Here is a 115,343-nt window from a genome sequence, read left to right on the forward strand (position 1 = left end):
TGGTACAATCCGCTCCGGCGCCACTCCGCGCTCGACTACGAGTCACCCGCTGGTTACGAGAAGAAGCACCGCGCTGCCGCTTGAGGGCGAAAGCGCGGAACGCTCTGCGGAACCGGAGCAACTTCAGTTGTTGTTCTCGCTGTAGGTGAGGAGCCGCGGGGTGAAGTCCGCAAGCGTGATGGGGCTTTCCTCGCCGCACTGCTCCTTTCCGAATGTCCCGTTGAGCAAGGCGCTGCGCAGCTCGCGTTCGTATTGCTCAGCACCCCGACGGGTCTGGACGGGCGAGAACTTCACGACTCGCTGTTTCCGTCCGTCCGCATGCTGAAACACGAAGTCCACTTGCCACGCCTCCTCAGACTTTCCTTCCTTCGTCGTCCACTTCCGCAACCTGGCGCTCATCGTCGACTCCAAAGCGCAGAATCGCGGCCCTTCCCGGCGGGGGACTCTACCAGCGCGGCATGCCGGATTCGCAGCGCTTTCCCGATGCGGACGACTCCCGGCACAATTGATGGCGTTGCTCCCGGGCGAGTGGCGCGCGTCGAGCCAAGGGACTTCGGCGACGTGATGAAGGTCACCGTTCGCTTCGCGATGACCTATGTTGTGCGCGGGTTGCTGGCTCATAACCTCAAGCCACGTAACTGAAAATGCATAGCAAGGAGAGGGATGATGTCTGGGAACGATTGTAGGGACTTCTTTTGCCTGATGAAGCCCAACAGCCGTGAGGCTGCTGGGCTTCATTTGCCTAAGTGGCTCCATATCCTCTTTGCATGCTCCCTTTACTGGAGCCACGGACCCTCGGCGTCATATCAACCGCTCACCACGACCCGTTGTTGTACAAAGAATGCCGTAGTGTCCCGTCAGTGGCGGTGTAGACGACATCCACAAGGCCACCGGGCCTGCTCGCCGCATCTGGTGCATGGGCCAACTCACCGCCGAGCCACTGCCAGCCGGTCCAGCTAGCACCAGTCCAACTGTTGAGCCACAAGCTGTTGTCCGCGGTCCGGGCGAACACATCCAGCCGGTTCGCGCCTCGCGAAGCCACCGCAGGAGACGAGATGAATTGACCTCCCAGAGAAGCCCAGTTGGTCCACGCGGTTCCCGTCCAAGCCTTCTGAATGATAGAGTTGTCGTCCGCCGATCGGGCGAACACGTCGATGCGGCCAGAACCCCAGCTCACTGCTGCCGGGTCGCCTGCCAGGTTGCCGCCAAGCGAGCCCCACGCGCTCCACGCGCTTCCTGTCCAATATGCTTGGTACAACTGGTTGTCCGTACCCCGGATGAAAACGTCCATCCGGCTCGCGCCCCACGAGGCAGCAGCGGGTCCAGAGGCTGCGTTGCCTCCCATAGAAGCCCAGTTGGTCCAAGCAGTTCCAGTCCAGGTTTTCTGATAAATGGTGTTGTCCCCTCCCCGGACAAACACGTCCATGGTGCTAGAGGTTCGCCTCACTGCCGCCGGGTCCGAAGTCAGGGTTCCGCCGAGCGTGTCCCATGGGCCCCATGCGTTTCCGGTCCAATACTTTTGCCACAGCTGGTTGTCCGTGCCACGGGCGAATATGTCGATCCGGCCTGTGCCTTGAGTGATTATCGCCGGCCCGGAGGTGAAATTACCGCCTAGCGACTCCCAGTATACTCCGTACGTCTGCTGCGCTCCCAGTTGGTCCGTGGCGCTGAGGTTGCCGTTCCCGTTGTACTGCGGATTGCAGTAGTTCATCACCGAGGCCAGATCCCACGCCCCAATGGTCAAGTCACCATTGGCCCCCTGCCGGGGCTCAGTACAAGTGCCTGGAGTGTCCGGACGGTTTTGCTCATGGGCATAACCCATTGCGTGGCCGAACTCATGCACGGCGATGGTTTCGATGCAGTACTGGAGCGTGTTGCGGCAGCTCGGGCCCCAGTTGTTGAACGTGAAGTTCAGCACCATTCCCTGGGCTCTTCCATTGAGCGCGTTGCCCAGCGCCTTCACATGCGGGCCTTCGTCGCTGATGTTGATGCGGATGCCCGAGGCCCCCGCTGTGCAGGTTCCCCAGCCGGAGAAGCGGATACCGGAACGGGTCTCCCACGTACGAGCCACAGCGTCGCGTACCCACTGCCGCTGCGTGCCATCATTTGGCCCTGGATTCTCCCAGCATACAGGCACTGTCATTGGTCGCCACAGTCGTGCGGAGGCTACATAGAGTTCGGCCTCGCTGTTTCGCATTTCCTCTGCGGGCAACATTCCGGGGTCAGCAATTTCTGAGCCGTTGCCACAGCCGATCAGCGTTCCTAATCCCAATGCAGCGAGCAGCACCGCCTTCTGGCGGCATGCAATTTCAATCAACATGTTGTCTGTCTCCATGCTTCATTGCCAGGCCGGGCCGACTTGGTCCGTTTATTCTGACAAGGAAGTGGAGTGGCTCTTTTGCACAGTTAATTGTCAGACTGCTAGTGAATTGTGCGTGGCATGGCTGTTCTGGCTGGAGTGAAGGTTTCTTTGCTTGATGTGGCACGCACGGGAGTCACGGACCTTTGGAGGACAGAGGATGTAGTTAAGCAATGAACCACCAGAAGTCTTGCCCGCACGGGCCATTCCCAGAAGTCGCACGCATTTGCCGGGAGCACCCTTTGACCCGGTGGCGCTGTGACCGCAGAAGAGACTCAATCCGTGCAGCTTGTAGTCGGCTCCCTGCTTGGAACGGCCGGCGTCGGCGTCCTCGCCTGGGCCGCGAAGTCCCTCGTCGGGGAGATTCGCGCACTCGTTGAGAAGGTCGCGCGGCAGGACGAGCGCATCAATGCCGTGGCGGTGGAGCTGGGCGCGCTGCGTCGGTGGCGCGACGAGTTCGCCGTCGGCCTTCCCGCCCAGGTCCGGCAGACCGTGGAGCTGGAGCTTCTCCGCATGTCCCAGTCGGGCGGGCGGGGCTCGTGATGACCCATGCGAACTTCGAGCGGGTCGACCTTGACCTCGTCTATCCGTCGTTCGTCGTGGTGGCCCTGGAGGTCATCGCGCGCTGTGCGGCCCGGGGCGTTCGCTACGTCGCGACGCATGGCTTCCGTGACCTGACGGAACAGGCCGAGCTGCGTCGGTTGTACTTGGCGGGGAAGGGCGGCAAGGCGGCGCCCGCTGGCTTGTCCGCGCACAACTACGGCCTCGCCTTCGACTTTGTCTGTGACGCGAGCCCGCAACCTGGCGTTCAGCCGGATTGGTGCGAGTCGGCTTACCTCGTGCTGGGGGAGGAATCGGCGAAGGCGGGGCTCGTCTGGGGCGGCAGGTTCGGCGACTCCCCCCATGTGCAGTGGCCGGGCTACGTGAGCGCGCTTCAGCTCACGCCGCTTCGCACCCTGGTCCAACAGAGTTCCCTCGCCGGCGTGTGGGCTCGCCTCAATGCCGAGCGCCTGTCGCCGAAGTGGCGTGCAGCAAACCCGAAGCTCGCGGCCGAACTGGAGCGGCTGGGCTTCTAACCCGGAGGCAACATGGTTGACGTTGGTGTAGTCGGGCCGAACCCCGAGCAGTTCGAGGAGTTCGCGCGCCTTCTTCTCGATGCCGTGACGAGCCGGAACTACGCGCTGCTCGCCGCCCTGGTGGTGGTGGTGCTCGTCTACCTGCTGCGGAAGTTCGGTGGCGGGTTCATTCCGTTCTTCAATACCGACAGGGGCGGCGCGGTCCTCGTGCTGGGAGTCTCCCTCGCTGGAGCGGTAGCGAACGCGCTTGCTGCTGGGGCGCCGTTCTCGTTGGCGCTGATGCTGACGGCGCTGCAAGTCGCCCTGACGGCCGCTGGTGGCTTCACCATCATCAAGCGGATTCTATTCGGGAGCGCCGCCATTGCCCGCGCCGAACTGGCGGGCGCGATTGCCGCTGGGCAGGTCGCGGAGAAAGCCGCAGCGATTGCTGTGCTGGAGCAGCTCGACTCCCGGGGAGACAAGTGATGCTCGGCGCGCTCGTGCTGGTTGTGCTGCTCGCGCTTCCCGCGTCGGGCTCGGAGGTTGTCAGCGTCGAGCGCGCTCAGCTCTTCCCCGATGGAGGCGCGGTAGCCGTAGAGGTTGAGGGCGGCTGCTGGCTGTCGGAGCGCCGCTGCATTCGAACCGCGTCGGAGATTGAGCGGCTGCGCGCCGAGAACGAATCGTTACGCCAGCAGGTGGGGGACGTGTCCTTTTCGGTCGCCGTCGTGGCCCTGCTTGCCGGGCTTGGGGCCGGGTTCGCCGTTGCGAGGCTCGCGAACTGATAGCGGGCGGCTGTGGAATCGGCGCGGTCGGTCTGGGACCTTGCGACGCCGTGAACTACGTACTCACCGCAGCCGCTTGGCCGCCTTCATACAGAAGCGACAGTGAATGGTAAAGTGGGTCCGCCGAAGTGCCCGGGGCCCGTAGGGAGGGGACGGCCTGGCAGTCGCCGGTTGCGCTCTTCGGCGGTGCTCATCGGCGCGCTGCTCGCCGGGCTATCATGCTGCCCAGTCCTGGACGGCGTAGATGCCGGTGATGCAGTAGACCTTCAAGGTTTCCATGGTCTCGTAGGACCATAGAGATTGTCAGACTTGGCTGGTATGTGGCCTCTCGCTTGCCGATGTGCTGGCGGCTGACCCGGGGGCTACATGAGAGCTTTAGGAATTGCTGCACTATTGCTGCTTGCGAGCGGGTGCGCGTCGACTCGTGTCGTGCATCTGAACACTGGGCTCGGAGAGCCAATCGCCTTCACTCCAGTTGAGTCCGACCCTGTCGAGATAGGCAAAGACGAGTTCAAGCGTGCTGTCGCGCAGCTCGTGCTCGACTTGAGGCTCGACGTCGCCTTCAGGGAGGTTGAAGAGGACGGTCGCCGCTCGTTGCTCGCATCATCTGAGGGGCTCGTTGACGGCGCGCAAGGCAGGTCGGTCCCTTCGGCATACGAGCGCATTTGCCAGCGGCAGGACGAGCCCCATAGCTGTCTGAGCATGCTTTCCGGTGGGTTTTCGCTGGGGCCCTCAGAGCGGCGGATGCTCGCGCTCTACTTCGCGCTCGATACGGTGTGGTCCGGCGTCGAGGACGCGATTCGCGACATGGTGAACCCCGCCGCCCTGCGAGCGATGGTGACAAGCATGATTGGGGTGGCGCTCGTGATGTTGGTCGCGCCTGAGCCGATTACGAAGGTCATCGCGATTGCCCTGACGGCATCGCTGATTGCCTACCTTGGGACGGGGCCGGTGTGGAATCTCGGGCAGGGGTTTCTGCGCTTGCTCGACGAGTCCCGGGACGCAGCGGGTTTTGCGGACTTGGAGAGGGCCGGGCATCGCTTTGGGAAGGTGCTGGGGGACAACGGGGCCCGCGTCCTGGTGATCGTCGCGCTGTCCGCGCTGGGGGGGAAGAGTGCGATGGCGTCACAGGGACCGAAGATGCCGGGCTTCGCTCAGGCGGCTTCCCGAGCCCAACTGGAGGGCGGATTCCAGCTATCGGGCGCACTGGCCGGAGAGGTTCAGGCAATCTCTCTTTCATCGGCTGGGGTGCTGAACGTGACGCTCGCACCGACAGCAGTCGCCGCAGTCGCGATGGGCGCAGGTGAGGGCACTGGGGTTGCGGTGGGCGCTGTTAGGGGGATTCAGGGTGATCCCGAGGGCGAGATTCACCATATCTGCACTAACAAAAATGACAAATCTGACAGGACAGGTGGTCCGTGGACGCCACGCTTCAGGGAGATTTTCGACAAGGCGGGCATGAGTCTGAACGATCCAGCGAACCTAATTCGTATCAAGGGACATCAAGGCTCCCACCCTCGTGAGTACCATGAGATCGTGCATGGACGTCTCCTGGAGGTCGTGCAGGGGTGCCGAGGAGTGGCGATGTGCCGGAGGGCCTTGGAAAGAGAGCTTGCGGCTATCGCACGAGAGCTTGTAAGAGACGGGTCGAAGTTGCGCGGTCTCTTGAGGAAAGGTTCAGGAGAATAGAGAATGAAACGGCGCTTTTTTAATCTCAAGATGGATGTCTATGTAAAGGGACGTTGGTATCTGGCGGACCCAACCGAGCCGGACGGTCGTGAGATAGAGGATTTCTGGCGGTTCAGGCAGGGGAAGCCTGTCGAGGTAGGCAGGAGACTTCGGGTTCCGATCTCTCGGCCTGGAGAGTCGCTTGATATCGAGTTCGCAGGGGCGGGTGCGACCCCCATTCTAAGTGAACGTGCGGCATCTGTGTTTAGGCGCTTGGCGCCTGGAGATATTCAGCTCTTCCCCGTGGATGTGGAGGGCGATTCGAGGCCCTATTTTCTGCTTAATGTCGCACGTCAGATTTGCTGCATTGACGAGGCGGCGTCCGAAGAGGTTCAGGTCCGTACTGCGGAGGAGTTTGAGGACCGCGTTGGCGAATACCGGTCTGTGATCGGTTTGAGGATTGATAAGTCAAAAGTTGGGGATGCGCGAGTGTTTCGCACCTGGGGGTGGAGCCTGCCCATCATCGTCGACGAGGAGATCAAAGATGCCCTCGAAGCGAACGGTATCTTTGGCGGCAAGTTCGACGAGGTCTGAATCACCTCAACGCAGTCCCTGAATTCGCCCCCGGCTATGAAAGACCTGGGAGTATGACTCATGGAACGACGATTCTTCGGCCTCGACTTCGATGTGTGTGTGCCGGGGCGTTGGTATCTCTCCGAACCCACCAGTCCAGCGGGGCAGACGGTTCCAAATATCTGGGCGTTCGTCGAAGGAAGGCCAGTGGCCCCCCCTGAGTTGCTGCGAGTCCCATTGTCCCGACCGGGAAGGCCGCTCGACTTCGACAAGACGACCGTTGGAGGAACGCCGATTGTTGGCGCGCGTGTGGCCTACGTGTTCCGTGAGATGGCGCCCGATGACGTTCAGCTATTCCCCGTCGTGGTTGAGGGGCAACGCGAGCCGTAATACCTGCTGAACGTAGCTCGCACCGTTCGCTGTATCGACGACGCGGCATGTGAAGAGGTTCAGCTCTTCACGGAAGAGGACGGAGAGCCGGAACGACTTGGCGAATACCGTTCCGTTTCGGGGCTGCGGATCGATAAGGCGAAGGTCCGCGACGCCCGCGTCTTCCGGCTCTGGGGCTATCACATCCCCATCATCGTCGACGAAGAGATCAAGGCTGCTCTCGAAGCGAACGGCATTGTCGGGGGCAAGTTCGAAGAGGTCTGAACGACCCCATCGCAGCCTTTGGACTCGCCCCGGCGCTACCTTGAACGACGCTGGGGCGAGCTGCTCTTAAGGGGGGCCATTGGAAGAGGACTGCTGCCCGTGGCAGGTAGAGGCTTCGCTAGATGGTCCCACTGCGCGCGGCTTCCTGGTGGTAGCTTCTGGCACTGGGAGGTCATGCGCCTTTGAGCCAACCGGTCAGATTGGCCCTTGCGCTCGTTCTCGCGTGGGGAGCTGCGACGCCAGCCATGGCGGCACAAGCGGAACGCGCGAAGCGGGACCGAGCGGTGTCCGTTGCAAACGGCCCTGCCGATTCACTTCCTGTCGTCCGGGTTGCGCACGGCACGCCGACGCTCTTCCTGTTCCCGGCTCCCATCAACCGTAAGACCCTTACCTTCGACGAGTCGCGGATTCGCGTTCTAGACGCCGGGGAGCGGTCGGTCATCGTTCAGCCGGTGGTCGACTTTTCCGAAGGCGAGCGCTACGAAGTTGGAGTCTTCTTCGCGGATGGTCGGGCGCCCGCGCGTGCTGCTTTCTCGCTGGTCACAGACCCGGCCGAAGTGGACATTCAAATCAACGTTCAGCGCCCGCAGTTGGCGGGTGCCGCATGCCCCGTTGATGAACCGCGAGCACCCCAGCCCGAAGACTTCGTGTTGCTGGGACTTGTCGATAAGGAAGGTGTCTCGGCTACGCCCGTCAAGGATTATAACGACGCAGGGCGAGGCTTTTTCGTGCAGTCAGCGATAGCCTATCGGGGGAAGGGATGGGCGCTGATAGATGCGAGAGTGATTAACTTTGCTGGGCAGTTGCCATGGCTTCCAAGGGTGGCGATGTTGACGGGCCGAGTTGGGTTGCCGCTCCGCGCCCGGATTGTGATGGTAGATACGACAGCGATCCAGCCAGGAGAGGAACGACAGGTGTTGGTGGTGGCTGACCTGCCGCAATTGCCTGCTAGCCCGGTTTTTACTTTGGAGTTGGTTGGGGATGGGCGCACGCTCAAGATTCCCAATGTGCGCTTTCTGAAGACGGCCTCTGGGGCAACCCCATGAAGGTGATTTCGCTATTTCCGCGTGCCGGGATGTTCGTTGATGGCTGGCGCGTCATTAAAGAGATTGGGAATGGTGGTTTTGCCGTCGTTTTCCTCGTTGAGAAGAACGGCCGCAGGAGCGCGCTCAAGCTGGCTCGTCACCGGGATTCAAGCGGGGACGACAAGCAAACTCATGCAAGGACGCTCCGGGAGCTTTCGGCACTTTTACTCCTGGGCCATCCGAACATCGTCAAGCATCGCGGGTATGGGTACTCCGAGCATGGGAATGTCTATCTCGCGCTTGAGTACATTGATGGTTGGACGCTAGCGGAGTGGGCGGAGCGGAAACACCCAACGGTGCGGGAGGTCTTGCAGGTTTTCGACAAGCTCTGCTCTGCACTGTCATACATGCACAGTCGCGGCGTCCTGCATCGGGATTTGAAGCTATCCAACGTTCTGATTCGAAAGAGCGATGGAGAGCCAATCATCATCGACTTTAGCTGTGCGAACTACTCATTGGCCGAAGAGCTTACGGATGCTGGCTTGCCCCCGGGCACGGACCGTTTTCGCGCGCCTGAGCAATTCAAATGGCTCCGGGAGCACAAGGCAGAGCACCGCGCGAAGTACGCATTTCGTGTCGCGGACGAGATCTTCGCGGTCGGAGCGATGCTCTATGAGCTGCTGACAGACCCCCGCCCGACCGAGATTCAAGCGCGCTTTTCGCTCAACAGTACGGTCATATTGCCCCCACCCGCGCGTGCGTTGAACGGACGCGTGCCGGAAGCGTTAAATGACCTCGTGGCGAGCATCCTGTCGCGGGAGCCTGCAAAGCGCCCCGTCGATACCGAGGCGCTACGTCGCGAACTGGGCGAACTCCTGGCCTATTCGAGCGCGGAGTACCTGTCCCCGGTGCATCCACCATCTGAGCAGAGGCAGGGGGGAACATCGGAACAGCAGACGCCCGCAGTTGCGAACTCAAGCCTTCCTGGGGGGCCTACGCATACCGTCCGGGGATGGCGCGGGCTCGTGGGGGGCCTCGCTGCCCTCATCGCGCTTGTCATGGCCGGGAGCTTCTGGCTCAGCCGGGGGGAACCGCCGCAGCCACGAGAGCCGCAGGTTGCCAGTGCGCCACCTCCTCCCAGTTCCCCACATTCCGCGCCGCTCGTATCGGCCGCCCCTGCTATGTCACCACCTAGCCCTCCGCCTGTGCTGCTGACGGGCCCTGAGACTGCCGCTCCGAAGGAAGGTTCAACCGTGAAGACGACTCCGTCACCCAAGGCCCCGACCCAAGGACGCCCGTCGGGCGGGAGGACGAAGGCCACCGCTGTTGCCGACTGCGCGACGATGACGCTCGTCGCGGCGCTCGCGGCAGGCTGCCCCGGGGCTCAGATTCGGCCCGAGTCGTTCACCTGCCCGTCTGGTGCGGAAGAGACGATGCGGGAAGACCTTCGCTGGGAGATTAACGAGCCATTCCGCCTCACTCTCGATAGTCGCCAGGGCCCATTCGAACAAGTTTGGTTCACCGCAGGGGCTGACGTGGTGGGGGTTGTTCCCAAGGGAGTTGAACGACGGCAACGAGCAGTCGCGCCGCCCGGGACAATCTTCTACGGGAAGGCGTATTTCCTCTCTGACCGCATGGGGCGCTCGGAGGGGCCTGCGCTAGTCATCCGCTACGACCGTGTGAAGCTGCCGGGACAGGACGAACGCCCCGTCTGCTTCGTGGTCGAGAAGCCTGCCGATGGCTACGAAGACGGCCGAGTGAAGGCGTTCAACACCGGAGGCGGTTACGTCGTGGACCGCTGGCCATGAGAGCCCCGAAAGGACGTAGCAGGTAGGAGGCCGAAATTGGGCCGACCAAGCCGTTTTGTCCTCATGACCTGTGAAGGCGTTCCCTCGGCTGGATGCGGCAGGTAGCTTCTTTCGCCGCGTTGGTCGCGAGTCTGCGCACGAGGGGAAACGGCATGTCGAAAGCAATCGAGTTCAAGATCCCGCCAGGGGCGATTCTCTTCTCGGCGGATGGCGTCGGCTACGAGTTCCGCGAGGACTTGGGGCCGACGAACCATGGGATGTCCCTCTTCGTGGCTCGGCTGCGAACCGCGTCGGGGGAGCCTCGTGGAAAGGTGCTGCTCAAGGCGGTTCCTGCGCCATCGGAGAAGGAAGGGGGGCGGGTTCGGCGGGCGCGAGCAAAGCTGGATGAGCAGGTTCGTCTTGCCGCCTCTCTTTCTCATCCCGCGATCCTCAAGGTCCATGGGCTCCATAAGGTTGAGGGCTACTGGTACGTCAGCGCCGAGCATCCATCCGGGAATTCGCTGAACGAACTGCTGACGCTTGTTGTCGAGTGCCGTCGATGGTTCTCGCCCCTCTTCGTGATGTTCGTAGGCTCGCAGGTGGCGGCAGCTCTAGAGCACGCGCACACGGCGAAGGATGCCAGCGGGCGCCCCTTGAACATCGTTCACCGAGCTATCGATGTCGCGCACATCTTTATCGACTGGGACGGGACGGTTCGGCTCGGCGACTTCGGTCTCGCGCTGTCCAACTTGCCGGGGCGCGTGGCTTCCTCGGTTCGCAGCCCGCGAGGGGACTACTTCTATTCGTCGCCTGAGATGCTGCTTGGCGGGCCCGTTGACGCGCGCTCGGACCTCTTCATGTTGGGGGTGGTGCTGCTCGAAATGGCGACGGGGAAGAATCTGCTCTTCTGCCCGGATGCCATCACGCCCGAGGTCATGGGCTCGTTGTCCGTGAAGCGGCGTCGGCGAGTCGTTCAGGCAATCAAGCGGGCCACGCTGGCCGGGGCGTCATCCATGGTAGAGGACGCGATTTGGCGTGCCGCGACGCTGGCGGATGCTGACGTGGACGCGATGACGGAGGGGCTTCCCCAGGGGCTTCGCGTAACGCTGAACCGGCTTCTTCGGGTCTCCCCCCGCGAGCGCTACCAGTCTGCCGGTGAGCTGGCCGCAGACCTGGCTGCCTGGATTGGGGGCACCTTCACGAAGACTGATGCCGCTGCGGAACTCAGGGCACGTGCAGCTCAGGCAGAAGAGGCGCTGGATGCGATGGGGCTCACGCCGCCTCGCGGTCGCGGCAAGCGCAAGTCGGATGATGTGACGACGGCGTGACCGACTGGGGGCGGCATTTGGGCCGTTTCCATGTTGCACGTATGTCGCATGAGGCTGCGGAATCGGCCGGTACAGGGTGGGACAGCAGGGCACGAGACGGGAAGTCGAAGCTGAGTCATTCCGGGTGGTTGCGAAGTAAGGGCGCGATTCTGCTGGGAGTTTCGCAACGCCCGGCGCGAGTTCGATCCCCGGCTCGTGCATGGACTCCGGGCGGCTCCCGGAGGAGGCTCGGGGGACGCACACCCGGTTTCCGGCAAGGTCTTCATGAACGCCACCTCGCGCCGCCGTTTCCTCCTTCAGTCGGGTCTTCTCGTGGCCGCCTCGGCCATCGGGTGTCGGCGCTCGGATGCTCCCGCGGTCATCCTGAAGTCGCAGCGCAACGTAATGCAGACGCTTGAGGGCATCCCCGCGACGGACGGAGCCGGCGTTCGCTTGACGCGGGTCATCGGGCAGCCCTCGCTGCGGAACCTCGACCCGTTCCTCATGCTCGACCGGTTCCACTCCGATGACCCCGGCGCCTACATCAACGGCTTCCCGAATCACCCCCACCGGGGCTTCGAGACCGTCACGGTCATGCTCGATGGGCGAATGCGCCACCGGGACAGCCGTGGCAACAGCGGGCTCATCGCCGGAGGTGGCTCGCAGTGGATGACCGCGGGCCGTGGCCTCATCCACTCGGAGATGCCGGAGCAGGTGCAGGGGTTGATGTCCGGCTTCCAGCTCTGGCTCAACCTCCCCGCGAAGGAGAAGATGTGCCCGCCGGCCTACCAGGACCACACGCCAGCGCAACTCGCGGAGGAGCGCCTGTCTCCCTCGGGGAGCCGCGCGCGTGTCATCGCGGGCCACATGAACGGGCTCCAGGGCCCCGTGCGTGAGCGCCCCACGCAGCCGCTCTTGCTGACCCTGGCGCTCGAGGACGACCGTCCTTTCGAACTCGACACACCGTCGGACCACACTGCCTTCGCCTTCGTGTCCACGGGCGAGGTCGACCTGGGTCCTGAAGACACGTCGAAGCCGGTGCGCGAGGGCTCGCTGGCATTGCTCGGCCCGGGGAGTCGGCTTCGCGTGCGCGCGAGGAATCGCCGGAGCGAGTTGCTCATCGCCGCGGCGATGCCCCTGCGTGAGCCCATCGTCCAGTACGGCCCGTTCGTCATGAACACCCGCGAGGAGATCCAGCAGGCCTTTGACGACTATCGCGCGGGCGTGCTCGACCAGGGGTGATGGTCGTCAATCCACGGCCGACCGGCCACAGAAGTCCAGCACCTCCTCGAAGGGCCAGCCCTCCAGTGCGCCAAACAACTTGTGGCCGCCGAGCTTCGCCCGCGTGAGGGCGGGGCTGCTCAATCCGCAGAGGAACCTCGCGGCCTGCCTCGGGTGCCCGAGCGACTCGGGATGTTTCGCGGCCAGGGCTCGGAAGCCCGCCGCGTCGAGGCCCGCGGGCAGTGCCGGCCTCTGGCGCACCGCGGGAAGCACCTGGGCCGCCCCGGTCCGGCAGAAGGTGCAGTGCCCACACGGCTGCTCCCGCCGCTGACCGAAGTGGGCGACCAGCGCATTGCTCTGGCACCCCGCATGGGTGACGAGCTTCAGTACGTCCCGGACACGCGTGACCTCCTGGGCCTCGCGCTGCTGAAACCGCTGATGGAGGAGTGCGGTGAGCGCTGCTGCGTCCTCCTGGGGGCGCAGCCGTGTGAAGCGCTGACGCGGCTCGGAGACCTGGAGCAACACGAGCCCTTGCTCCTCGAGATATTCGATGGCCCGGACCACGCGCTCGCGGGGCTGCCGAAGCGAACTCGCCACCTCGGCCGGGTCGAGCGAGTACCAGGTGCGTCCCTTCTTCGCCTGGGAAAACACGTCGCGCAGGAACTGCACCCGTTCTCCTTGGAAGCGCCCCACGAGCGCGTCAATGGGCATGAGCGGCTGCACCTTGTAGCCCGCGTAGTACGGCGTGCCTTGCCTCAACACGCCTTCGAGCTCCAGGTACGTCAGCGCCGTGCGCAGCACGAGCGGCCGCACATCATGCCGGGTGGACAGAGCGAACATGTCGACGCTCAGTTCGGGACCCAGGCCGAGCAACTCGGTCACCAGACTTTGAATTGCTTCCCGCGTGGGTGTGTCCCCGAGCGCGAAGTTCTCCAGGCTGGGGACGTCGTCCGGACACGCGAAGAGCTCCACCACCGATGGCGCTCCATCGCGCCCGGCTCGGCCGATTTCCTGGCTGTAGCTCTCCAGTCCCTTGGGCAGGTTGTAGTGATACACGGCCCGTACATCCGCCTTGTCGATGCCCATCCCGAACGCGATGGTCGCCACGACGATGCCATTCGCGGAGGCCATCCAGGATTCCTGCACCCGCTCACGGACCTCGGGCTCCAGGCCCGCGTGGTAGGCGCTGGCGGGGAGACCTTCCGTGGCGAGGAACGCGGCCACTCGCTCGGCGGTCTTCTGCTGCGTGACGTAGACGATGGTGGGGCCAGGCGCTCGGGAACCGAGCCGCCCCAGGAGGAAGGCGTCGCGGGCCTCGGCGTGAACCGGGGTCGTCTCCAGCGTGAGGTTCTGCCGGTAGAAACCCGTGACGACCGCGTTCTCCTCGGGGATGCCGAAGCCCTGGCAGATGTCTCGCACGACGGAGGGTGTCGCCGTGGCGGTGAGTGCGAGGATTCGCTCTGCCGACAGATCCCGCGCGGCCTTCGCCAGCTTCAGATAGTCCGGTCGGAAGTTGTGGCCCCATTCCGAGACACAGTGCGCCTCATCCACCGCGAACAAGGAAATGCGCAGCTCGCGGAGCAGGGCGGTGAAGCGCTCGTTGTTGAAGCGCTCGGGCGCCACGTACAAGAGCTTGAGCGAACCATCGCGCAGCGCCTGCGTGACTTCGCGTGAGTCGTCCACCGACAGCGAGGCGTCCAGCCGCGCGGCACGAATGCCCTGTCGGGCCAGGGCGTCAATCTGGTCCTTCATCAGCGCGATCAGCGGGGAGACCACTACCGTGATGCCCTCCAGCAGCAGCGCCGGAAGCTGATAGCAGAGCGACTTTCCGCCACCTGTGGGGAACACCGCGAGCGCCGCGGCGTTCGGACCGAGCAGCGCATCGAGGACCTCACGCTGGCCAGGGCGGAAGTCCGTCAGTCCGAACCGCTCGCGCAGAACGGTATCGAGTGAGCTGTGTCGTGCGCCATCTGCCCTATCCATGAAGCTCCTCCAACTCGCGAACTCCGGCAACCCACGCCCTCCATGGGCCCTGACCAGCGACTCCGTCCCTGCTCACCGAGGGAAGAGCGTAGCCACGAAGTCCACGAAGACGCGAACGATGCGTGCTGCTGAATTGGCCACCATCGCCCATGCGGTATCGCCGGCTCGGGGATAGGCTGCGGCGCCATGACCTACCAACGCAATCCCGTGAAGGCGCCCCGTGTGTCGGGCCTGGCGCTCAAGGCTTTCGTGAACGCGCTCGAGAGCGGCGTCGGGTCGGTGATGCTGGACAAGCTGACGCGGGACAGCGGCATCGAGCGATGGCGTGAGCTCCCGGCGGGGGACGCGCCGCCGCTCCAGTTTCCGTTGGCCCAGGGAACTGCCGCCACGGAGTCGCAGACACCCACGGAGCAGGCCGCGCGCGCCATCGCCGCGTCCGCCAGTCCACCGGAGCGTGAGAGCGTTGCGGCCTATGTCCGCGCCTACCGCGAGGGCGCCACGGACCCGGTGGCCGTGGTGAATCGAATTCATGAATCCATTGCCCGGATGGACAGTGGGAAGCAGCGCCTGGGCTTGTTCATCGCCCGCAAGCCGGACGACGTGCACCGGGCCGCGGAGGCTTCCTCCGAGCGGCTGCGCGAGGGCCGTCCGCTGAGCGTGCTCGACGGGATTCCCGTCGTGCTGAAGGACGAGGTCGACCTGGCCGGGTTCCCCACCACGCTGGGCACGCGGTTTCGCACGCAGGTGGCCGCCGCGGACTCGACGGTGGCGGCCCGGCTCAAGGCCGCGGGCGCCATCATCCTCGGCAAGGCCAACATGAATGAGATTGGCATCAACCCCATCGGGTTGAATCCCCATCACGGCGCCGCTCGCAACCCCTGGGACACGGGCCGCATCACCGGTGGCAGTTCCAGTGCCTCCGCCGCCGCCGTGGCCGCCGGCCTGTGCCCCTTGAGCATCGGTGCCGACGGCGGCGGTTCCATCCGCATCCCCGCGGCCCTTTGCGGCATCGTGGGCCTCAAGGCGACGTGGGGCCGCATCCCGGAGACGGGCGTACCGCCGCTGTGCTGGAACGTGGGCCACGTGGGGCCCATGGGCCTCACCGTGGACGATGTCGCCGCGGCGTATGCGGTGCTCGCGGGGCCGGATGGGCATGACCTCGTCTCGCAGGGGCAGTCACCGCATCACCTGTCTGGCTACGAGGATGAAGGCCTGAGCGGCGTGCGGCTGGGCATCTGCTGGGACTACTTCGAGGACGCCGACGCGGACGTCGTCGCCCGCTGCAAGGAGGCCGTGGCCGCGCTGTCGGCCGCGGGCGCGCGCGTGGTGGAGATTCCGCCTCCCGACCTCAACACCGTGCTGTGGACGCACAGTTGCATCATCCTGAGCGAGATGTCGGAGGTGATGCTCCCCCACGTGAAGGCGCATCCGTCGGAGTTCGGGCTCGACACGCGCACCAACCTGGCCATTGGCCGGCACTTCCGGGCCACGGACCTGGTGCATGCCCTGCGGCACCGGCACCGCCTGACGCGTGAGCTGCTGGCGCAGATGGCGGGCGTGGACGTCCTCGTCACGCCCACGACGGCCACCACGGCGCCCCTCATTCCGGAGGCAGCGCTTCCGGATGGCGAGTCGAACCTGCCTGTCGTCGATGCCCTGATGCGCTTCGTGCGCCTGGCCAACCTGACGGGCTTCCCCTCGCTGTCGGTGCCAGCCGGCTTCGATGAAGAGGGGCTCCCGGTGGGTGTCCAGCTCACAGGTCGCCCCTATGAGGAGCACCTGCTGCTGCGCCTGGGCCGCGTGGTGGAGCAGGCCTCCGAGTACCGCGTCCCGCCTGTTCATCTGCGCGCACTTCGGTGAGCCGCGGTGGATTGAAGGGCTGAAAAACGAGTAAACCGTGTAAGTGTGGCCCCGCGTGCTCGCGGGGCCACCCACGGGCCACGCACTCGACACAGCCCGCGTCACTCCGGGCGCCGCTCCCTGGCGTCCTCGCGCGGGCGGGAGGAATGGCTTCGTGCAACCCAGTAACTCCGCCGGTTCGCCGTTTCGTCGCTTCACCGCTCCGGCCGCGCTGATGCTCGCGGCGGCCCTCACGACTGCCTGTGGTCCCTCGGAGCCACCCGCCCCGGCGGAGGCCGAGGCGCTCGGCAGTCGCACCGACGCGCTGACCGAGCTCGTCTCCAATGGCACCTTCAACGGCGGCACCGTGTCGCCCTGGTGGAGCGGCCCCAATACGCAGTCCCGCGTGGAGAACGCCCGCCTGCGCGTGGATGTGGGGGGCGGGACGGCCAACCCCTGGGACGCGCTGATTGGCCAGGATGACATTCCGCTGGTGAATGGCCGGGCGTACACGCTGTCCTTCACCGCTTCTGCTTCAGTGTCGACGACGGTCCGTGTGACGGTGCAGTTGGAGAGCGCGCCGTACACCGCGCCGCTGGACCGGCAGATTACGTTGGACGGCACGTCACGGCGCTTCACGTTCCCCTTCACGTCGACGCTGGCCACGCAGGCAGGACAGGTCACCTTCCAGATGGGAGGCCGCGCGACGGGGTTCAGCGCGTTCATCGATGACATCTCGCTCACCACGGAGGACGGCGGCGGAGGCGGCGGGCCGCTGTCGATGACGAACGGCTTCTACATCGACCCGAACTCCAACCCCGCCAACTGGGTCCGGGCCAACAGCGGGGACTCGCGCGCTGCGCGCATCCAGTCCTCCGTCGCGAACAACCTGGCCGCACGTTGGTTCGCCGCTTGGAGCGGAGACATCACCACGGCGGTGTCCAGCTTCGTCTCGGCCGCGGACGCGGCGGACAAGCTGCCGGTGCTGGTGGCGTACAACATCCCTGGCCGGGACTGCGGAAGCCACTCGGGCGGAGGCGCGGGGTCGCCAGAGGCGTACCGGACGTGGATTTCGTCCTTCGCCGCCGCCATTGGCAACCGTCCCGCCGTCGTCATCATCGAGCCGGACGCCGTCGCCCAGCTCGACTGCCTGGCGAACGACGCCGAGCGTCAGACGCGCATCAGCCTCATTCGCTACGCCACCGAGCAGTTCCGGGATCGCGCGCCGAACACGTGGGCCTACCTGGACGCGGGCAACGCCTTGTGGATCAACGCGGACACCATGGCCCAGCGGCTGGAGAACATGGGCGTGCGCAACGTGCGTGGCTTCGCGCTCAACGTGTCGAACTTCTACACCACCGCGCAGTCGGCCTCGTACGCGGGCTCCGTCAACAGCTCGCTGAGCAGCCGGTACGGCTACACCAAGCCCTTCGTGGTGGACACCAGCCGTAACGGCAATGGCTCCAACGGTGAGTGGTGCAACCCCGCCGGCCGGAAGATTGGCACGACGAACCAGGTGGGCGTGGGCGGCGCGGAGATGACCCTGTGGATCAAGGTCCCCGGGGACTCCGATGGCCAGTGCGGCGTCGCGCCCAACACACCCGCAGGCACGTTCGTGCCGGACGTGGCCCTGCGGATGATTGACGGCCTCTGAGCGACGCACGGGGCGCCGCACGGACGTCAGTGCGGCGCCACCACCTCGGTGGAGGACACCGTCGTGGTGCGCGACACCTTGGGGAAGAACAGCCCTGCGGCGAAGGCGGCCACGGTGAAGGCGCAGATCAGCCAGAAGTTGATGCTCAGCCCGGTGCCCAGCGCGCCGCTCAGCGTCGCCAGCAGATCCGCGGGCAAGTCCTGGCCGTGGTCGGGGCTCATCAAGGCGTTGGCCGCCGAAATCGGCACCGTCGGGTCCTTGAGGAGCTGCGACACCATGACGCCGCCCATCAGCCCCACGCCAATGGCGCCGCCGATGGTGCGGAAGAACATGTTGCTGGCGGTGGCCACTCCGCGCAGCTCCCAGCCCACGCTGGTCTGCACGGCGATGAGCAGCGCGGTGGACGCGAAGCCCATGCCGATGCCGAACAGGCCCATGGCCACCTCCGGCAGCAGCCTGGGCGCCTGGGGCCCCAGGAGCAGCGCCATCAGCGACGTGCCCACCACCGTCAATCCCAGCCCGCCCACGATGAGGGGGCGGAAGCCCGTCTTGAGCAGCAGCTTCCCGGCCACGAGGGCCGCCAGCGGCCAGCCGACAATCATCGGCGTAATCATCCCGCCGGCCTCGGTGGGCGTTCCGCCCAGGACGCCCTGGACGAAGAGCGGAACGTAGGTGGTGGCCCCGAACATCGCCGCGGAGAAGAGCGCTCCCGCGATGGAGGAGATGACGATGGCCGGCACCTTGAAGATGGACATGGGGATGATGGGCTCGGCCACCTTGCGCTCCACCGCGACGAAGGCCGCGAGCAGCACGGCCGCCACGGGCAAGCCCCACAGATTCACGCCCACACCTTGCACGCCGACGAGCAGCGCCACCACCCAGCCGGTGAGCAGCGCGGCGCCCGCGTAGTCCAGCTTCTGGGGCTTCCGCTCCACGCGCTCATGGAAGTAGCTCAGGAGCAGGACGAGGCAGCCCACGCCCACCGGGACGTTGATGAAGAAGACCCAGTGCCACGTGAGGTACTTCACGAGGAAGCCACCGGTGATGGGCCCGATCAGTCCCGCGATGCCCCACACCGCGCTGAACGCGCCCTGGACCTTCGCGCGCTCCTCCAGCGTGTAGATGTCCCCGATGACGGTGAGCGCCACCGGCTGCATGGCGCCCGCGCCCAGGCCCTGGAGCGTCCGGAAGCCGATCAACATGGCCATGGACGTGGACAGGCCACTGGCGATGGAGCCCACGAGGAACAGCACGATGCCGAACACGAGCACGGGCTTGCGGCCGTAGAGGTCCGCCAGCTTCCCGTAGATGGGCACGGTGATGGTGGAGGACAACATGTACGCGGTGAAGACCCACGCGTAGTGCTGGATGCCGCCCAACTCGCCCACCACCGTGGGCATGGCCGTGGAAACGACAGTGGCTTCCAAGGCGGCCATGAAGAGGCTCAAGGCCAGGGCCAAGGTGGTGAGGGGACGATGAGTGGTTCGCATGAAGACGCCGACGCGGGAGAGGCCCTCCTTAACGGCTGCGGGCGGGGGTCGCCAGCAACAAGCGGCCTCGCGCCCCGGGTGGTCACTCAGCGTGCGGGCGCACACGGACTCGGAAACGAACGAAGGGCCAACCCCCACGTGCGTGGGAGCTGGCCCTGGGGGCTTCACCCGTCGATTCGGGATTACAGGCCGCGCATCAGCTGGGCCTGGGCGAAGGCCGCCATCTGCTGGGCGTTGAAGCGGCCCTCGGCGATGTCGCCCACCGTCTTCGCGCCCGTGCGGACCGTCTCCACCATGTCCGCCAGCTTGCCCACGGTGCCGGCCTTGCCGAACATCGAGGCAACGCCACCCAGCGGACCGCCGGCGACCATGGCCAGCCCGTTGTCGATGAACTTGTCGACGAACGGCTTGGCGAGCTGGCCGATGCCGAAGGGCATCTTGTCCAGCAGGCCGCCAATCATGCTCTTGAGGGGGCCGGTGATGGCGCTCATCGCCTTGTCGACGAGGCCGGATACCTGGCTCAGCGCGCTGCCAATCTTGCCGGCGATGCCGCCGATGCTGTTCGCCAGGCCGCCTACCGCCTTGCCGATGCCGCCCAGCGCCTTGCCGATACCGCCCAGCGCGCCCGCGATACCGCCCGCCGCCTTGCCCGCCGCGTTGGCCGCACCTGCAGCGGCGCTCCGGCCAGCATTGCTCGCGCCATTCGAGCCACGGCTACCGTTCGAACCACCTGCGCCGCCAACGGACATGGGGGAAACCTCTATGAAAGGGGGTGAATGTACGGATTGTCGGGGAGCGTGGGAGAAAGTTGCGTCAAATCCGCCTAAACGCGATCAGGCCCGCCCTTGGGGACGTGCTGGCGGAGCTTCTGGCTGGTCTCCTCGTCCACCTTCACGGGCTCCTGGCCCTCATCCCCCCGGAGTGACGGCTTGTTCGCGTCGTCCTGCTTCCCTTCGAAGCCGCTGTAATAGGACTTGGGCGGGCCAATGCCCAGCTCGCCATTGGCGGCGGCGATGAAGAAGTTGGCGACGTCCTGGGTGGTCGGCGGGTTGTAGCCGGCGGCGCGCAGCTCCTCGTCCGGCGCAACGATGAGCGTTGGCTCCTTGTCCGGGTTCTGGGCGTAGTCGAGGACCAGCTCGACGTAGGCCTCCAGCTCCATATCCAGGGACTTCGCGATGCGCTGGGTGTCTGGGTCCGCGAGCAGTTCGGCGCGGACGTTCTCCACGGGGCGCTTCAGGCGGGGCTTCTGCTCGGACATGTCGGGGACTCCCGGAGGGCATAGAAAAACGGCTCTTCCGGCAGGTTAGCGTCCCCTGCAACGGTGGGCCACCTTGGACGCCCGGCCCTGCCCTGGGGCCGAGGTGAGGCGCACCGGCCGTCCCTAGCGTTGGCATTGAACCGTCGTTCGGGGGACCCGAAACCATGGCCAATGTCTGCGACCTCTGCCACCAGCGCCCGGCGACCACCCGAGTCACCCGCGTCATGGGGAACCGGCGGACCACCGAGTCCCTGTGTGACGTCTGTAGCAGCCAGCGCTCGCGCTTCGGCCGCATGGGCCTGGGCACGTCGCTCTTCGACCAGTTCTTCAGTGACTTCGGAGACGAGGACTTCGGGGGGCTGTCGCGTTCACTCCAGCAGCCGGTGGAGCGCTACGACATCACCGAGGCCTTCTCCGATGAGACGCGGCGCGTATTGGAAGCGGCCTTCGAGGCGGCGCGAAGCGCGGGGGCGGCTTCCATCGACACGGAGCACCTGCTGGTGGCGCTCGCGAAGGACCCGCTGGGCCGGACCGCGCTCAGCCGCATGAAGCTGGACCCGGCCCGCGTCGCCGAGCGCGCCGAGTCCGAGATGCGCCGTGGGAAGCGCCCCATGGAGCGTCCCGAGCTGTCGCCGCATGCGAAGCGCGCCCTGGAACTCGCGTACCAGGAGGCCTACGAGCTGGGACATTCCTATGTGGGGCCCGAACACGTGCTGCTGGGGTTGCTGCACGAAGGGGAAGGCCTGGCGTCGGAGATTCTGCGCGAGCAAGGGGCCCAGCACGGCAAGGCGCGCGCGGCCGTCGCGGAAGCGCTGGCACCTTCATCCGAGGCACGCCGGTCGCCCACGCCCACGCTGGACGAGTACTGCCGCGACCTGACGAGCCTGGCCTCGGAAGGGAAGCTGGACCCGGTGGTGGGGCGGGCCAACGAAATCGAGACCACGCTCGAAATCCTCTCGCGTCGTACGAAGAACAACCCCGTGCTCATTGGTGAGCCGGGCGTGGGCAAGACGGCCATCGTGGAGGGCATTGCCCAGCGCATCATCTCCGCCGCGGTCCCGGACACGCTGCGCGACAAACGCGTGCTGCAACTGGACCTGTCCGGCCTGCTCGCGGGCAGCAAGTACCGCGGTGAGTTCGAGGAGCGGCTGAAGAAGGTCATGGACGAGGTGAAGTCGCACAGCGAGGACATCGTCCTCTTCATCGACGAGATTCACACCATCGTCGGGGCGGGCGCGGCGGAGGGGGCCATGGATGCGGGCAACATGCTCAAGCCATCCCTGGCGCGCGGCGAGCTGCACGTCATCGGCGCGACGACGTTGGATGAATACCGCAAGCGCATCGAGAAGGATGCTGCGCTCGAACGCCGCTTCCAGCCCGTGGTCGTCCCGGAGCCGACGGCCGAGCAGGCCATTGAGATTCTGCGAGGCCTCAAGGACCGCTACGAGTCCCACCACCGCGTGCGCATCGCGGACGAGGCGCTGGTGGCGGCGGTGGAGCTGTCGGACCGTTACGTCACAGGGCGCTTCCTGCCGGACAAGGCCATCGACCTGGTGGACCAGGCGGCGGCCCGCGTGCGCTTGCGGCTCACGCTGCCACCGGAGCGACTGGTGAATGCCGAGCATGAGGTGGTGAAGGTGAAGCGCTCGCTCGACGAGGCTCGCGGCCGGAAGGCGGGGCCGCGCATCCAGGAGCTGGAGTCGAAGCTGAACGCCGCCGAGCGCGAGGTCCAGAGCGCGCAGAAGGAGCGCCGCACGCAGAAGTCCGGTGAGACGCCGGAGGTCCGCGCCGAGGACGTGGCGGAGGTGCTGTCGCGCATGACGGGCATCCCCGTGACGCAGATGACGGAGGACGAGCGCAAGAAGCTGCTGGAGCTGGAGTCGCGGCTGCACGAGCGCGTCATCGGTCAGGACGAGGCCATCCGCGTGTTGTCCCAGGCCATCCGGCGGGCGAGGGCGGGGCTCAAGGACGAGTCGCGCCCCATCGGCTCCTTCCTCTTCCTGGGCCCCACGGGCGTGGGCAAGACGGAGTTGGCGAAGACGCTGGCGGAGCTGCTCTTCGGTGACGAGAAGGCGCTCATCCGCTTCGACATGAGTGAGTACATGGAGAAGCACACCGTGAGCCGGCTGGTGGGCGCGCCGCCGGGCTATGTCGGCTACGAGGAGGGCGGGCAGCTCACCGAGGCCGTGCGGCGGCGGCCCTACTCCGTGCTCCTCTTCGACGAGGTGGAGAAGGCCCACCCCGACGTGTTCCACATGCTGCTCCAGGTGCTGGATGACGGGCGGCTCACGGACGCGCAGGGCACGGTGGTGAACTTCAAGAACACCGTCATCATCGGCACCAGCAACCTGGGCTCGCACCTCATCCAGGAGTCCACCGCGCGCAAGGAACCGCAGGAGCGCATGCGGGAGCGCGTCATGGGCGTGCTCAAGGGGCACTTCCCGCCCGAGTTCCTCAACCGCATCGACGAGACGGTGGTCTTCGAGCCGCTCAACCGCGCGCAGCTGCGCGCCATCGTGGACCTGATGCTGGAGAAGACGCGCCGCCTGCTGCACGGCCAGGGCATTGACCTGGAGGTGACGCCCGCGGCGCTGGAAGCGCTGGTGGACAAGGGATGGGACCCAACCTTCGGCGCGCGTCCGCTGCGGCGTGAAATCCAGCGCGCCATCGAGGCGCCACTCGCGGAGAAGCTCATCTCGGGCGACATCCATGAGAACAGCCGCGTGAGAGCGGACTTCAAGGACGGAAAATTCCGGTTCGACGAAGTGGAGGCCGCTGAGGCGGAAGTCGCGCAGGCTGAAGCGAGTGCCGTTCACTGAACCGTCACGTGTGGGGTCATCCTGGCCCCCGAACATTCGCCTTGTAGTTGGTACGGACATGCCGGAGCCTTGGCGTGATGCAGCCATCTCTTCCGGTCATGGCCTCGCTCTCCGCCCTCCTGCTGGCGGGAGGGTGCAAGCGGGAGCCCGATGCCGCGGCGGCGCAGATTCCCGCGCTGCCCGAGGTTGCCCCCAACGCGTTGCGACCCGTGGAAGCCTTCGCGGCCATCCTGGACCGGAAGGAGCGCTCCCGCGCGCTCTTCCTGGAGGCCAGTCGCGTCTTCTTCCACCCGCGGTGCGCGAACTGTCACCCGGCGGGTGACAGCCCGCTGCAAGGTGACGACGGCCAGCTTCATGACCCGCCCGTGGTGCGCGGCCCCGAGGACCAGGGCGTGGTGGGCATGGAGTGCATCAGCTGCCATCAGGACAAGAATCAGGACCTGGCACGCGTGCCCGGCGCGCCGAAGTGGCATGTCGCCCCCATCGAAATGGCGTGGGTGGGGAAGAGCCCTCGTGAGGTGTGCGAGCAGCTCAAGGACACGAAGCGCAACGGCGGCAAGACGCCCGAGCAGATGATTGAACACAACGCCCACGACGCATTGGTGGCCTGGGGATGGAACCCGGGCTCGGGGCGTAAGCCCGCTCCGGGGACGCAGGCGCAGTTCGGCGCCATCGTCGCGGCCTGGGTGGAGACGGGCTCGGAGTGCCCGAGCGAGGAGGCACGGCCGTGACGGTTCGCGTTCGCATCAACGGTGAGGAGAAGGAGCTGGACGTCGACCCGGAGATGCCGCTGCTGTGGGCGGTACGGGACGTGCTCGGGCTCACTGGCACGAAGTACGGCTGCGGCCAGGCGCTGTGTGGCTCGTGCACCGTCCACCTCGACGGGCAGCCGGTCCGCGCATGCGTGACACCCATCCGCCGCGCGGAGGGGCACTCGGTGACGACCATCGAAGGGCTGTCGCCCGACGGCAACCACCCGCTGCAGAAGGCCTGGGTGGAGCTGGGGGTGCCGCAGTGTGGCTTCTGCCAGACGGGGCAGATCATGTGCGCGGCGGCGCTGCTGGCGAAGAAGCCGCAGCCGTCCGACAAGGAGATCGACCAGTCGCTCGCAGGCAACCTCTGCCGGTGTGGGACGTACACGCGAATCCGCTCGGCCGTGAAGAAGGCCGCGGGCATGTCCGAGGAGTGACGAGGCCGCCATGACGAAGCTGCTCACGTTGATTAGCCGGCGCTCGTTCCTGGAAGGGCTGAATCTGTCCGTGGGAGGGCTCGCCCTGGGGGTCTTCTCCGGAGGCCTGGCCGCGGCGGCCAGTGACGCCTCCACGGCGAAGGGCGCTCCGGGGTTGAACCCGAACGTGTTCGTCCACGTGGCTCCGGACGGAGCGGTCACCATCGTCTGTGCCCGCTCGGAGATGGGGCAGGGCGTGCGCAGCTCGCTGCCGGTGCTCGTCGCCGATGAGCTGGGCGCGGACATGGCGCGGGTGACGGTGGCCCAGGCCGACGGTGACAAGGTCTACGGCGACCAGAACACGGACGGCTCCAGCAGCGTGCGGGGCGTGTACGACGACATCCGCCGCATGGGGGCCACCGCTCGGGTGATGCTGGTGGCCGCCGCCGCCCGCCGCTGGAAGGTGAAGCCGGAGGCGTGCGAGGCCCGCGACCACGCGGTGTTCCTCCGCGATGGCAAGCGCTCGCTGGGCTTTGGCGAACTGGTGGCCGATGCGTCGAGGCTGCCCATCCCGAAGGCGAAGGACGTCAAGCTGCGGCCGAAGAGTGAGCTGCGGATGGCCGGCCGGCCCATGCCGCTGCTGGATGGCCCGGCCTATGTGACGGGAACCGCGGTGTTCGGCGCCGACATCCGTCTGCCGGGCATGCTCATCGCGGTGGTGGCGCGCCCGCCTGTCGTGGGCGGCAAGGTCGTTCGCTTTGACGCCACCCGCGCGCTCGCGGTGCCCGGGGTGAAGAAGGTTCTCGAACTGCCCGCGCCGAAGCCGCCCTACACGTTCCAGTTCTGGGGCGGCGTCGCGGTGCTCGCGGAGAACACCTGGGCGGCGATGCGCGGGCGCGATGCCCTGGACATCACCTGGGAGGACGGGCCGAACGCCTCCTATGACTCGACGACGTACCGGGAGCAGTTGACGGCGTCGATTCGCGAGCCGGGAACGGTGGCGCGCAACGTCGGTGACATCGACGCGGCGCTCGCTTCCGCCGCCCGCATCATCCAGGCCGAGTACCACATCCCCCACCAGTCCCACGTGCCCATGGAGCCTCCCGTGGCCCTGGCGCGGGTGGAGAACGGGACGTGTGAGGTCTGGGCGCCCACGCAGCATCCGCAGGCTGCGCGCGGCGTGGCGGCGGCGACGGCGGAGCTGCCAGAGGAGAAGGTCCAGGTCCACGTCACGTTCCTGGGCGGAGGTTTCGGCCGCAAGTCCAAGGCGGACTTCATCGCCGAGGTGGTGTGGCTGGCGAAGGAAGCGGGCGTTCCGGTGCGCGTGCAATGGACGCGCGAGGACGACGTCCGGCACGACTACTACCACCCCGTCAGCGCGCAGCAGCTCACCGCTGGGCTGGATGCATCCGGCAAGGTCATCGCGTGGCGGCACCGCACCGCGTTCCCGCCCATCGCGTCCACCTTCGGGCAGGCCACGCGGCCCAGCCCGTCGGACCTCCAGCAGGGTGTGCTCGACCTGGCGCTCTCCGTGCCCAACGTCCGGGCGGAGACCTGCGAGGCGCCTCCGCACGTGCGCATCGGCTGGCTCCGGTCCGTCTACAACATCTTCCACGCCTTCTCCGTGAACGCGTTCGTGGACGAGCTGGCGCACCTTCGCGGCACGGATTCGCGCGACATGCTCCTGGAGGTGCTGGGGCCGCCGCGCAAGGCGTCGCTCCAGGAACTGGGCATCACCGCGCTGCGGAACTATGGCGCGTCGGTGGAGGACCACCCCGTGGACGCGGGGCGCTTGCGCGGCGTCATCGAGCGCGTGACGGCGATGTCCGGCTGGGACGCGCGCAAGGCGAATGGCCGGGCGCTGGGGCTCGCCGCGCACCGCAGCTTCCTCAGCTACGTGGCCGTGGTGGCTTCTGTGGTCAAGGATGACCAGGGGCGTATCCGCGTCGACGAGGCGTGGGTGTCGGTGGATGCCGGAACGATTCTCAATCCGGAGCGCGTGCGCTCACAGATGGAGGGCTCGATCATCTTCGGCATGAGCATCGCGTTGCATGGCGCCGTCACCATGAAGCGCGGCGTGACGGAGCAGTCGAACTTCCGCGACCTCAAGCTGGTGCGCATCGGCGAGGCGCCGCGGAAGATTCATGTCGACATCGTTCCCAGTGAGCTGCCGTCCGGGGGCATTGGCGAGCCCGGCGTGCCTCCGGTGGCGCCCGCCATCATCAACGCCATCTTCGCGCTCACGGGCACGCGCATCCGCGAGTTGCCGGTGTCCCGCACGCTGGCAGTCTGAGTGTCACGTCCGGTGCCTGGGGTGTGTCGCCAGGCACCGGGACGTCGCGCCTCGGATTTCGGGCGCGCGCTGCGTCAGGTGCTTCACCGCAGGCACTCAGCACGCCCAGCGGAATGATCCACGGCAGTGCTCCCTTCCAGCTCCGACGCAGCGTTCCGACCTCATTGAGAAGGCGGAGGCGCGGGGGGCTTGGGCGGCTTCACTTCAGGTGTGGGTCATTCGCGGGCCACGGAGCTCCGTTGCCTTCGTGTAGGGCAGGTTTTCTTGTGGGTACACCAGACCCCTGCCATTGGAACAACAACCCGCCAATCTATTGGCAGGTGTGATGACAGGTGGGCGGAGCGCCTGTATCCAGGGGGCATGACGCAGAGCACGCCAGAAGGTGTGGACGCGCGCGGCTTCCGGGATGCCATGTCCCGGTGGGCCAGCGGCGTGGCCGTGGTGGCGATACAGGACACCGAAGGACTGCGGGCGACGACGGTGAGCTCCTTCAGTTCCCTGTCGCTGGACCCGCCGCTGGTGGTGGTGGCGTTGTCGGAGGCGTCCCGCACCTTGAAGCGGGTGGAAGCCTCCGGCGTCTTCACGCTCAGCATCCTGTCCGCCGCACAACGTTCCATCTCCGTGCAGTGCGCGAAGGGTGAGCTGGATGCGCAGCTCTTCGACGCGGACGCCTTCGTGCGGGACAGCCTGGTGGGGTTGTCATGCCAGGTCCATGGCCTGCACCGTCACGGTGACCACACGCTGATTGTCGGCCGCGTCACACGTCTTCATGAGGGACGTCCGCAGGAGCCCCTTCTTTATTGGGCGCGGGGCTATCGAACCGTGACCTCTCTGCCGCCGTCTGATAGCGATGGCGCCTGACCTCTCACACCGAAAGGAAACGACCATGTCGTTCACGTTGCCTGATCTGCCTTACAAGAAGGACGCCCTCGCGCCGCACATGAGCGCGGAGACGCTCGAGTTCCACCACGACAAGCACCACGCCGCCTACGTCAACAACCTGAACAAGCTCCTGGACGGCAAGCCGGAGGCGAACAAGTCGCTGGAGGAGGTCATCCTCAGCAGCGACGGTGGCGTGTTCAACAACGCCGCGCAGGTGTGGAACCACACCTTCTTCTGGCAGTGCATGAAGCCCGCTGGCGGCGGCAAGCCGACGGGTGAGCTCGCGGCGGCCATCGACCGTGACTTCGGCTCCTTCGAGAAGTTCAAGGAGGAGTTCTCCACGGCCGCGGCCACGCAGTTCGGCTCGGGCTGGGCCTGGCTGGTGCTGGAGGGCGGCAAGCTCAAGGTCACCAAGACGGGCAACGCGGACCTGCCGATGAAGCACGGCCAGAAGGCCCTGCTGACCATCGACGTGTGGGAGCACGCGTATTACATCGACTTCCGGAACGCGCGTCCGAAGTTCATCGAGACGTTCCTGACGCACCTGGTGAACTGGGACTTCGTGGCCCAGAACTTCAAGGGCTAGTTCGCGCCGCACGGCGTCCATCGCTGGCCTGGGCGGCCTCGGAGGTCATTCGAGGCCGCTCAACGCAATCCGCCCCTCAGCTTCCACGCGGAGCACCACCTGGGGCGGAGCGCTGGTGGCCTGAGCCGCCAACCACCGCGCCAGGGGCGCGACCACCTGTTGCTCCACGGCGCGCTTGAGAGGCCTGGCCCCATAGCGTGCGTCGAAGCCGGTGCGCGCCAGGTGCTTCACCACGTCCTCGTCGAAGGTCACCTTCACGCCCCGGCGACTGAGCCCCTCGCGAGAGAGGGCCGCCTCCAACGTGCGCCGGGCGAGTGATTGAATGACGTCCTCCGTGAGCGCGCGGTAGGGCACCACCCGGTCCAACCGGTTCAGCAACTCCGGCCGGAAGAAGGCCGCCGCGGCCCCCAGGTAGTGCGCCGCCCGCTCCAGGGGGCCGCGCTCCCCGAAACCCAGCGAGCGCCCCGCGCTGTCCGCGCCCAGGTTGCTGGTGAGCAGCACCACGGTGTTGCGGAAGCTGACGGTGCGGCCGGTGGCATCCGTGAGCCGGCCTTCGCCGAGCACCTGCAACAGCAGGTCATGGACGCCCGCGTCCGCTTTCTCGATTTCGTCCAGCAGCACCACGCCGAAGGGCTGCTCGCGGACGCGCCGCGCCAGGCTGCCTTGTTGGCCTCCCGCTTCTCCCACCAGCCGGGTGGCGCTGCCTGGCGCGGCGTACTCCGCCATGTCGAAGCGCGCCAGCCGGGCCACGTCGCCAAACAGGTACTCCGCCAGCGCGAGCGCCGACTCCGTCTTGCCCACGCCGGTGGGACCCAGCAGCAGGAAGGCGCCCAGCGGACGCGAGGGGTCCGCCAGGCCTGTTTTCAGCGTGACGACCAGATTGCGCAGGAGGAGGGTGGCCTCGTCCTGGCCCACCACGCGCTCGCGGAAGCGGCGGAGCAGGGCATCCGGGTCCAACCGGATGGCGGAGTCCACCAGTTCGAGCGGGTACCCCGTCCGAGTGCAGAAGGCGCGCGTCACCGAAGCGGCGTTCACTTCTCCGGCCGCGCCGGGCTCCGTGCTGGCGGCGCGCAGCAGGGACACCGCGCCTCCGGGCGAAGGGCCCGAGCCGAAGCGCTCCGTGAGTTCGCCAGCGCGGTCCAGCGCGTCGGGCGTGAAGCGCACCTTGCGAGCGCGGCCCACCCGATGCGAGGCCTGCTGAAGCGCGTTGCGTGCGGCCTGGGCCGAAAGGGGCGCCACGGCGATGTGCCGGAGCGATTGCAGGAACGCTGCGTGGGTCCGCTCCGCGCGGGCCACGTCCTCCGGTGTTGCCTCCAGGACGAGTGAGACCTCGCCACTTTCCAATGCGGGGAGCAACTGACGCGCCACATCCAGCCCCGTGTCGCCGCTACCCAGGGACAGCAGCTCCGACAGGCTGTCGAGGTGCAGCACGGCCTGGCGAACACGCAGGGCCTCCACCATGTGCTTCACGCGCTCCTGCCACTGCCCCAGGTAGCGCATGCCCGCCATGATGCGGCCTCCGGAGGAGCTGAAGACCTCCAACCCGTGAAGCGGCGAACCCGTGGTGGCCGCCTCCGCGCGTTGCACGAGTTCATGAACCAGGGCCGTCTTGCCCACGGACGACGGGCCTACCAGGAGCACGCTGGCACGGGTGCGCGAGGTGACGGCCTCCGCGAGCCGGGACACCTCCAGGTCCCGTTCCCAGGCGCGCTCCAGCAAACCCGCGCGTGCTTCCTCATTGAGACACCGGCTGGCTTCCGCGAGCCCCGGTGGTGGCGCCTGGCGCCGCTGCGGCTTCGCGGCATCGAGCGCACGGGCACGCGGCGTGTCCCGGAAGCGGACCGGCACCGACAGCGTCTCTACCTGCTCCTCGCCCACGTAGGCCAGAGAGTGCAGCCGGTCGAGCGACGCGAGATAGAGCTCGTGGCGGACCATCTCCTCGACGAAGGGCTCCAGGTCCGCCGCATCGTGCAGCGTGCCCTTGACGTCCACGCGGGGCACCCACACGCGTAGGGACTGGCGCGCTGGTGCTCCCTTGCGTGCGGTGCGGGCCTTCACCCCGTGCGTGAGCACGGTGAGGCGCAGGGGGACGGACAGCATCTTCCCGTGTTCGAGCGCGCGCACCGTCAGCGTCGTCTTCCGCTGGCGCAAATCGCTCCAGTGGGTCTCCTCGTCCCAGAGCTCTCCTCGCTTGAGGAGCCGCCCCACCACCGCAGCGATGTCGAGCCTCGCGGCGTGCAGCGTCGGCGCGAAGGCCGCCAGGTGCGGGTGGGTGAGGACGTGCGCCGCCACGCCCAGCCCGGGATAGGTGCGCACGAAGAGGTGGACGTTCTTTTCCATGTCAGTCGTGTCCCTGGCTGGGTTCCCGGAGCACCCTCGCGGCCCATGCGAGCGCCTCCCGGGGGCGGCGTCCGCTCGCGACGTGCGTGAGTTCGGTCGAGTCGTGGGGCCGCCCAGTCGTGACACCTTCGCGGCCACGCAGGATGACGTGGCTGGCCGCGCCCACTGACGCGGCGCCGCTCCTCCGGGCATCGCGTTCGCGGACGACTGCCTCATCCCATGCGGCCATCACGCGCGGCACGTCTTCCAGACTCCCGACGTCTTCGGACAGGTGCTCCAGCCGGACCAGGACCTGGCGTGGCCCATCGCCATAGACGAGGTCCACCAGCGCATAGCCTCGAAGGGGCGCCAGCACCTCGCGCAGGCCGATGGCCGACATCCGCACGGCGACACGCCGAAGCACCAGGTCCTCGGACCGCTCGTCTCCGGACCGGAGCCACTCGGTGCGCCCGTCGGCATGGACGGCTTCCAGGTACATCGCCGACTCCCCGAGCGCGCTGGGGAGGGAGTGGGCCACGGTCCACACCGCGGATGGCGTCGCGTCGCCGAGCCCCTCCACCAACACCGTCACGACGTCCGTCCCCCTCGCCAGGTGCGTGAGCTGATGTTCGACCCAGGCGGTCTCGTCGCGAAGGGCCAACACCCGGGGCTGTGCGCGGCGGAGCTGTTCTTCGTTCGAGACGTGCAGTGGGCGCTCCTCATACACAGGGCGCTGCCGCAGGCCCAGGTGGCCCACGTGACTCGAGTGCGACGTCAGCATCTGCTTCACGGTGGACGCAGGCGACTCCGCGTCCAGGAAGTCGCGCGGGACCAACTCGTAGTCGCGAATGTCCGTGGCCTCGAGTGCCAGCCGGTGCAGTCGCTCCGCCAGTTCTCCCGCCTCGGGCACCCCCTCCGTCATCAACGCCTCCAGCCGCGAGCGGGTCTCCTCGAGCAGGCGGGAAACCTCGGTCAGGCTCCACGCAGAGGCCGGCCGCTCGGGCGCCCACGCGGGCGCGTTGACCAGCACCTCCACCGACACGCGCATGTCGTTGCCGTCCCGTAGCAGCTCCACGCGCGCCAGGTCGTCCGCGCTCCGCCGCACCAGGTGGTGGGCCAGGGGCAACGTGAGGCGCTTCTCCAGTGCGCGCTTGAGGGGGCGGGCTCCGTAGCGCGGGTCGTAGGCCTCCTCCACCAGCAGGTCCAGCAGGCGCGGCTCGACCTCCACCAGCACGTTGCCCTGCCGGATGCCATGGCGCGACAGCAGGGCTTCGAGCGCGAGGTCCACCACCACGCGCAGCGCGGCGGGCGTGAGCGGACGGAAGGGCACCACCCGGTCCAGGCGGTTGAAGAACTCCGGGCGGAACCAGGCACGCACGGCGGAGAGGTAGTGCGCATCCGCGCTGTCCGCGGCGCGGTGGAAACCGGTGTGGGTGGCGGCCTCGCGCACGCCGAGGTTGCTCGTGAGCACGACGACGGACTGCCGGGCATCCACCGTGCGTCCCGCTCCGTCCGTCAGCCGTCCCTCACCAAGGAACTGGAGGAGGGCGTCGAACACGCGGGGATGGGCCTTCTCCACCTCGTCAAACAGCACCACGCAGAAGGGCTGGGTGCGCAGCGCGGTGGTCAGCTCACCGTCGGGCGCGCCGGGCCGCCCGAGCAGCCGGGTGATGCTGGAGGACGTGACGAACTCCGACATGTCGAAACGGATGAGCCGCTGCTCTCCGCCGAAGAGCGTCCGCGCGAGCGCCTTCGCCGTCTCCGTCTTGCCCACGCCCGTGGGGCCCACGAAGAGGTAGGTGGCCAGGGGCTTGTCGGACGGCTGGAGCGCGGACTGCAACGTGAGGATGGCGTCCACCACGGCTTCCACGGCTTCGGGCTGGCCCGCTACCTGCCGCTGCATCTCCCACGTCAGCGCTTCGCGCTTCTTCGGCTGGGCGCTTCCCAGGATGAAATCCGGTAGGCCCGTCTGCTCCCGCATCGCGTCGATGACGTCCCCCGACGAAAAGCGCCGGGTGCCCGAGGTGCTGACGCCCTGTCGGGCCATGACGCGGCGGAGCAGACGGACGGCCTTGCCCGGGAACGCCTCGTGCGACACGAAGCGCTCCTGCAATGAGAGCAGGGTCTCCAGCGCCAGCGGCGAGAGCTGGACCGCGCTGTCCGTGCCTTCCGCCTCCAGGTCGCGCACGGTGCCGAGGAGCGCGGGCAGCGTGGCACGCGCATCCAGCGCGGGGACATGGATGACCCGGAAGAGCGAGGCGAGGGTGGGGGCTTCTTCCCGCACGCGCTCGAAGCGCTCGGGCGTGGACTCGGCGAGCACGGTGAGCTCGCCCCGGGCCATGTGGGGCTCCAGGAACTGCGCGACGTTGGTGCGCTCATTGCGCGTGCGGCCCGCGTAGACGAGCGAGGCCAGGTCGTCCACGTAGAGCAGGTCGCCGACCTCCATCAGCTCCTTCACCACGCCCCGCGCGCGGGCCTCCCACTGGCCCACGTACATCATCCCGGCGATGAACTGGTTGCCGTCCACGCGCCACACGTCGCGACGCACGCCCGCGGCGTCCTGCCGGGCGGTGAGCCGGCTCACCGCTTCATGAATCAGGGCCGTCTTGCCCGCGCCAGGTGGACCCACCAGCACCAGCGCGGAGCCTTCGCGGCCTTCGAGCGCCTCTACGAGCTCGCGAACCAGCGCCTCCCGGCCGAAGCAACGTTCCAGCGTGCCGTCTCGCGCACCGTGGCTCAGGTTGCGCGCCACGGCCCGGAGCTCCACCAGGGTGAGGCGCCGCCGGTTGCGGCGTTGCTCCCGCTGCTCTGGCGTTTCGGGCGCGGTGTCTTCCTTCTCCGGATTCTTGGTCCGGCGGCGTCGCGCGGGCTGGGCCGGTCGCGGCGGCGTGCGCGGGAGGACGGAGGGGGCATAGGCATCCACCTCCAGGAGCTCCAGTTGCTCCCGGCCCTGGGCCCAGTGCGTGTCCAGGGAGTCCAGGTTGTGTTCCAGACACCAGGCCATCAGCCGTCGCGCGAGCGCCTGGGGCAGGTCCGCGGGCTGGTTCAGCGCGAAGCGCGCGGCGGGGAGCCGGGTGGGGGTGACGACCCAGAAGGTGTCACGGGGCCACTTCTCCAGCAGCACGGACATGGTGCCCTGGAGGACGACGCGCCGGTTCTTCTCCCGGTCCCTTCCTTCCGCATCGACGGTGACGCGCTTGAGGGCGAAGTGGGGTGGAAGTTGGTACTGCGCCACCTGGGAGGGCGATTCGCGCTCGAAGCGCTCCATGACGGCGAGCGCGAGTTCGTCTCGCAGCATGGAGAGGCTGGGCCCCACCTTGTGCAGCGCCGGGAAGAAGGCGGGCACCCAGGCCTCGACGAGCCGGCCGCTGTGCGGGGCCACCACGAAGGGAAGCTTCAGGTCCATGTCGTCAGTCCTCGTCCCGGCTGTTGAAGACGCGCCACTGCATCCAGGGCTCCAGCAGGGGCTCCAGGTCAGGCCCCTCCAGACCGAAGCGCTGCTGCACCCCGGTGCGAAGGTCCGTCAGCGTCCCCTGGCCGGAACCGCTGCCCGACAGGCGCACCTGACGGACCTCGTTTTTCGGCAACTGCTTCTGCAACGCCTCCCGGGAGGAGAGGTCGAACAGCGAGAGGGGCCGCGGCTCGAAGTACGCATGCACCATCGAAATCTGACTGCCTTCGATGAAGCGATGCAGGCCGTGCTCGCCAGCGAGCAGCAGGGCGTGGGGGCCGCCCTTGACCTGAATCGCATAGGCGACCGGCTGCACGACGAGCTTGTCGAAGGTCTCATCGTCGGCCCACCGCCATTGCGGCGGCGGAGGGGTGCGATGGGCCTTCTCGCCGGACTTGCGCTCGGGGACGGCGAGCAGGCCTCGCCGCTTCTCCATGGACGCCTTCTGGGCCCACCCCTCATAGGCCGCGGCGAGCATGCGTGCCTGCCTCCACGCGCCGCGACCTGGCACCAGGTAGAGGGTCGCGCCATGTGACGGGGGAAAGAGGGAGGAGTAGATGCGTTGCCGGATGCGCGCGAAGGCCGCCTTCACCTGGCTCACCTCGCGGCTCAGGGACTCCACCTGATCCACGGTCCTGGACAGGTGGGCCTCGAAGAGCAGGTCCTCGATGGCCTCCGCCTGCTGGGCGCACTCCCGAAGCGACTGTTCCAGCGCTCGCGCCTCCGATGACTTGCGCGAGTTTTCTTCGGCCAGCGCCCGCTCCTCCCAGTACGCGGTGTGCCGGGAGACCTTGTCGAAGACGGCCAGGACGCGGCGCAGGGAGTGCATGGGCGCGCAGCGGCTCCAACGCTGGACTTCCGCGCGCACGGTGGCTGCTTCCTCGAGGATCCGCTCGATGGCTTCCCGGCCCCCGCCCTCGGCGGCGCCGCCCAGGGACTCGGCGCGCAGTTCGAGTCCCGTGGTTCCCGCGTCCACCGTGAGGTTCGCCGGCCCCATGCGGGGATGCGCCGCGAGCCAGTCCGCCACGGGGACCACCAGCTCGCGCTCCAGCGCGCGCTTCAAGGGGCGGGCACCATACCGCGCGTCGAAGCCTCTCAGGGCCAGCCAGTCCTGGGCGGCGGGGGTGACCTCCAGCAGGGCATCGTGGAGCGAGAGGCCTGGACGGCGGCATACGGCTTCAAGCTCGCGGACCACCAACCGGCGCAGCAGCGGGGCGGACAGCGGCGAGAAGACGACCACGTCGTCCATGCGGTTGAACATCTCCGGCCGGAAGAAGCGCTGCACCTCGGAGAGGTAGTGCGCGCGCAGGGAGGCCATGTCCGGGGCACCGCCCGACGCATCGAAGCCCACGCGGGCGCGCAGGGTGTCCGCGCCCAGGTTGCTGGTGAGGATGATGAGGGCGTTGCGGAAGTCCGTGAAGCGCCCGGAGGCATCGGTGAGGCGGCCTTCGCCCAAGACGCCCAGCAGCGCATCGTGAACGGCGGGGTGGGCCTTCTCCACCTCGTCCAGCAGCACCACGCAGAAGGGCTGCCGGCGCACCGCCGAGGTGAGGTAGCCCGGCGTCTCCCCGTCTCCCATCAACCGCAGCAGGGCGTCCGGACCGGCGTACTCACCCATGTCCAGGCGGACCATGCGCTCCTTCGCACCGAAGAGTAGCTCCGCCAGCGCCTTGGACAGCTCCGTCTTGCCCACGCCGGTGGGGCCCACGAAGAGCAGCACCCCCAGCGGGCGCCGCACGTCCGACATGCCGGCCTTGAGGACGGATACCACCGAGGCTGCGCGCTCCACGGCGGCGTCCTGCCCCATCACTCGCGAGGCCAGGAAGTCGCGCACGTGTGCGGACGCCAGCGGCTGGTCGTCCCGGAGCAGGTGCTCGGGGATGCCGGACTCCGAGGCGAATTGGCGGGTGGCCTCCAGTCGGGTGACGGAGGTGCGCGAGGCTTGGGCACAGGACGCCAGCAGCCGGCGCACGAAGGCCACGGTGTTGCCCACCTGGGCACCGTAGGGCAGGAAGCGGCGGCACAGGAAGCGCGCCTCGTCGAGCGCGTCGGGCTGGACCTGCATCGCGGCGGCCAAGGCGTCGTCCTCCGCCACCTTGGCGACGATGCGGCCGAGCGCATCGGGCGTGGGCTCCGCGACGCGCACCACCGAGAAGAGCCGGGCGAAGCTGGTGTTGCGCTGCTCCACCTGGGCCCAGGTCTCCTCCGTGGCCTCGGCCATGACGGCCACGTCACGCGCCGCGAGGAGCGGGAGCAGCAGTTGGGCCACGTTCTGGTCACTGTGGGCGCTCTTGCCCGCGTCGAGGAGCTCCACGGCATGGCCCAGGGACAGCAGGGCCCGGGCCTCGGTGGCCTCACGGAAGGCGCGCAGCACCTGCTGCTGCCAGTCTCCGAAGAAGCCCTCGCCCGCGATGAGCCGGCTTCCGTCGAGGAAGTAGAACGGGCGGGCGCGCTCGGCCTCGGTGGCGGTGGGGGCGCGCAGCGACTGGGCGAGCGCGTGGAGCACCGACGTCTTGCCCACGCCCGAAGGCCCCACCAGGACCACCGGTTCGGCGTCCTTGGCCGCGAGCCGGGTCCGGAGCAGGGCGACGAGCGCATCCTGCTCGTAGGCCGCGTCGAGCTGTCCTTCCTGCGCGAGCCGGTGCCAGGCCACGCCGACGCTGTCCAGGGTGGGCGTAGGCGGCGGCTTCGCGGGCGGCTCACCCGGGCCTCGATGCGCGGTGCGGCGGCGTGGCTCCCAGCTGTCCAGGTCCAGCGCCTCCGTGTCTTCGTCCTCGCCGTCCTCGCGCGTGTCGTCATCCAGGTCGGCGGGTGCGTCTGGAGGGCGCGGCGGTGGACGAATGTTCCGGTGCAGCTCGCGAGGCGTGAGCTCCGACAGGGCCACGGGGGTGGCCCGCACTTCGATTTCCAGCAGGGACTCAGGTCCATCCGGACGCAGGGCAAGGCGCTCCGCGTCGGACATTCCCTCCAGGCGATCTCCCAGCAGCTCCGAGGCCTCGGCGGGGAGTGTCTTGCTCTGGAACCAGTGATGGCTGTTGAGGCGTGGCGCGTGGAGGCCCAGGAAGGCATTGAGCGTGGGGGCCACCACGGCGGACAACGTCAGCGGCGCGAAGTGATTCTCCTCGGCGCCCCAGACGGGAATCGCGGGTAGCTCCACCGTTTCGAGCGCCCCTCCGGTGGGGGCGATGAACTCCGGCACGCGCCGCGGGTGGACGCGGGAGAGTTGGTCGTCCAGCGCGAGCGTCAGCTCCTCGGTGGCGGCCTCCAGCGAGTCCGCGTGCACCGCGAGACGGCGCAGCGCCAGCGGCGTGAGCGTCACCCGGCCGCTGACGTGCCGCTGCAACCAGCATTGAAAACGGAAGTTCATGGGTGAGGACTCGGGTGAAAACGGTGCCGTGCGTGACGGCATGAGCCCTCGGGAGCTGACCGGACCCGCTCACGACGCGGGCCCGGCCTGACAGTCCGCCGGATTCGTCAGGGGTGAAGCACCAGCGCACCGTCGCGGCGGGGTGGAAAGGTAGAGGGGTGTTCCTGGAGGGCTCGGGCGGTCGCGTTGACAGCGCCGCGGGAGCCGGGGCATCGTGTGGGGACTGATGACGCGCTCGACCCACCAGACGTGTTGCTGCTGTCCGGCATCCGCGGTGGGCGTCCGTCCGCCAGTGGCCTGAGTGCCCTGGCTGAGCTGTTTCCGGAAAGCCCACTGCCCGCGAGGGAGTGGGCTTTTGACTTTCTCGCGTGGCCCCCTGCTTCACCCCGAGGTCCCGCATGGAACGTCTCGCGCTGTTGCGCGCCAGGAACTGGATGCCGTTGGCCCTGCTGCTGTCCGTGGCGGGCTGTTCGCGCTCGTCCAGTGATGCGTCACCCGACGGGACGGTGACGTTGCTCAACGTCTCCTATGACCCCACGCGGGAGCTCTACGAGGACTTCAACGCGGCCTTCGCGAAGCACTGGGCGGCCACGCGTGGCCAGCAGGTGTCCATCCAGCAGTCCCACGGCGGCTCCGGCAAGCAGGCCCGGTCCGTCATCGAAGGACTGCGGGCGGACGTGGTGACGCTGGCGCTCGCGTACGACGTGGACATGCTGCACGAGAAGGCGCAGCTCCTTCCGGCGGACTGGCAGGAACGGCTGCCCCACAACAGCGCGCCGTATACGTCCACCATCGTCTTCGTGGTGCGCCAGGGCAATCCCAAGGGCATCCGTGACTGGGACGACCTGGTGCGCGAGGACGTCACCGTCATCACCCCGAACCCGAAGACGTCGGGCGGCGCGCGGTGGAACTACCTGGCCGCGTGGGGGCAGGCGCTGAGGGGCGAGGGCGGTAGCGAGGCCCGGGCCCAGGCATACGTGGAGAAGCTGTTCCGCAACGTGCCGGTGCTCGACTCGGGCGCGAGGGGCGCCACCACCACCTTCGCCGAGCGGGGCCTGGGGGACGTGCTCCTCGCATGGGAGAACGAGGCCTCCCTCCTCATCCGCGAGGTGGGGCAGGCGCGCTTCGAGGTCGTCATTCCCTCGGTGAGCATCCTCGCCGAGCCACCCGTCGCCGTGGTGGACCCCAACGTGGACCGCAAGGGCACCCGGGCCGTGGCGGAGGCGTACCTGGCGTACCTCTATTCGGACGAGGGCCAGGAGATCGCGGCGCGGCACCACTTCCGGCCGCGCTCGGAGGTCGTGGCCGCGAGGCATGTGTCCGACTTCCCCGGTTTGAAGCGCCTCACGTTGGCGGAAGTCGCGGGCGACTGGCGGCGGGCGCAGGCCACGCACTTCGCCGACGGCGGCCTCTTCGACCGCATCTACGCGCCCCGCGCGGACTGAGGACACCCCGCCATGTCCCGTCCTACTCGCCACCAGGTGCTCCCGGGGTTCCGTCTGTCGCTGGGCTTCAGTTGGTTCTACCTGGGCCTCATCGTCCTCATTCCGCTCTCCAGCCTCTTCCTGCGGACCTTTTCCCTGAGCTGGGAGGAGTTCTGGGGCACCGTGACGACGCCGCGCGCGCTCGCCGCGTACCGGCTCAGCTTCGGGGCCTCGCTGGCCGCCGCGCTCGCCAACGTCGTCTTCGGCCTGCTGGTGGCTTGGGTGCTGGTTCGCTACCGCTTCCCCGGCCGCGACGTGCTGGAGTCCCTGGTGGACCTGCCCTTCGCGCTGCCCACCGCCGTGGCCGGGCTCACGCTCACGACGCTGTTCTCCGCGAAGGGGTGGTACGGCCAGCACCTCGAAGCACTGGGGCTCAAGGTGGCCTACACGTCCGTGGGCGTGGCCATCGCGCTGACGTTCATCGGGTTGCCCTTCGTGGTGCGCACCGTGCAACCCGTGCTGGAGGACATCGACGTGGACGTGGAGGAGGCCGCGGCCACGCTGGGCGCCTCTCCGTGGCAGACCTTCCGACGCGTCCTCTTTCCCGCGCTCTTCCCCGCGCTGCTCAGCGGCTTCACGCTGGCCTTCGCCCGCGCGCTGGGGGAGTACGGCTCCGTCGTCTTCATCTCCGGCAACATGCCGCTGCGCACGGAGATTGTCCCGCTGCTCATTATCACCCGGCTGGAGCAGTTCGACTACGCGGGGGCGACGGCCATCGCCATCGTCATGCTGGGGGCGTCGTTCTCACTGCTGCTGGCCGTCAACCTGCTCCATCGCTGGAGCCAGCGCCGGCTGGAAGCCCGGCCGGGAGCGTGAGCGCCATGCATCCGTCCACCCTTGTCTTGCGCCGAAGCGCGCGCAGTCTGAGCGGCCCGGCGTTCGTCCGTTGGGGGCTCATCGGCGCGGCGGTGCTGCTGTTGGGCGTCTTCCTCATCGTCCCTCTGGTGGCCGTCTTCACCTTCGCCTTCCAGAAGGGCTGGGAGGCCTACGTCGCCGCCCTGACGTACCCGACGGCGCTGGCGGCCATGCGGCTGACGCTGCTGGCCGCGGCCATCGCCGTGCCCTTCAACCTCGTCTTCGGCCTGGCCGCGTCGTGGCTCATCGCGCGGTTCCAATTCCGGGGACGCTCGTTGTTGATGACGCTCATCGACCTGCCCTTCAGCGTGTCACCCGTCATCGCGGGGCTCATCTTCGTGCTGCTCTTCGGCCGGCAGGGCTGGCTGGGGCCGTGGCTCCTGGACCACGACGTCCGCGTCATCTTCGCCGTGCCCGGCATCGTCCTGGCCACGGTGTTCGTCACCTTCCCCTTCGTCGCACGGGAGGTGCTGCCCGTGATGGAGGCCCAGGGCAGCGATGAAGAAGAGGCGGCGCTGACGCTGGGCGCGAGCGGCTGGCGCACCTTCCTGACCGTCACGCTGCCGAAGGTGAAGTGGGGCGTGCTTTACGGCGTCATCCTCTGCAACGCGCGAGCAATGGGTGAGTTCGGCGCCGTGTCCGTGGTGTCCGGCCACGTGCGCGGAGTGACCACGACGCTGCCGCTGCACGCGGAGATTCTCTACAACGAGTACGACCTGGCCGGCGCGTTCGCCGTGGCGTCGCTGCTGACGCTGCTCGCGCTCGTGACGTTGGTGGTGAAGAAGTTCGTGGAGTGGAGGAGTCAGCCGTCATGAGCATCGTCGTCGAACAGCTCGCCCGTCGGTTCAATCGGGGTGGCAGTCCCGCCGTGTCCAAGGTGTCCTTCCAGGCCCCCGAAGGTGCCATCACCTCGCTGCTGGGGCCGTCCGGCGCGGGCAAGTCCACGTTGCTGCGGCTCATCGCCGGGCTGGAGATTCCCGACGAGGGCCGTGTCCTCATCGACGGCGTGGACAGCACGCAGATGCCCGTGCAGCAGCGTGGCGTGGGGGTGGTCTTCCAGAGCTACGCGCTCTTCAAGCACCTCACGGTCCGGCAGAACGTGGCCTTTGGCCTGGAGGTCCGGCGCGTTCCCAAGGCGGAGCGCGAGGCCCGTGTGGAGGAGATGCTCCGCATGGTGCAACTGGAGCACCTGGGCGGCCGCTATCCCGGCCAGCTCTCCGGCGGGCAGCGGCAGCGCGTGGCCTTCGCACGCGCCCTGGCCATCCGCCCCCGCGTGCTGCTGCTGGACGAGCCCTTCGGCGCGCTGGACACGCGGGTGCGCGAGGAGCTTCGGGAATGGCTCCATGCCCTGCACGAGCGCACGCGGTTGACGACGTTGCTGGTGACGCACGATCAGCAGGAGGCCTTGGAGATATCCCAGCACGTGGTGGTGCTGAGCGAGGGCCGCGTGGCCCAGGCGGGCTCTCCCTCGGACATCTACGACCGGCCCGCGTCCCCCTTCGTCGCCTCATTCATTGGAGGCGCCAGCGTGCTGCGTGGCCACGTCCAGGCGGGCAGGGCGGCCATGGGGGCGCTGTCCGTGACGGCTCCCGCCGCCGCGCGCGAGGGCGAGCCGGTGCATGCCTTTGTCCGTCCGCATGACATCAAGCTGGCGAAGGCAGTCGCGGGCGCGGCGAGCGCGTCCACCGCCACCGGCCGCGTCGAGCGGCTCAAACCCGTGGGAGGCTACGTGAAGGTGTTCCTTCGCCTACCAAGCGGGGACGAAGTCACGGTGGAGGTGCCGCGCTCGGAGTTCGACGCGCTGGGCGTGGCGGAGGGGGACTCCGTGCGCGCCGACGTCCGGTCCGCCACCGTCTTCGTGGGGGACTACTCCATCTAGGCGGTAATTCTTGAGAATCTAATATTGCAGCCAAAACTGCTTGTTTGATGGGGGAGGGCGGCTATGTCCCAGGGGAACCCCTGGAGCAAGACATGCACAAACGACACGCATTGCGTTCGATGTTGTGGGCCGCGAGCAGTCTGGCGTTGGTTGGCGGCTGTTCCCCGGAGCCGGAACTGTCCGACGCGGAAGCCCTTCCCCTGGTGACGCAGGAGCAAGGCGAGCGGGCCTATGACCCAGGACCGGGCTGGAACCTGGCGTGGCAGGACGACTTCACGGGCAACAGCCTCAACTCGGCCAACTGGACGGTGCTGACGAGCAACTTCGACCCTGTCACCAACAACTGCAACTTCGGCACGGGGGAGCTGGAGTTCCCCCGCGCGCAGAACGTCACCGTCGCTGGCGGCAAGCTCATCCTCACCGCGCAGCGGACGGCGGACGCGCCGTTTGACTCACGCTGCGCGGGTTACGGGCCACGTTCGTACTACTCGGGCCGCATCCACTCGAAGGGCAAGGTGGAGCGCCGCTACGGCAAGCTGGTGGCGAGCATCAAGGTACCGTCCGGCTATGGCATGTGGCCCGCGTTCTGGACGCTGGGCGCGAACATCTCCAACGTCGGGTGGCCCCGGAGCGGCGAAATCGACATCCTCGAGTGGCACTCCAACGACGCGTCGTGGATGAAGTCCGCCGCGCACTGGTTCGCCAATGGCGCGCAGCAGAGCTGGGGCACGGGCGCGAACCGCGGGTACAGCATCGCGGATGGCTTCCACACGTACGAGGTGGAGTGGACGGCCAACCGGATGATCTTCCGCCTGGACGGCGAGATTCGCGGCAACGAGTTCGCCCACAACGAGGCGGCCTTCCAGCAGAACCACTACATCCTCCTGAACCTCGCCCTGGGCGGGAACTGGTACGGCCACCCGCACCCGGATGCGATTGGTCTGCCCTGGGGCCAGACGAAGACGATGGAGGTGGAGTGGGTGCGCTGGTACCAGCCGGGGAGCACGCCGCCGCCCGCGTCACTCACCAACGCCAGCTTCGAGAACGGCATGACGGGCTGGGCCACCTGGAGCCCCAACGGCACCGAGGCCGCGGACTTCAGCGAGACGTACAACGGGGGCCGCACCGGCGCCTATCACCTGACGCACTGGACGAATGGCACGCCCTTCGAGGTCTGGACGTACCAGCCGGTGCCGGGCCTCGCATCGGGCACATACAAGGTCCGCGCGTGGGTGCGAAAGAGCGGCGGGTTTGACCTGTCGCGCCTCCAGGCCAAGACGTGTGGCGAGTGCGCGCCCGTGTTCACCAACCTGGGGAACCATGGCGACTGGACGATGGTGGAGACGCCGCCCATCTCCGTGACGGGAGGCTACCTGGAGCTGGGCTTCCACACCCGCGCCACGTCGGGCAACTCCGCCAACTTCATCCACATGGATGACGTGGAGCTCATCCGCCTCTAGTCACGGCGTGAGCCAGGGCTACAGCACCATTCGCCAGAACAGTCCGGCCAGGGTGGTGTAGCCCACCGCCGCGCGTTCCACGCGTCCCTCCGAGGAGATGAAGAACACGGTGGGGAAGCTGTTCACACGAAAGGCGGATTGAATGGCGTCATCCCCGAGGAGCACCGGGTAGTCCACCGCGTGCTCCTGGGCGAAGCGCCGGACGGCCTCCTCGTCTTCGTAGGCCACGGCGACAGACACGACATGTGCGGAGTCCCCCGCGAGCTTGCGCAGCTGCGAGAGGTTGGAGGACTCCATTCCGCAGACGCCGCACCAGGGGGCCCAGAAGGCCAGCACCACCGGCTTGCCGCGGAGCGCGTCCAGCCGCACGGTGTCACCTGTCAGCGTCTGGAGGGTGAAGGCGGGCGCGGGTGTCCCCGCTCCGGGAAGGTTCCGGGCCTGCCACGCGGCCACCGCCGAGAAGAGGAGGGCGAACACGGCCAGGTCCACACCCCAGCGCACCCATCGCCGCTCCCGGGCACGGGCCCAGGTGGACTTCAGCCTCGCCAACATCCCCGCGCCGCCCTGCATGTGCATCCTTTCGATTCGGGACAGGTCACGGCCGCCCGGAAAGGGGCGGCCGTGCCTGCGTCACATCATGTCAGCGCGGCGGCCTCCTCGGGCTGCCAGGCTGCGTCACGCAGCCGGGTGCCGTCCTGGCGCTGCGCGCGGCCCACCGCCCGCGTGACGGCGTTGCTGGCGCGCTCCAGCGTCCGGTCGATGGCCGCCAGCAGGTTGGTGTCCGAGGATTCGATGGCCAGCTCCCGCCCGTGTTCCAGGCGGAGTGCCACGCGGCACACCTGGTCCACGCCGCCCTTGGGGCCGTTGGCATCCTCCAGCCGCACGACGACTTCCTTCACCCTGTCGGACAGCCGGTCCAGGGCGAAGCGCACGCGACGCTCGGCGTAGGTTCGAAGGGTCTCTGTGAGGGGGATGTTCCGGGCTCGGATTTCGACTCGCATCCAGGACGCTCCTTCCGGGGCCCACCATGGGCCCACGCCTCTATCTCTGTCGTCGTGACGCTTTTGCCGCAAATAGGAAAAGCCCCCGTGAGCGCTTCGGAAAACCGAAGGTTCACGGGGGCCGGTGGCGGGGCCATGAGGCCCTGGAATCACGGGCCGCTGGACGTCGCGGTGCTGCCCGCGGGCTTCTTGGCAGCCGCCTTGGCGGGTGGGCTGGCGGCGCCCGTCGTCGCGGGGGCCTGCGCCTTGCTGGCCGCCTCCGGGGCCGCGGCGTCCGTGGGGGCCTTCTTCGCGGGCATGGCCCAGATGGGGGCCTCCGGCACCGCGCGGGCACCAATGCGCACCTGCTGCTCCACCATGCGCGACCACAGTGACGCCTTGTTGCCTACCAACGCGTTTTTCGCCAGCTCCAGGTTCCGCGTGTCCTGCGCGCGACGGTAGAGGCGGGGGGCCACGTCCGGCTGGGCCGGGTCGGAGTCGCTCACCTGCACCTGCTCCTGAACGCTGATGCCCTCCTCCGCGAAGGTGAGGGTGGACGTCAGCTCGAACTTGCGGCGCAGCCCGTTGGGCAGCTCGAAGGTCATCTCCCGGGACAGCGGAAACCACGCGGCGCCCAGGCAGGCGCGGCTCGCGTTGGAGACGGACTCGCTGAAGAAGCGGTTGGTGCGCAGCGGCATGATGCGCGCGTGCCGGCGGCAGACCTCCTCATCGCCGGAGGTGCACGCGTCACCTTCCGCGACGAGGATTGGCGTGCCCTTCACCTTCTCCAGGCGCAGCTTGGTGTGCTTCGCCATGGCGCGCAGCGAGCCCAGGGCCTCCACGCGGAAGCCCTGCTCGGTGCTCTCCACCAGGGCCACCGGGCCCAGGGCCTCGCCGTTGGTGAAGCGCCGCGTCTGCACCCAGACCAGCCGCTGGCCCGCCTGGAGCGTCTCCAAGACGAGGTCCTCCTCGGAGAGCTTCTCCGCGGGAGGGAGGGCCTGCGAGTCCGGACCGGCCTCCACGCACTCGTCCGCGGCCGGGTCCTGCCACCACACCGGGGCACCGGCGCAGTCCACGCTGGGGCGCGGGTTGGCACCCGTGTCCTTGTCGTAGCCGTGGAGCAGCAGCGCGAACCAGGTGTCCGGCGTGGGGAACGAGCGCGCGTTGGGGCCCGCCTCGGCGAAGCACATCGACGGCTTGGGGACGGTGGCGCAGCCGGCCAGCAGCGACAGCGCGACGGCGGAGGCCTGAAGCGTTCGTTTCATGGATTCTCTCAGGCCTCGGCGAACCGGAGGTCCCAGTCGCCTCCCTCGGTCAGGGCCACATGCAGCTTCGGGGGCACCGCGCCGCTCACCAGGTGCTGCAGCAACTCGCGGGACAGCGCCGGCATCAGCGAGCCCTGGAGAATCTGCTCCATGTTGCGCGCCCCCATCTCCGACTCCGTGCAGCGGCGCGCAAGCTCGTCCAGCAACTCTGGCGCCAGCGTCGTCTCCACGTTGTGCGCCGTGCGCAGCCGGCTCACCAGCTTGGCCAGCTTCATCTCGGCAATCTGGCGCATCACGTCGCGCTGCACCGGCCCGAAGGGGACGACCGTCATTCGAGCCAGCAGCGCCGGCTTGAAGTGCTGGCTGAGCGCGGGGCGAATCACCGACAGCACCTCATCGGAGGTGGGCTGCGCGCCGTCCTCGAACATCCGCATCACCAGGTCCGAGGCCAGGTTGCTGGTGAGGATGAGCACGGTGTTCTTGAAGTCCACCGCGCGGCCCTCGCCGTCCGTCAGCGAGCCCTTGTCGAACACCTGGTAGAAGAGGTTCATCACCTCCAGGTCGGCCTTCTCGCACTCGTCCAGCAGCACGACGGAGTAGGGCCGCTGACGCACGGCTTCCGTCAGCAGGCCGCCCTCGCCGTATCCCACGTAGCCCGGCGGCGAGCCGATGAGCCGGCTCACCGTGTGCTTCTCCTGGAACTCGCTCATGTTGAGCGTCGTCATGAAGCGCTCGCCGCCATAGAGCGCGTCCGCCAGCGCCAGCGCCGTCTCCGTCTTGCCCACGCCGCTGGGGCCCACGAAGAGCATCACGCCAATGGGCGTGTCCGGGTTGCGGATGCCGGCCTGGGAGATGCGGATGATTTCCGCAACCTTCTTCAGCGCCGCCTCCTGGCCCCGCACCCGGCCCCGGAGCTTGTCCTCCAGGTTGAGCACCGACTCCAGCAGGTCGCTGCGCATCTTCCCCACGGGCACGCCCGTCCAGCCCGCCACCACCCGCGCGACGATGTCCGCGTCCACGTCCGCGTGTACCAGCGGCACCTCGCCGCGCGTGGCCGCCAGCTTCGCCGCAGCTTCGTCCACGGCCGCCTTCAGTGGCGCGGAGTCCGTGTCCGGAGCGGCCTCGCGCAGGGCCTTGCGGGCCTCCATCAGCGCCGCGACGGCCGTACGCTCCGTCTCCCAGCGCGCATGCAGCGTGGCTCGTGCATCCACCGTGGCGCTCAGCTTCGCCTCGGCGGCCTCCAGGGACGTCTGTTCGTCCGGGCCGCCCGTGCCCTCGGCGAGGTCGCGCTTGCGCGTGTCGCGCTCGCGCTCCAGCGCCGAAATCTCCTGGTCCAGTTGCACCAGCTCCTCGGGCCGGGTGGACAGCTCAATCTTCACGCGGGCCGCGGACGTGTCCAGCAGGTCCACCGCCTTGTCCGGGAGCTGCCGGCCGGAGATGTACCGGCTGGACAGGCGCACCGCGGCGGTGACGGCTTCGTCGCGGATGATGACGCCGTGGGCCGCTTCGTACGTGGGGCGCAGGCCGCGCAGCATCAGCTCCGCGTCCTCCTCGCTGGGCTCCTCCACCTTGACCGGCTGGAAGCGCCGCTCCAGCGCGGCGTCCTTCTCGAAGTACTTCTTGTACTCGGCCCAGGTGGTGGCCGCGAGCGTGCGCAGCTCACCGCGCGCCAGCGCCGGCTTGAGCAGGTTGGACGCGTCCGTGCCGCCCTGCGAGCCGCCCGCGCCGATGATGGTGTGCGCCTCGTCGATGAACAGGATGATGGGGGTGGGGGAGGCCTTCACCTCGGAGATGACGGCCTTGAGGCGGTTCTCGAACTCGCCGCGCACGCCCGCGCCCGCCTGGAGCAGGCCCAGGTCCAGCCCCAGCAGCTCCACGTTCTTCAGCGCGTCGGGCACCTCGCCCCGGACGATGGCCCAGGCCAGGCCCTCCACCAGCGCCGTCTTGCCCACGCCGGGCTCGCCCACCAGGATGGGGTTGTTCTTCCGGCGGCGGGAGAGGATGTCCACCATCTGCCGGATTTCGCGGTGCCGGCCGAAGATGGGGTCGATCTTCCCCTCGCGCACCCGGCCGGTGAAGGACGTGGCGAAGCGCTTGAGGGCTTCATCCCCACGGCCGCCCGCGCCACTGGCCGCGCCTCCCGCGGCGCCACTGGCGGCGGCATCCGCGGAGGCGACCTCGACATTCTCGGGCGAGGGCCGCAGCACCACGTCCAGCGAGCTCATCAGCTCGTCGCGGCTGATGGCGTCCAGCTCGGGGAACAGCTCCGCGGTGTAGCGCGCGCGCCGGCTGACGAACTGGGCGAACAGCAGGCCCGAGCGCAGCCGCGTGGCGCCCTGCTCCACGGAAGCCAGGAGCCACGCTTCCTCGAACCACTGGAACAGCGTCTCGGAGAAGACGGGCCGGCCGGAGCTGCCCGCGCGCAGGCCCTGGAGGGCGCGCTCCATGCTGGCCAGCAGGTGGCGGCGGTCCACGCCGAACTGCTGGAGGATGCGCGCGACGTCCGAGTCCTCCGGCTCCAGCATCTGCACCAGCATGTGCTCCGGGACGATTTCATAGAACCGTCCCGCGCTGGCCCGGGCCACGGCGGCCTCGAGCAGACGGGTAGAGGTGGGCGTCAGGCGACGGACGAGCGCTTTCGGATCGACGCGAATGGGAGCCCCCAAAAAGGAAAGCGGTGATGGACGGTATATCGGGCGCGCCGTGGCGGCGTAAATCCCCGCGCGCCGCGCCCGCCTGCTCTAACAACTCATTTCACCACGGGGACACTCATCTGCGTCTGCTGACTCAGGCCCAGCCACGTGTCCCGCCCGAGCTGACTCGGCTCCCGGCTGGAGAGCCGGAACTGGTGCTGCACGCCTTCGGTGAGCCCCAGCTCCAAATCGTACTCCAGGGGGTCCCTCACGAAGAGGGCTACCACTTCTCTCACCAGTGGCAGCAAGTCCCCTTCCTGCATCAGCCGCTTGTAGGCGCGCGGCGGCAGCGGCCGGATGTGGATTTGAATCTTCCCCGTCCGGTCGAAGGCCTTGCCGCCCAGCAGCATGTTGCGCCCCAGTTGGTGGTTGGAGTGGCCCAGCCGCGCCCGGGCGTCGATGTCCACCCAGCGGCCCACGAACTGGCGCACCGACACCCGCGCGCCCTCCAGGTCGTCGCCCAGCACGTCCTCGAGCGCGACCTCCAACTGCTCGGACGTCCTCGCCCGGCTGGCCAGCAGCGGGGCAATCCGCAGCAGGCGCCAGGTCGGCAGCGTACCCTCCAGGGCCTTCTCGTAGGTGTCGAACCCGCCCAGCGCCAGCAGGCGCCGGGACCACTGGTCCGAGAAGGATGTGTCCGTCTCGCTCGTGACGCGGTACTTCGACTCGATGCGGTACAGCAGCGACAGCAGCCGGTGGTGGAACAGGTCCAGGAACTCGCGCCGCACCGGGTGGTCCGGGTCCTCCTGCGCGACCTCCTCGGCCAGGTAGTGGGGCAGGGGACTCACCGCGCCCGTCAGGCCCAGGAAGCGTGTCACCACCTCGAAGAGCGGCCGCTTCGAATACGGGTCCTCCGCCCGCACCGGCACCTGGTGGAGCGTCACGGACGACACGTCGCCCGAGGGGAACCCCAGGGACGGGTCGTGCCGGAAGCGAATCATCTCCTCGTTGACGGGCCCCGCGCCGCCCACGCGCGTGGCCTGCGACGTCAGCCGCTCCAAGAACGCCACCAGGGGAAAGAAGCCCACCCGGGGCGCCAGCTCGGCCAGCTTCTGGGCCGTCTCTACAAAAGCGTCTGGGAGCCGTTCCTCGGAAGCCACGCGAACTCCGTCTGCGAGGGGTGAAGCCGGATGCTCAGCTCGTTGAAGGAGTTGATGGTGACGTGGGAGGCGAGCAGTTCCTCCAGCACGGAGCCGAAGAGGAACGAATCGCCCACGCCCATGAAGTTCTCTTCGTCCAGGTCCACGCGGGTGCGGTGACCCCGCAGCGGCGCGCCCTCCAGGAAGCGCGTCACCGGCTTCGTCTCCACCGCGCGGATGGCGTTGATGCGCAGGCGGCTGGCGCGCGCCGCCAGGTTGTCGGTGAGCGAATGGAAGTTGTACAGGTCCATCAGCCGCCGCAGTGCGGCCGCGTCCGCCAGCGAGTGCTGGTTGATGGCCAGGTGCGACAGGAGCCGCCAGTGCAGTTCGGTGCCCAGCGGCGCGCGCGCGGGCCGGCTCACCGGGGAGATGTTCTTGAACTTCGCCTGCGTGGGGCTGGCGGAGGTGGATGCCGTCAAGTCACCCACCTGCAGCCGCGAGGGCAGCGAGCGGTTGGTGCACGTCAGGTCCATGGACAGCGCTTCCTCGGCGTTGACCTCCGGCGCGATGTTCCGCGGCGTCTCCAGCGTAATGTACGTGTCGATTCCTTCGTCCAGCGGCGAAGGCGCCCGGCGCAGCCGATAGAAGGACTGCTCGGCGTCCCCGCCCGCGGTGTGGGTGAACTCGTAGAAGGGCCGGTAGACGCGCCGCTCGTTGCGTCCGGCCTTCAGGCCCGTCACCGAGTCCACCGAGTAAATCTCCGCGTGGTTGGGGGGCAGGTCGGACGCGCGCAGCAGGTGCTCCCGGTCCAGCGTGCGGTGGAGGATGGGGTCCGCCGGCACGCTGAAGAGGTTCACCACGGGGGCGCAATGTAGCCGGAACATCTCCCGGTGGATGCGCGCATCCAGGGGCGGCGGCCGCTCCAGGTGGAAGGCAATCTCGAAGCGGTCCTCTTTCAGCCCGGCGGCGGCGTCCAGCCCGCGCACCTCGAAGAACAGGAACTTCTCCGGCAGCGTCAGGTACTCCTGGAGGTGCCGGTAGCCCTCGCTGGCGCGCGGCCAGGGCAGCAGCTTGAAGTCCCGGTGGAAGCCCACCGGTTGGATGGCATTCACCGGCAGCTTGATGCCGTCTCCCTGGCCAGACGCGCCGCGCACGCGCACCTGGCGGCAGTAGCGGAGCAACCACAGCAGCACCACCGACGCAGCGGACAGGTCGGCGTGGATGAACAGGCGCAGGCCTTGCTCGCGCAACACCTCCGCGCGGCCCTGCTCCGTCGTCTGGAAATAGAGGCGCAGCACCGGCGCGGTGATGGACGACCGGTCCAGGAGTGCGTCGGTGAGCTGCACCGGCAGCAGGTCCACGTCCGTGGTGGTGCGGAAGACGCAACTGGTGCCGTCAATCGGCTGCGACGCCACCTCCGCCCCGGCGGCCAGCCGCGAGCGGCCGCGCAGCGCGCGCAGGTGCGGGGTGAACTCGACGATGGTGGAGGCCGGCAGCGGGCGCAGGTAGTGCGGTAGCAGCAGCTCGGTGAGCCCGTGCACCAGCTCCGGCACGTCGTCGTCCACGCGCTCGCGGATGCGGGCCGCGAGGAACGCGAAGCCCTCCAGCAGCCGCTCCACGTCCGGGTCCGCGCCGCGCTCCACCAACAGGCCCGCGACAGAGGGGTTGGCCAGCCCGAAGGCCCGTCCCATCTCCCGCAGGTACGACAGCTCGCTCAGGTAATACTTGCTGAACATCCTCGCCCTCCGCCACGCACCCCTGGATTCACCCGGCTCACCACAGGTCCACGCGTCCGCCCGGGTGCACCTGGGTATGGAAACGCACCATGCCTCGTCGATCCCGCGTGGCCAACTGGGCGGTGATGTCGAAGCGCAGCGCCGTCGGGTCCACCGGGTCCGCGTTGTAGTGCACCACCACGCTCTTCAGGCGCGGTTCGAACTCCTGGATGGCCTGCCGGATGGACTGCGTCATCCGCGGTATCGCCGACGGGTAGGAGTGGACGATGTCGTTCAGGTCCAGGATGCCGTAGCCGGGTGAGGCCACGGACTCTCCCTTGCGCGTGTTGAGGAGGTTGCGCAGGTGCTCGGCGATGGATTCAACGACGTCGCCAGGCGGGGCGAGCGTGCCGTTGCCTTCAGCGATGCGCGACAACAAGCCTCGGGAGCCCATGGATTTCCTTCAACAACGGAGTACCCCAACCCCCGGCCGCCCGCGGAGCCCACTTGCACGGACGGCCGGTGGAGGGACTGACATCAACGCTGGGTGTCCCAGGTGTCCTCGTGCGTAACGCCGCCCTGGGTGATGGTCCAGTTGATGGTGTGGAACACCAGCTGGAGGGTCTCCATCGGGGGCAGGTTGGTGCTCGCCGGCACGAAGGAGTTCGGCACCGTCTGTTGGATGGCGTTGATGCGGGCCTTCTTGATGGACACCGTGTAGAACTGCTCGGTGGTGCCGTCGCCCGTCGGGTTCGGACGGAAGAACTTGAAGGTCGCGTCGATGACCTGGTTCTCGCAGAGGGCCTTCATCAGCAGCGGCGACGACTTGTCGATGCGCTTGGTGATTTCGATGCCCTCGTACTGGCGGCGGCCCGTCGCCAGACCCGAACCGGCCTCGCGAGCGGTGAAGACCTTCTGGCTGTACGCGACGCACTCGATGGAGTCCGCGCGGCCCAGGCTGGTCTGCGTGCTGTCGCCCTTGATGTCGCTGCCGTTCGCCTTCAGGTACAGGTGTACTGATTCAGCCATGACTTCAACCTCGTCGCTTTGCGCGCGTCCGCGCGCTGGTGGACCCAGGCTCACCCTGAGCCTGGGCTTGTTGGAGCCCCTAAACTAGCTGAAATGACCGACGCTGGGTGAAACGGGCTCTACTCCTTGTCCAGCTTGCCCACGAGGGACAAGGTGAACGATGCACCCATGTACTTGAAGTGGGGGCGCACCTGCAGGCTGCAGCGGTACCAGCCCGGCTGACCCTCCACGTCCTCCACCACCACGCGCGCGGCGCGCAGGGGGCGGCGCGAGCGCACGGCGGGAGCAGGGTCGTCCATGTCGGAGATGTACTGGCTGAGCCAGTGATTGAGCTCGCGCTCCAGGTCCGACTTCTCCTTCCAGCTACCAATCTGCTCGCGCTGGAGCACTTTGATGTAGTGCGCCAGGCGGGTCATGATGAACATGTAAGGGAGCTGCGTGCCCAGGCGATAGTTGGTCTCCGCCGCCTTGCCCTCCGGGGTGTTGCCGAAGAACCGGGGCTTCTGCGTGGAGTTGGCGCTGAAGAAGGCCGCGTTGTCGGAGTCCTTGCGGAACACCAGGCCGATGAAGCCCTCCTCGGAGAGCTCGAACTCGCGCCGCTCGGTGAGCATGACCTCGGTGGGAATCTTGGTCTGGATCTCCCCCATGGCCTCGTACTGGTGCAGCGGCAGGTTCTCCACCGCGCCGCCGGACTGGGGACCGATGATGTTCGGGCTCCAGCGGAACTTGGCGAACGAGTCCGCCACGCGGCTGGTGAGCGCCACGGAGGCGTGACCCCACAGGTAGCGCTCGTGGTGGCCCACGACGTCTTCGGTGAAGTTGAAGGCCTTCACCGGCACCGTCTTCTCACCGTAGGGCAGGCGCAGCAGGAAGCGCGGCAGCGCCAGGCCCACGTAGCGCGCGTCCTCGCTCTCACGGAACGAGTGCCACCGGGCGTACTGCGGACCCTCGAAGAGCGACTTGAGGTCCTTCAGGTCGGGCAGCTTGAGGAAGCTCTCCTCGCCGAACACTTCCGGCGCGGCATTGCCGATGAAGGGCGCGTGCGCCATGGCGGCCACGGAGGCGCACTTGCGGAGCAGCTCCATGTCCTGCGGGCCCACGTTGAAGTCGTAGTTGGCGGAGATGATGCCGTAGGGCTTGCCACCGAAGACGCCGTACTCGTTGGAGTACACGAGCTTGTACAGGCCGCTCTTGGTGACCTCGGGCGCGTCCTCGAAGTCCTTCTGCAGGTCTTCCTTGGAGGCGTTCAGCATCTCCACGCGGGTGTTCTCGCGGAAGTCGGTGCGGTCCACCATGAACTTCAGCGAGCGCCACGAGGACTCCAGCTTCTGGAACTCCTTCGCGTGGAGGATTTCGTTGACCTGGGAGGACAGGCGCTTGTCGATTTCGGCAATCATCGCGTCGACGAGCGCCTTGTCCACGCGCTCCTCGGAGCGGTTGGGCGCCAGCATCTCGGTGATGAAGGCCTGCACGCCGCGCTTGGCGACGTCGTAACCCTCGTCCTTCGGCTTCAGCTTGGCCTCGGACAGGATTTCGTCGAGCAGGGACAGCGAGGCGTCATTGGCGACGCCCGTGGACTTCTGGGTCTGGGTCTCGTTGGCCATGGTGATTCGGTTCCCCCGGAAAGGGCTACTTGGTCTCTTCGGTCAGACCCAGTTCCTTGATGAGCGCCTTGCGTCCGTCCTCGTCGGCGAGCAGAGCCTGGAGCTTCTTGCGGAACGCCGGCAGGTTGCCCAGGGGGCCCTTGAGGGCGTTGAGCGCGCTGCGCAGCTCGAGCAGCTTCTTCAGCTCCGGCACCTGATTGACGACGCTCTCGGGCGAAAAGTCATTCAGGTTCTTGAACTGGAGCGACACGTTCATCGTGGCGTTCGGGTCCGCCGAAAGCTTGTCGGCGGCGGTCAGGGTGACCTTGAGGTTCTGCTGGGCCATGACTTCGTTGAAGTTGGCCTTGTCCACGTTGATGGGCGCGCGCTGCTCCAGCGGACGGGCGTCTTCCTGACCCGTGAAGTCCCCCAGCATCAGCACCTTCAGCGGCAGCTCCACCTGCTCCTGCGCGTTGCCGGTGGCGGGCTTGTAGACGATGTTGACGCGCTCGGTAGGGGCGACGGAACTCTCTTTGCTCATCTGCGGCTTTCTCCTTGAGAACTGCGTAGAAGACGCGGGCGTCGCATGAGGGAGAGCTTCGCCGCGGTACGACGGGTGTCTTTCAAGCGCCGACGCGCAGCGTGGCGGAAGAGTCCAGCAACGCTAGACGACGATACCGGTTTCGAAATTTCACTGCCACCGGTCCAGACTCCTTTTCGGCTTCGGTGCGGGTTTGCAGCCACCCCTCCAGACACGCGGCGGCGAGCGCTGGCTCCCAGGTGTCGAGCGCGTGGGCGGAGACCTCTTCGTCCAGCGCGTCATAGACGGCGCGCGCGAGCGGCAACTGGCCCGCATTGGCACACAACCGCGCCAGCTCCAGCCGGGAGATGAAGCGGGCGCGGCCGGTGCTGGCGGCGGCGACGGCGGCCTGCAACCGGGTGACAGCTTCGTGGACACGGCCTTCCTCCAGCAACGTGCGGGCTTCGGCTTCCAGCGCCGCGCTGTCGGCATGGACAGACGGGCCCAGCGACAGGGGCCCCAGCGCCAGGGTCGTGGACACCGACGCCACGGCGGCGGAAGGGGCGGGTGGGGGCGCGCTCGCGCGGAGGACGTGGTCGCGCAGCCAGTCCTGGGTGGCGTCGTCCGTGAGCGGGCTTCCCAAGGTGGAGATGAGCGTCTCCACGCCGGTCATGCGGCGGAGCTGGATGGCCAATTCCTGTACCAGCGCGGTGCGAGCCCCGGCGTACGCGGCACCCAGCCCCTCCAGGGCGGTGGCGCTGTACCGGTGGAGCGTCAGCGTGAAGCGGTGGCGGGCCAGGGCCGACTCGGACTCGTCCAGCAGCTCGCCCCAGCGCTGGTTCTGCTCCAGGGTCTCCAGCTTGGTTCCCAGCAGGTCCGGCAGTGGGTGAATCTGGGTGCGGCCATTGCCATCCGTGGCGGGCGGCTGGGTCAGGTGCAACCACAGGCCCATGCGGTTGAGGCGGTAGGAGAGCGGATCCTCGGGGCTGGCCCGGCGCAGCGCGCCCGCGGCTCCCAGCAGCGCGCCGCCCACGGTGCGCAGGAAGTCGGTGATCGCCTCCACGCTGGACAGATCCGGGGCGGCGGGAAGCTCGGGGAGGGGCGGGACTTCGATGGCGGCGCGCGGTGGTGCGGGTGTGCCGTTGGCGGAGGCGCCGCCCTGGCTGGCTGCGCTGGCTTTGGCGGTGCCCTGAGCGGTGCTGATTTTGGCCGGGGCGGGGGCGTTCTTCGCCGTGGGATTGCCCGGGGCGGTGTTGCCTTTACCCGGGGCGGCGCTGTTTCCAGCACCGTTGGCTTGAGCAGGTTTGCCGTTGGCGCTGGCATTGCCCGCCTCCCGAGCGGAGCGGTTGCCATTGCCGTTCGTGGGCGTTTCAGCGCTGTCCGAAGGCGCTCCTGGCCGCGTGCCATTCGCGGAGTCCGCCGCGCGCACAACGGTCTCTCCATCCTCGCCGGACGGGGTGTCCTCGTCCTGGGACGACGCAGTCCCATCCACCGGCGGCTGCGAGGCGTCTGCGTCCTCCGAGGACGCGGTGCGTCCATCCGGTACGCTCTCGGGTTCGGGCTCGGGGAGTCCGGCGCGGAGCCGGGCGATGGCATCCTGGAGCGGCCCGAACGCGGGGGCCATGTCGGAGAACCGCTCGCGTGAGAGCTGGGCCAGGCGCTTCACCGCGACCGCCAGCGCATCCAGGGGCTCCGCGCTCACGGAGGCCTGGTCTACGGTGGGCAGGATGCGGCCCAGCCGGTCCACGAACCAGGCCACGGCGTTGGCTCGGCCGCGCAGCCGCTTCGCCTCCGGGAAGAGGTCCTGCCAGTAGCGCTCCGTCACCTCGGCGAGCACGGCCGTGCCGGTGGCCGCGCCGTCCAGGCCTCGCGTGGCATACAGGCCATAGGCCATGTACGAGGCGAGCCAGAGGTCCTTGGTGGTGTGCTTCAGCAGCTCGCTGGCGCCCTCGACGACGTCATCCCAGCGCACGGCGTTGCTGGCCGGAGACTCCAACTTCGCGACTTCCAGCGCGACGGCCTCGTATGCGGGCTCGTGCTTCGCCTGCACGCCGGCCGGGGACGCCCCCGGCACGGGCTCGGCCCAGGGGAGGGCACGTTCACGAAGCTGTTCCAGGGAGGGAGGCATAGGCGTGGTGGGGCTTCAGCGCGAAAGCGTCTGCAACAGCTGTTCCAGGGTGGTGGACGGCGCGTCGATGACCTGTCGCGCCGAGGCCGTGAGGCCCTTGCGCGCGTTGTCGATGGCGGCGGGGCGCTCGGTGCGCAGCGGCCACACCTGGGCGCCCGGACGGCTGGGCTGGGCCAGCGCGAGGAAGAGGGCCGGGGAGGCCGCTCCCAGGCTGATGAGCAGCCGGGGCTTCTCGCCCTCGGACCAGAAGAAGGCCGGCGGCTGGTGCGTCCACTTGAGCAGCCGCGAGGACAGCTCCAGCCAGGCCACGGGTCCCACGCGCGTGGTCAGCGGACAGTCCAGGGTGACGCCAGCCGGTGACTGCTCCTTGCCGCGCTCGCCCGCGCACGCGGTGAGGAAGGTGTGCAGCGCGTAGTAACGCCCACCTTCCGGCGTGCCCTCCACCACCGGGCCCAGCAGGTCCACGGTGTGGTGGTCCGCCAGCACGGCGTTGAGCAGCCGCTTCGCGAGGCTGTAGTCCCCCGGCCCCGGCAGGGGCAGCGCCGCCACGCGCTCCAGCAGCTGTGGCACCTCCAGCTCCGCGGCGGACTGCGCCAGCGCACCGGCGGCGCGCAGGAAGGGCTGGTACGCCTCGGGCGTCAACGCGAGCCGCGAGGCCGTCTCCGCGGAGGACACCTCGGTGAAGACGGCCAGGGGGAACGCCCGGCCCACGCTGTCCTGGCTGGGCGCCATCAGCCCCACCAGTGCTTGCTTCTGGCCGGGCGCGGTGAAGACGAAACAGACGGGCTCGGCGGGCAGGTCCACCCGGGCTCTTCGCGAACGCTCCACGCCCGCTTCCATCCAGCCGTAGAGCTGGAGGGCCAGCGGGGTGGCCGCGTTGTGGCGGATGAATTCGGCCTGTCGGGGCGTCTTGCCCAGCAGGCCGATGCGCGGAGACTGCACTGCCATGTCAATGAACCCTATCCGCCGCGATGGCCTGCGGCGCGCACTCGCCTTTGCGAGCGATGGTCGTCGGCGGCTGCAACCCCGGGTCCCGGAAGATGGCCAGCAGCTTGGACGTGTTGCCCGACATCCCGAAGAACGGGTTGGCGGTGCGCTCCGGACGGAAGTCGATGGAGACCAGCGCGCCGTTCATCTCCTCGATTTCCCACGTCGCGGTGAAGTAGCGGCCGTCCGCGCTGGGCTCGATGCGCTTGACGCGCTCCAGCAGGCGGAACAGGCCCCAGTCACCCTCGGCCTCCAGCGTCGTCTCCGTGGAGCCATCCGCGCTCTGCACGGTGATGCGGGCGCCGAGCTTGCCTGCCTGACCGGGCCAGATCATCGGCTTCCACACCGTGTCCGGGCCGTTGCGGTACGTCTCGTCCGTCCCGTCGAGCGTCAGGGTGATGGATGAAATCTGCGAAGCCATGCCGTCCGCGGAGACGCCCGGGCGCAGGCGCACCTGGAAGCGGACCAGCGGGTCCACCGTGTCGCCGCCGGGGAAGAGCGTGGTGGAGAGCGCGCCCGTCTTCTCCAGGAAGCCGAGCAGGTCAGGCCGGTACATGACCCCGCCTGACGAGGTGAACTCCCACCGGCGTCCGGTGGCCACCACGTCCTCCAGGAGCTGCTCCTTGACGAACTTGCGCACCAGGCCGCCTTCGGGGCGCAGGAACTCCGCGACCTCGGGCAGCGGCGCGTCTGCCTGCGACGCGCGGTCAAACGGGTACTTGCCCTTGAAGGCGCTGCTCCACGCCATCACCACCTGGTCCTGCCACAGCTTGCTCTTGTTGCAGGCCACGCCCACGAACACCACCGAGCGCATCTCCTGGAACGGCGGCAGCAGCAGCCGCTCGAAGATGGCGACGTTGTCCGTCTGCTTGCGGACCATCATCTCCACGTTGTTGCGGGTGGACTCAATCTTGTCCAACAGCAGGCCGGACTCGGCCGGCTTGTCCTTCACCGCCAGCAGCGTCGTCTGGACGGTGGCCAGCTGGTCTTCATACGAATCCAGCGCCGTCAGGGACTCCTCACCGTCCTCCGTCTTGGAGGTCTCCGTGGCGAAGCGGATGAGCGAGGCGAACTCGCGCTCCAGGTCACGGGCCGTGACTTCCTGGGCGCCGGAAGGTGAGTTGGCGTTCAGCAGCTCGCGCTTCTGCGGCACGTCCTTCCCGGGCTCCGAGCCGAACAGCTTCCCCGCCTTGGCCAGGAAGCCCGTGTCGGCCTCCGCCGCCTTGGCGTCGCGCTTGTCGAGCACCACGTTGTACGTGAGCGCGCGGAACAGCCGCCCGTAGGGCTTGGGCTTGCCACGCGTCAGGTTCGTCAGCAGGCTCTCCATCTGCGTCAGGTTCTCCGGTGCCTGCACACGGATGGCGCCGAGGAAGTCCTTCCACTCCTGGGTGTAGGCCTCGAAGTAGCGGGTGCGCAGCTCGCGCCGCGAGCTCACCGTGTCCACCTTCTCATCGCGGTCCAGCACCCACGACTGCTGGTCCTGGAAGGCCAGGTCCAGCCGCTCGCGGATGACGTCGTCGTAGGCCTTGCGCGTGAAGGCGCCCCGCACGCGCGAGGTGGCGCTCATCTGCGGCACCGAGCCCACGAGCTGCTCCAGCGTCACGTCCGGGTACGCGCCGCTCATGTTGGCCACCAACTGCGCCAGCTCCAACCGCACCAGGGGCACGTTGTTGAGCGAGCGGCGCGCCGACTGCACCACGCCGGTGACGCGGCCGAAGGCGATGCGCTGCTCGCGCGCCGGCTTCCGCTCCTCGGGGAGCATCTGCTCGTTGGCGAGCATCAGCAGGAACGTCTCCGCGTGGTTCGCCACGGCCCGCTCGTCCACCGCGTCGCCCCGCACGCGCTTCCAGTGCTTGACGATTTCGTCCTGGAGCCACTTGCGCTGCAGTTCGTCCAGCTCCGGCTCGCGCGGGTCGCGGGGCGTGGTCACCAGCAGGTACATCTTCAAGTCGTCGAAGTACTGGCGGTACGCGTCGAAGTGCTTGCTGTAGTCCTCGTCGCTGCGCACCGTCAGCAGGTCCGGGTTCTTCCCGAACGTGTCCAGGCGCTGCTGGATGAGCTCGAACTGCTTGCCGAGCAGCACCCTGCGCAGCGCCGCGTTGTAGAACTGCCGCGCCTGCGGCAGCAGCTTCTGGCCCTGGTAGAGGCCGAAGCGCATGAACACCGGGGCGCTGCCTTCCTCGTACTCCGTCAGCTCCTGGAGCCGGTTGCGCAGCGGAATCAGGTCCTCGACGCGGCGGATGTCGTCACGCGGGTCCAGATTCACACTGGTGATGGCCTCGGTGACGGCCTCCGCCATGTTGCGGTTCTTGAAGAAGGACACCGTGGGTAGCGACAGCAGCAGCACCGTGGCGGCGGAGGCCGCGCTGGCCAACATCATCCGCTGGCGGCGCACCCTCGCTTCCTCCAGCGAGCTGCGCACGGCCACCTGCTGGTCCTGGAACATCACCTTGGTGAAGACGTCCCAGAGGAAGTAGCTGCGGCCGTCCGTGGCGCCATCCGTCTGCGCCCGGCCGTTGGTGCTGCCGAAGATCTCCGCCGCGGACGGGGACACCTTGTCCACCGGGCGCAGCTCCTGCGTGCCGCTGTTGAAGTAGAGGCCGCGGAAGACGGGCGTGTCCTGGAACACGTTCTCCAGGAAGAGCGGCTGGAGGAACTCCGCCAGGTTCTTCCGGAGCGCGTCGAACTTCTGCGGGAAGCCGTAGATCTTCTCGCGCGTCTCCAGCCGGCGCTCCTGGCCCAGCCGGCGCAGCGAGCGCTGCTCCAGCACGGAGAGCATCTGGTCGAAGCGCTCGCGGAACAGGTCCGTGCTCGCCTCGCGCTGCTGCTCCAGCGGCACGGTGAAGCCCCAGATCTGCCCGCGCTCCACGCGCGACAGGTCGGAGAACATCTCCACGAAGCCGGGCAGCAGGTCGCACTTGGTGATCATCACGTACACCGGCACCAGCATCTTCAGCCGGGTCGTGATTTCATCCAGGCGCTCGCGGATGGTCTGCCCCATCTCCCCCACGGCCTGCGGGTCCGCGTTCAGCAGCTCGCTGACGCTGATGGCCACGATGAGGCCGTTGATGGGACGGCTGGGGCGGTGCTTCGCCACCGTGTCCAGGAAGGCCAGCCACTCCGGCCGGTCCTCTTCCGCGCTGGTGTAGCGGCCGGCTGTGTCCAGCAGCACGGCCTCGTTGGTCAGCCACCAGTCACAGTTGCGCGTGCCGCCCACGCCGCGCACGCCGCCGCGCGCGGAGAGATACGGGAACTTCAGCCCGGAGTTGCGCAGCGCGGTGCTCTTGCCGGCGCCCGGTGGACCGACGATGAGGTACCAGGGCAGCACCGCCAGCGCGTCCTTGCCACCGCGCGCCAGCTTGGAGGCCTTGAGCGCCTCCACCGCCTTGGTGAACTCCGACTGCATGGCCTTGATTTCAGGCTGCAGGTCCGGCCGCACGGTGGTGGCCTGCTCATCCGCCTGGGCCGCCAGCGCGCCCTCCAGCTTCTTGGCGGCGGCGCGCGCGCGGATGCGCTTGACCAGCCACACCACGCCGGCGGCCAGCAGGCCCGCGAGCGCGGCGACGATGGCCGCCTGCTGCATGGTGAGGCCCAGGTAGGTCATCAGGGCGAACATCGGCGCGCCGATGCCCAACAGCGGTAACAGGTACGCCATCACTGCGCCCCCCCCGTTGCCTGCGTCTGGCTGGCGCTCGTCGCCGTGTTGCGGGCCGCGTGGACCTCGATGCGGCTTCTCAGCTCACCGACCTTGTCGTTGAGGAAGAACTGCAGCACGCCGTAGAACAGGACGGCCACCGCGAGCGCCCCGGCGGAGATGCTCACCATTGACGCCTTCTTGCGCTTGGAGAGCAGCGATTCGGTGGGCCGGTCCCCGTGCGGCGACAGCACGTCGAAGTCGAAGGGCCGCGCGCGCTCCAGGTCCTTCTGCACCGTGTCGATGAGCGTCATCAGCTCCAGCTCGCCGCCGCGGATGCGGTAGCGGCCCTGGAAGCCGAAGAGCATGCACAGATAGTAGACCTGCAGCACCTCGTGCCGGTGCGGGTCCTTTCGCACGGTGTTGAGGCGCGCGAAGAAGCCGTCGCCAGCGACGTTCTCGTTGAAGTAGTGGAGCTGGAGGGGCATCCAGAGCTGTCGGTACTCCTCCGGGCGGCCCAGGACGACCTCGTCGATGAGCGCCACGAGCGCGTAGGCCATGTCCTGGGCATCCTGATGGCTGAAGCCCAGCACGGCGGCGCGGCGCAGCGTCTCGTCCACCACGCCGCGAAGGCGGTGGTGCAGCGTCTCGGGCGGGGGCACCGCCGAGGCTTCGGAGCCGCGCAGTTGGATGGCGGCGTCGAAACAATCCTTCGTGGCTTCGGTGACTCGGTCCATGGGCGGCTCGGGGCGTCAGCGATTGGCGGTGGGAACCGCGAGCAGTTCCACGGTCGTTCGGTTCGCGTCGAACGGCTGCGGGAGGTAGATGGCGAGGTTGCGGTCCCGCATCACGTTCCTCCAGTAGCCGTCATTCATGGAGAGGCTGAAGTAGACGGTGCCTGGCTGCACGGGGACTTCGGGCGGTGGCCGGTACGTCACCGCCAGCGGCACGCCGGGCGCGGCGGCCTGCACCAGCGCGCGGATGTCCTCCCAGGCGGCCACCTTCGACAGCTTGGGGAGCTGCTCGGCCACCACCCGCTCCGGCAGCTCGCTGCGCACCGCGAGGATGAAGTGGCCGCAGCGCTCCAGCCGGTCGTCCTCCAGCCGGCCGCGGAACATGCCGTCTGCGCCCGCCGTCAGGTCCACCGACAGGCACTGCTCCAGCGCCACCGCGCGCATCAGCTCGGAGAGGCGGCGGAACAGCTCCTCGAAGGTGGCGCGCAGGTTGGTGAACTGGAAGGTGGGCAGCGTGGACGGGTCCGCGCTGACGGAGAAGGTGCACAATTGCCCCGCGCACTGCGCCAGCGCCAGGTACAAGTCCCTGGGCCGCAGGTTGCCCGCGTCCAGCGCGTGCTGGATGAAGGGGATGGTGCCGTTGAGCGCGTTGAGCTCCAGGAAGAGCGTCACGTCGCCCGCGGTGAACTCCAGCGCCGAGGCGTCCCGGTGCCGCCGCCGCGAGGACAACTGCCGCTGCTTGGACACCATCAGCCGCAACATCGTCCGCAGCTCGTTCATGACGAACGGGGACGCGTCGATGCGCAGGCACGGCGGGATGAAGGACTCCACCAGCATCAGGTTGCCGGAGCGGTCGCGGGACAGCTCGCACAGCTTGATGGACTCGAAGTCGTCGCGCGGCTCGGTGCCGAACAGCAGGCGCACGTTGCGCTGACCGAAGGCCACCTGCGAGATGGAGGTGGAGGCCGTCAAATCACTGACGGGGCGGGAGGCGGGGGTGTAGCGCGGGCTGCTGCCCAGCCGCTCCCCGCTGCCGAAGCTCTCCACGCCGCTGCGTTCGCGCGGCACGCCCAGGTACACGTCCAGGGTGCGCTGGGCGGGCGGGAAGTAGCCATCCGCGGGCCGAGCGGGCGGCGCCTCCGCGTCTCCGGACTCGAAGGAGACCGGCAGCCCGTCGGGGAGGATGCCGGTGAAGTGGGTCAGCTGCACCTGGCCGGCGCGCAGCGCCTCCATGTCGAACTCCAGGGCCACGACGCCCCAGGGATACGGTTCGAGCGAGGCCAGCCGCTGATCCAGCAGTTGCTCGTGGTAGAGGTCCTGCTGCTGGAGGTGGTGGGGGCTCATGAACATGCCCTCCGACCAGACGACTCGCTGCACGGACTTCATACACCTCTCCGCGGCGACACGCCGTCGCCTGCTTGGGGTTGGAGTCGAGGCTCCGGCGCCTGCGTCATGGGCCGGAACATCAGGTCAATCTGATAGCCTTGCAGCCGGTAGCGGAAGACCTCGTCCCCCGGCTTCGGGTCGCCCTGGTCACCCGCGGGGCGCTCCACGCAGCGCGCTTCCTCCACCACGGGGAGCGCCGCCACCGTTCGCCACGAATAGCCCAGCGGCTGCCGGAAGTGCCCCATGGCCAGGACGAAGCGGGCCTTCGGATCACGCTGCACCCAGCGCTTCACCTGGCGGCCGGGCGGAATCACCAGCTCGGCCACCTGGAGCAGGTCCTCCTTGAGGAACTCCTCCGGCTTGCCCCACAGGTCCTTGAAGCCCGCGCGCTCCAGCCGGACGCTGTCCTTGAGCTGGACGATCTGCACCACGGTGGGCAGCGAGCGCCCGCGCGCGTCGGGATTGAGCTGCTCCGACGCATCCACCACCACCTGGAACGGCGGCGGCGTCTCACACGCCTGGGGCACACGCTTCACGCAGCCCGCGCTCCCGCTCAAGGCGGCCGCGAGCGCGATGACCACACCCCACCGGAGGTTCCGGCCGGCACTCCACACCCGACCGGCGCCTGTGTGTCCTAGCGCCAAGATTCGTATTCCTTGAAAGAACGCACGGGTCCTTACAACTTCCGTGCGAAGCGTAAACTGCCAGACAGGACGGACAGGATTCAAGCCACCCCAGATGGCGGTTCCCTGTCTGCTCCTAGTTCTCGGAAATCTTGGAGCCCTTGATGACGACGTCGCCCGTCGCGGTGACCTCAATCTTGGCGCCCTTGATGACCACGTCCCCGTTCTTCTTCACCTGGAGCGTGGCGGAGCCAACCTTGAGGGTGAACTGCTCCTGGGCAACCAGTGAGATTTCCTTTGCGGACAGTGTGTAGGCGTCCTTGGCGGCGTGGTTCACCTTGCCGGCCACGCTGACCAGCATGTCCTTGTCCACCTTGAGCGTGCGGGACTTACCCACCTCTTCGGAGAGGTCCCCGCCGACCTGGAGCGTGCGGGCGCCCTTGACCGTCTCGGACTTCTTGGCGCCGACGACCTCCACCTTGGCGCCGCCCACCTGTTCGGACTTGAGGCCGCCCACCAGTTCGTTGAAGGCGGCGCCCACGGTGACGGCGAGCGCGCCGCCCACGTTGAGCATCTTCCCCAGGGCCACCGTCTCCGCGGAGGCCATGGCCACCGTGAGGGCCTGGTTGCCGCTGACGCTGATGGACTGGTCCCCGGCCACCGCTTCGGTGTGGTTGCCGCCCACGGTGGTGGAGCGATTCTGCGTGACGGCCAGCGTCTGGTTGCCGGTGACGGTGCTGTCGTCGTTCTTCTTCACCAGCAGGGCCTGGTTGCCCTCGATGACGCGGGAGCGGTCCTTGCGCACCAGCAACGTCTCGTTGCCGCGGACCTCCTGCGTCTTGTCGTTCTCCACGACGATGTTGAAGTCCTTCTGCGCGTGCAGATAGACGAGCTCGCTGCCGGCCGCGTCCTCGAAGCGCAGCTCGTTGGAGCCCGCGCCGCCGGGGCTGGAGCTGGAGCGCAGCGTGCTCTGCGTCTTGCTGCCGGGCAGGTCGATGGGCGTCGGATTCGCCCCGTTGTAGACGCTGCCGGTGACGATGGGCCGGTCCGGGTCGCCCTCGAGGAACTCGACGACGACCTCATGGCCGATGCGCGGCAGGTACAGGGCGCCCCAGCCCGGGCCCGCCCAGGCCTGGCTGACGCGGATCCAGCACGAGCTCTTGTCGTTGTTCTTGCCCTCGCGGTCCCAGTGGAACTGGACCTTGATGCGGCCGTGCTCGTCGGTGTGGATCTCCTCACCGCTGGGGCCCACCACGATGGCCGTCTGCGCGCCCGGAATCACCGGCCGCGGCGTCACGCGCGGCGGGCGGAAGGGCACCTCCGCGGGCTGGCAGAGGAATTCGTTGCGGTAGTCCTCCCGGCTGCGCAGCGAGCCCTGCTCGATGCTCAGCGCCTCCGACTGGTGGCCCAGGTGCCGCACGGAGACGGGCAGGTACTTGCGGTTGGCGGACTCGTCCGGGTGCTCCGCCAGTTCGAAGGAGTGGCCCACGCAGATGCGGCGGCTGTAGCTGGCGCCCGTCACCGTCTCCGCCCGCGCGCGCAGCTCCTCCAGGCGCACCTTCGCCAGGCTGCGGCCGGGCGCGGGCTCTTCATAGCGGCCGGGGTAGTCGTAGATTTCGAGCGCGGCCTCGCCGTCCTCTGCCTCGGAGCTGGCACCCAGGTCCTGGGCGGGACGCAGGAAGTTGTAGTCGCGCAGGGCCACCGCGCCGGGCTGCACCTCCATGCGGGAGACCAGCTCGTGGACGTACTCCTGCGAGGCGACCATCTGGCTGCGCTCGCGGAAGACAAGCTTGGACTCGCCCTGCATCTCGGGATTGGCGGAGGCGCCGTCGCCAATCACCATCATGTGGGCGTCCTCGCCGTGCTCGAAAAAGTAGAAGATGCCTTCTTCCTCCAAGAGGCGGGACACGAAGTCGAGGTCGGACTCGCGGTACTGCACGCAGTAGTCGCGCTTGGGGTACTCGCCGGTGAGCGCCAGCCGGTGCTCCACCTTGGCTTCATCCAGCACCTTGTGGACGATGTCCGGGACGGTCATCTCCTGGTAGATGCGGCTCTTGCGGCGGTGGCGCAGCGTCCACAGCCGCGGCACCACGGTGGCGCGGTAGCGGCGGCGCTCCGGGCCATTGCCTTCATCCCACCGTGACATGCGCGACACGATGCCGTGGAAGAAGCGCGCGGTGCCGTCTCCGAGCATGACGGTGAGCCGCGCGTCCTGGCCCAGCAGCGCCTTCTCATCCACGTCCACGTCCGGCCGGGCGGCCAGTGCGACCTCCACCGCGTAGGGCTGGGACAGCGTCTCCTCGGCTTCAAAGCCAAGGACGGCCAGCTCTCCGGCGGTGAAGGGCCCTGCCTGGAACTCGAACTCAGCCTGGTTGGCTTTCAAGGCGGCGTTCGCGATCATCCACAGTCCCCCAGCGCGGGGCCTCGTCCATGGGATTGGGCCCGATTGTGGTGCGGCAGCATGCCACGAATTGGCGTACCAGGGGGGCCTGACACGAAATTTTCATTGCGGACGTGCGCTGGCACTGGAGCGACCCCATTCCAGGTCGGACTTCGGTGTAGAGTGGAAAAGGGGGGCTGGCTTGAAACTGCGGGTCTTCCCGGGGTACCCAGACGGCTTCGGGGAGAACCATGAGAAGAAAAGAGCTCCTGCACCGCGGGCTCGCGCTGGCACTCGCGCTGACGTCGCTGTCCGCCGGGGCGCAGGAAGCACCCGTGTTGCGAGGCTTCGACCTGGAGCGCCTGGAGCTGAATCCCGGCGCGGAGGGTTCGCTCCTCGTCGGCATGGGCGAACTGCTTCCCGTGGGGGCGTTCCGCGCGACGGTGATGATGCACTACGCACATCAGCCGCTCGTCTACATGGACAACCTCATTCGCGAGCAGCCCGAGGTGGCCATCGTCTCTGGACGCACCACGGCGCATCTGGCTGCCGCGTATGCCCCGTTGGACTGGCTCCAGGTGGGCCTGCAGGTTCCCATGGTGGCGTTCCAGGGCGGCGATGACGTTGGCATGGCGCGTTATGGGATTGCCGTGCCCGCCAGTCAGGCGCTGTCCACGCCGGTGGTGAGCGCGCGCTTCGGCTTGCTGAGGCAGACGGAAGCGGGTGGGGTGGACCTGGCCCTGGATGTGGCGGCGGGGCTGCCGCTGGGCAGCGAGGGGGCCTTTGCCCGCGATGATAGCGGGCTCCGCTTGTCGCCGCGGGTGATGGTGGGACGGCACTTCGGCTTCATCCGCGCGGGCCTGGAGGTTGGCTATCTGCAGCGCCCGCGCGTGCTGCTGACGGACCGCACGGGCGAAACCGAGGATGAGGTGGGCCAGGAGCTGCGCCTGGGCGTGGCGTTGGCCACGACGGGCAAGCGGTTGCGCTGGGAGCTCAACGTCCGGGGCATGCTGCCGCTGACGGATCAGCCGACCTCGGTGGAGTTGCTTCCTGGCGCTCGCTACCTGGTGGGCTCGTCGCTGGAGATGTTCGCGCTGGCGGGCGTGGGCGTGGGCGCGGCGCCCGGCACGCCGCTGTTCCGGCTGATGGTGGGCGGGGCTTTCGGCAACGTGACGCCGCCGCGGGGCCCGGGTGAGTCCTCGGTCCGGTGTGAGATGGGGCTGCCGCCCGAGGCGAAGATTCAAGAGTGCCCGGACATGGACGAGGACGGCGACGGCGTGCGTAACGCCGACGACAAGTGCCCGCTGGTGCCGGGAGACGTGGCGCGCCAGGGGTGCTCGGCTCAGGACACGGACGGCGACGGAATCGAAGACATGTTGGACGGCTGCCCGCTGGAGCACGGTCCCGCCGCGCGCCAGGGCTGCCCGATTCCGGACCAGGACGGTGACGAGGTCCCCGACGAAATCGACAGTTGCCCGTCGGACCCGGGGCCCGCGGACAACCGGGGCTGCCCGGTGCGGGACACCGACGGCGACGGCATCGACAACGACAAGGACGAGTGCCCGAACGAGGCCGGTCCCATCGAGCGCAATGGCTGCCCGGAGTCGGACACGGACAAGGATGGCGTGCCCAACCGCGCGGACAGCTGTGTGAATGAGCCGGGGGACGCCAAGAACCTGGGCTGCCCGCTGCACATCCTGCCGCTGGTGGAGATTCGTCCGGACCGCCTGGTGGTGATGGGCAAGGTCTTCTTCGAGCCGACGCAGGCACGCATCCAGAAGCGCTCCTATGAATTGCTGGATTGGGTGGCGCGCGTCATCCGAGAGCACCCGGAGATTCCGCTCGTCGTGGTGGGCGCGCACACGGACGACCGGGGCTTCCCGGACGACAACCGCCGCCTGTCGCAGGGGCGTGCGGAGGCCGTGCGCCAGTACCTCATCGGCCGGGATATCGCGCCCGAGCGGCTGAAGGCCCTGGGCTACGGTCAGGAGCGCCCCATCGACAGCAACGCGACGTCGAACGGCCGTGAGAACAACCGCCGCGTGGAGTTCCTGCTGGCGGACCCACAGCAAGACAAGTCCGAGCGCGGTCAGCGCTGACGTGCGCCTCCGCGGAGAACCATCTCGATGAGAACGAATGCTCTGACGAAGGTGCTGATGGTGGCTGTGGGGCTCTGGGCCCTGCCGGCCCTGCCGGGCCCGGATACCTATCTGGTGGGGAATGGCCAGGATGGCGCCCGGAATATCGGCGGCGGGTCGGGTGGCACGGTCATCAACAACTACGCCCAGGTCCTGGAGCCGCTGGCGCCAGGGGACACGACCCTCAAGACGTCACTTGCGACCATCACCTCCCAGTCGGGGTCCAACGTCCCCGACTTCAATGGGCCTGGGGGAGGCACCGACGGCGACCTGGTGATGATCATCCAGACGACTGGCTTGGTTCCCGCAGCGGCCGTTGGGAGCGCCGCGCCCATCAGTCTCGAGGGAAGCGCGGTGGGGCGGTGGGAACTGGCACGAATCACCAACGTCAACCGCAGCGTGGAGGATGAGCTCACGCTGACGTTGGACCGGCCGCTGAAGTACTCCTACGCTGCGGACGTGACCCAGGTGGTCCGGGTGCCGGAGTACACGGCGCTGACGCTCACCAACAACGCGGTCGTTCGCGCCGGGAACTGGGACCCCGAAACGTACACCGGCGGTGTGCTTGCCTTCCTGGCGACGGGCGCTGTCACGCTGGGTACCGGGAGCAAGCTCAGTGCGAAGGGCGCGGGCTTTCACGGTGGCACGTACGTGGCGGACATCGCGGTCGACGGGAATGACCAACCCATCAAGGGATGTCCCGCGAGCGGGCGGCCCGATTCGACGCGAGCGTTCAGCGGCGAAGGCCTGAACGCCGCCGCGAATTCACCCCGGGGTGTGGACAATGTCGCCAACGGCGGCGGCGGCGGCGTCTGTCTTCGCGCGGGTGGCGGCGGCGGTGGCAATGCAGGCGCGGGAGGGCGCGGGGGGAGTTCGGACAGTGCATCCGATGAGGGACGGGGAGCAGCCGCGGGGCAAGGGGGCGCTGCGCTCAACGCTTCACCCTTGATGCAGCTCCTCATGGGTGGCGGCGGAGGCGCGGGCCATGGTCGGAGCGCGTCGCCGACGCCTCGGGGTGGTCACGGCGGCGGAATCATCTTCGTCCGGGCGCAATCCTTGTCAGGGGGAATGTTGGACGCCTCCGGTGATGCGGGCGTCGCGAGCAACGAGGACGGAGCGGGAGGTGGTGGTGCCGGTGGCACCATTCACGCCCGCTTCCTGCACGCAACGCCATGTGGTGCCAGCAACTTCCTCGACGTCCGAGGCGGCGCTGGCGGGGCCACGACGCATGGTGGAGAGGGGTTGCGAGGACCAGGCGGAGGCGGAGGCGGAGGCCGGGTGCTCTTCCAGTCCCGAAACACGGCGACATGCGCGGTCAACGTCGCGAGTGGTGTTGCTGGCCTCGCTGTGGCGGGAAACCATCATGACGCGGTGCCGGGCAACAGCTCGTTTCCCTATGCGGGCACCGCGACCCTCATGGGTACGGAGTTCGTTGCCCCGGCTCAACCGACCATCACGGTCCCCGCTGGCTCCATCGTGACGAATAACCCCCTCCCCACGCTCAGTGGCATCAGCACGGCGAACTCGGAAGTGGTCATCTACGCGCTCGAGGGGGGCGTTGTGTCCGGGGTGGAGTACGGACGCGGCGTTGTTGGGAGCAACGGGAGTTTCTCCCTGACGCTCTCCCGGCCATTGCAAACGGGAGAAATTACGCACCTCGTGGCCGTGACGGAAGCCCAGGGGCTGCAAGGCGCGCCGAGCGCCTCGCGTGCCTTCACGGTCGACACAGAAGCCCCCGATACGTACTTCGCCGAGAACGGAGTTCCGGCTTCTCCCTCCAGGCTGTCCTCGGTGAGCTTCACCTTCGCATCGAACGAGCTGACGGGTATCACTTACCAGTGCCAGGTGGTGTCAGGGATTGGCACGACGGCTCCCTCCACGGGTTGGGAGCCTTGCGACAGTCCTTACACCACGACGACGACGCTCACGGATGGATTGACGTACACGATGTGGGTCCGTGCTCATGACGCGGCGGGGAACCGGGATCCAACACCCGCTCGATATTCCTGGCTCGTGGATTGGACGCGCCCCGAAACCGAATTCGCCGCTAACGGCACCCCGGGGGGGGCTTCCAACGTGGTCAACCCGGTGTTCCGATTCACGACGGAGGCGAACGCCACCTTTGAGTGCATCCTGGTCCCTCCTGGAGCAACGACGGCTCCCCTGGAGACCGACAGCCGATGGGCCGCGTGCACGAATCCCTATGTCGCGCCTACTCGGTCAGACAACACTGCGAACACACTGTGGGTTCGGGCGGTGGATGCGGCGGGGAACGTGGATGACACTCCTGCCACTTATTCGTGGACGGTGGACCTGCGCGACCCCGACACGGAGTTCACGGGGACGCTGCCCGAGCCGGTGAACAACCTTGAATCGGTGACCTTCACCTTCAGCTCGAACGAGTCGAATGTCATCTTCGAGTGCAGCTTGAACGGTGCGGGCTTTTCTCCATGCACGAGTGGAAGCAGCATCGCGACGACGGAACTGGAGGCTTCGTTCACGCTGCTGGTTCGGGCGAAGGACCCGGCGAACAATGTGGACAAGACGCCCGCCAGGTACGATTGGCGGACGGACAAGGTTCGTCCGGACACGGTGTTGCACACCACGATGGGCAGCTTGAGCAACGCGCTGCAGGCGGGCTTCGACTTCAACTCTCCTGACGCGGACGTGGTGGGCTTTGAGTGCATTCTGGCGTCGCCGTCGACAGCGCCGATGCCGGACGAAGAGGACGCGCGTTGGGCGGGCTGTGCTGCCTCGTACCTGACGCCCGAGTTGACGCACAACACCACCTACCGGCTGTGGGTTCGGGCGGTGGATGCGGCGGGGAACGTGGATGGCATGCCTGCCAGCCATGAGTGGCGGGTGGACCTGGAGCCTCCGGATACGGAACTCACGGCGCCACTGCCCGCGCCGGTGAACAACCAGACTTCGGTGCCCTTCACGTTCAGCTCGAACGACCCGCAGGCCACCTTCGAGTGCAGCCTGAATGGGGCGCCCTTCGCCACGTGCACGAGTGGAATCATCGTTCAGACACCGGGTGCGGATGCGCCGTTCCGGTTCCTGGTTCGGGCGAGGGATACGGCGGGCAACGTGGACCCGACGCCAGCCGCCTACTCGTGGCGGACGGACAAGGTTCGTCCGGACACGGTGTTGCACACCACGATGGGCAGCTTGAGCAACGCGCTGCAGGCGGGCTTCGACTTCAACTCTCCTGACGCGGACGTGGTGGGCTTTGAGTGCATTCTGGCGTCGCCGTCGACAGCGCCGATGCCGGACGAAGAGGACGCGCGTTGGGCGGGCTGTGCTGCCTCGTACCTGACGCCCGAGTTGACGCACAACACCACCTACCGGCTGTGGGTTCGGGCGGTGGATGCGGCGGGGAACGTGGATGGCATGCCTGCCAGCCATGAGTGGCGGGTGGACCTGGAGCCTCCGGATACGGAGCTCACGGCGCCACTGCCCGCGCCGGTGAACAACCAGACTTCGGTGCCCTTCACGTTCAGCTCGAACGACCCGCAGGCCACCTTCGAGTGCAGCCTGAATGGGGCGCCCTTCGCCACGTGCACGAGTGGAATCATCGTTCAGACACCGGGTGCGGATGCGCCGTTCCGGTTCCTGGTTCGGGCGAGAGATACGGCGGGCAACGTGGACCCGACGCCGGCCGCCTACTCGTGGCGGACGGACAAGGTTCGTCCGGACACACAAGTGGTGGCCTTGGTGGATTCACCGAGCAATGCACTGCGTGCCCGGTTCAACCTGTCGTCTCCCGACACAGACGTGGTGGGCTTCCAGTGCATCCTGGTTCGACCTTCGTCGACCACGATGCCTGAAGAAGATGATGAGGACTGGGAGGCCTGCGGGGCCTCACACCTGACGTCCGAGTTGATCACCAGCACGTACACACTCTGGGCAAGAGCCGTGGATGCCGCGGGCAATGTAGATGCCACGCCCGCTGGTGCGACATGGACGGTGGACCGAGATCCTCCGGACACGGTGATCACGTCCAAGCCGGACGCGTTGACGGGCGAGCCGACGACGGCCTTCGCGTTCCGCGGAGGGGATAACGATACGGACGTCGTGGGCTTCGAGTGTAGCTATGACGGACGAGACTTCTTGCCATGCGAGAGTCCCTTTGCCCTCCCGAATCCTCCAGGCATCCCGGTCTATGCGGAGGGTGATCACAGCATGCTCATCCGGGCTGTCGATGCGGCTGGGAACCGGGATGAGACCCCGGCCAACCACATCTGGAGGTTGGTGGTGGGGGACCCGGTGACCTATTTTCAGACGGCGCCCCCGACGGTGACTCGGCAAACCAGCGCGTCGTTCAGCTTCACCTCCAATCTGACCACCGTGATCTATGCGTGCCAGTTGGACGACGAGCCGCGTGAGGAAGACTGCGCGACCTCGGAGTCGCCGACCAAGCCGTATACGGGACTTGCCGAAGGGGGACACACCTTGAGAGTGTGGGCCCGAGGAGGGGGGCGAGAGGCCTCGTCGCCCTCGGTTTATAACTGGACCGTCGACCTGACGGGGCCGGTGGCGCCGGTCATCAACGTTCCTGCTCAGAACGATGTCTACTTCAACGTCCAGTGGCCTCAATTCAGTGGACGCGTTTCCGAACGCGGAACCTTCATCATCAAGATGGATGGCGACATCGTAGGCACGTTCCAGGTCTCGGAGCAGTCGTTGTCGTGGAGCTTCGAAAGCCCGGTGCAACTGGCGGATGGGCCCCATGTGCTGGCCGTCTCGCTGACCGATGCCGTAGGCAACGACGGTGCGGAAGCCTTTCGAACGTTTACTGTCGACGCGACGAAGCCGGAAACTCGACTCACCGCGGCCCCGCCACACCTGACGAATCAGCCGCGCGCGGTCTTCCAGTTCGAATCGAATGAGGTAGGCACGACGTTCGAGTGCAGCCTGGATGGCGGTGCCTTCGCGTCGTGTACTGGCCCCAACTCTCATGAAGTCACGGTGGGGGATGCACTTCACACGTTCGCGGTGCGTGCCGTCGACCGCGCCGGCAACGTCGCGGATGTGCAGGGCGCGCACGAGTGGCGCGTGGACTCGGTGGCACCGACGACCAACATCATTGAAATGCCTGTCGCGGATACGAACGTGGCGCGGGCGGTCTTCCGTTTCGAGTCCGACGAGTCGTTCGTGAATTTCGAGTGCAGCATCGACGGTGCTGCGTTCGACAACTGTCCCCCTGCGTACACGTGGGATGGCGTGCCGGAAGGCGAGCACCGCATCGAGGTTCGTGCTCGCGATGAGGCTGGCAACGTGGATGCAACGCCTGCGGTGCATGTCTGGCGTTTGGACACGACGCCTCCCCTGGTGCCGGTGGTGAGTTCGCCCGCGCCCGAGGCGGTCGTGGGCTCGCTCACGCCGACGTTCCAGGGAAGCGCCGAGCCTGGGAGTGAGGTTCTGCTCTTCGTTGACGGGCTCGACTTTGGCAGTGCGCGTGTCGAACCCACCGGGCAGTGGCGCCTGACGTTGACCCGGGCCATCAGCGAGGGAGACCACCGATTCAGTGCCTTGGCCCGGGATGCCGCGGGGAACGAAAGCGAGCGCTCGGCAGAGAGCGCCTTCAAGGTGGATCCCTCCATCAACATCATCCGGGCGGTCAGTTCCCGCGGTGGCGGATTGAGCTGTGCCGCGGGAGGGCGGGGGAGTGCGCCCCTTCTGCTCCTGGGGTGGGGCGTACTGGTGCTGATGGCTGCCCGGAGGCGCCGCGTGTGAGCGGACGGGGCGCATTCCGCCCTGGAGGGATGGCACGTCATCTGGCGTCCGTTGTAGGATTGCGTGCTTGCTTCGGCGGGGGACTTCGGCTACTTGTCGCCCCGCTTCATCCGGATGTCGGTTGCGCGATTAGCTCAGCTGGATAGAGCGTTGGCCTCCGGAGCCAAAGGCCGCAGGTTCGAATCCTGCATCGCGCGCTGGTGGAAGTGCCCGGGATTCTTGAGATTGTTCCTCATCAATCCCGGGCGCTGACCCCTCTTCGGAATCTCCGCCCATCGATTGCCCACCTTGGAAGTAGGGTTCCGTCCTTCCAAGAGGCTGGGTCGTCACGGACTCTTCCCGGTGGCGGTCCTCCTGCGGTACGCAGCGATTTCCCGGTTTCCGGGGGGAGGAGTGTCAAGATGAACGGACGAATCCGACTGGTGGCTGCGCTGTGTTGGGGCGTGATGATGGGACTGGGATGTGGTGGCTTCGATGAGCGGCCGCCCTCGCAGGAGCCCCAGGCGACAGTGCCGCAGGCTCCCTCGTTGGTGATCGCGGTGCCAGGCGACGGCCAGGTCACCGTGACGTGGGATGTCCCTTCGGACGGAGGGAGCGCGCTCCTCGATTATGCGGTGCATGTGCACTCGGACGCTGCGGAGGTCCGCGTGGTGACGGCGCCCGCGTCCGAGTCCCGGGCCGTCATCACGGACCTGACGAATGGAACCGCCTACGCTTTCAGCGTCGTCGCCAGGAATGCCCGTGGCAACAGTGCCGCTTCGGGGCGCTCCGACCGAGTGGTCCCCCATGTGACGCCCGGTGCGGTGCGGAACCTGGTGGCCGTCGAGAGCGACCAACGTGTGACGCTGAGCTGGGATGCCGCGGATGACAAGGGCATGCCGCTGGACAGTTACTTCATCACGCCCTACTTCGGCGCGCAGGAAGGCGAGATGGTGAGGGTGCCCGCGACCGAGTTGGGGAAGACCTTTCACCCGCTGACCAACGGGATGGCGGTGAGATTCGTCGTCGTTGCCTCCAACGGGCATTCACGGGGGCCCGAGGCCTCCATCGAGGCGACGCCCTATACGACGCCCGGCGTGCCTGTCGTCACGGTCTTCCCCAGTGGTCAGCGGGTGCGCTTGGCCTGGAGCGTCGAGGACACGGGCGGCAGCCCCATCACCTCCTACCGGGTGACGGTGTACCTGGGGGACGAGGTGATTCGCACCGTGGATACCGCCGCGACGGGCACGCTCGTGGAAGAACTGGAGAACGCCACGACCTACCATTTCACCGTTGAGGCGGAGAACGCGGCGGGCTGGGGCGGGGTCTCGGAGCGCATCGCCGCCATGCCCACGCGAGCCCCCTCCATGCCGCTCAATGCGATGTGCCAGGGGGGCGACGGATGGATCTCCTTTTCGTGGGAGCCACCGGAGTTCGATTACGGCAACCCCGTGACGGAGTACCGCATCAACGCTGTCGTCAATGGGAACAGCACGGACTGGTACACCACTGACTTGAGCTACCACCTCACGGACATTCCCAACGACGGCAGGGTCCTCTACTTCTTCATCTCCGCGCGGAGTGCCGTCGGGTTCGGGTCGTCCGCCGACCTCACTTGCTTCACCCAGCCCGCGCGTCCATAGGACAGCGGGCGCTGTGCCGCCGTCACGCTTCCACGGGCTCCTCGCGCTGCGGCAGGTGGAAGCGCACGGTGTCCACACGGCGGGGCGAGGATGCGACGACCTCCAGCACGAGTCCTCCCTCCGTCTGGACCTTCGTGCCCGGCTCGGGGATGGCGCCGCCGGACAGGGCGATGCACAGGCCGGCCACGGTGGCGTAGTCCTGATCCTCGTCCAGGTCCAGGGACAGCTCCCGGTTGACGTCTCGGATGTTCGCGGTGCCGAGCACCAGGGCGGTGTTCGGCCCCTCGCGCTTGACGTACTCCTCCGGCACCTCGGACTCGCTGAGGATGTCGCCCACCAGCTCCTCCACGAGGTCTTCCACGGTGACGAGCCCCACCACACCGCCGCGCTCGTCCACCACCACCGCCAGCTGCATGCGCCGCTTCTGCAGTTCCTTGAGCGCGTCCATGGCCCGCATCGTCTCCACGACGAAGAAGGGCGGACGCATCACGTCCTCCAGGATGATGAGGTTGCCCTCCCAGGCCACCCCCAGCAGGTCCTTGGCGATGACGTAGCCGACGATGTTGTCCAGCGTGCCCTCGTACACCGGCATGCGTGAGTGGCCGCCCTCCAGCAGGACGCGGCGAATCTCCTCCGGACTGGAGTGCCGCCGCAGGGCCACCATCTCATCCCGGGCCACTGACAGCTCGCCCACCGTCACGTCGCCCATCTCGAAGGCGCGTGATGCAATTTCGCCGGCGTGCGGATCCAACGTGCCCTGCTTCGCCGCCTCCTCCACCAACTGCTGGAGCTCCTCCGCGGACAGGCGGCCTTCGGTGAAGTTCGTCCGGTCGCCGAACAGGCGCAGCACCACGTTGGAGCTGGCGGTGAGGAACCACACCACCGGTTGCATCAGCCACGCCAGGCCGCGCAGAGGCCGGCCGATGAGCAGCGCATAGCGTTCGCCGGCACGCAGCGCGAGCGACTTGGGCACCAGCTCGCCCAGCACCAGCGAGAGGTAGGAAACGAAGGCCACTACGCCCGCCAGGGCGACTTCGTCCGCTTGCTGCTCGGGCACTCCCAGTCTCGTGAGGAAGTCACCCAGACGCGTGGCGATGCTCGCGCCACCGAACGCGGCCGCCGTGGCGCCGATGACGGTGATGCCAATCTGCACCGTGGCCAGGAAGCGCTCAGGGTTGCCGCGCAGGGCCTCCACCGCTTTAGCGGAGGTGCTGCCTTCTTCAATCAGTTCCCGCAGCCGTGTCCGGCGGACAGAGATGATGGCCAGCTCCGCACCGGCGAAGACGCCGTTGGCCAGGACCAGCAACAGGATGATGAGAAGCTCGGTGACGATAATGGCCCTCCTCTCAGGGGCCCTCTACCCTATACGCCAGAGGCGGGCTGCTCACTCACCAAGTGACTGCAAAAGGAGTGACAATTGGTCGCGGCTCGCACCTTTTGGGAGGTAGTAGTGTGGCCCTGAGAGCAGGGCACTGCCTACATCCTGCGCCGCCGCGGACGTCAGGAAGACGATGCGGGGATGCGGCCCGCGCGGCAGATGCTCCACGACGTCCAGCCCGGACATGCCCGGCATGTTGAGGTCCAGCAGCATCACCCCGTAGCGTCCGCCACGCCTCAGCGTCTCCAGGGCCTCCTGCCCATCCGAGGCCTCGGTCGTCTCGTAGCCAAGGTCCTCCAGGCTGAGCCGGAGGAATTCCCTCCAGTCCGCGTCGTCATCGACGACCAATACCCTTCTTGCGCCGTTATCCGTTGCCAGTCGCGCCAATCGTCCTCCCCCGACCTGAGATGAACGCCGCTGAAGGGCGCCATCATTCTCCGCGAGCGGCGACATGGTGCTCGCCGCAGCATGCGGGCAGGCAGGCCCTGGTAGGGCGCGTCGCCGGGTCAGCCCGCGAGGATGCGGTCGCCCTGGGGCAGCGCGGGCTCGGACGTCAGGCCTGCCGTGCGCACCGGCATCAGCCGGGTGCCCCGGCCCACGCGCAGCCGGGTGCCGCGCCAGTTCACAGTGCGGGAGAAGAGCGCGTAGCTCCAGGCCGCGAAGAGCAGGGCGTCCTTGGCGAAGACGGCGGGCACCGCGTCCCACGACAGGGCCTGCGGCCGCAGGGCGCGCACGGTGGAGAGGTCTACCGCGACCTTGCCCAGGGCCACCACCAGGCAGAGCGCCGCGGTGTCGGAGGAGGGGGCCAGCATCGCGCCCAACAGGGCCAGCGGCGTGGGGTTCAGCAGGGCCTGGGCCAGGTACGTCCCCGGAGACACCGCGGTCCGGTGAATCACGCTCCAGCGCACATAGCGCTGGAAGAAGGACAGGACGCTCTTGCGCAGCGACACGTTGAACACGGGCGTGTGCGCCATCACCACGCGCCGGCCCAGTTTCCGCGTCACCCACTGGCCGATGACGTAGTCCTCCGCCAGTACATCCTTCACGGAGAAGAAGCCCCCCAGCGCGTCCACGTCCTCGCGGCGCAGCGCCATGGACTTGCCCACCACGATGTCCTGGCCCGCCAGCCGCTTGGCGGCAATCATCCCCGCCGCCGCGCTGGCGCCCAGGTGCAGGTTGTCCAGGAGCGAGCCGAAGGAGCGCTCGCCCATGCCCGCCACCGGGTGGGTGACACAGCCCACCGCCGGGTCCTCGAAGGCCTGGGCAATCTCCTCCAGGTATCCCGGCGCCACCCGCGTGTTGCTGTCGCTGATGACCAGCACGTCGTAGCGCGCCCGGTCCGCCAGGGTGATGAGCTGGTTCACCTTCGGGTTGCGGCCCGGCTCGCCGTCCTGGACTTCCAGGCGCATGACGTGGGGCCAGCGGGCCACGGCCGCGCGGGCCACGGCGAAGGCCGGGTCCCTGGCATCCTTGACGCCGAGCACCACCTCGTACGCGCCCGCGTAGTCCAGCGCCGCGAACTGCGCCAGGTTGGCTTCCAGGTCGTCATCCACGCCGCACAGCGGCTTGAGGATGGAGATGCCCGGGCGGGGCGTGCCCGGTTGCGCGGTGGGGGACGGCTCACGCCGGTGACGCAGCACGAGCGCGAACTGGACGGTGAGAACGAACAGTCCGAGGCAGGCGGCAAGCAGCAGGACGGTGGAGGCGAGCAACATTCGCGGGCAATCCCCGGGGCCGGTGCGCCGTCATGGCGCGACCACGGTTGCCACGCTAGAGGCCTTCCACGTCAGCCCCGCGAAGCGCCCGGGGCGGGCCGGGCAATTCGCGGTGACAGGGCGGTGAATCCCGCGCCCGCGGGCTACTCCGCCAGGTTGCGGCTCTGCGGGTGGCGGATGTCCTTGCCGCGCACCATGTAGACGACCATCTCCGCCACGTTCAGCGCGTGGTCGCCAATGCGCTCCAGGTGCTTCGCGATGAACATCAGCGCCGTGGCGCGGCGGATGTTGCGCGAGTCCTCCATCATGTAGGCGAGGAGCTCGTTGAAGATTTTGAGGAAGAGGGCATCCAGCAAGTCGTCGCCCCGGAGCACCTCCTCCGCCTTGGCGACGTCGCCGGAGACGAAGGCGTCCAGCGACATGCGGACCTGCCGCTGGGCCAGCTCCGCCAGCCGGGGCGTGTCCACGTAGGGCGCCAGCGGGGGGGCCTGGTTCAGGTCCATGGAGCGCTCGGCGATGTTCACCGCCAGGTCGCCGATGCGCTCCAGGTCGGTGACGATCTTCAGCGCCGTGGTGATGAGGCGCAAGTCGCTGGCGGCGGGCTGGCGCAGCGCCAGAATCTTCCGGCACAGCTCGTCGATGTCCACCTCCAGGCGGTTGACGTCCTTGTCGGCGGCGACGACCTTCTCGGCCAGGGCGCTGTCGCGGTCTGTGAGCGCCTTCATGCTCTGGACGATGAGGGTCTCCACCTTCGCGCCCATGGCGAGCAGCTTCTCCCGCAAATCCCTCAGGTCCGCCTCGAAGGCCTTGTCCGTATGCATCGACGGCATGTGTCCGGTCCCCTTTTTCTTCCGCTCACCCGAACTTGCCGGTGACGTAGTCCTCGGTGCGCTTCTCTCGCGGGTTGGTGAAGATCTGCTCGGTGGGGCCGCATTCCACCAGCTCGCCCATGTAGAAGAAAGCGGTGCGGTCGCTGACGCGCGCGGCCTGCTGCATGTTGTGGGTGACGATGGCGATGGTGTACGTCGACTTGAGCTCGTGGATGAGCTCCTCGATTTTCGCGGTGGCGATGGGGTCCAACGCGCTGGCGGGCTCGTCCATCAGCAGCACCTCCGGCTCCACCGCCATCGCGCGGGCGATGCACAGGCGCTGCTGCTGGCCGCCGGACAGGCCCAGGGCGCTTTCGTCCAGCCGGTCCTTCACCTCGTCCCAGAGCGCGGCGCCGCGCAGTGACTTCTCCACGCGCGTGGCCAGCTCCGCCTTGTCCTTCATCCCGCCCACGCGCAGGCCGTAGGCCACGTTCTCGAAGATGCTCTTGGGGAAGGGGTTGGACTTCTGGAAGACCATGCCCACGCGCCGGCGCAGGTCCACCACGTCCACGCCGCGGTCATGGATGTCCGTGCCGTCCAGCAGGATGGTGCCCGAATGCGTGGTGCCGGAGATGAGGTCGTTCATCCGGTTGAGGGAGCGCAGGAAGGTGGACTTCCCACAGCCGGAGGGGCCGATGAGCGCCGTCACCCGCCGGTCGAGGATGGCCAGGGACACCTTGTGGATGGCCGTCTTGGGGCCGTAGCGAAGGGAGAGCTCCCGCGCTTCCATCTTCGCTCGGGGATTCTGGGGTTGGAGGGACATGGCAGGCGTACCGTCAGTGGGCGCTGGCGGCCTTGCGGCGCGTGCGCGTCCGGATGATGACCGCGACGAGGTTGAGGGCGAAGGTGAGCGCCAGCAGCACCAGCACCGTCGCATACAGCGGACCACTGGCCTCCGTCACGTTCGGTGACTGGGTGGCCATGACATACGTGTGGTAGCCCAGGTGCATGAACTGGGAGTCCAGGTGCGTGGGCAGGTCCGGCAGGAAGTAGGCGGCGCCGGTGAAGAGGATGGGGGCGACTTCGCCCGCGCCGCGGGAGATGGCCAGCACCGCGCCGGTGAGGATGCCGGGCAGGGCGCCGGGCAGCACCACCCGCGCCAGCGTCTGCGACTGGGTGGCGCCCAGTGCCAGGCTGGCGGTGCGCTGCTCCAGCGGCACCGCGCGCAGCGCCTCCTCCGTGGAGACGATGACCACCGGCAGCGTCAGCACCGCCAGCGTCAGCGAGGCCCAGAGGATGCCCGGCTGGGCCCAGTGCATCTCCTCATAGCCCAGCATCCGGTCCAGGTTGCCGCCGACGAAGAGGATGAAGAAGCCGAGCCCGAAGAGGCCGAAGACGATGGAGGGCACGCCCGCGAGGTTGACCACCGCCACGCGCACCCAGCGGGCGAAGCGTGACTCCGGCGGCGCGTACTCGTGGAGGTACACGGCGGTGAGCACACCTACCGGCATCACCGCCAGCGTCATCAGGAGCGTGAGCGCGGCGGTGCCGAAGATGGCGGGGAAGATGCCGCCGCCCATCATGCCGTCGCTGGGGGGCTGGGTGAGGAAGGTCCAGGAGAGGTGACGGGCGCCGTTGCGCGCGATGTTCAGCAGGATGAGGGCCAACATGCCCACGATGAAGAAGGCCGCGAGGGCCGTCAGTCCGGTGAGGCCCAGCCCCACCGCCCGGCGCGTGGTGTACTTCACGAGGCGCTCCCGGTCAGCCGCTGGAGGACCTTCTTCGTCCACGTGGAGGCGACCATGTTGAGGACGAAGGTGAAGATGAACAGCTCCACGCCGATGAAGAAGAGCAGGGAGTAGTGCGGGCTGCCCACCACCACTTCACCCATCTCCGCCGCGATGGTGGCCGACAGCGAGCGCGCCGAGTCCCCCAGGTTCCAGGACACGATGTCCGCGTTGCCTGACGCCATGAGGACAATCATCGTCTCGCCAATGGCCCGGCCGAAGCCCAGCACGCACGCGGCGAGGATGCCGGGGGCCGCCGCGGGCAGCACCACCTTCCACGCCGTCTCCCAGAGCGTGGCGCCCAGCGCCAGCGAGGCCTCGCGGTAGCTGCGGGGCACCGCGGTGAGCGCGTCCTCGGATACGGTGAAGATGACCGGGACGATGGCCAGCGCCAGCGCCAGCCCCGCCAGCGTGCCGTTGAGCGGCCGGTCCAGGTGGAACAGGTCCTTCACCACCGGGGACAGCACCATCAGCGCGAAGAAGCCCAGCACCACCGAGGGGATGCCGGCCAGCAGTTCGATGATGGGCTTGAGCAACTCGCGCAGGCGGCGCGGGGCGAACTCCGCGACGAAGAGCGCGCTGAAGACGCCCATGGGCACCGCCACCAGCATGGAGACCAGGGTGATTTTCAGCGTGCCCACGAACAGCGGAATCATGCTGACCTTGGGCGTGTCCGACACGGGCTGCCACCGGAACGGGTAGCGGCCCTCCTGCGGCAGGAACATCTTGGCCAGGCTGGCTTCGTGGCGGGCGTCCGCGTCGGTGAAGAGCGTCAGCGCCTCCTTGGCCACGAAGACGATGATGAGGATGAGCGCGGCGATGCCCGTGAACGCCATCAGGGTGATGAAGCCCGCGACGGCCTTCTCCCGCAGTTGACGCTTCCGCGCCGCCGCGGACAGGCGCGGCGCGGCCACGACCCGCGTGAGACCTTGCTCCATGGTCGCCTGTCTATCCATAGGGATTCAGCGCCTCTTGTGACATTCGTGTGACGCTCCGCGGCTACTTCACGGGGAAGTAGCCGACCTGGGTGACGATCGCCTGACCTTCGGGGGAGAGCGCGAAGTCGATGAAGGCCTTGATGTCGCCGGTCGGCTCGGCGCGCAGGTAGAAGAAGAGGTCGCGCGCCAGCGGGTACTTGCCGCTCTTGATGTTGTCCGCGCTGGGGGCGATCTCCTCGTTGCCCTTCTTCACCTTCAGCTCCTTGATGCCCTCTGCGTACGCGGCGCCGCCGTAGCCCAGGCTGTTCTTCTCCTTGGAGACCGCGTTCACCACCGCGGCGGTGCCGGGCAGTGTCTGGATGGCGGGCGCGAAGTCCTCGCCGTCCAGCACCATGTCCTTCACGAAGACGTAGGTGCCGGAGGAGTTCTCCCGGGAGTACGCGACGATGGGCGCGTCCGCGCCGCCCACCTGCTTCCAGGAGGTGATGTCGCCCACGTAGATCTTCATCAGCTGCTCGGTGGTGAGCGCGCTCACGGGGTTGCCCTGGTGGACGTAGAAGGTGACGCCGTCCTTGGCCACCGAGCGCTGCGCGGGCGGCGCCTTGTAGCGCGCGCGGAGCTTGTCGGCCTCCGCCTTCTTCATCTCCCGGCTGGACATGGCGATGTCCGTGGTGCCGTTCTGGAGCGCCGCCAGGCCCACGCCGGAGCCGCCGCCGGTGACCTGGACCTTGATGTTGGGGTTCTTCTTCATGAACGCCTCGGCCCAGCGCTGGCCGAGGATGACCATGGTGTCGGAGCCCTTGATGGTCACGGTGCCCGCCTGGGCAACGGCGGGGAGCGCCAGGAGGAACACCGCGAGCAGGGGCTTGAGGAGCGATTTCATGGGGGACTTCTCCTGGCTGGAGGATGTGAATCGGAATCTGGAGGCTGCGCGAGGCTTGCGCGAAGACGCCGCGCTTCTACGTGACGTGGGTGTCCGTTTCGCGTCCGCCACGTGACATCGCCGTCACGACGTTCAGCCCGCGGCTGGGTCCAGCATCCGGTAGCCGACACCGCGGACCGTCTCCAGCAGCGCGCGCGCCGGGCCCAGCTTGTCGCGCAGGCGCATGACGTGGGTGTCGATGGTGCGCGTCTCCAGGGAGGATGACAGGCCCCACACCTCTTCCAGCAACTGCTCACGTGTCTGCACCCGGCCCAGGCGGGCGAGCAGGTGCTCCAGGAGCCGGAACTCCAGCGCGGTGAGGGCCACCTCGCGGTCCTCCACGAAGAAGCGGTGGGACGCCACGTCCAGGCGCAGGGGCCCCAGCGCCAGCGGCGCCGTGCCCCCAGCCGTGGGCGCGCCGCGGCGGAGGATGGCCTTCAGCCGCAGCACCAGCTCCCGCACGCTGAAGGGCTTCACCACGTAGTCGTCCGCGCCCACCTCGAAGCCGCGGATGCGGTCGGACTCCTCGCCCTTGGCGGTGAGCATGACGATGAGGACGCCCCGGGACTGGGGGCTGGCCCGCAGCTGCCGGCAGACATCGATGCCGGACATGTCCGGCAGCATCAGGTCCAGCAGCACGAGGTCGGGGTTCTGCTCCCGCGCTGCCACCAGCGCTTCTTCGCCAGTGTGGGACACGTGCGTGGTGAGGCCGGAACCCCGCAGGTTGAAATCAATGAGCTCCGCGAGGTCGCGTTCGTCGTCGATGATGAGGACATGGGGCATGGCGGGCCGTCACTCTGCGCGCCCCCTTTTCCGAACGTGTGACGCATGTGCAACAACTTCGTCATGGCGTGAACACGCGCGGGAGCGGGCGACCCGGGGCGATGGCCGGCCCTCCAGCGGGCGGGCCCCTGGCCAGGTGGCCTGATTGCGCGTGAAGGTGCTTCCGCGCCGAGGTAAACCCCAGGGAGCTCTGTCATGACTTCCGCCCACCTGCCGCCAACACCACCGCCACTGCCGACGCTGACCCCCACGCCGGGTGAGCTGGCCCACGCGCAGCGGCGCGGGGGGCGCTCCGCGCTCGTCGGTCTGGGGCTGGTGGGGCTGGTGGCGCTGACGAGCCCCGTGCTGGGCTACGTGGAGGACGTGCGCAACGCGCGCGAGGAGCTGCTGAGCCGGCTGCTCAACCAGGCGCAGGTGCAGTCGGAGGCGCTGGGCGTCCACCTGGGGCTGTTGGAGGCGGAGCTGGCCCGCGTGGCCGGGCACCCCGCGCTGTCTCCTGAGGACGGCGCCTCCCCGGCGGAGCTGGCCCTGCTGGAGAGCGCCTTCTACCATTCGTCCCTCTTCTCGGAGGGCGTGGCCCTGCTGACGCCCGCGGGCGAGCGCGTCTGGAGCGACCCTCCGGACATGCCGCTGGGGCGCTCGCCGCTGACGCTGCGGCCCTGGTTCCGCCGGATGGTGGAGGGCCGCCAGCCGGAAATCGACCTGCTGGAAGGGGAGGGGGGGCCCATCGTGGTCGCCGTCCCCATGTTCCAGGAGGGCCGCTTCAAGGGTGTGCTGCTGGGAGAGCTCCGCGCCAGCGCGCTGCCCACGCGGCCCACCGCGCAGACGTCACTGGTGCTGATGGATGACCAGGGTCAGATCCTGATGCCAGTGGGGTTCAATCTGGGCGCCGGGGACATCACGGGGGGGCTGCGCGCGCTGGCGAACATGCCGGGGCCGCTGACGCTGGATGACAAGCACATGATGGGCGCGGGCGCGTGGGTGGGGAAGAGCGACCTGCTGTTGGTCGTCCTGGAGGAGGAGACGGCCACCGCGGGCCTCCGGGCGCGCTTCCTGCGGCAGCTGGCGTTCCACATCGCCCTGCTGAGCAGCACGCTCATCATCTTCATCCTCCTGCTGCGGCACTCCTACCGTTCGCTGCTGGCGGCCGAGGAGCGGCTGCGACGCCAGGAGACCATGGCGGCGCTGGGGACCGCGGCCTCGCTCATCGCGCATGAGGTGAAGAACGCCCTCAACGGCATCCAGGCCGCGCTGTCCGTGCTCCGGCATACCCCCGCGGGCAGCGAGCTGCCCGTGGGCGCGCTGCGCTCGCAGGTGGAGCGCTTGAGCCATCTGGCGCGCTCGCTGCTGTCCTTCGGGGCGCCTCGTGCCGCGCTGCGCCGCCGCTGCGAGGTGCACCTGCTGGTGAAGGACGCGCTCCAGGGCGTGAAGCTGCTGCCGGAGTCAGAGGCCGTGGCACTGACTACGTCCCTGGAGGAGTCCCTGTGGGTCCAGGGGGATGCGGCGCTGCTGGTGTCCGCCATCGACAACGTGTTGCGCAACGCGGTGGAGGCAGGCGCGGTGGCGAAGGACACAGGGATGCAGTTGGCACCGTGGGTCAGCGTGAGTCTGACGCGGGACGAACATGACGCCGTGCTCGTGGTGGAGGACAATGCGGGCGGCGTGGATCCGCGTCTCGAGCCCAGGTTGTGGGAACCTTTCGCCACCGGGCGGGCGAAGGGCGTGGGGCTGGGACTGCCCATGGCGCGTGCCTCCGTGGAGGCCCATGGTGGCAGTCTGAACTATGTCCGGAGTCCGCTGGGAAGCCGCTTCACGCTGCGCCTTCCGTTGGAGGTGGCCCGATGAGCACCTATCTGTTGCTGGTCGATGACGACCGGACCTTCGCCTCGCTGGCGGCCTCCGTGCTGCGACACGAGGGCTTCCGCGTCACGCTGGCGCATTCACTCCACGACGCACGTGGGGCCATGTCCCGCGAGGCGCCGGACCTGGTGGTGTTGGACCGGCGCCTGCCGGACGGGGACGGCATCGACTTCCTGCCGGAGCTGCGCGCCCAGCTTCCGAACACGCCCGTGTTGATGGTGACGGCGCACGGCGACATCGCCAGCGCGGTGGAGGCCATCCAGGCGGGCGCGCGCGACTACCTGTCCAAGCCGGTGGAGCTGGATGACCTGGTGCTGCGCGCCCGTCGCGCCGTCGCGGACCTGCAGCTCCAGGAGCGGCTGCGTCTGGCGGAGAGCGAGCTGGGCGGACGGCGGCGCCTGTCGCGTCCGCACTCGCCGAAGATGCTCGCCGCGCTGCAGATGCTGGAGCGCATCGCCAAGGCGCCGCGCAGCCCGGTGCTGCTGCTGGGCGAGACGGGCGTGGGCAAGGAGGTGATTGCGCGCCACCTGCACGCGCTGCAAGGTGGGCAGGGCTCCTTCGTCCACGTCAACTGCGCCGCGCTGCCCGCCACGATGGTGGAAAGCGAACTCTTCGGCCACGAGCGCGGCGCCTTCACCGACGCGCGAACCGCCCGCCGCGGCCTGGTGGAAGTGGCCGCGGGCGGCGTGCTCTTCCTGGACGAGGTGGGCGAGTTGCCGCTGCAGCTCCAGGCGAAGCTGCTCACCTTCCTGGACAAGGGCGCCTTCCGCCGCCTGGGTGGCACCGCCGAGCTGAGCAGCAGCGCGCGCGTGGTGACGGCCACCAACCGCGACCTGACCAAGGAGGTGGCCGAGGGCCGCTTCCGCGAGGACCTCTACTTCCGCCTGAGCGTCTTCCGGGTGGACATTCCGCCGCTGCGCGAGCGCCGCGAGGACTTGTTGCCTCTTGCACAGTCCCTGGTGGCGGAGCTGGGCGCCGAGCTGGGGCGCCGGCCCGTGAGCTTCTCCAGCGCCGCGCGCGCCCGGCTGGAGCGCTACCCGTTCCCCGGCAACGTCCGTGAGCTGCGCAACGTGCTCGAACGGGCCCTGGTGCTGGAGGCCGGACCCGAACTGGAGCTCGCCGCCCTGGAGCCGCAGGGCACCAGCGGCCCGCCCGATGTGGACCCCGACGCGTTCGTCGTCTCTGGGGCTCCGCGCCCCTTGCAGGACGTGGAGCGGTTGTACGTCCGGCACGTCCTCGCCCGCTTGGATGGGCGCCGGATGGAGGCCGCCCGGGTGCTGGGGCTCTCCTATCCCACCTTCCTCCGCCGGCTTGAGGAGGAGTAGGCGAGCGCGCTTCAAGATTCTTGAGGCTGGCGGCCTCAAGGATTTTTAAGTCTGGATTCGGGACTTAAAATCGTTTTCATATTCCCGACCGCAATCACCTTGCGTTCCCTCTGCGCCTGTCGGAAGGCGGACGGCACGCTCTTTGCGGAGGGCCTCCACGTGAACCAGCGCACGCGGCAGTCGCGGCGACTTGTGTGGAGGTGTGATGTCGACTTCGAAGAGTCCTGAGGGCGTTGCTTCCCCCTGGAAGGCGCTGGCCACGGACCTGCCTGCTTCCCTGGTGGTGTTCCTGGTGGCGTTGCCGTTGTGTATGGGTATCGCGCTGGCTTCAGGCGCGCCCATCGTCAGCGGGCTCATTGCGGGTGTGATTGGCGGCATCGTGGTGGGGCTCTTTGGAGGCGTGCCCCTCCAGGTGAGCGGTCCCGCGGCCGGCCTCGCGGTCATGGTGTTTGGCTTCATCCAGCAGATGGGCCTGGCGATGACGTGCGCGGCCGTGGCCGTCGCGGGCGTGGTGCAGATGATTCTCGGTGGGTTGAAGGTGGCGCGCGGCGCGCTGGCCATCTCTCCCGCCGTCATCCACGGGATGATGGCCGGCATCGGCATCCTCATCGTCCTGGGGCAGGTCCACATCGTGATGGGCGGCGCGCCGCAGTCGAGCGCGTGGCAGAACGTGAAGGAGCTGCCGGGGCAGATTGCGGACCTTCATGGCTCCGCGACGCTGCTGGGCCTGCTGACCATCGGCTTGATGGTGGCGTGGCAGTTCGTTCCCGGAAAGTTGAAGAAAGTCCCCGGTCCGCTCGTGGCCGTGGTGAGCGCCACCGCGGCGGCGACCTTCATGGGCGCCGACGTGGCCCGGGTGGACCTGCCGGAGAACATCTTCTCCAGCATCCAACTGCCCACCTTCCCCAAGGGCGACTGGGTCGCCTTCGGCACGGCGGTGCTGTCGCTGGCGTTGGTCGCGAGCGCGGAGTCGCTCTTGAGCGCGGTGGCCACGGACAAGATGCACACGGGCCCCCGCGCGAACCTGGACCGCGAGCTCTTCGGTCAGGGCCTGGCGAACACGATTTCGGGTCTGGCGGGCGGCCTGCCCATCACCGGCGTCATCGTTCGCAGCGCCACCAACATCACCGCCGGCGCGAAGACGCGGCTGTCGGGCACGCTGCACGGCGTATGGCTGCTCCTGTTCATCACGTTGCTCGGCTCGGTGGCGGGGCTCGTTCCCCTCACCGTGCTGGCGGGTCTGCTCGTCTTCGTCGGCGCCAAGCTGGTGAACGTGCACCACATCCGTGAGCTCCAGAAGCGTGGGGAGCTGGCCGTGTACCTGGTGACGGTGGCCGGCGTGGTGGGCGTCAACCTGCTGGCCGGTATCGGCATGGGCCTGGCGTTCGCGGCGCTGCGCCTGCTGTGGCACCTGGGCAGCGTCAAGGTGGACGTGCACCAGCAGGCGCATGCGTCCTATCAGGTGCGAATCTCGGGTGCGCTGACGTTCGTCGGCGTCCCCAAGCTGTCCACCGCGCTGGCGCAGGTTCCGACGGGCTCCAAGGTGGAACTGGACCTGGCGGTGCAGACGCTGGACCACTCCGGGCACGAAGCCCTGGAGAGCTGGTGCGACACACATTGCAAGACGGGCGGCTCGGTGTTCGCCGAGTCGCTCGAAGATGTCTGGAGCCGCAAGGGCACGGTGAAGCCGAGCAGCCCCGTGGTCGTTGACGGTCCCAATCACAACTCGCTTGTCTCTGGAGGTGCGCAGTGAGGAAGCTCATTCGCGGTCTGTTGGACTTTCAACTCAACGCCCGTTCCAGCTACCGGGAGAAGTTCGCGTTGCTGGCGCAGGAGCAGAAGCCGGATTGCCTCTTCATCGCCTGCGCGGACAGCCGCGTGGTGCCCAACCTGCTCGTGTCCATGGACCCGGGCGACCTGTTCGTGGTCCGCAACGTCGGCAACATGGTGGCGCCGTCGGATTCGAAGGGGCAGTCGACGGGCGACCAGTCCGAGGCGGCCGCGCTGGAGTTCTCGCTCCGCAGCCTGCCGGTGGAGGACATCGTCGTGTGCGGCCACTCGAACTGCGGCGCGATGAAGGCCGTCCTCGCTGGCGGCGTGGGGCCTGAGAACCCGAACCTCAAGAGCTGGCTCGAGCACGGCAAGGCCGCGCTCCAGCGGATGGATGCGAACCCGACGCTGGGGGAGGGCCGGTCGGATTACGATCGCCTGTCCCAGAACAACGTGCTGCTGCAGTTGGAGCACATCTCCACCTATCCGTTGGTGAAGGAGCGTCTCGACGCGGGCACCCTGCGGCTGCACGGCTGGTGGTTCGACATCGCCACCGCGCAGGTCCACGCCTGGCGCCCGTTGCTGGGCCGCTTCATCCCCATGGACGAACTGGTGGGCGAGGCACTGCTGCGCGAGCTGGGCACGGACACGCACGCCCCCGGCGCGCTCGCCAACGGCAACGGCGCTCAGCGCATGTCGGTGGTGGCCAGAGCTCAGTAGCCCGGTGGAAGCAGGCAACCAGGGGAGCGGCTCGAATCGAGCCATTCTCCTGGTGGCCAAAGGCCGGTGAGGGGGAGAGGATGGGGCGCAGCTTCGATGACTCCCTTCCTCTTCATGCTCGTCGTCCTGGGGTTTTCCGTGGGTGCGGGACTGCTGGGCTCGCTGCTGGGTATCGGCGGCGGGCTCATCCTGATTCCCGTGCTCACGTTGCTCCTGAAAGTGGACATCCAGTACGCGGTGGGGGCGTCCATCGTCTCCGTCATCGCCACGTCCAGCGGCGCGGCGGCGGCCTACGTGCGCGACCGGATGGCCAACACCCGCGTGGCCATGTTCCTGGAGCTGGCGACCACCGCGGGCGCGCTCAGCGGCGCATTCATGTCCGGGCTGGTGGGTGGGCGCGGCGTGTACCTCGTCTTTGGCGGCGTCATGGCGTGGTCGGCGCTGGTGATGCTGCGGCGGATGCGGGCGAGCGCCGAGACGCCAGTGCCCGCGGACGCGCTGGCGGACCGGCTGGCGCTGCACGGCAGCTACTGGGATGAGTCGCAGGGCCGTGAGGTGTCCTACCGCGTCACGCGGCCGCTGACGGGACTGGGGCTGATGTACGTGGCGGGCACGGTGAGCGGCATGCTGGGCATCGGCTCGGGCGCGCTCAAGGTGCCGGCCATGGACCTGGCCATGCGGCTGCCGCTGAAGGTGTCCACGGCCACCAGCAACTTCATGATTGGCGTGACGGCGGCGGCCAGCGCGGGCGTCTACTTCGCGCGCGGCAACATCGACCCGTTCATCGCGGGGCCGGTGTGCGTGGGCGTCACGCTGGGCGCGTGGCTGGGCTCGCGCCACCTGATGGCCCGGGTGAACAGCACATGGCTGCGCGCGCTCTTCGTGGGCGTGCTGCTGTGGGTGGCCTTCGAGATGCTGCGCAAGGGGTGGGCGTCATGAGCGAGGCACCGAAGCTAGAGCCGCGAAGCCTTGAGGCCGTCACCGCGGCGGTGCAGGACGGCGAGGACGCTTCGCTGCTCCATCCGGAGCTGCTCATCAGCGACTTGCTGCGGTACGGCGTGGCCGCCAGCCTGGCGTTGGTGACGCTGGGCACCGTGGTGACCTTCTTCCGCCACCCGGACTACCTCGTTTCATCCGAGGCGTTGCTGCGCCTCACCTCGCCGCACCCGGTGCCGCACACCCTGGGGGACGTCGTGGCGGGGGCGCTGGCCGCCCGGGGCCAGGCGTTCGTCATGGCGGGACTGCTGGTGATGATGGCCGTACCGGTGATGCGGGTGGCCCTGTCGCTGCTCATCTTCCGCCAGCAGAAGGACCGGCTCTACGTGGGAATCACCGCCACGGTGCTGGCCATGCTCGTCCTGTCCTTCCTGCTGGGCGCGGCGCACTGAGGCGCGTCAGCGCAGGTCGCCGGGGCGCTTCACGGGCTTGCCCGGCGTGGCCCACCACGCGAGCGTGAAGCCGCCGTTCTTCAGGGGATGGAGCGCCAGCGCCGCGCCCTTGCGCAGCTTGTCCGGCAGCTCATGCTCCAGGGCGCGAATGGCCGCGCGCTCCAGCGAGGGGTTGTGGCCCACCAGGGCCCAGCCCGCTCCGCGCTCGCGGCCCAGGTCGACGATGCGCTTGTGCGCGCCGCGCTGGGGCAGCAGGGCGGGGTGGACCTCCACGCCGGACACGCCGAAGGCCTCGGCGAGCAGCTCCGCCGTCTGGACGGCACGCACCAGCGGACTGGTGATGATGCCGCGCAGTGGCGTGAGGCGTGCCAGCTTGCGTGCATGGTGGCGGAAGGCGGCGCGGCCTTCCGGGGTGAGGGCGCGCGCCTCATCGCCCAGGACGTGAGAGTCCTCCGCGACGGCGTGGCGGATGAACAGCAGCGGCAGCTCGCGTGCAGACATGGTGAGCGCCGTGAATCACCCCGGGCGTTCCCGCGCAAGCAACGGACTGGCGACAACGTCTACCCTTCGAAATCGTTGAGCGCGTCCAGGGGCAGCGGCGCCGCGCCCGTCACGGTTCCGTCCAGGTCCGTGGGCAACGAGGCGGGGTCGACCTCCGGGGAGGGACGACTGTCCATGGGCGTGGCCGCGGCGCGCGAGGCGGCCCCTGGCGGCGGGCGGAGCACCGGGCCCGGCGGTGGCAGGCCGGAGTGGCGCCGCGCGGCCTCCATCAGCGCGTTGTGGTGGCGGTAGCGCGCCTCCACCAGCTTGTGGACCAGGAGCGGTCCGCCGGGGACGCGGCGCGCGGTGAGGGCCTGGGTGGCCTTGCGCACCGGGTAGCGCACCCGGCGAATCTGCACCCGCCAACCCTTGGGCGTGAAGGTGAAGACGCCGTAGGCGGGGCGCAGGTCTCCGTCCCGGGGGATGCCCGCGCTGGCCACGTCCGCGATGAGCATGCGGCCCACGCGGCGGCGGTAGGGGAAGTGCAGGTGCCCGAAGGCGCAGGCCGCCGCGTCCAGGTGGCTGAAGAAGCGGCGCACCGCGACGTCATCCAGCGTGGGGTCCAGCGACTCCTCGAGGTTGCGCGGGTTGGCGTGGCAGACGAAGAGGTCCTGTCCCTTGCGCGGCGTGTAGCGCACGGAGAAGGGCAGGGCGCCCAGCTTCTCCAGCAGCGCGCCGCCCAACTGGTCCCGCGTCCAGCGCAGCAGCTCCGTCTTCCAGTGGTCCTTCTCCCGGTAGGCGCCGCCCAGGTAGTTGCCCGCCAGGTAGCAGTCGGTGTTGCCCATCAGGACGGAGTCACACCGGTCGAAGAGCAGGTCCACCGTCTCCCGGGGATGGGCGCCACGCAGCGCCAGGTCTCCGGCCGCGACGATGTAGTCGGGCGATACAGAGCGGGCGATGTCCTCGAGGACGGCCTCGCAGGCGGGAAGATTGCCGTGGATGTCCGCGAGGATGGCGACCCGCATGGTCACTCCATCCTACCCTGTCGCCGCGCTCGATGAAGCCGCCAGGGGCAGAAAAATGGTGAAGGTGCTCCCCCCGTTGGGTTCGCTCTCCACCTTGACCTCGCCGTCCATGGCCTGCAGCAGGTGCTTGACGATGGCGAGCCCCAGTCCGGTACCCCCCATGTCCCGGCTGCGGCCCTTGTCCACCCGGTAGAAGCGCTCGAAGATGCGCGACTGGTGCTTGGCCTCGATGCCCACCCCGGTGTCCTTCACCCGCACCACGCAGCGGCCTTGCTCGTACTCACCGTAAACATCCACCCGGCCACCCGCGGGCGTGTACTTCACCGCGTTGTCCAGCAGGTTGAGCAGCACCTGCTCCACGGCACGGGGGTCCCCCACTGCGAGTAGGTCTTGAGGGACGTGGAGTGAAACCACCTGGCCCTTGCCCCCGGCCTTGGGGCGCACGGTGTCGGCGGCGCGGGCGGCGGCGTCGGCCAGGGTGACGCGGGCGAGCTTCAGGCTCACCTCGCGCGACTCCAGGCGGGACAGCTCCAGCAGGTCCTCCACCAGTTCGGACAGGCGTTCGGACTGGCGGTGGATGATTTCCACCATCTTCGGCGCCATGACGGGGTCATTGAGGGCGCCGCCCTGGAGCGTCTCCGCGTAGCCGCGGATGGCGGTGATGGGCGTGCGCAGCTCGTGCGACACGTTGGCCACGAAGTCCTTGCGCACCTTCTCCAGCCGGCGCAGCTCGGTGACGTCGTGGAAGACGGCGGCGCTGCCCGGCAAATCCTTGGCCAGCGGCGTCACCCGGATGGAGAGCGTGCGCGGGAAGTGGCCGTCCAGCGTGAGCTCCAGGTGGCTGGATGCGCTCTCCCGGCAGGCGCGCATCACGGCGTCGTGCAGCGCCTCGTTCCGGATGAGGGCCAGGGGGCGCTGGCCGGTGAGCGGGCTGTTCGTGGACGCCAGCAGGGGGCGGAGCGCGTCGTTGTGGCGCACCACCGTGCCCTCTGCGTCCGTCACCCAGACGCCTTCTGTCATGCCGTCGAGCACGGCGGTGAGGGTGCGCGCCTCCTGGGTGAGCGCCGCGTTGCGCGCGGACAGCTGGGCGTGCAGCGAGTCGATGGCGCCTTCGAGCCCGGCCACCTCGTCCAGCCGCTCAGGGACGCCAGGCGCGGCGGTGGAGGCGCCGCCCTCGGCGCGCTCCCGGGTGTGGCGGGCCAGCAGGTCGAGCTGCCGCTGCATCGTTCCGCGGCTCACGCCCAGGGACATGAGGGAGCCGGCGAGCGCGACGAGCGCCGCGGCGAAGACCTCCTTCGGCCCGTCGAGGAGGGCGACGAGCGTCGCGACGACGACGGCGGGCAGCAGGAGCGGAAGGAGTGTGGCGCGCAGGGGCATGGGCGGGGCGGCCTCACGGAGGGCTGAGCTTGTAGCCCACGCCGCGCACCGTCTCGATGATGTCCCCGGCGGGGCCCAGCTTCTCGCGCAGCCGCTTGATGTGCGTGTCCACGGTGCGGGTGTGGATCTCCGCCTGGATGCCCCAGACGTCCGACAGCAGCACCTCGCGCGTCTGCACCCGGTCCGAGCGCTCCAGCAGCGTGCGCAGCAGGCGGAACTCCAGCGCGGTGAGGAGCACTTCCTCGCCCTTCACACGCACCTGGTGGCGGGTGGTGTCCAGGCTGATGTCGCCGGAGGCGAGCACCGCGGAGGGGCCGTCCTCCGCGTCCGCGCGGCGCAGCACGGCCTTGACGCGCAGAAGGAGCTCGCGGACGGAGAAGGGCTTCACCACGTAGTCGTCCGCGCCCAGCTCCAGGCCCTGCACCCGGTCGGACTCCTGGCCCTTCGCGCTGACGATGATGACGGACGCCTTGCGCAGCTCGGTGTCCGCCTTGAGCATGCGCAGCACCTCGCTGCCCGCCACGTCCGGCAGCATCAGGTCCAGCAGCACCAGGTCTGGCGGATGCGCGCGCGCCTTGGCGAGCCCGCTCGCGCCGGTGCTGGCCGTCTCCGTCTCGAAGCCCGCGGCCCGCAGGTTGTAGTCGACGAGACCTGCCAGGTCCTGCTCGTCCTCGATAATCAGGATGCGCGACATGAAGCCCTCTCGAGTCCCTCCGCGCTCAGGGCGCGATGGACGGATTGCAATCTCCACCGGTCAGCGTCAGGGGCGCGGCAATCACCGGGGCGTTGTCGCCCGCGTTGACCTCACGGAGGTAGTTGCACGAACTCCCCAGGAAGCCGGGCGGGGTCCCCGTGGTGATCGCCTCGATGACGAGCGCGTAATCTCGGCCCACCGGCACGTCCACCGCCAGCTCCAGGCTTCCTCCCGACTGGAGGGTCGCCAGGTCCACTGGGAAGCGGAGGGCCCTGCCCTCGCGCCCCTGGGCGTCCTTCAGCACCACCAGGTCGTCACGCCGCACCTGGGTGCCCAGGCACGTGCGCTGAATCTCGGTGCAACTGCGGCTGGAGCCCCGTGACACCACGGCCACCTGTAGCGCCTGGACGTCGTTGGCCACCGCGCGCTCCATCGTCAGGGCGAGCGGAAAGCGACCCGCGGGCTCGGCGTCAGGGCCGCACGCGCCAAGGCCGAGCAGCAACAGTGGGGACAGGAGGCGCAGGCTCATGGGGCGGGGGGCTCCACGCGGATGGTGATGGGAACGCGGCCCCGCTCTTCGCCGGAGGTCAGCGCCACGATGCCGGCGGTGGCGCCAATGGCCACCGCGCCCACGCCCACCCAGAGCCAGGGGCTCTTGTACCAGGGACGGGAGGACGGGTCGGCGGCGGCGCCGGCGCGCACGGCCCGGGGCGCCACCTGGAAGATGAGCGGCTGGAAGGAGTCTCCCCGGCCCGCGAGCCGGCGCTGCGCCGCGTCCGCGACCTCGAAGTAGTACTCCATCTCGTAGGCCTCGGCCTCGGTGGGCACTTCATAGGCCGGCAGCACCGCGCGGTAGCGCTCGCGGGGGCGGCCGTCGGGGCCTCGCTCACGTGCGAAGTCCACCGAGCTGTAGGCCTCGTCACCGGCGCGCCGGTAGAAGAGGCGCGCGCGGGCGCCCAGCGCCAGGTCCTGGATGGCGGCCTCCACGACGACGGGCTCGCCACCCGGCGGATCAGGGATGGGGTCCACGTCCAGGGTGACGGGGCGGACGCGCCGGCTCTTGATGTCCTCGCGGATGCGCGCGTAGAGGGCGCGCAGCTTGGGCGGGGAGCTGCGGGGGAGCTCGTAGTCCGGCCGGGCCTGGAGCAGCTTCTCGTAGGCGTCGCGCGCCTGGGGCTCGTCCCCCAGGTAGAGGGCCGTGAGGCCCAGCAGGCGGTACATCTCCACCAACTGATCATCCGTCAGGTCCGGCGCATCCAGGCCTTCCAGGATGGTGCGACGTGCGTCTTCGAATTCGCCCTGGTCGAACTGCTCGCGGGCCTCGGTGATGGCCGGGCTGGCCGGGCCGAGCTGCGAGAGAACAGGCTCAGGGAAGAGGGGCCGGCTCCAGCCCGGTCGGGCACCCAGGCCCAGCACCAGGATGAGGGCCCACCCGCGCAACCGCCAGCCATGTGCGTGCATCGATTCGAACCTATCAAAACGTTATCGAGAGAATCCACGAAGGCCGGCCCATCGGGGGTGACGGAGCGGTGACATCTTCGTGGCGGTGTTGCACGAGGGCGTGTTGACGCTGGAGGGGCCACCCTCTATGTTGCGCGCCCCTTTTGGCCTGGAAGTAGCGTAAATGCTCGTAAAGGTTGATCAAATCAAGGACGCAGGGCTGAAGCTCGAGGAGCCCGTCAATCTCGAGCTGCTCGGTGAGACGCTGGGAGGCGCTGCCTCCGGCGAGGATACCGGATTCCGGGCCACGGCCCCGGCGACGTTGAAGGCGTCGCTGCGCAAGCTGAGCGGCGGCGTGCTGCTGGAGGGGCGCTTCACGGTGGACGTCACCAGCCCCTGTAAGCGCTGCCTCGCCGACGTGGCCATGAAGGTCCCCGTGGAGTTCACGCTCAACCTGGTGCCGGAGTCCCTGGCTCGGGGCGACGACTTCAAGGATGACGACGAGAAGGCCATGGAGAAGAAGGAGCGCAGCCAGGGTGAGTCTGGCGGCTCCTTCGAACTGGACGACGTGGATCAGGAGCTCTTCGACGGGAAGACCATCAACCTGGACCCCATCGTCCGGGAGCAGCTCCTGCTGGCCCTGCCGATGAACGCCGTGTGCCGGGACGACTGCAAGGGCCTGTGCTCGCAGTGCGGCGCGAACCGCAACGAGGTCGCCTGCACCTGTGAGACCCGGCCCGTGGACCCGCGGCTGGCGCCGCTGAAGAACATCAAGCTCAACAACTGAAGTGAGCCTGGAGTGCAGGGCCACCTCGTGAGAGGGGGCCCTGAAACGACAAGGGCCGCGGCCTCCACTGGATGGAGACGCGGCCCGTCGTGTTTCGCAGCGCCCGGGAAGGGCGCTGTATGTGACTGTGTGTCAGGCCTCGGCCTGAGCGACCACTTCACGGCCCTTGTACTGGCCACAGGACGTGCAGGCGCGGTGAGGCATCACCGGCTCCTTGCAGTTCGGGCACTTGGTCACCTGCACGGCGCTCCGCAGGTTGTTGTTGGCCGCACGGCGGCGGTCGCGACGCATCTTCGAAGTACGCTTCTTGGGGACACCCACGGCTCACCTCTATATTCGACCCCGACCCGGAGCGTTCGCGCCGGTCCGGACCGGTTGAGTCCAATGTCTTTCGCGCTGTGCCGGGGTCCCCGGCTCCCTGCGCAACACTCTCTGCTCGAAACCGGTCTGGGGCGGTCGCACGAAGGCTCCCGTACTCCATGTCCGGCTTCGGAAGGCGGCGGACCCTAGCGGCTCGAAGCCCCCGAGTCAATGCGGCAACGCGGGAGGGCCCGTTATCTCCCGGGCACCGTCTATCTCGGACGGTGCCCGGTGACAACGCCCATGGCGCGGTCGCCATTCTTCCGGCCGTGCTCCAGGGCGTATCAGCCAGTCGTTGCCCCCCTGCAGGGTTCCTGCTGTGCTGCGCGCCGCCCGCCCCCCGGCGGGTGGGATACGGACACCGACAGCCGGCCGGACGCCGGGCGGGCAAGGAGAGGGTGGGGATGAGGCTGGTGCTGGATGCCATGGGCGGCGATCACGCGCCCGCCGCCCCCGTGGAGGGTGGGGTGCTCTTCGCGCGGGCCCACCCCGGCCATGAGGTGCTCCTGGTGGGGGACGAGGCGAAGGTGGCGCCCCTGCTGGGCAAGCTGCGGCCTCCGTCCAACCTCCAGGTCCACCACGCCTCTGAAGTCGTGGAGATGGACGAGCACGCCTCGACCGCCTTCCGCCGCAAGCGGGACTCCTCCCTCCGGGTGGGCTTCGAACTGGTGCGGGACGGCCGGGCGGAGGCGCTCGTCTCAGCGGGCAACTCTGGCGCCGTCATGGCCGGGGGCCTGCTCACGCTGGGACGGCTGCCGGGCGTGGAGCGTCCCGCCATCGCCGCGCTCTTTCCCGCGCTGAAGGGCGGCGGCCGGTGCCTGCTCCTGGATGCGGGCGCCAACGTGGACTGCAAGCCGACGCACCTGGCCCAGTTCGCCGTCATGGGGGAGGCCTACGTGCGCGCGCGCATGGGCGTGGCCCGGCCCCGGGTGGCCGTGCTCTCCAATGGAGAGGAGTCCTCCAAGGGGACGCCGCTCACCCGGGAGGCCAGTGGGCTGCTGCGGCGCTCGGATCTGGACTTCGTGGGTTACGTGGAGGGCAAGGACCTCTTCTCCGGCGAGGTGCAGGTGGTGGTGACGGACGGGTTCACCGGAAACGTCGTCCTGAAGACATCCGAGGGCGTGGGCATGGGCGTCATTGGCATGCTGCGTCAGGCCATCGAACGGCGCGGCGGGCTGGCGGAGAAGGTGGGGGCGATGCTGCTCCAGCCCGCGCTGGCCGGGCTTCGCCGGGTGGTGGACTACGCCGAGTACGGCGGGGCGCCCCTGCTGGGCATCCAGGGGGTGGGCATCGTCGCGCATGGGCGCTCCACGCCCCGGGCCCTCTTCAACGCGCTGGGCGCGGCGCTGGCCATGGCGGAGGGGGGCGTGCAGGCGGAGTTGACGCGTTGCATTGGGCGCGCGGCGGCGTGGCTTCCGACCCATCCGAAGGGAAAAAGAGCGACAGACGCGGGCGTTTCCGATTAGAGCCTTCGCCCGGAGCGTGCAGGCCGCCTCGGGCTGGTGGCGGGGCGCCTCGCGGAAATTGCTGGCTCAACCTGGTCAGGTACGGCAACAGGGCGTCCAGCCTGCGGCCCCGGCCGCTGAAGAGGAGGCAGAGTCCGCATGTCGAAGGTCGCGTTCGTGTTCCCCGGGCAAGGCAGCCAGGCCGTGGGGATGGGCAAGGACCTGTATGAGAAGTTCCCCGAGGCCCGGGCCGTGTTCGACGCGGTTGATGCCGCCCTGGGGGAGAAGCTCTCCACCCTCTGTTTCGAGGGCCCGGACGAGGCGCTGAAGCTCACGGCCAACACCCAGCCGGCCATCCTCACGGTGTCGCTGGCGGCGCACGCGGTGTTCGCGAAGCGGGGACCGGCGCCGTCCTTCGTGGCGGGGCACTCGCTGGGCGAGTACTCGGCGCTGGTGGCGGCGGGCGCCATGGACCTGGGCGACGCGGTCCGGGTGGTGCGCGCGCGCGGCACCTTCATGCAGGAGGCGGTGCCCGCGGGCGTGGGCGCCATGGCCGCGGTGCTGGGCCTGGTTCCGGAGAAGGTGAAGGCGGCCTGTGACGCGGCGGCCGAGGGGCAGGTGGTGTCGCCGGCGAACTACAACTCGCCCGAGCAGACGGTCATCGCCGGTGACGCGGCGGCCGTGGAGCGCGCCGGGGTGAAGTGCAAGGAGGCCGGCGCCAAGCGCGTGATGCCCCTGCCGGTATCCGCCCCCTTCCACTGCGCGCTGATGGCGCCGGTGCAGCCCCGGCTGGCGGAGGTGCTGGGCGGCATCCAGGTGTCCGCGCCGTCCGTGCCGGTGGTGACCAACGTGGAGGCCCGTCCCAACGCGGACGCGTCGCGGGTGGTGCCGCTGCTCCTGGAGCAGGTGAGCTCGCCGGTGCGCTGGATTGAGTGCGTGGAGGCGCTGAAGGCCGAAGGCGTCACCCGCATCATCGAGCTGGGGCCGGGCAAGGTGCTGGTGGGCCTGGTCAAGCGCATCACCAAGGACATCGAGCTGTTCAACGTCGAGGACTCCGCGAGCCTGGACAAGGCGCTCGCGGCACTGGGGGTGGCAGCATGAGCGGCTTCAAGGACAAGGTCGTGCTCGTGACGGGTGGCTCGCGCGGCATCGGCCGGGCGTGCGCGGTGGCCTTCGCCAAGGCGGGGGCCTCCACCGTGGTCATCAGCTATGCGGGCAACGAGGCGGCGGCCCAGGAGACGGTGGCCCTGCTCCAGGCGGAGGGCGCCAAGGCGGAGGCCATCCGCTTCGACGTGTCCGACAGCGCCGCCTGCGCCAGCGCCGTGGACGGCATCGTCAAGGGCCACGGCCGGCTGGACGTGCTCGTCAACAACGCGGGCGTCGCGGTGGACGGCCTGGTGATGCGGGTGAAGGACGAGGACTGGGACAAGCAGTTGGACACCAACCTCAAGGGCGCCTTCTCGCTCATCCGCGCCGTCAGCCGGCCCATGATGAAGCAGAAGGGCGGCGCCATCATCAACATCACCTCCGTGGTGGGGGAGATGGGCAACGGCGGTCAGGCGGCCTACTCGGCGTCCAAGGCGGGGCTCATCGGCCTGACCAAGTCCGTGGCGCGCGAGCTGTCCAGCCGGAACATCCGCGTCAACGCCGTGTCCCCCGGCTTCATCGGGACGGACATGACGCATCAGATCAATGACGAGATGCGCCAGAAGATGCTGGAGGGCATCCCCCTGGGTCGGTTGGGCAATCCGGAGGAGGTCGCCGGCGCCGTGCTCTTCCTGGCGGGGGACGCCGCGTCCTACATCACCGGCGAGGTCCTGAAGGTCAACGGCGGAATGTACATGTAACCCACGGTTGGATTGCCGCCGGGCGTGGGATATACCGCGCCCGCTTTCGACATGGTCCGGGAAGCCAGCCGGGCCACATCTGGTTCCTGGAGGGTTCTACACTTATGTCGACGTCAACCATTGAGGCCAAGGTCAAGTCCATCATCGCCGACCAGCTCGGTGTCGGAGAGGATGAGATCAAGCCGGAGTCCTCCTTCATCGAGGACCTCGGCGCGGACAGCCTCGACATCGTGGAGCTCGTCATGGCGATGGAAGAGGAGTTCGAGGTCGAGATTCCCGACGAAGAGGCGGAGAACATCAAGACCGTCAACGACGCCGTCAGCTACATCAACACCCACAAGAAGTAGGTAGCACCACGGCGTGCCGGGGTGCGGGGCGGCGCCGCGTGATGCGCGGCGTCCCCGGTGTCCCAGGCGCCACCGGAGAGGACCGTGTCACAACGTCGAGTCGTCGTCACCGGAACCGGGCTTGTTTCGGCTCTGGGAACCGGAACCGAGAAGAACTGGCAGGCGTTGATCGCCGGCAAGTCGGGTATTGCCCAGGTCACGCGCTTTGACGTTGGCAAAATCGACACGCGCATCGCGGGCGAGGTGAAGGACTTCGAGCCCGAGGCGTTCATCGAAAAGCGCGAAGTGCGCCGGATGGACCTGTATGCGCAGTTCGCGTTGGCCGCCGCGCAGATGGCCGTGACGGAGTCGGGCATTCCCATTGGCCCGGATGCTCCGCACGGCTACATCCCGGAGAAGGTCGGCGTCATCGTCGGCTCGGGCATCGGCGGTATCTCTTCGCTGGAAGAGCAGCACCGCAAGGGGTTGGAGAAGGGGTTCGACCGGTTGTCGCCCTTCTTCATCATCCAGATGATCATCAACATGGCGCCGGGCCTCATCTCCATGCGGTACAACTGCAAGGGGCCGAACTGGGCGCCGGTGTCCGCGTGTGCCACCAGTGCCCACGCCATTGGCGAGGCCTGGAAGTCCATCCGCCTGGGTGAGACGGACGCGGTCATCGCCGGCGGCGCCGAGGCGGCCATCACCCCGTTGGGGCTGGGTGGCTTCTCGGTGATGAAGGCGCTGTCCACACGCAATGATGATCCGGCCGGGGCCAGCCGTCCCTTCGACAAGGACCGTGACGGCTTCGTCATGGGCGAGGGCGCGGGCATCCTGGTGCTGGAGGAGATGGAGGCCGCGAAGAAGCGCGGCGCCAACATCCTCGCGGAGGTGGTGGGGTACGGTGCCAACTCGGACGCGTACCACGTCACCCAGCCGGCGCCGGAAGGCGAGGGCGCGGCGCGCTGCATGCGGCTGGCGCTCCAGTCCGCGGGGATGAACCCGGAGGACGTGGGCTACATCAACGCTCACGGCACCTCGACGCCGTTCAACGACGCGAATGAGACGAAGGCCATCAAGACGGTGTTCGGCGACCACGCGCGGAAGATCGCCGTGTCGTCGACCAAGTCGATGACGGGCCACATGCTCGGCGCGGCGGGCGGCTTCGAGGGCGTGGTCAGCGCGCTGGCGCTGGCGCGCAACATCCTGCCGCCCACCATCAACCAGACGACGCCTGATCCGGACTGCGACCTGGACTACGTGCCCAACCAGGCGCGTGAGGCCCGGGTGGACGCGGTGATGAGCAACTCGTTTGGCTTCGGCGGCACCAACGCCGTGCTGGTGTTCAAGCGCTTCTAGCTGTCTCAGGAGAAACCCGCGTGAAAGTCATCCTCGCTTCAGACCACGCGGGACTGGAGCTCCGGCAGGAGCTGGTGGCCGCGCTCACCGCGCGGGGCGTGGCCCACGAAGACGTGGGTCCCGTCACGCGGGACTCGGTGGACTACCCGGACTTCGCCGCGCGGGTGTCCCGCGCCGTGACGTCCGGGGAGGCCACCCTGGGCGTGCTGGTGTGTGGCACCGGCATTGGCATGAGCATCGTCGCCAACAAGCACAAGGGCATCCGGGCGGCCCTGTGCACCACGGAGTTCGAGGCCCGGATGGCTCGGGCCCACAATGACGCCAACGTGCTGTGCCTGGGCCAGCGCGTGGTGGGGGCCGGCGTGGGCCGCGCCATCCTGGAGGCGTTCCTCAGCACTGCTTTCGAAGGCGGCCGCCACGAGCGGCGCGTCCAGATGATTCGCGAGGCCGAGTCCCAGGGCTAACGGCCCCGCCGTACCCGTCGTTCGAGGGAGTCCGCCATGGAGAACATCCGTACGCTGGCCGAAGTGGACCCGGAGATTGCCCGCGTCCTCCGCGAGGAGACCCAGCGCCAGGAGGAAGGGCTGGAGCTCATCGCTTCGGAGAACTTCGTCTCTCCGGCGGTGATGGAGGCGGTGGGCTCGGTGCTCACCAACAAGTACGCGGAAGGCTACCCCGGCAAGCGCTACTACGGCGGCTGCGAGGTGGTGGACGTCGCGGAGAACCTGGCCATCGCCCGCGCCAAGGACCTGTTCGGCGCGGACGCGGTCAACGTGCAGGCGCACTCCGGCAGCCAGGCCAACATGGGCGCCTTCATGGCGCTGATGAAGCCGGGCGACACCATGCTGTCGCTGGACCTCAACTCCGGCGGCCACCTCACCCACGGCGCCACGTTCAACTTCTCCGGCAAGCTCTACAAGGTCGTCCACTACGGCCTGACGCGTGACACGGAGACCATCGACTTCGCGCAGGTGGAGTCGCTGGCCAAGGAGCACAAGCCGAAGGTCATCGTCGTGGGCGCCAGTGCGTACCCGCGCACGCTGGACTTCGCGAAGTTCCGCGAGATCGCCGACGCGGTGGGCGCGGCGATGCTGGTGGACATGGCGCACATCGCCGGCCTGGTGGCGGCGGGCGTGCACCCTTCGCCGGTGCCGGTGGCGGACATCGTCACCAGCACCACGCACAAGACGCTGCGCGGTCCGCGTGGCGGCCTGGTGCTGAGCCGCGAGCCCTACGCCAAGGCCATCAACAGTCAGATCTTCCCCGGCATCCAGGGCGGCCCGCTGATGCACGTCATCGCCGGCAAGGCGGTGGCCTTCAAGGAGGCGCTGTCGCCGGAGTTCAAGGCGTACCAGCGGCAGATTGTCGCCAACGCGAAGGCGCTGGCGGAGGCGCTCCAGCGCGCGGGCCTGCGGCTGACGTCCGGCGGCACGGACAACCACCTGATGCTGGTGGACCTGCGCCCCAAGAAGCTCACGGGCAAGGTGGCCGAAGAGGTGCTGGACAAGGCCGGAATCACCGTGAACAAGAACATGATTCCGTTTGACCCGGAGAAGCCGATGACCACGTCCGGTGTCCGGGTGGGCACGCCGGCCATCACCACGCGCGGCATGCGCGAGGCGGAGATGGCGGTGGTGGGGCGGCTCATCGGCGAGGCGCTGGACGCCGCGCAGGACGACGCCGCGCTGGCCCGCATCAAGGGGCAGGTGAAGGAGCTTTCGCAGGGGTTCCCGCTCTACGCCTCGCGGTTGAAGTAGATTGGCGAGCCGTACCCTTCCATGCGCTGCCCCTTCTGTCAGGACGCCGAGAACAAGGTCATCGACTCCCGTGAGTCACACGAGGGCTCCGTCATCCGGCGGCGCCGCGAGTGCCTGACCTGCAAGCGCCGCTTCACCACGTATGAGCGGGTGGAGGAGCTCTACCCGCTCATCGTGAAGAAGGACGGGCGGCGCGAGGCGTTCGACCGGGAGAAGATCGTCAACGGGCTGAAGAAGGCGTGTGAGAAGCGGCCCGTGTCCGCGGATCAGCTCGAGGAGACGGTGGTCGCCATCGAGCGGCAGCTGCAGGGCATGGGCGAGAAGGAAGTGCCCTCGTCCGTCATCGGCGAGGAGATCATGCGCCGGCTGCGGCAGCTGGACGAGGTGGCCTATGTCCGCTTCGCGTCCGTGTACCGCAGCTTCCGCGACATCGCGGAGTTCATGGACGAGCTGAAGGCCCTGCGCGAGGCGGAGGCGCGCGAGCAGCGCCAGGCGCCTCCCTCGGCACCGGTGGACAAGGGCGGTTAGAGAAAGCACATGCGGCTGTTGACACGGGCAAGGTTGGAAGCGACACGGGCGCCCCGGGCGAAGCGAGCGGCGGACTTCGACCGGGCGGTGGCTGAGTTCTTCATGCGCATCGCGCTGGAGGAAGCCGCCAAGGGCCTGGGCCGCACCAGCCCCAACCCCGTCGTGGGCGCGGTGCTGGTGAAGGGCGGGCGCATCATCGCCCGCGGCTACCACAAGAAGGCGGGCAGCGCGCACGCGGAGGTCGTCGCGCTGGAGGCCGCCGGTGCGCGCGCCAAGGGCGCGGACCTCTACACCACGCTGGAGCCGTGCGACCACTACGGGCGTACCCCGCCGTGCAGCATGGCCATCATCGAGGCGGGCGTCCGGCGCGTCATCTGCGCGTCGGCGGACCCCAACCCGAAGGTGAGCGGCAAGGGCGTGTCGCGGATGCGGCGCGCCGGCCTCAAGGTCCTCACGGGCGTGCTCGCGGAGGATGCGGACCGCCTCAACCGGCCCTTCTTCAAGATGATCCGCACGGGCCTGCCCTGGGTGACGCTCAAGGCGGCGGTGACGCTGGACGGGAAGCTGGCCACCGCGACTGGTGACTCGCGCTGGGTGACGGGGGCGCCGGCGCGCGCCTGGGTCCACCGGCTGCGGGACTCGGTGGACGTCATCCTGGTGGGCGCCAACACTGTCCGGAAGGACGACCCGAAGCTGACCACGCGGCTGCCCGGAGGCGGCGGGAAGGACCCGCTGCGCGTGGTGGTGGACAGCCACCTGCGCCTTTCCCCGGGCTACACCATCTTCACGCAGCGCAGCGCCGCGCGCACCGTGGTGGCCACGCTGGAGGATCCGGAGGGCCGCAAGGCGCGGCGCTTCCTGGCCCAGGGTGTGGACGTCTGGCAGCTCCGCGAGAAGGCGGGACAGGTGGACCTCAAGGCCCTGCTGCGGCGGCTGGCGAAGGGCGGCCACAACCACGTCATGGTGGAGGGCGGCGCGGAGATGTACGGCTCCTTCCTGCGTGGGCGCCTGGCGGATTCGCTGGCGCTGTTCCTGGCGCCCAAGCTGATTGGCAGCCCGGGCCTGTCGTGGGCCGGCGACCTGGGGGTGAAGGAGATGGCCCAGGCCCTGGCGGTGAAGGACCTCGCCTTCGAACGCCATGGCGACGACATCCTGCTCCAGGCGCTGTTGTAGGACACGAGCGGCCGTGGGCGCAGGCGGGGCCGGTCCGTTATAAGCGGCCCCATGTTTACCGGCCTCATTCAGGACCTTGGCAGGGTGGAGCGCGTCATTCCCGGCGGGATGACCGACCTGTGGATTCACACCTCGCTGGGCGCGGCGGCCTTCGAGCTGGGCGAGTCGATTGCCGTCAACGGCGCCTGCCTCACGGTGGTGGAGCGCACCGGTGACAGCTTCCGCGTGCAGGCCGCGCCGGAGACGCTGCGCCGGACGACGCTGGGCTCCGTGAAGCCCGGAGACCAGGTGAACCTGGAGCGGGCCCTGGCGCTGGGTGACCGGCTGGGCGGGCACCTGGTCTCTGGCCACGTGGACGCCGTCAGTGAGGTGCTGGAGACGTACCCGGAGGGTGGCTCCTGGGTGATGGGGTTCCGGCTGCCGGAGGAACTGGCGCCGTACTTCATCGAGAAGGGCTCGGTGGCCATCGACGGCATCAGCCTCACCGTCAACACCGTGGAGGCGGACCGGTTCCGGGTGCAGCTCATCCCGGAGACGCAGGAGCGCACCACCTTGAAGGCGCGGGGCGTGGGGTCGAAGGTGAACCTGGAGGCGGACCAGATAGGGAAGTACGTGGCGCGGCTGTTCGCGCTCCAGCGGGGCCAGGGGGCCCCCGGGGGACGTGGCGGGCTGACGGCGGCGGCCATCGCGGCTGCGGGGTTTGGCACGCCGTAGCAGGCGACGCCGGGCCCCGGGGTGGTGTAGGAAGCGCGGCATGCCTCGCTACTTCGACGGTGACTTTCTACCCCCCAAGGGCCGCTTCGCCATCTGCGTGGCCCGCTTCAACGGCTTCATCACCGAGGAGCTGGCCAAGGGCGCCGTGGACACGCTGGTGCGCCACGGCGTGGCCGACGCGGACATCGACGTGTACCGCTGCCCCGGAACCTATGAGCTGCCCGGTCTGGTTCGGCGCGTGACCGAGACGCGGCAGTACGTGGGCGTCATCACCCTGGGCGCCGTCATCCGGGGCGGCACGCCGCACTTCGACTATGTGGCCGGCGAGTGCGCCAAGGGCATTGGCGCGGTGGCCTTCGAGGCCGCGGCCGCCACCCCCGCCAAGACGGTGACTTTTGGCGTGCTGACGACGGACACGGTGGAACAGGCCATCGACCGGGCGGGCGTGAAGGCTGGGAACAAGGGAGCGGAGGCCACACTGGCCTGCATCGAGATGGTCAATCTGTACGCGAAGATGTCAGCGACGGACGGAAGGAAGGCGTAGGCCATGGGCGCGCGAAGAACGGGACGTGAGCGTGCGCTGCAGGCGCTCTACCAGTTGGAGATGGCCACCGCGACGACGGCGGAGGCGCTGGAGTCAGCCTGGTCGGCCGCCGAGGAGAGCAACAAGCGGGACCCGGACGCGGTGAAGTTCGCCCGGGAACTGGTGGAAGGTGTGCAGTCCCACCGGGACGAAATCGACCAGCTCATTGAGCGGCACAGCCACAACTGGCGCCTGGACCGCATGTCGCGCATCGACCGGAACGTGCTGCGACTGGGCATTTTCGAGCTGAAGTACCGCCCGGACATCCCCCGCAAGGTGTCCATCAACGAGGCGGTGGAGCTGGGCAAGAACTTCGGCAATGAAGAATCGAGCGCGTTCGTCAACGGGCTCCTGGACCGCGTCGCGGTCGCCTTGAACAAGCCGTGAGCCGCTGACGCCAGCCGCGAGGGACGCGCCGTGAGCCAGACGACGACGCACGACATCGGATTGGAGGGCCTGGACACGCTCGGCGGGGTGGACGCGCTCTGCCTCTTCATCGCCGAGGATGACCGGCCCCTGCCGTCCTCCGCGGGCTTCGTGGACTGGCGGCTGTGTGGCTCGCTCTCGCGGGTGCTCAAGGCCGGCTTCTTCACGGGCGCGAAGGATGACTGGCTGTTGCTGCCCTCGGACGGGAAGCTGGCGGTGCCCCGCATCTTCGTCGTGGGGCTGGGCGCGCGTCAGCGACTGGACGCGGTTACGTTGAACGACGCGATGGCTGAAGCGGGAAGGGTGCTGTCCAAGGCCCGGGTGGAGTCCGTGGCGCTGGAAGTGCCCGCCGGTGGCCAGGTGGAGGACGCCGCGCGGGCCGCGGCTTTCCAGAAGGGCTTTCTGCCCGCGTTCAAGGGCGAACGGGTGGCCGTCCTGGCGGACAAGGGACTCGTCAAGTCGCTGCCTGCACGCAAGGGCTGACGCTCGGCGGGCGGGCGGGCCTTCTGCTAGCATGTCTCGCCCGGGGCGAGCGCACATGCGTGTCAAGGTGTTGATTGTCGAGGACTCGAAAGCATCGCGCGAGTACATCGCCGCGATGGTCGAGGCCGTGGAGGGGGTCGAGGTGGTGGTGACCTCGAGCGGCTTCGAGGCCCTGAAGCTGCTGCCGCGTCACCGCTTCGAGCTCATCATCACCGACATCAACATGCCTGACATCAACGGGCTGGAGCTCATCAACTTCGTCAAGAAGAACCCCAACTACCGCGAAGTGCCGCTCTTCATCATCACCACGGAGGGGCGCGATCAGGACCGCGAGCGCGGGCTCGCGCTGGGCGCCGCGGAGTATCTGGTCAAGCCCTTCCTCCCCGGGAGCCTGGAAGCGCTCCTGCGGCGCTACCTGAAGCTGCCGTGAGTCCGGGAAGCAAGGCGCTGGCCGAGTTCGTGGCCGAGGCGACGGAGATTCTCGACGCCCTGGCCAGGGACCTGCTCGTGCTCGACGAGCGCCGGGGCTCCGAGGCGGACCCGGACCTGGTCAATGGCATCTTCCGCGCGGCGCATTCGCTCAAGGGGCTGTCCGGGCTGTTCGGCCAGGAGCGCATCTCCCGGCTGGCGCATGGGACGGAGGACCTGCTCGACAGGCTTCGGCTGGGGAAGCTGCTGCTGGACGGCGCGGTCCTGGATGCGCTGATTGAAGCGCTGGATGCGTTCCAGGCGCTGCTGGGCGAGGCCGCTCGCGGCGCGGAGAGCGAAAGCCTGTCCGCCCGCGTGGAGGCGATGGCCGCGCGGATGGCGTCGATGGGCGCTCCGGCGGAGGTTGCCGCGGACGACCCGCTGGACCGGTTGGAGCTGGAGGCGCAGGTCCGCTCCGTCTTCACGGAGTATGAGGAACACCGGCTGCGGGAGAACGTGCGGCGGGGTGTGTCGCTGTGGCGCGTGCGGGCCGCCTTTGATTTGTCCGACTTCGACAAGGGACTGGCGGAGCTCAACGCGAGGCTCAAGCCGCTGGGCGAGGTCATCAGCACGTTGCCGTCCGCGCAGCCGGGTGGCGCGCATGGCATCGCGTTCGACCTGATTTTCGGTGCGCAGGTCGACCGTGTGTCCCTGGAGACGGGACTGGAGGGAACGCCCGCGGAGCTGTCCGCGTTGACGGTGCGCCCGGCCGCGGCGGCTGCGACGAGCGCGCTGCTTCAGGCCGCGCAACCCGCCGCGACGATTCGCGCGTCCGGGGGCGCGAAGTCCGAGACGCGGACTGGAGACGCGGCGACGCACGATGGGGACGCAAGCACTGCTCAGGACGCAGTGGCAGGGGGCCTCGCGGCACCTGATGCACCCGTCCGCGTGACGGATACGGCCCCAGAGGCGTCGCGGAAGGGAGCAACGCCCTCGCGCGGCTCCCGAGGCGCCGCAAGCCGAGGCACGTCCGCGGACGCCAAGGATGCGCCCGCGGCAGGGCATTCGACGTCGCCCAAGGGCGGCGGAAAGAAGAAGGGTGTGCGCGCGACGCCCGCCGCGATGTCTCCCGAGGCGCAGCAGCCGCTCCTTTCGCACGTACCGGAAGACACGGAGCCCGGGCCCCTGGAATGGCCCACGTCGGACGCCGACGTGCCTGCCAATGCCAGCGGCTCGCCTTCACTGACTCCCGTGCCCGGACCCTCCAGCGTGCCCGTCGTCGCCTACCTCCAGGGCGCCGCCAAGGCATCACCCAAGGGCCTCTCGGTAGCCCCAGCGGCACCGGCCGGCGCCCCCGTGAGCACCCCTGCGGCGCTGACGGCGGACACGTCGCTGCGCTCCCTGACGCAGACCGTGCGGGTGGACATCGGTCGCCTGGATGGCCTCATCAACATGGTGGGCGAGCTGCTGCTCATCAAGGCCAATCTCCAGCGGCTCGCGGAGTCCGCGAGGCAGGACGGCGCGGTGGCGCTCTCCAAGCTATTCGGCCAGGAGCTGGCGCGCGAAACGCGAGGCCTGGAGCGCAAGCTGGAAGCCCTTCAGGAAGGCCTCCTGGAAGCGCGGATGGTCCCCGTCGGCCAGGTGTTCGACAAGCTGGCACGGCTGGTGCGACGCATCACCCGCGAGGCGGGCAAGGAAATCGAGCTCGCCATCAGCGGCGGTGAGGTGGAGCTGGACAAGCTCATCGTCGAGGAACTCAGCGACCCGCTGATGCACCTCATCCGCAACGCCATCGACCACGGCGTCGAATCCCCCGACGCCCGTCTGGCCGCAGGCAAGCCCCGGCGCGCGGTGGTGGGCCTGCGCGCCGAGCAGAAGGGCAACCACGTCGTCATCGAGGTGAGTGACGACGGCTCCGGCATCGACGAGGTGCGCGTTCGCGAGGTGGCCATCACGCGCGGCCTCATCACCTTCGCGCAGGCCCAGGAGATGAGCCGGAGGGAGCTGCTCAACCTCATCTTCCAGCCCGGCTTCTCCACCGCCCGCAGCGTGTCCGAGCTCTCAGGCCGGGGCGTCGGCCTGGATGTGGTGAAGAACAACCTGGGCAACCTGTCGGGCATCATCGACGTGTGGAGCGAGCGCGGAAAGGGCACCGCCTTTCACCTCACGCTCCCCGTCACGCTGGCCATCATTCGCGCGCTGCTGGTGGGCGTCAGTGGCCGCACCTACGCGGTGCCGCTCAACAGCGTGCTGGAAATCATCTCCGTCCAGCCCAAGGAAATCCGCACCGTGGAGCGGCGCGAGGTCCTGGACCTGCGCGGACAGACGTTGCCCTTCGTGCGGCTGTCTCGCATGTTCGCCTTGCCGGAGCGTCCGGTGAGCCGCCACTTCGTGGTGGTGGTGGGCCTGGCCCAGGAGCGCTTGGGCATCGCCGTGGACGAATTGCACGGTCAGCAGGACATCGTCACCAAGCCCCTGGGGGGCCGGCTCCAGTCCGTCCGGGGCATCTCCGGCGCCACCGAACTGGGCAACCGGCGCACCGTCCTGGTGCTGGACGTGGCGGCGCTCCTGGAAGAGGGCATGGCCGTGGAGCGGCGTCGCGCCTGACCCTCGCTGCGGACGGGCGCGCCGGCTGCTATCCTGCGTCGCTGTGTCCCGGTTCTCGGAACTGCTCGACGACTTCTTCTACCGTCCTGACGAGGACGTCTCCGGGCTCCAGGACTTCGCGGCGGGCAGCGACGGCGTATTGCCCTCGGCCCCCGAAGAGGTGCCCGAGGAGTACCTGGCCTTCCGCCTGGAAGGGGAGTGCTACGCGGTCCCCATCCGGGGGGTGCGTGAAATCTCCAAGGTCCCGCCGTTGACGGAGATTCCCCGCGCCGAGCCTCAGCTCCTGGGGGTGATGAACCTGCGCGGTGAGCTGCTGCCCGTGTACGACGTCAAGGTGCGGCTGCGGCTGGCGGAGCGGGCGCCCCTGGTCGCCGGGCCCGACGCGCCGGCGCCGCCCCGGAGTGCTCGCATCCTCGTGCTGCGCACGGAGACGGGGCCCGCGGGGGTGTGGGTGGATGGCGTGGTGGGCGTGGTGAAGCTCAAGCCGTCCATGCTGGAGGCACCGCCACCGGGGTTGCGCGTGGGTGACAGGGATTGCGTGGTGGGCATGGGCCGGCGTGGCCCCATGCTCTACATCCTCTTGGACGCGGAACAGGCGCTCGCCCCATGAAGGACTCCGTCAACCTGCTGTCGCGGCGTCCCCACGTGGTCCCGGATGAAGTGTCCTCGGCCGCGGACACGGTGGTGCAACTCTGTGCCTTCTTCATCGGCGCGGAGGAGTACGTGCTGGACATCATGCGGGTGGAGGAAATCCTCCCGCTCCAGCGCATCACCCCCATCCCCCACGCTCCGGCGTTCGTGGAGGGTGTGCTCCATCTGCGCGGCCTCATCCTGCCGGTGGTGGACCTGCGGTGCCGGCTCCTGGGCTCGCCGGGGCCGGAGACACCGAAGACGCGGCTGCTGGTCTGCAAGCTGGGCACGCGGCGCGTGGCGGTGAAGGTGGACCGGGTGGCGGAGGTGCTGCGCGTGCGGCGCGGCGACATCAAGCCCGCGCCCGCGCTGAGGGTGGCGGGACACACGCCCTTTGTCGTCGGTGTCTGTGGACCACCGGACCGGCTCCGGCTGCTGCTGGACCTCAAGGCATTGCTGCGCGTGGAGTTGGAGCGCGAGTCTTCAAGGAACACGACGTAGGCGCACACATGGGGGATTGAGATGGGCCATCAAGGACTGGAGCAGCACCGTCGAATCCTCGGCATCCTCTTCATCGTCATCAACGGGCTGTCGGTGCTCATCGCCGTGGGAGTGATGCTGTTCTTCGGGGCGATGGGCGGGATGTTGCCGAGCGCGAAGCCCGAGGAACGGGCGCTGATTGTTGCCGTGGGCATGGGCGTGGGCGGGTGCCTGGCGCTGCTGGGGTTGCCGGGTGTCATCACCGGCTTCGGGTTGCTCTACCGCAAAGCGTGGTCGAGGACGCTGACACTGGTGCTGGGCATCCTCGCCATTCCCAATGTTCCCCTGGGCACGGCCCTGGGGGCCTACGCCCTCTGGTTCTACCTCCAGCCAGGGTCTGACCAGGTCTTCGACACATGAACCCCCACTCCGAGCCCCCGGTCGAGGAAGAGGCGCGCTACCTCGCACTCCAGTCGCTGGACCCGTGCACCGCGGGCGTTCTGGAGATTCTCATCGTCGGCTTGCATGACGAGAGCTGGCGCGTGCGCCACGTCGCGGCGGAGGCCCTCAAGCGGATGCCCGCCTCGAGCGAGCTCGCGGCCCGGCTTATCTCCGTGCTGGGGGAGCGAGGGGAGACGGGGGCTCGGAACGCGGCGGCGGAGGCGCTCGCGGGGTTGGGCAGTGTTGCGTTGGGCCCGTTGGTGGACCTGCTGGCCCATCCGGACCCGGACCAACGCAAGTTCGCCGCGGACATCCTTGGGCAGTTGGGGCAGCGCGAGGCGGAGGGCCCCCTGGTGCGTTCGCTCTCGGACGCGGACCTCAACGTGCGTGTGTCCGCGGCGGAGGCGCTGGGACGCATTGGCGGCGCGCAGGCCGTCACCGCGCTGGAGACGCTGCTGGCCGAGCCGGAGCCGCTGCTTCGCCTGTCCGCCCTGGAAGGGTTGACGCTGCTTCAGCATGCGGCGCCCCTGCCGGTGGTGAAGGCCTTGCTGGAGGACCCTCGGCTTCAGCGGAGCGCCTACCGGATGCTGGGCCTCCTTCCGGAGGCGGACGCGACGGTGCGCATCTGCCAGGGGCTCACGTCGGAGTTGCGCTCGGTGCGAGAGGCGGCGCTGTCCGCGCTGGGGACCCAGGCCGCGCGTTCCGCAGGCGCGCGGCGCGGGGAGCTCGAAGCGGTGGTGCGGAAGGCCCTCTTGCCCCTGCCCGGTATGACGCCGCGATTGACTGCGGCGCTGGCGTCCGAGGACGTCATGGTGTGCGCGGGCACGCTGGTGGCGGTGGCCTCGCTGGGCGATGCTTCGCTGGCCGTGCCCGTGGCGGAGTGTGCGCGCGAGGCGCGGCTGCTGCGCGAGGTCCTGCGCACGCTGGGCAGGTTGGGGCCGGACGGCGGGTACATCTTGCTTCATCGCCTGCCGGACTTGTCCCTGCCGGCGCGGGCCGCCGCGGCCGAAGCGCTGGTGGACCTGGTCGACGCCTCGGCGGTGGCGCCGCTGTGCGCGTTGCTGGAGTGGGTGGAGGACGAGCTTCGCGCGGTGGTGGTGCGTGCCTTGGGGCGGACAGGCGCGGCCTCGGCGGTGTCGCCGCTCGTCGCCCTGCTGGAAGAGCCATCCCTCGCGGGCGCGGCGATGCGCTCCCTGGCCGGGCTGGCGGAGTCGTGTCGGCCGGCGGTGCTGGAGGCGCTGGAGGACGCGGTGGCGCGCAGGGCCACGCCCGCGGCGGTCGCCGCCCTGGCCCGCGTGGGCGGAGTGCCGGCCCTGCCCACGTTGAAGCGGCTGGCGCGGGACGAGGACCCTCGGTGGCGGGCGGCGGCGGTGGTGGCGGCGTGTGAGCTGGATGGCGACGTCGGTCGGGAGTTGGTGCGCGCGGCGCTCGCGGATGAGTCCGTGCCGGTGCGCATCGCGGGCACGCGGGCCCTGGCGCGACTGGGTGGGCCTGACGCGGGCGCGCTGCTGTCTCCGGTCCTGAGGGACGAGGACCCCTCCGTGCGGGTGGCCGCGGTGGAGGCGGCGGGGGACTGCGGCGCGTTGGACCGGGTGCCGGACCTGGTGGCCCTGACGCGGGATGCGGATGGCGCGCTGGCGGTGGCCGCGGTGCGGGCCCTGGCGCGGATGGGAGCGGCGGGCCCAGGGGTGTTGCGGGAGGCCGCGGGGCATCCGGACGTGGAGGTGGTGAAGGCGGCGCTGGTGGCGGGGGCGGAGTCGTCGGCCGGGGTGACGATGGCGCTGTCCCTGCTGCGTCATGCGCGCTGGGATGTCCGCGCGGCGGCGGCGCGAGTGCTGGGCGATTCGGCGGGGCCGGAGTGTCTGTCCGCCGCCCGGGAGGCGCTGGAGGCGGAGTCGGACGCCCTGGCGCTGCGAGCCCTCTCCGATGCCGTGGAGCGCCTGCTCCGGCGCTGAGAGGGCTTCATGGCGCGCTTCGACGACGGACGTCCGGAGATGTCAGCGGAGGAGTTCCGTCTCCTCCGGGACCACGTGTATTCGCACTGCGGCATCCTGGTGCACGAGGACATGAAGTTCGTGATGGAGCGCCGGCTGTGGCCCCGGCTGGAGTTGCTGGGGCTGCCAGACTACGGCGCGTACCACCGCTACCTACGCTACGACGCCAACCGGCACGCCGAGTTGGAGGCGGCCGTCGAATCCCTCACCACTCACGAGACGTACTTCTTCCGCGAGCCCACGCAGCTCAAGGCCTTCACGGACGAACTGCTCCCGGTGGTGGGGCAGCGCAACGCGCGGTTGCGGCGCCTGCGGGTGTGGTCCGCGGGGTGCTCGTCCGGGGAGGAGGCCTACACGCTGGCGATGCTCCTCAAGGACAGCCGCCGCTTCGACGACTGGGACGTGGAAGTCCTGGGCACGGACATCTCCCGGCGCGTGTTGGCCATGGCGCGGCGAGCGGAGTACGGGCCTTCCGCGCTGCGTGCCACCTCGCCGGAATTGCTGGAACGCCACTTCGTTTCGCTGGGCAACAGCCGCGTGCGCGTCCGGGACGAAGTGCGCGCCTGGGTGTCGTTTGGCCACCACAACCTGCTGGACGAGGTGGGTAGCCAACTGGTGCCACGCATGGACGTGGTGTTCTGCCGCAACGTGCTCATCTACTTCGACCTGGCGGCACGCCGGAAGTTCCTGCGCATCGTTCGGGACCGGCTGGTGCCAGGGGGGTACCTGCTGCTGGGACACTCAGAGAACCTGCTGAACCTGGGCTCGGACTTCGAGTTCGTTCACCTGCGCGGGGACCTGGTGTACCGGAGGCCGGAGCTGGACGAAGGAGCGCGTCGATGAGCAGCAAGGGCGTCATCTCCGTACTGGTCATCGACGACTCTGCCCACAACCGGCGGACCCTCTCCACGATGTTGGAGTCGGAGCCGGACGTGCGAGTGGTGGACCGCGCGGCGGATGGCGAAGAGGGGCTGAAGAAGGTCGTGGACCTGAAGCCCGACGTGGTGACGCTGGACCTGGAGATGCCGAAGCTCGGCGGGTACACATTCCTCCGCCTGCTCATGCGCACGGCGCCCACGCCCGTCATCGTCATCTCCAGCTATTCGCACCGCTCGGATGTCTTCAAGGCGC

Annotated in this window: 96 protein-coding genes, 1 tRNA gene and 1 pseudogene (1 of these 98 running past the window's edge); 56 read left to right on the forward strand and 42 right to left on the reverse strand. The window is 68.4% G+C overall.

Features of this window, described 5'->3' with window-relative positions; all coding sequences use genetic code 11:
• Positions 1-126 precede the first annotated feature (126 nt).
• Together FMQ63_RS05565 and FMQ63_RS05570 are read right to left on the reverse strand one after the other, a co-directional pair.
• Positions 127-399: pseudogene (locus FMQ63_RS05565) on the reverse strand (Arm DNA-binding domain-containing protein); the annotation flags it as partial.
• A gap of 415 nt (positions 400-814) precedes the next feature.
• Positions 815-2,320 carry a hypothetical protein gene (locus FMQ63_RS05570; protein WP_141276565.1) on the reverse strand — a complete coding sequence of 502 codons (1,506 nt, stop codon included), beginning with the start codon at positions 2,318-2,320 and terminating at the stop codon, positions 815-817.
• Between the two features lie 321 nt (positions 2,321-2,641).
• On the opposite strand from FMQ63_RS05570, the gene FMQ63_RS05575 reads away from it, so the two are divergent.
• The 11 genes from FMQ63_RS05575 to FMQ63_RS05620 all read left to right on the forward strand — a co-directional run bounded on the left by FMQ63_RS05575 (position 2,642) and on the right by FMQ63_RS05620 (position 12,452).
• A complete protein-coding gene (locus FMQ63_RS05575) occupies positions 2,642-2,902 on the forward strand; it encodes a hypothetical protein (RefSeq protein WP_020478466.1) in 261 nt (86 codons plus the stop codon).
• Positions 2,902-3,435 (forward strand): M15 family metallopeptidase, encoded by a 534-nt coding sequence (locus FMQ63_RS05580; protein ID WP_043612867.1) that lies wholly within the window; start codon positions 2,902-2,904, stop codon positions 3,433-3,435. The genes FMQ63_RS05575 and FMQ63_RS05580 overlap by 1 nt, the downstream gene beginning before the upstream one ends.
• Positions 3,436-3,447: 12 nt before the next feature.
• Entirely contained in the window at positions 3,448-3,900 is a 453-nt protein-coding gene (locus tag FMQ63_RS05585) for a hypothetical protein (protein WP_011554832.1), read from the forward strand.
• Positions 3,897-4,196, forward strand: a complete 300-nt coding sequence (locus FMQ63_RS05590; protein ID WP_011554831.1) for a hypothetical protein — start codon at positions 3,897-3,899, stop codon at positions 4,194-4,196. The genes FMQ63_RS05585 and FMQ63_RS05590 overlap by 4 nt, the downstream gene beginning before the upstream one ends.
• A gap of 366 nt (positions 4,197-4,562) precedes the next feature.
• On the forward strand, positions 4,563-5,885 hold the full coding sequence (locus FMQ63_RS05595) for an AHH domain-containing protein (RefSeq protein ID WP_011554830.1): 1,323 nt from the start codon (positions 4,563-4,565) through the stop codon (positions 5,883-5,885).
• Positions 5,886-5,888: 3 nt separating this feature from the next.
• Entirely contained in the window at positions 5,889-6,458 is a 570-nt protein-coding gene (locus tag FMQ63_RS05600) for a DUF1629 domain-containing protein (protein ID WP_020478469.1), read from the forward strand.
• 375 nt (positions 6,459-6,833) lie between these two features.
• The gene (locus tag FMQ63_RS38655) at positions 6,834-7,091 is read left to right on the forward strand and encodes a DUF1629 domain-containing protein (RefSeq protein ID WP_338390664.1); all 258 of its coding nucleotides are present in this window, start codon (positions 6,834-6,836) and stop codon (positions 7,089-7,091) included.
• 182 nt (positions 7,092-7,273) lie between these two features.
• Entirely contained in the window at positions 7,274-8,137 is an 864-nt protein-coding gene (locus FMQ63_RS05605) for a DUF2381 family protein (RefSeq protein ID WP_020478470.1), read from the forward strand.
• Entirely contained in the window at positions 8,134-9,924 is a 1,791-nt protein-coding gene (locus FMQ63_RS05610) for a serine/threonine-protein kinase (RefSeq protein WP_011554828.1), read from the forward strand. Before FMQ63_RS05605 ends, FMQ63_RS05610 begins: the two co-directional genes overlap by 4 nt.
• Before the next feature lie 92 nt (positions 9,925-10,016).
• Positions 10,017-11,231 carry a protein kinase gene (locus FMQ63_RS05615; RefSeq protein WP_011554827.1) on the forward strand — a complete coding sequence of 405 codons (1,215 nt, stop codon included), beginning with the start codon at positions 10,017-10,019 and terminating at the stop codon, positions 11,229-11,231.
• A 264-nt stretch (positions 11,232-11,495) separates the two neighbouring features.
• Positions 11,496-12,452, forward strand: a complete 957-nt coding sequence (locus FMQ63_RS05620; RefSeq protein ID WP_020478471.1) for a pirin family protein — start codon at positions 11,496-11,498, stop codon at positions 12,450-12,452.
• A gap of 6 nt (positions 12,453-12,458) precedes the next feature.
• Here the strand turns inward: FMQ63_RS05620 and FMQ63_RS05625 are convergent, their stop codons facing one another.
• Positions 12,459-14,414, reverse strand: a complete 1,956-nt coding sequence (locus FMQ63_RS05625) for an ATP-dependent DNA helicase RecQ (RefSeq protein WP_225909368.1) — start codon at positions 14,412-14,414, stop codon at positions 12,459-12,461.
• A gap of 186 nt (positions 14,415-14,600) precedes the next feature.
• Between FMQ63_RS05625 and FMQ63_RS05630 the strand changes: the two genes are divergently transcribed.
• Positions 14,601-16,274 (forward strand): amidase, encoded by a 1,674-nt coding sequence (locus FMQ63_RS05630; protein WP_011554824.1) that lies wholly within the window; start codon positions 14,601-14,603, stop codon positions 16,272-16,274.
• Positions 16,275-16,428: 154 nt separating this feature from the next.
• On the forward strand, positions 16,429-17,907 hold the full coding sequence (locus tag FMQ63_RS05635) for a glycoside hydrolase family 6 protein (protein WP_011554823.1): 1,479 nt from the start codon (positions 16,429-16,431) through the stop codon (positions 17,905-17,907).
• Between the two features lie 26 nt (positions 17,908-17,933).
• On the opposite strand, the gene FMQ63_RS05640 is transcribed toward FMQ63_RS05635, so the two are convergent.
• The 3 genes from FMQ63_RS05640 to FMQ63_RS05650 form a co-directional block, all read right to left on the reverse strand.
• Positions 17,934-19,397 carry an MDR family MFS transporter gene (locus tag FMQ63_RS05640; protein WP_011554822.1) on the reverse strand — a complete coding sequence of 488 codons (1,464 nt, stop codon included), beginning with the start codon at positions 19,395-19,397 and terminating at the stop codon, positions 17,934-17,936.
• 182 nt (positions 19,398-19,579) lie between these two features.
• The gene (locus tag FMQ63_RS05645; protein WP_011554821.1) at positions 19,580-20,146 is read right to left on the reverse strand and encodes a hypothetical protein; all 567 of its coding nucleotides are present in this window, start codon (positions 20,144-20,146) and stop codon (positions 19,580-19,582) included.
• Between the two features lie 74 nt (positions 20,147-20,220).
• The gene (locus tag FMQ63_RS05650; RefSeq protein WP_011554819.1) at positions 20,221-20,655 is read right to left on the reverse strand and encodes a hypothetical protein; all 435 of its coding nucleotides are present in this window, start codon (positions 20,653-20,655) and stop codon (positions 20,221-20,223) included.
• Positions 20,656-20,819: 164 nt separating this feature from the next.
• On the opposite strand from FMQ63_RS05650, the gene FMQ63_RS05655 reads away from it, so the two are divergent.
• The 6 genes from FMQ63_RS05655 (at position 20,820) to FMQ63_RS05680 (ending at position 28,403) form a co-directional block, all read left to right on the forward strand.
• A complete protein-coding gene (locus FMQ63_RS05655) occupies positions 20,820-23,474 on the forward strand; it encodes an ATP-dependent Clp protease ATP-binding subunit (RefSeq protein ID WP_011554818.1) in 2,655 nt (884 codons plus the stop codon).
• A 98-nt stretch (positions 23,475-23,572) separates the two neighbouring features.
• Positions 23,573-24,205 carry an Isoquinoline 1-oxidoreductase subunit gene (locus FMQ63_RS05660; RefSeq protein ID WP_228556365.1) on the forward strand — a complete coding sequence of 211 codons (633 nt, stop codon included), beginning with the start codon at positions 23,573-23,575 and terminating at the stop codon, positions 24,203-24,205.
• Entirely contained in the window at positions 24,202-24,663 is a 462-nt protein-coding gene (locus tag FMQ63_RS05665) for a (2Fe-2S)-binding protein (RefSeq protein ID WP_011554816.1), read from the forward strand. Before FMQ63_RS05660 ends, FMQ63_RS05665 begins: the two co-directional genes overlap by 4 nt.
• Positions 24,664-24,673: 10 nt before the next feature.
• Positions 24,674-26,935, forward strand: coding sequence for a molybdopterin cofactor-binding domain-containing protein (locus FMQ63_RS05670; RefSeq protein WP_011554815.1), 2,262 nt, complete (start codon positions 24,674-24,676; stop codon positions 26,933-26,935).
• Positions 26,936-27,295: 360 nt separating this feature from the next.
• The gene (locus FMQ63_RS05675; RefSeq protein ID WP_011554813.1) at positions 27,296-27,796 is read left to right on the forward strand and encodes a flavin reductase family protein; all 501 of its coding nucleotides are present in this window, start codon (positions 27,296-27,298) and stop codon (positions 27,794-27,796) included.
• A 25-nt stretch (positions 27,797-27,821) separates the two neighbouring features.
• Positions 27,822-28,403: a superoxide dismutase gene (locus tag FMQ63_RS05680; RefSeq protein WP_011554812.1), complete on the forward strand. Its 582-nt coding sequence runs from the start codon at positions 27,822-27,824 to the stop codon at positions 28,401-28,403.
• Positions 28,404-28,448: 45 nt separating this feature from the next.
• On the opposite strand, the gene FMQ63_RS05685 is transcribed toward FMQ63_RS05680, so the two are convergent.
• Genes FMQ63_RS05685 through FMQ63_RS05695 form a run of 3 tightly spaced genes read right to left on the reverse strand, consistent with a single transcriptional unit; the run spans position 28,449 to position 37,540 of the window.
• Complete coding sequence (locus FMQ63_RS05685; RefSeq protein ID WP_020478473.1) at positions 28,449-30,743, reverse strand: AAA family ATPase; 2,295 nt, start codon at positions 30,741-30,743, stop codon at positions 28,449-28,451.
• Between the two features lies 1 nt (position 30,744).
• A complete protein-coding gene (locus tag FMQ63_RS05690) occupies positions 30,745-34,128 on the reverse strand; it encodes an AAA family ATPase (RefSeq protein ID WP_011554810.1) in 3,384 nt (1,127 codons plus the stop codon).
• A gap of 4 nt (positions 34,129-34,132) precedes the next feature.
• A complete protein-coding gene (locus tag FMQ63_RS05695; RefSeq protein ID WP_228556366.1) occupies positions 34,133-37,540 on the reverse strand; it encodes an AAA family ATPase in 3,408 nt (1,135 codons plus the stop codon).
• Positions 37,541-37,974: 434 nt separating this feature from the next.
• On the opposite strand from FMQ63_RS05695, the gene FMQ63_RS05700 reads away from it, so the two are divergent.
• The 5 genes from FMQ63_RS05700 (at position 37,975) to FMQ63_RS05720 (ending at position 43,218) form a co-directional block, all read left to right on the forward strand.
• Positions 37,975-38,985: a sulfate ABC transporter substrate-binding protein gene (locus FMQ63_RS05700; protein ID WP_011554807.1), complete on the forward strand. Its 1,011-nt coding sequence runs from the start codon at positions 37,975-37,977 to the stop codon at positions 38,983-38,985.
• A 12-nt stretch (positions 38,986-38,997) separates the two neighbouring features.
• On the forward strand, positions 38,998-39,840 hold the full coding sequence (gene cysT / locus FMQ63_RS05705; RefSeq protein WP_011554806.1) for a sulfate ABC transporter permease subunit CysT: 843 nt from the start codon (positions 38,998-39,000) through the stop codon (positions 39,838-39,840).
• Positions 39,841-39,845: 5 nt separating this feature from the next.
• The gene (gene cysW, locus FMQ63_RS05710) at positions 39,846-40,694 is read left to right on the forward strand and encodes a sulfate ABC transporter permease subunit CysW (RefSeq protein ID WP_020478475.1); all 849 of its coding nucleotides are present in this window, start codon (positions 39,846-39,848) and stop codon (positions 40,692-40,694) included.
• Positions 40,691-41,758, forward strand: a complete 1,068-nt coding sequence (locus tag FMQ63_RS05715) for a sulfate/molybdate ABC transporter ATP-binding protein (protein ID WP_011554804.1) — start codon at positions 40,691-40,693, stop codon at positions 41,756-41,758. Before cysW ends, FMQ63_RS05715 begins: the two co-directional genes overlap by 4 nt.
• A 92-nt stretch (positions 41,759-41,850) precedes the next feature.
• The gene (locus tag FMQ63_RS05720; RefSeq protein ID WP_011554803.1) at positions 41,851-43,218 is read left to right on the forward strand and encodes a family 16 glycosylhydrolase; all 1,368 of its coding nucleotides are present in this window, start codon (positions 41,851-41,853) and stop codon (positions 43,216-43,218) included.
• Positions 43,219-43,236: 18 nt separating this feature from the next.
• Here the strand turns inward: FMQ63_RS05720 and FMQ63_RS05725 are convergent, their stop codons facing one another.
• The 17 genes from FMQ63_RS05725 to tssI all read right to left on the reverse strand — a co-directional run bounded on the left by FMQ63_RS05725 (position 43,237) and on the right by tssI (position 65,957).
• Positions 43,237-43,794, reverse strand: a complete 558-nt coding sequence (locus FMQ63_RS05725) for a peroxiredoxin (protein WP_011554802.1) — start codon at positions 43,792-43,794, stop codon at positions 43,237-43,239.
• Positions 43,795-43,853: 59 nt separating this feature from the next.
• A complete protein-coding gene (locus FMQ63_RS05730) occupies positions 43,854-44,219 on the reverse strand; it encodes an HPF/RaiA family ribosome-associated protein (RefSeq protein ID WP_011554801.1) in 366 nt (121 codons plus the stop codon).
• 149 nt (positions 44,220-44,368) lie between these two features.
• Positions 44,369-45,463, reverse strand: coding sequence for a hypothetical protein (locus FMQ63_RS05735; protein WP_011554800.1), 1,095 nt, complete (start codon positions 45,461-45,463; stop codon positions 44,369-44,371).
• Positions 45,464-45,471: 8 nt separating this feature from the next.
• Positions 45,472-48,129: a type VI secretion system ATPase TssH gene (gene tssH / locus FMQ63_RS05740; protein WP_011554799.1), complete on the reverse strand. Its 2,658-nt coding sequence runs from the start codon at positions 48,127-48,129 to the stop codon at positions 45,472-45,474.
• A gap of 83 nt (positions 48,130-48,212) precedes the next feature.
• Positions 48,213-49,256, reverse strand: coding sequence for a type VI secretion system baseplate subunit TssG (tssG, locus tag FMQ63_RS05745; protein ID WP_020478477.1), 1,044 nt, complete (start codon positions 49,254-49,256; stop codon positions 48,213-48,215).
• Positions 49,220-50,971 (reverse strand): type VI secretion system baseplate subunit TssF, encoded by a 1,752-nt coding sequence (tssF, locus tag FMQ63_RS05750; protein ID WP_011554797.1) that lies wholly within the window; start codon positions 50,969-50,971, stop codon positions 49,220-49,222. Before tssF ends, tssG begins: the two co-directional genes overlap by 37 nt.
• Positions 50,972-51,008: 37 nt before the next feature.
• On the reverse strand, positions 51,009-51,404 hold the full coding sequence (gene tssE / locus FMQ63_RS05755; protein WP_011554796.1) for a type VI secretion system baseplate subunit TssE: 396 nt from the start codon (positions 51,402-51,404) through the stop codon (positions 51,009-51,011).
• An 83-nt stretch (positions 51,405-51,487) separates the two neighbouring features.
• Positions 51,488-51,979, reverse strand: coding sequence for a type VI secretion system tube protein TssD (gene tssD, locus FMQ63_RS05760; RefSeq protein WP_011554795.1), 492 nt, complete (start codon positions 51,977-51,979; stop codon positions 51,488-51,490).
• 119 nt (positions 51,980-52,098) lie between these two features.
• Positions 52,099-53,583, reverse strand: a complete 1,485-nt coding sequence (tssC, locus tag FMQ63_RS05765) for a type VI secretion system contractile sheath large subunit (RefSeq protein WP_011554794.1) — start codon at positions 53,581-53,583, stop codon at positions 52,099-52,101.
• Positions 53,584-53,608: 25 nt separating this feature from the next.
• Positions 53,609-54,103 carry a type VI secretion system contractile sheath small subunit gene (gene tssB, locus FMQ63_RS05770; protein WP_011554793.1) on the reverse strand — a complete coding sequence of 165 codons (495 nt, stop codon included), beginning with the start codon at positions 54,101-54,103 and terminating at the stop codon, positions 53,609-53,611.
• Positions 54,104-54,185: 82 nt separating this feature from the next.
• A complete protein-coding gene (gene tssA / locus FMQ63_RS05775; RefSeq protein WP_011554792.1) occupies positions 54,186-56,210 on the reverse strand; it encodes a type VI secretion system protein TssA in 2,025 nt (674 codons plus the stop codon).
• Between the two features lie 15 nt (positions 56,211-56,225).
• A complete protein-coding gene (gene tagF, locus FMQ63_RS05780; protein WP_011554791.1) occupies positions 56,226-57,158 on the reverse strand; it encodes a type VI secretion system-associated protein TagF in 933 nt (310 codons plus the stop codon).
• 1 nt (position 57,159) lies between these two features.
• Positions 57,160-60,852, reverse strand: a complete 3,693-nt coding sequence (gene tssM, locus FMQ63_RS05785) for a type VI secretion system membrane subunit TssM (RefSeq protein ID WP_216608583.1) — start codon at positions 60,850-60,852, stop codon at positions 57,160-57,162.
• A complete protein-coding gene (locus tag FMQ63_RS05790) occupies positions 60,852-61,568 on the reverse strand; it encodes a DotU family type IV/VI secretion system protein (protein ID WP_011554789.1) in 717 nt (238 codons plus the stop codon). The genes tssM and FMQ63_RS05790 overlap by 1 nt, the downstream gene beginning before the upstream one ends.
• Positions 61,569-61,583: 15 nt before the next feature.
• Positions 61,584-62,951 (reverse strand): type VI secretion system baseplate subunit TssK, encoded by a 1,368-nt coding sequence (gene tssK, locus FMQ63_RS05795; protein ID WP_011554788.1) that lies wholly within the window; start codon positions 62,949-62,951, stop codon positions 61,584-61,586.
• Complete coding sequence (tssJ, locus tag FMQ63_RS05800) at positions 62,948-63,565, reverse strand: type VI secretion system lipoprotein TssJ (RefSeq protein WP_011554787.1); 618 nt, start codon at positions 63,563-63,565, stop codon at positions 62,948-62,950. The genes tssK and tssJ overlap by 4 nt, the downstream gene beginning before the upstream one ends.
• A 145-nt stretch (positions 63,566-63,710) precedes the next feature.
• The gene (tssI, locus tag FMQ63_RS05805; RefSeq protein WP_228556367.1) at positions 63,711-65,957 is read right to left on the reverse strand and encodes a type VI secretion system tip protein TssI/VgrG; all 2,247 of its coding nucleotides are present in this window, start codon (positions 65,955-65,957) and stop codon (positions 63,711-63,713) included.
• 248 nt (positions 65,958-66,205) lie between these two features.
• Between tssI and FMQ63_RS05810 the strand changes: the two genes are divergently transcribed.
• The 4 genes from FMQ63_RS05810 (at position 66,206) to FMQ63_RS05825 (ending at position 75,453) form a co-directional block, all read left to right on the forward strand.
• The gene (locus tag FMQ63_RS05810) at positions 66,206-68,053 is read left to right on the forward strand and encodes an OmpA family protein (RefSeq protein ID WP_011554785.1); all 1,848 of its coding nucleotides are present in this window, start codon (positions 66,206-66,208) and stop codon (positions 68,051-68,053) included.
• 27 nt (positions 68,054-68,080) lie between these two features.
• Positions 68,081-73,831: an Ig-like domain-containing protein gene (locus FMQ63_RS05815; RefSeq protein WP_143049093.1), complete on the forward strand. Its 5,751-nt coding sequence runs from the start codon at positions 68,081-68,083 to the stop codon at positions 73,829-73,831.
• Between the two features lie 123 nt (positions 73,832-73,954).
• Positions 73,955-74,028 (forward strand) — tRNA-Arg (locus tag FMQ63_RS05820).
• Between the two features lie 204 nt (positions 74,029-74,232).
• On the forward strand, positions 74,233-75,453 hold the full coding sequence (locus FMQ63_RS05825; RefSeq protein WP_020478478.1) for a fibronectin type III domain-containing protein: 1,221 nt from the start codon (positions 74,233-74,235) through the stop codon (positions 75,451-75,453).
• Between the two features lie 22 nt (positions 75,454-75,475).
• On the opposite strand, the gene FMQ63_RS05830 is transcribed toward FMQ63_RS05825, so the two are convergent.
• The 9 genes from FMQ63_RS05830 to FMQ63_RS05870 form a co-directional block, all read right to left on the reverse strand.
• Positions 75,476-76,759: a hemolysin family protein gene (locus FMQ63_RS05830; RefSeq protein WP_011554782.1), complete on the reverse strand. Its 1,284-nt coding sequence runs from the start codon at positions 76,757-76,759 to the stop codon at positions 75,476-75,478.
• Positions 76,760-76,837: 78 nt separating this feature from the next.
• Entirely contained in the window at positions 76,838-77,218 is a 381-nt protein-coding gene (locus FMQ63_RS05835) for a response regulator (RefSeq protein WP_171452214.1), read from the reverse strand.
• A 119-nt stretch (positions 77,219-77,337) separates the two neighbouring features.
• Positions 77,338-78,546: a ceramide glucosyltransferase gene (locus FMQ63_RS05840; protein ID WP_011554780.1), complete on the reverse strand. Its 1,209-nt coding sequence runs from the start codon at positions 78,544-78,546 to the stop codon at positions 77,338-77,340.
• A 143-nt stretch (positions 78,547-78,689) separates the two neighbouring features.
• The gene (gene phoU / locus FMQ63_RS05845) at positions 78,690-79,376 is read right to left on the reverse strand and encodes a phosphate signaling complex protein PhoU (protein ID WP_011554779.1); all 687 of its coding nucleotides are present in this window, start codon (positions 79,374-79,376) and stop codon (positions 78,690-78,692) included.
• Positions 79,377-79,401: 25 nt separating this feature from the next.
• Complete coding sequence (gene pstB, locus FMQ63_RS05850) at positions 79,402-80,145, reverse strand: phosphate ABC transporter ATP-binding protein PstB (RefSeq protein WP_011554778.1); 744 nt, start codon at positions 80,143-80,145, stop codon at positions 79,402-79,404.
• 46 nt (positions 80,146-80,191) lie between these two features.
• A complete protein-coding gene (gene pstA, locus FMQ63_RS05855; protein WP_011554777.1) occupies positions 80,192-81,103 on the reverse strand; it encodes a phosphate ABC transporter permease PstA in 912 nt (303 codons plus the stop codon).
• A complete protein-coding gene (pstC, locus tag FMQ63_RS05860; RefSeq protein ID WP_044275796.1) occupies positions 81,100-82,080 on the reverse strand; it encodes a phosphate ABC transporter permease subunit PstC in 981 nt (326 codons plus the stop codon). Before pstC ends, pstA begins: the two co-directional genes overlap by 4 nt.
• Before the next feature lie 61 nt (positions 82,081-82,141).
• A complete protein-coding gene (locus tag FMQ63_RS05865) occupies positions 82,142-82,963 on the reverse strand; it encodes a phosphate ABC transporter substrate-binding protein (protein ID WP_011554775.1) in 822 nt (273 codons plus the stop codon).
• A 132-nt stretch (positions 82,964-83,095) separates the two neighbouring features.
• Positions 83,096-83,785, reverse strand: coding sequence for a response regulator (locus FMQ63_RS05870; RefSeq protein ID WP_011554774.1), 690 nt, complete (start codon positions 83,783-83,785; stop codon positions 83,096-83,098).
• 195 nt (positions 83,786-83,980) lie between these two features.
• Here FMQ63_RS05870 and FMQ63_RS05875 point away from each other — a divergent pair, with 195 nt between their 5' ends.
• The 6 genes from FMQ63_RS05875 (at position 83,981) to FMQ63_RS05900 (ending at position 90,848) form a co-directional block, all read left to right on the forward strand.
• The gene (locus FMQ63_RS05875; RefSeq protein WP_011554773.1) at positions 83,981-85,630 is read left to right on the forward strand and encodes a sensor histidine kinase; all 1,650 of its coding nucleotides are present in this window, start codon (positions 83,981-83,983) and stop codon (positions 85,628-85,630) included.
• Positions 85,627-86,970 (forward strand): sigma-54 dependent transcriptional regulator, encoded by a 1,344-nt coding sequence (locus tag FMQ63_RS05880; RefSeq protein ID WP_011554772.1) that lies wholly within the window; start codon positions 85,627-85,629, stop codon positions 86,968-86,970. Before FMQ63_RS05875 ends, FMQ63_RS05880 begins: the two co-directional genes overlap by 4 nt.
• A gap of 205 nt (positions 86,971-87,175) precedes the next feature.
• A complete protein-coding gene (locus FMQ63_RS05885; RefSeq protein ID WP_011554771.1) occupies positions 87,176-88,723 on the forward strand; it encodes a SulP family inorganic anion transporter in 1,548 nt (515 codons plus the stop codon).
• A complete protein-coding gene (locus FMQ63_RS05890) occupies positions 88,720-89,460 on the forward strand; it encodes a carbonic anhydrase (RefSeq protein ID WP_011554770.1) in 741 nt (246 codons plus the stop codon). The genes FMQ63_RS05885 and FMQ63_RS05890 overlap by 4 nt, the downstream gene beginning before the upstream one ends.
• A 96-nt stretch (positions 89,461-89,556) precedes the next feature.
• A complete protein-coding gene (locus FMQ63_RS05895) occupies positions 89,557-90,399 on the forward strand; it encodes a sulfite exporter TauE/SafE family protein (protein WP_011554769.1) in 843 nt (280 codons plus the stop codon).
• A complete protein-coding gene (locus FMQ63_RS05900; protein ID WP_011554768.1) occupies positions 90,396-90,848 on the forward strand; it encodes a DUF1634 domain-containing protein in 453 nt (150 codons plus the stop codon). The genes FMQ63_RS05895 and FMQ63_RS05900 overlap by 4 nt, the downstream gene beginning before the upstream one ends.
• Before the next feature lie 6 nt (positions 90,849-90,854).
• Here FMQ63_RS05900 and FMQ63_RS05905 read toward each other — a convergent pair whose 3' ends face one another.
• Genes FMQ63_RS05905 through FMQ63_RS05930 form a run of 6 tightly spaced genes read right to left on the reverse strand, consistent with a single transcriptional unit; the run spans position 90,855 to position 95,885 of the window.
• Positions 90,855-91,349 (reverse strand): histidine phosphatase family protein, encoded by a 495-nt coding sequence (locus FMQ63_RS05905; RefSeq protein ID WP_011554767.1) that lies wholly within the window; start codon positions 91,347-91,349, stop codon positions 90,855-90,857.
• Positions 91,350-91,408: 59 nt separating this feature from the next.
• The gene (locus FMQ63_RS05910) at positions 91,409-92,353 is read right to left on the reverse strand and encodes a metallophosphoesterase (protein ID WP_026114172.1); all 945 of its coding nucleotides are present in this window, start codon (positions 92,351-92,353) and stop codon (positions 91,409-91,411) included.
• A gap of 12 nt (positions 92,354-92,365) precedes the next feature.
• On the reverse strand, positions 92,366-93,730 hold the full coding sequence (locus FMQ63_RS05915; RefSeq protein ID WP_011554765.1) for a cell wall metabolism sensor histidine kinase WalK: 1,365 nt from the start codon (positions 93,728-93,730) through the stop codon (positions 92,366-92,368).
• Between the two features lie 13 nt (positions 93,731-93,743).
• Entirely contained in the window at positions 93,744-94,424 is a 681-nt protein-coding gene (locus FMQ63_RS05920) for a response regulator (protein ID WP_011554764.1), read from the reverse strand.
• A gap of 25 nt (positions 94,425-94,449) precedes the next feature.
• Entirely contained in the window at positions 94,450-94,953 is a 504-nt protein-coding gene (locus tag FMQ63_RS05925; RefSeq protein ID WP_011554763.1) for a hypothetical protein, read from the reverse strand.
• On the reverse strand, positions 94,950-95,885 hold the full coding sequence (locus tag FMQ63_RS05930; protein ID WP_011554762.1) for a lipopolysaccharide assembly protein LapB: 936 nt from the start codon (positions 95,883-95,885) through the stop codon (positions 94,950-94,952). The genes FMQ63_RS05925 and FMQ63_RS05930 overlap by 4 nt, the downstream gene beginning before the upstream one ends.
• Positions 95,886-96,048: 163 nt before the next feature.
• On the opposite strand from FMQ63_RS05930, the gene FMQ63_RS05935 reads away from it, so the two are divergent.
• Positions 96,049-96,651, forward strand: a complete 603-nt coding sequence (locus FMQ63_RS05935) for a DUF177 domain-containing protein (protein ID WP_011554761.1) — start codon at positions 96,049-96,051, stop codon at positions 96,649-96,651.
• A 132-nt stretch (positions 96,652-96,783) separates the two neighbouring features.
• Here the strand turns inward: FMQ63_RS05935 and rpmF are convergent, their stop codons facing one another.
• Positions 96,784-96,972, reverse strand: coding sequence for a 50S ribosomal protein L32 (gene rpmF / locus FMQ63_RS05940; protein WP_011554760.1), 189 nt, complete (start codon positions 96,970-96,972; stop codon positions 96,784-96,786).
• Positions 96,973-97,415: 443 nt separating this feature from the next.
• Here rpmF and plsX point away from each other — a divergent pair, with 443 nt between their 5' ends.
• The 21 genes from plsX to FMQ63_RS06045 form a co-directional block, all read left to right on the forward strand.
• On the forward strand, positions 97,416-98,477 hold the full coding sequence (gene plsX, locus FMQ63_RS05945) for a phosphate acyltransferase PlsX (protein ID WP_011554759.1): 1,062 nt from the start codon (positions 97,416-97,418) through the stop codon (positions 98,475-98,477).
• A gap of 138 nt (positions 98,478-98,615) precedes the next feature.
• Positions 98,616-99,557, forward strand: a complete 942-nt coding sequence (gene fabD / locus FMQ63_RS05950; protein ID WP_011554758.1) for an ACP S-malonyltransferase — start codon at positions 98,616-98,618, stop codon at positions 99,555-99,557.
• Positions 99,554-100,303 carry a 3-oxoacyl-[acyl-carrier-protein] reductase gene (fabG, locus tag FMQ63_RS05955; RefSeq protein ID WP_011554757.1) on the forward strand — a complete coding sequence of 250 codons (750 nt, stop codon included), beginning with the start codon at positions 99,554-99,556 and terminating at the stop codon, positions 100,301-100,303. Before fabD ends, fabG begins: the two co-directional genes overlap by 4 nt.
• Before the next feature lie 104 nt (positions 100,304-100,407).
• Positions 100,408-100,650, forward strand: a complete 243-nt coding sequence (gene acpP, locus FMQ63_RS05960; RefSeq protein WP_011554756.1) for an acyl carrier protein — start codon at positions 100,408-100,410, stop codon at positions 100,648-100,650.
• A gap of 84 nt (positions 100,651-100,734) precedes the next feature.
• Entirely contained in the window at positions 100,735-101,988 is a 1,254-nt protein-coding gene (gene fabF / locus FMQ63_RS05965) for a beta-ketoacyl-ACP synthase II (RefSeq protein ID WP_011554755.1), read from the forward strand.
• Positions 101,989-102,008: 20 nt separating this feature from the next.
• Entirely contained in the window at positions 102,009-102,452 is a 444-nt protein-coding gene (gene rpiB, locus FMQ63_RS05970) for a ribose 5-phosphate isomerase B (RefSeq protein ID WP_011554754.1), read from the forward strand.
• Between the two features lie 36 nt (positions 102,453-102,488).
• The gene (gene glyA / locus FMQ63_RS05975; protein ID WP_011554753.1) at positions 102,489-103,745 is read left to right on the forward strand and encodes a serine hydroxymethyltransferase; all 1,257 of its coding nucleotides are present in this window, start codon (positions 102,489-102,491) and stop codon (positions 103,743-103,745) included.
• A gap of 21 nt (positions 103,746-103,766) precedes the next feature.
• A complete protein-coding gene (nrdR, locus tag FMQ63_RS05980; RefSeq protein WP_011554752.1) occupies positions 103,767-104,273 on the forward strand; it encodes a transcriptional regulator NrdR in 507 nt (168 codons plus the stop codon).
• A gap of 9 nt (positions 104,274-104,282) precedes the next feature.
• A complete protein-coding gene (ribD, locus tag FMQ63_RS05985; protein WP_011554751.1) occupies positions 104,283-105,446 on the forward strand; it encodes a bifunctional diaminohydroxyphosphoribosylaminopyrimidine deaminase/5-amino-6-(5-phosphoribosylamino)uracil reductase RibD in 1,164 nt (387 codons plus the stop codon).
• 51 nt (positions 105,447-105,497) lie between these two features.
• A complete protein-coding gene (locus FMQ63_RS05990; protein WP_011554750.1) occupies positions 105,498-106,160 on the forward strand; it encodes a riboflavin synthase in 663 nt (220 codons plus the stop codon).
• A gap of 40 nt (positions 106,161-106,200) precedes the next feature.
• Entirely contained in the window at positions 106,201-106,704 is a 504-nt protein-coding gene (gene ribH, locus FMQ63_RS05995; protein WP_011554749.1) for a 6,7-dimethyl-8-ribityllumazine synthase, read from the forward strand.
• A 3-nt stretch (positions 106,705-106,707) separates the two neighbouring features.
• A complete protein-coding gene (gene nusB / locus FMQ63_RS06000) occupies positions 106,708-107,130 on the forward strand; it encodes a transcription antitermination factor NusB (protein WP_011554748.1) in 423 nt (140 codons plus the stop codon).
• Between the two features lie 30 nt (positions 107,131-107,160).
• Positions 107,161-107,652 (forward strand): M17 family peptidase N-terminal domain-containing protein, encoded by a 492-nt coding sequence (locus tag FMQ63_RS06005; protein ID WP_011554747.1) that lies wholly within the window; start codon positions 107,161-107,163, stop codon positions 107,650-107,652.
• 55 nt (positions 107,653-107,707) lie between these two features.
• Positions 107,708-108,082 carry a response regulator gene (locus FMQ63_RS06010; protein ID WP_011554746.1) on the forward strand — a complete coding sequence of 125 codons (375 nt, stop codon included), beginning with the start codon at positions 107,708-107,710 and terminating at the stop codon, positions 108,080-108,082.
• A complete protein-coding gene (locus tag FMQ63_RS06015; RefSeq protein ID WP_011554745.1) occupies positions 108,079-110,667 on the forward strand; it encodes a chemotaxis protein CheA in 2,589 nt (862 codons plus the stop codon). Before FMQ63_RS06010 ends, FMQ63_RS06015 begins: the two co-directional genes overlap by 4 nt.
• A 43-nt stretch (positions 110,668-110,710) precedes the next feature.
• Complete coding sequence (locus FMQ63_RS06020) at positions 110,711-111,277, forward strand: chemotaxis protein CheW (RefSeq protein WP_011554744.1); 567 nt, start codon at positions 110,711-110,713, stop codon at positions 111,275-111,277.
• Positions 111,274-111,798 carry a chemotaxis protein CheW gene (locus FMQ63_RS06025; RefSeq protein ID WP_011554743.1) on the forward strand — a complete coding sequence of 175 codons (525 nt, stop codon included), beginning with the start codon at positions 111,274-111,276 and terminating at the stop codon, positions 111,796-111,798. The genes FMQ63_RS06020 and FMQ63_RS06025 overlap by 4 nt, the downstream gene beginning before the upstream one ends.
• Before the next feature lie 21 nt (positions 111,799-111,819).
• Entirely contained in the window at positions 111,820-112,197 is a 378-nt protein-coding gene (locus tag FMQ63_RS06030; RefSeq protein WP_011554742.1) for a hypothetical protein, read from the forward strand.
• The gene (locus FMQ63_RS06035) at positions 112,194-114,173 is read left to right on the forward strand and encodes a HEAT repeat domain-containing protein (protein ID WP_011554741.1); all 1,980 of its coding nucleotides are present in this window, start codon (positions 112,194-112,196) and stop codon (positions 114,171-114,173) included. The genes FMQ63_RS06030 and FMQ63_RS06035 overlap by 4 nt, the downstream gene beginning before the upstream one ends.
• A gap of 9 nt (positions 114,174-114,182) precedes the next feature.
• A complete protein-coding gene (locus FMQ63_RS06040) occupies positions 114,183-115,055 on the forward strand; it encodes a protein-glutamate O-methyltransferase CheR (RefSeq protein ID WP_011554740.1) in 873 nt (290 codons plus the stop codon).
• A protein-coding gene (locus FMQ63_RS06045) for a chemotaxis response regulator protein-glutamate methylesterase (protein ID WP_011554739.1) crosses the window boundary here: on the forward strand, positions 115,052-115,343 show its beginning. It continues 746 nt past the right edge of the window; the window shows 292 of its 1,038 coding nt (coding positions 1-292); it begins with the start codon at positions 115,052-115,054; its stop codon lies beyond the right edge, outside the window. The genes FMQ63_RS06040 and FMQ63_RS06045 overlap by 4 nt, the downstream gene beginning before the upstream one ends.

The organism is Myxococcus sp. CA005 (assembly GCF_006518205.1).
GTDB classification, from domain to species: Bacteria; Myxococcota; Myxococcia; order Myxococcales; family Myxococcaceae; genus Myxococcus; species Myxococcus xanthus.

Coding starts and splice junctions, on each gene's coding strand:
- FMQ63_RS05825 (WP_020478478.1), top strand. CDS start 74,233: ATGAACGGACGAATCCGACTGGTGGCTGCGCTGTGTTGGGGCGTGATG.
- FMQ63_RS05625 (WP_225909368.1), bottom strand. CDS start 14,414: ATGGATAGGGCAGATGGCGCACGACACAGCTCACTCGATACCGTTCTG.
- FMQ63_RS05695 (WP_228556366.1), bottom strand. CDS start 37,540: ATGAACTTCCGTTTTCAATGCTGGTTGCAGCGGCACGTCAGCGGCCGG.
- tssB (WP_011554793.1), bottom strand. CDS start 54,103: ATGAGCAAAGAGAGTTCCGTCGCCCCTACCGAGCGCGTCAACATCGTC.
- FMQ63_RS05935 (WP_011554761.1), top strand. CDS start 96,049: ATGCTCGTAAAGGTTGATCAAATCAAGGACGCAGGGCTGAAGCTCGAG.
- FMQ63_RS05990 (WP_011554750.1), top strand. CDS start 105,498: ATGTTTACCGGCCTCATTCAGGACCTTGGCAGGGTGGAGCGCGTCATT.
- FMQ63_RS05865 (WP_011554775.1), bottom strand. CDS start 82,963: ATGAAATCGCTCCTCAAGCCCCTGCTCGCGGTGTTCCTCCTGGCGCTC.
- FMQ63_RS05580 (WP_043612867.1), top strand. CDS start 2,902: ATGACCCATGCGAACTTCGAGCGGGTCGACCTTGACCTCGTCTATCCG.
- tssA (WP_011554792.1), bottom strand. CDS start 56,210: ATGCCTCCCTCCCTGGAACAGCTTCGTGAACGTGCCCTCCCCTGGGCC.
- FMQ63_RS05910 (WP_026114172.1), bottom strand. CDS start 92,353: ATGCGGGTCGCCATCCTCGCGGACATCCACGGCAATCTTCCCGCCTGC.
- FMQ63_RS05920 (WP_011554764.1), bottom strand. CDS start 94,424: ATGTCGCGCATCCTGATTATCGAGGACGAGCAGGACCTGGCAGGTCTC.
- FMQ63_RS05895 (WP_011554769.1), top strand. CDS start 89,557: ATGACTCCCTTCCTCTTCATGCTCGTCGTCCTGGGGTTTTCCGTGGGT.
- pstC (WP_044275796.1), bottom strand. CDS start 82,080: ATGGAGCAAGGTCTCACGCGGGTCGTGGCCGCGCCGCGCCTGTCCGCG.
- FMQ63_RS06010 (WP_011554746.1), top strand. CDS start 107,708: ATGCGTGTCAAGGTGTTGATTGTCGAGGACTCGAAAGCATCGCGCGAG.
- FMQ63_RS05595 (WP_011554830.1), top strand. CDS start 4,563: ATGAGAGCTTTAGGAATTGCTGCACTATTGCTGCTTGCGAGCGGGTGC.
- tssK (WP_011554788.1), bottom strand. CDS start 62,951: ATGAAGTCCGTGCAGCGAGTCGTCTGGTCGGAGGGCATGTTCATGAGC.
- FMQ63_RS05900 (WP_011554768.1), top strand. CDS start 90,396: ATGAGCGAGGCACCGAAGCTAGAGCCGCGAAGCCTTGAGGCCGTCACC.
- nusB (WP_011554748.1), top strand. CDS start 106,708: ATGGGCGCGCGAAGAACGGGACGTGAGCGTGCGCTGCAGGCGCTCTAC.
- tssD (WP_011554795.1), bottom strand. CDS start 51,979: ATGGCTGAATCAGTACACCTGTACCTGAAGGCGAACGGCAGCGACATC.
- fabG (WP_011554757.1), top strand. CDS start 99,554: ATGAGCGGCTTCAAGGACAAGGTCGTGCTCGTGACGGGTGGCTCGCGC.
- FMQ63_RS05875 (WP_011554773.1), top strand. CDS start 83,981: ATGACTTCCGCCCACCTGCCGCCAACACCACCGCCACTGCCGACGCTG.
- FMQ63_RS05690 (WP_011554810.1), bottom strand. CDS start 34,128: ATGGACCTGAAGCTTCCCTTCGTGGTGGCCCCGCACAGCGGCCGGCTC.
- FMQ63_RS05660 (WP_228556365.1), top strand. CDS start 23,573: ATGGCCTCGCTCTCCGCCCTCCTGCTGGCGGGAGGGTGCAAGCGGGAG.
- FMQ63_RS05600 (WP_020478469.1), top strand. CDS start 5,889: ATGAAACGGCGCTTTTTTAATCTCAAGATGGATGTCTATGTAAAGGGA.
- FMQ63_RS06030 (WP_011554742.1), top strand. CDS start 111,820: ATGGGCCATCAAGGACTGGAGCAGCACCGTCGAATCCTCGGCATCCTC.
- cysW (WP_020478475.1), top strand. CDS start 39,846: ATGCATCCGTCCACCCTTGTCTTGCGCCGAAGCGCGCGCAGTCTGAGC.
- plsX (WP_011554759.1), top strand. CDS start 97,416: ATGAGGCTGGTGCTGGATGCCATGGGCGGCGATCACGCGCCCGCCGCC.
- FMQ63_RS05630 (WP_011554824.1), top strand. CDS start 14,601: ATGACCTACCAACGCAATCCCGTGAAGGCGCCCCGTGTGTCGGGCCTG.
- FMQ63_RS05700 (WP_011554807.1), top strand. CDS start 37,975: ATGCCGTTGGCCCTGCTGCTGTCCGTGGCGGGCTGTTCGCGCTCGTCC.
- FMQ63_RS05790 (WP_011554789.1), bottom strand. CDS start 61,568: ATGGACCGAGTCACCGAAGCCACGAAGGATTGTTTCGACGCCGCCATC.
- FMQ63_RS05915 (WP_011554765.1), bottom strand. CDS start 93,730: ATGCCCCTGCGCGCCACACTCCTTCCGCTCCTGCTGCCCGCCGTCGTC.
- FMQ63_RS05615 (WP_011554827.1), top strand. CDS start 10,017: ATGCGGCAGGTAGCTTCTTTCGCCGCGTTGGTCGCGAGTCTGCGCACG.
- FMQ63_RS05680 (WP_011554812.1), top strand. CDS start 27,822: ATGTCGTTCACGTTGCCTGATCTGCCTTACAAGAAGGACGCCCTCGCG.
- tagF (WP_011554791.1), bottom strand. CDS start 57,158: ATGGCAGTGCAGTCTCCGCGCATCGGCCTGCTGGGCAAGACGCCCCGA.
- FMQ63_RS05655 (WP_011554818.1), top strand. CDS start 20,820: ATGGCCAATGTCTGCGACCTCTGCCACCAGCGCCCGGCGACCACCCGA.
- FMQ63_RS06040 (WP_011554740.1), top strand. CDS start 114,183: ATGGCGCGCTTCGACGACGGACGTCCGGAGATGTCAGCGGAGGAGTTC.
- FMQ63_RS05925 (WP_011554763.1), bottom strand. CDS start 94,953: ATGAGCCTGCGCCTCCTGTCCCCACTGTTGCTGCTCGGCCTTGGCGCG.
- FMQ63_RS05650 (WP_011554819.1), bottom strand. CDS start 20,655: ATGTCCGAGCAGAAGCCCCGCCTGAAGCGCCCCGTGGAGAACGTCCGC.
- FMQ63_RS05810 (WP_011554785.1), top strand. CDS start 66,206: ATGAGAAGAAAAGAGCTCCTGCACCGCGGGCTCGCGCTGGCACTCGCG.
- FMQ63_RS05585 (WP_011554832.1), top strand. CDS start 3,448: ATGGTTGACGTTGGTGTAGTCGGGCCGAACCCCGAGCAGTTCGAGGAG.
- cysT (WP_011554806.1), top strand. CDS start 38,998: ATGTCCCGTCCTACTCGCCACCAGGTGCTCCCGGGGTTCCGTCTGTCG.
- FMQ63_RS05725 (WP_011554802.1), bottom strand. CDS start 43,794: ATGCACATGCAGGGCGGCGCGGGGATGTTGGCGAGGCTGAAGTCCACC.
- FMQ63_RS05720 (WP_011554803.1), top strand. CDS start 41,851: ATGCACAAACGACACGCATTGCGTTCGATGTTGTGGGCCGCGAGCAGT.
- tssM (WP_216608583.1), bottom strand. CDS start 60,852: ATGGCGTACCTGTTACCGCTGTTGGGCATCGGCGCGCCGATGTTCGCC.
- tssC (WP_011554794.1), bottom strand. CDS start 53,583: ATGGCCAACGAGACCCAGACCCAGAAGTCCACGGGCGTCGCCAATGAC.
- FMQ63_RS05620 (WP_020478471.1), top strand. CDS start 11,496: ATGAACGCCACCTCGCGCCGCCGTTTCCTCCTTCAGTCGGGTCTTCTC.
- FMQ63_RS05610 (WP_011554828.1), top strand. CDS start 8,134: ATGAAGGTGATTTCGCTATTTCCGCGTGCCGGGATGTTCGTTGATGGC.
- tssE (WP_011554796.1), bottom strand. CDS start 51,404: ATGGGCTCCCGAGGCTTGTTGTCGCGCATCGCTGAAGGCAACGGCACG.
- FMQ63_RS06035 (WP_011554741.1), top strand. CDS start 112,194: ATGAACCCCCACTCCGAGCCCCCGGTCGAGGAAGAGGCGCGCTACCTC.
- FMQ63_RS05570 (WP_141276565.1), bottom strand. CDS start 2,320: ATGTTGATTGAAATTGCATGCCGCCAGAAGGCGGTGCTGCTCGCTGCA.
- FMQ63_RS05675 (WP_011554813.1), top strand. CDS start 27,296: ATGACGCAGAGCACGCCAGAAGGTGTGGACGCGCGCGGCTTCCGGGAT.
- pstB (WP_011554778.1), bottom strand. CDS start 80,145: ATGGAAGCGCGGGAGCTCTCCCTTCGCTACGGCCCCAAGACGGCCATC.
- FMQ63_RS05670 (WP_011554815.1), top strand. CDS start 24,674: ATGACGAAGCTGCTCACGTTGATTAGCCGGCGCTCGTTCCTGGAAGGG.
- FMQ63_RS05640 (WP_011554822.1), bottom strand. CDS start 19,397: ATGCGAACCACTCATCGTCCCCTCACCACCTTGGCCCTGGCCTTGAGC.
- FMQ63_RS05685 (WP_020478473.1), bottom strand. CDS start 30,743: ATGGAAAAGAACGTCCACCTCTTCGTGCGCACCTATCCCGGGCTGGGC.
- FMQ63_RS05735 (WP_011554800.1), bottom strand. CDS start 45,463: ATGAAACGAACGCTTCAGGCCTCCGCCGTCGCGCTGTCGCTGCTGGCC.
- fabD (WP_011554758.1), top strand. CDS start 98,616: ATGTCGAAGGTCGCGTTCGTGTTCCCCGGGCAAGGCAGCCAGGCCGTG.
- ribD (WP_011554751.1), top strand. CDS start 104,283: ATGCGGCTGTTGACACGGGCAAGGTTGGAAGCGACACGGGCGCCCCGG.
- FMQ63_RS05840 (WP_011554780.1), bottom strand. CDS start 78,546: ATGTTGCTCGCCTCCACCGTCCTGCTGCTTGCCGCCTGCCTCGGACTG.
- tssF (WP_011554797.1), bottom strand. CDS start 50,971: ATGTTCAGCAAGTATTACCTGAGCGAGCTGTCGTACCTGCGGGAGATG.
- FMQ63_RS05815 (WP_143049093.1), top strand. CDS start 68,081: ATGAGAACGAATGCTCTGACGAAGGTGCTGATGGTGGCTGTGGGGCTC.
- FMQ63_RS05905 (WP_011554767.1), bottom strand. CDS start 91,349: ATGTCTGCACGCGAGCTGCCGCTGCTGTTCATCCGCCACGCCGTCGCG.
- acpP (WP_011554756.1), top strand. CDS start 100,408: ATGTCGACGTCAACCATTGAGGCCAAGGTCAAGTCCATCATCGCCGAC.
- FMQ63_RS05730 (WP_011554801.1), bottom strand. CDS start 44,219: ATGCGAGTCGAAATCCGAGCCCGGAACATCCCCCTCACAGAGACCCTT.
- nrdR (WP_011554752.1), top strand. CDS start 103,767: ATGCGCTGCCCCTTCTGTCAGGACGCCGAGAACAAGGTCATCGACTCC.
- FMQ63_RS05870 (WP_011554774.1), bottom strand. CDS start 83,785: ATGCCCCATGTCCTCATCATCGACGACGAACGCGACCTCGCGGAGCTC.
- FMQ63_RS05645 (WP_011554821.1), bottom strand. CDS start 20,146: ATGTCCGTTGGCGGCGCAGGTGGTTCGAACGGTAGCCGTGGCTCGAAT.
- FMQ63_RS05880 (WP_011554772.1), top strand. CDS start 85,627: ATGAGCACCTATCTGTTGCTGGTCGATGACGACCGGACCTTCGCCTCG.
- FMQ63_RS05715 (WP_011554804.1), top strand. CDS start 40,691: ATGAGCATCGTCGTCGAACAGCTCGCCCGTCGGTTCAATCGGGGTGGC.
- FMQ63_RS05885 (WP_011554771.1), top strand. CDS start 87,176: ATGTCGACTTCGAAGAGTCCTGAGGGCGTTGCTTCCCCCTGGAAGGCG.
- FMQ63_RS05930 (WP_011554762.1), bottom strand. CDS start 95,885: ATGCACGCACATGGCTGGCGGTTGCGCGGGTGGGCCCTCATCCTGGTG.
- ribH (WP_011554749.1), top strand. CDS start 106,201: ATGCCTCGCTACTTCGACGGTGACTTTCTACCCCCCAAGGGCCGCTTC.
- FMQ63_RS06025 (WP_011554743.1), top strand. CDS start 111,274: ATGAAGGACTCCGTCAACCTGCTGTCGCGGCGTCCCCACGTGGTCCCG.
- phoU (WP_011554779.1), bottom strand. CDS start 79,376: ATGCCGTCGATGCATACGGACAAGGCCTTCGAGGCGGACCTGAGGGAT.
- glyA (WP_011554753.1), top strand. CDS start 102,489: ATGGAGAACATCCGTACGCTGGCCGAAGTGGACCCGGAGATTGCCCGC.